Source organism: Streptomyces lunalinharesii (assembly GCF_039532155.1).
GTDB lineage: Bacteria > Actinomycetota > Actinomycetes > Streptomycetales > Streptomycetaceae > Streptomyces > Streptomyces lunalinharesii.
Window position 1 is genome coordinate 1 of the sequence record NZ_BAAARK010000008.1, and the last position, 115,343, is coordinate 115,343.

General features: G+C 72.2%; 93 protein-coding genes and 4 tRNA genes (1 of these 97 running past the window's edge). 26 read left to right on the top strand and 71 right to left on the bottom strand.

Annotated features, from left to right (window positions below; genetic code table 11):
- Positions 1-252 precede the first annotated feature (252 nt).
- The 6 genes from era to ABD385_RS14870 all read right to left on the bottom strand — a co-directional run bounded on the left by era (position 253) and on the right by ABD385_RS14870 (position 6,615).
- Complete coding sequence (era, locus tag ABD385_RS14845; protein ID WP_425585403.1) at positions 253-1,200, bottom strand: GTPase Era; 948 nt, start codon at positions 1,198-1,200, stop codon at positions 253-255.
- A 97-nt stretch (positions 1,201-1,297) separates the two neighbouring features.
- Positions 1,298-1,660: a cytidine deaminase gene (locus ABD385_RS14850; RefSeq protein ID WP_344575706.1), complete on the bottom strand. Its 363-nt coding sequence runs from the start codon at positions 1,658-1,660 to the stop codon at positions 1,298-1,300.
- Between the two features lie 725 nt (positions 1,661-2,385).
- On the bottom strand, positions 2,386-3,705 hold the full coding sequence (locus ABD385_RS14855) for a hemolysin family protein (RefSeq protein WP_344575710.1): 1,320 nt from the start codon (positions 3,703-3,705) through the stop codon (positions 2,386-2,388).
- 11 nt (positions 3,706-3,716) lie between these two features.
- Positions 3,717-4,214: an rRNA maturation RNase YbeY gene (gene ybeY / locus ABD385_RS14860; RefSeq protein ID WP_344575714.1), complete on the bottom strand. Its 498-nt coding sequence runs from the start codon at positions 4,212-4,214 to the stop codon at positions 3,717-3,719.
- Positions 4,215-4,253: 39 nt separating this feature from the next.
- On the bottom strand, positions 4,254-5,255 hold the full coding sequence (locus ABD385_RS14865; protein ID WP_344575716.1) for a PhoH family protein: 1,002 nt from the start codon (positions 5,253-5,255) through the stop codon (positions 4,254-4,256).
- A 163-nt stretch (positions 5,256-5,418) separates the two neighbouring features.
- Positions 5,419-6,615, bottom strand: coding sequence for a PfkB family carbohydrate kinase (locus tag ABD385_RS14870; RefSeq protein WP_344575717.1), 1,197 nt, complete (start codon positions 6,613-6,615; stop codon positions 5,419-5,421).
- Between the two features lie 67 nt (positions 6,616-6,682).
- Between ABD385_RS14870 and ABD385_RS14875 the strand changes: the two genes are divergently transcribed.
- Positions 6,683-8,023 carry a 6-phospho-beta-glucosidase gene (locus ABD385_RS14875; protein ID WP_344575719.1) on the top strand — a complete coding sequence of 447 codons (1,341 nt, stop codon included), beginning with the start codon at positions 6,683-6,685 and terminating at the stop codon, positions 8,021-8,023.
- Between the two features lie 129 nt (positions 8,024-8,152).
- Here ABD385_RS14875 and ABD385_RS14880 read toward each other — a convergent pair whose 3' ends face one another.
- The 3 genes from ABD385_RS14880 to ABD385_RS14890 all read right to left on the bottom strand — a co-directional run bounded on the left by ABD385_RS14880 (position 8,153) and on the right by ABD385_RS14890 (position 11,357).
- Complete coding sequence (locus tag ABD385_RS14880; protein WP_344575722.1) at positions 8,153-8,782, bottom strand: MBL fold metallo-hydrolase; 630 nt, start codon at positions 8,780-8,782, stop codon at positions 8,153-8,155.
- Positions 8,782-9,867 carry an S-(hydroxymethyl)mycothiol dehydrogenase gene (locus ABD385_RS14885; RefSeq protein WP_344575725.1) on the bottom strand — a complete coding sequence of 362 codons (1,086 nt, stop codon included), beginning with the start codon at positions 9,865-9,867 and terminating at the stop codon, positions 8,782-8,784. The genes ABD385_RS14880 and ABD385_RS14885 overlap by 1 nt, the downstream gene beginning before the upstream one ends.
- 182 nt (positions 9,868-10,049) lie before the next feature.
- Positions 10,050-11,357, bottom strand: a complete 1,308-nt coding sequence (locus tag ABD385_RS14890) for an enolase C-terminal domain-like protein (protein ID WP_344575728.1) — start codon at positions 11,355-11,357, stop codon at positions 10,050-10,052.
- A 226-nt stretch (positions 11,358-11,583) separates the two neighbouring features.
- Between ABD385_RS14890 and ABD385_RS14895 the strand changes: the two genes are divergently transcribed.
- Positions 11,584-12,378 (top strand): HAD family acid phosphatase, encoded by a 795-nt coding sequence (locus tag ABD385_RS14895; RefSeq protein ID WP_344575731.1) that lies wholly within the window; start codon positions 11,584-11,586, stop codon positions 12,376-12,378.
- Positions 12,379-12,415: 37 nt separating this feature from the next.
- On the opposite strand, the gene ABD385_RS14900 is transcribed toward ABD385_RS14895, so the two are convergent.
- Positions 12,416-13,321 (bottom strand): ribonuclease Z, encoded by a 906-nt coding sequence (locus ABD385_RS14900; RefSeq protein WP_344575732.1) that lies wholly within the window; start codon positions 13,319-13,321, stop codon positions 12,416-12,418.
- A gap of 6 nt (positions 13,322-13,327) precedes the next feature.
- Positions 13,328-13,687, bottom strand: a complete 360-nt coding sequence (locus tag ABD385_RS14905; protein WP_344575735.1) for a histidine triad nucleotide-binding protein — start codon at positions 13,685-13,687, stop codon at positions 13,328-13,330.
- A 241-nt stretch (positions 13,688-13,928) separates the two neighbouring features.
- Here ABD385_RS14905 and ABD385_RS14910 point away from each other — a divergent pair, with 241 nt between their 5' ends.
- A complete protein-coding gene (locus tag ABD385_RS14910; protein WP_344575737.1) occupies positions 13,929-14,360 on the top strand; it encodes an OsmC family peroxiredoxin in 432 nt (143 codons plus the stop codon).
- A gap of 50 nt (positions 14,361-14,410) precedes the next feature.
- Here ABD385_RS14910 and ABD385_RS14915 read toward each other — a convergent pair whose 3' ends face one another.
- The 5 genes from ABD385_RS14915 to hrcA form a co-directional block, all read right to left on the bottom strand.
- Positions 14,411-15,355, bottom strand: coding sequence for a DUF2510 domain-containing protein (locus ABD385_RS14915; RefSeq protein ID WP_344575739.1), 945 nt, complete (start codon positions 15,353-15,355; stop codon positions 14,411-14,413).
- Between the two features lie 142 nt (positions 15,356-15,497).
- Positions 15,498-16,241 (bottom strand): 16S rRNA (uracil(1498)-N(3))-methyltransferase, encoded by a 744-nt coding sequence (locus ABD385_RS14920; protein WP_344575741.1) that lies wholly within the window; start codon positions 16,239-16,241, stop codon positions 15,498-15,500.
- On the bottom strand, positions 16,238-17,338 hold the full coding sequence (locus tag ABD385_RS14925) for a nitronate monooxygenase (protein ID WP_344575743.1): 1,101 nt from the start codon (positions 17,336-17,338) through the stop codon (positions 16,238-16,240). The genes ABD385_RS14920 and ABD385_RS14925 overlap by 4 nt, the downstream gene beginning before the upstream one ends.
- An 88-nt stretch (positions 17,339-17,426) precedes the next feature.
- Positions 17,427-18,557 (bottom strand): molecular chaperone DnaJ, encoded by a 1,131-nt coding sequence (gene dnaJ, locus ABD385_RS14930; protein WP_344575746.1) that lies wholly within the window; start codon positions 18,555-18,557, stop codon positions 17,427-17,429.
- Complete coding sequence (gene hrcA, locus ABD385_RS14935) at positions 18,558-19,574, bottom strand: heat-inducible transcriptional repressor HrcA (RefSeq protein WP_016573938.1); 1,017 nt, start codon at positions 19,572-19,574, stop codon at positions 18,558-18,560.
- 319 nt (positions 19,575-19,893) lie between these two features.
- Here hrcA and ABD385_RS14940 point away from each other — a divergent pair, with 319 nt between their 5' ends.
- From ABD385_RS14940 to ABD385_RS14950, 3 genes are all read left to right on the top strand, one after another.
- Complete coding sequence (locus ABD385_RS14940) at positions 19,894-20,643, top strand: MBL fold metallo-hydrolase (RefSeq protein ID WP_344575752.1); 750 nt, start codon at positions 19,894-19,896, stop codon at positions 20,641-20,643.
- 123 nt (positions 20,644-20,766) lie between these two features.
- Positions 20,767-21,618 carry a DUF3097 domain-containing protein gene (locus ABD385_RS14945; protein WP_344575753.1) on the top strand — a complete coding sequence of 284 codons (852 nt, stop codon included), beginning with the start codon at positions 20,767-20,769 and terminating at the stop codon, positions 21,616-21,618.
- Positions 21,619-21,734: 116 nt separating this feature from the next.
- A complete protein-coding gene (locus ABD385_RS14950; protein ID WP_344575755.1) occupies positions 21,735-22,010 on the top strand; it encodes a DUF1876 domain-containing protein in 276 nt (91 codons plus the stop codon).
- Positions 22,011-22,063: 53 nt separating this feature from the next.
- On the opposite strand, the gene hemW is transcribed toward ABD385_RS14950, so the two are convergent.
- The 4 genes from hemW to lepA form a co-directional block, all read right to left on the bottom strand.
- Positions 22,064-23,296 (bottom strand): radical SAM family heme chaperone HemW, encoded by a 1,233-nt coding sequence (gene hemW, locus ABD385_RS14955; RefSeq protein ID WP_344575756.1) that lies wholly within the window; start codon positions 23,294-23,296, stop codon positions 22,064-22,066.
- A 107-nt stretch (positions 23,297-23,403) separates the two neighbouring features.
- Positions 23,404-25,494 (bottom strand): SpoIIE family protein phosphatase, encoded by a 2,091-nt coding sequence (locus ABD385_RS14960; RefSeq protein WP_344576120.1) that lies wholly within the window; start codon positions 25,492-25,494, stop codon positions 23,404-23,406.
- Between the two features lie 192 nt (positions 25,495-25,686).
- The gene (locus ABD385_RS14965; protein ID WP_344575757.1) at positions 25,687-27,576 is read right to left on the bottom strand and encodes an AMP-dependent synthetase/ligase; all 1,890 of its coding nucleotides are present in this window, start codon (positions 27,574-27,576) and stop codon (positions 25,687-25,689) included.
- A 302-nt stretch (positions 27,577-27,878) separates the two neighbouring features.
- Entirely contained in the window at positions 27,879-29,753 is a 1,875-nt protein-coding gene (lepA, locus tag ABD385_RS14970; RefSeq protein WP_344575760.1) for a translation elongation factor 4, read from the bottom strand.
- Positions 29,754-30,185: 432 nt separating this feature from the next.
- Here lepA and rpsT point away from each other — a divergent pair, with 432 nt between their 5' ends.
- Positions 30,186-30,452 carry a 30S ribosomal protein S20 gene (gene rpsT, locus ABD385_RS14975; protein WP_344575763.1) on the top strand — a complete coding sequence of 89 codons (267 nt, stop codon included), beginning with the start codon at positions 30,186-30,188 and terminating at the stop codon, positions 30,450-30,452.
- A gap of 317 nt (positions 30,453-30,769) precedes the next feature.
- The gene (locus ABD385_RS14980; protein ID WP_344575766.1) at positions 30,770-31,756 is read left to right on the top strand and encodes a hypothetical protein; all 987 of its coding nucleotides are present in this window, start codon (positions 30,770-30,772) and stop codon (positions 31,754-31,756) included.
- A gap of 148 nt (positions 31,757-31,904) precedes the next feature.
- On the opposite strand, the gene holA is transcribed toward ABD385_RS14980, so the two are convergent.
- Entirely contained in the window at positions 31,905-32,888 is a 984-nt protein-coding gene (gene holA, locus ABD385_RS14985) for a DNA polymerase III subunit delta (protein WP_344575769.1), read from the bottom strand.
- A 196-nt stretch (positions 32,889-33,084) separates the two neighbouring features.
- Here holA and ABD385_RS14990 point away from each other — a divergent pair, with 196 nt between their 5' ends.
- Positions 33,085-33,336, top strand: a complete 252-nt coding sequence (locus tag ABD385_RS14990; RefSeq protein ID WP_344575771.1) for a hypothetical protein — start codon at positions 33,085-33,087, stop codon at positions 33,334-33,336.
- A 160-nt stretch (positions 33,337-33,496) separates the two neighbouring features.
- On the opposite strand, the gene ABD385_RS14995 is transcribed toward ABD385_RS14990, so the two are convergent.
- The 8 genes from ABD385_RS14995 to ABD385_RS15040 form a co-directional block, all read right to left on the bottom strand.
- On the bottom strand, positions 33,497-34,270 hold the full coding sequence (locus tag ABD385_RS14995; RefSeq protein ID WP_344575773.1) for an arylamine N-acetyltransferase family protein: 774 nt from the start codon (positions 34,268-34,270) through the stop codon (positions 33,497-33,499).
- Between the two features lie 128 nt (positions 34,271-34,398).
- A complete protein-coding gene (locus tag ABD385_RS15000) occupies positions 34,399-37,284 on the bottom strand; it encodes a ComEC/Rec2 family competence protein (protein WP_344576123.1) in 2,886 nt (961 codons plus the stop codon).
- A complete protein-coding gene (locus ABD385_RS41335; protein ID WP_425585404.1) occupies positions 37,281-37,982 on the bottom strand; it encodes a ComEA family DNA-binding protein in 702 nt (233 codons plus the stop codon). The genes ABD385_RS15000 and ABD385_RS41335 overlap by 4 nt, the downstream gene beginning before the upstream one ends.
- Before the next feature lie 941 nt (positions 37,983-38,923).
- On the bottom strand, positions 38,924-39,769 hold the full coding sequence (locus ABD385_RS15020; protein WP_344575775.1) for a DegV family protein: 846 nt from the start codon (positions 39,767-39,769) through the stop codon (positions 38,924-38,926).
- A gap of 299 nt (positions 39,770-40,068) precedes the next feature.
- Positions 40,069-40,833: a hypothetical protein gene (locus tag ABD385_RS15025; protein ID WP_344575777.1), complete on the bottom strand. Its 765-nt coding sequence runs from the start codon at positions 40,831-40,833 to the stop codon at positions 40,069-40,071.
- Between the two features lie 276 nt (positions 40,834-41,109).
- A complete protein-coding gene (locus ABD385_RS15030; protein ID WP_344575781.1) occupies positions 41,110-44,007 on the bottom strand; it encodes a leucine--tRNA ligase in 2,898 nt (965 codons plus the stop codon).
- Between the two features lie 321 nt (positions 44,008-44,328).
- Positions 44,329-46,287 (bottom strand): S53 family peptidase, encoded by a 1,959-nt coding sequence (locus ABD385_RS15035; protein WP_344575783.1) that lies wholly within the window; start codon positions 46,285-46,287, stop codon positions 44,329-44,331.
- Positions 46,288-46,634: 347 nt separating this feature from the next.
- Positions 46,635-46,707 (bottom strand) — tRNA-Ala (locus ABD385_RS15040).
- 165 nt (positions 46,708-46,872) lie between these two features.
- Here ABD385_RS15040 and ABD385_RS15045 point away from each other — a divergent pair.
- A complete protein-coding gene (locus tag ABD385_RS15045) occupies positions 46,873-48,252 on the top strand; it encodes a glycosyltransferase 87 family protein (protein ID WP_344575786.1) in 1,380 nt (459 codons plus the stop codon).
- 247 nt (positions 48,253-48,499) lie between these two features.
- Here ABD385_RS15045 and ABD385_RS15050 read toward each other — a convergent pair whose 3' ends face one another.
- From ABD385_RS15050 to ABD385_RS15085, 8 genes are all read right to left on the bottom strand, one after another.
- On the bottom strand, positions 48,500-48,733 hold the full coding sequence (locus ABD385_RS15050) for a hypothetical protein (RefSeq protein ID WP_016573211.1): 234 nt from the start codon (positions 48,731-48,733) through the stop codon (positions 48,500-48,502).
- A gap of 3 nt (positions 48,734-48,736) precedes the next feature.
- The gene (locus ABD385_RS15055) at positions 48,737-48,913 is read right to left on the bottom strand and encodes a hypothetical protein (RefSeq protein ID WP_344575792.1); all 177 of its coding nucleotides are present in this window, start codon (positions 48,911-48,913) and stop codon (positions 48,737-48,739) included.
- An 818-nt stretch (positions 48,914-49,731) separates the two neighbouring features.
- Positions 49,732-49,804 (bottom strand) — tRNA-Ala (locus ABD385_RS15060).
- Between the two features lie 113 nt (positions 49,805-49,917).
- Complete coding sequence (locus ABD385_RS15065) at positions 49,918-50,571, bottom strand: histidine phosphatase family protein (protein ID WP_344576129.1); 654 nt, start codon at positions 50,569-50,571, stop codon at positions 49,918-49,920.
- Complete coding sequence (gene rsfS, locus ABD385_RS15070) at positions 50,568-51,002, bottom strand: ribosome silencing factor (protein ID WP_344575802.1); 435 nt, start codon at positions 51,000-51,002, stop codon at positions 50,568-50,570. Before rsfS ends, ABD385_RS15065 begins: the two co-directional genes overlap by 4 nt.
- 208 nt (positions 51,003-51,210) lie before the next feature.
- Positions 51,211-53,100 (bottom strand): LCP family protein, encoded by a 1,890-nt coding sequence (locus tag ABD385_RS15075; RefSeq protein ID WP_344575804.1) that lies wholly within the window; start codon positions 53,098-53,100, stop codon positions 51,211-51,213.
- 24 nt (positions 53,101-53,124) lie between these two features.
- Positions 53,125-53,736 carry a nicotinate-nucleotide adenylyltransferase gene (nadD, locus tag ABD385_RS15080; RefSeq protein WP_344575807.1) on the bottom strand — a complete coding sequence of 204 codons (612 nt, stop codon included), beginning with the start codon at positions 53,734-53,736 and terminating at the stop codon, positions 53,125-53,127.
- A 418-nt stretch (positions 53,737-54,154) separates the two neighbouring features.
- Entirely contained in the window at positions 54,155-54,304 is a 150-nt protein-coding gene (locus ABD385_RS15085) for a hypothetical protein (RefSeq protein WP_344575808.1), read from the bottom strand.
- Between the two features lie 130 nt (positions 54,305-54,434).
- On the opposite strand from ABD385_RS15085, the gene ABD385_RS15090 reads away from it, so the two are divergent.
- A complete protein-coding gene (locus tag ABD385_RS15090) occupies positions 54,435-55,526 on the top strand; it encodes a M48 family metallopeptidase (protein ID WP_344575810.1) in 1,092 nt (363 codons plus the stop codon).
- Here the strand turns inward: ABD385_RS15090 and ABD385_RS15095 are convergent.
- The 5 genes from ABD385_RS15095 to proB all read right to left on the bottom strand — a co-directional run bounded on the left by ABD385_RS15095 (position 55,489) and on the right by proB (position 60,668).
- A complete protein-coding gene (locus ABD385_RS15095) occupies positions 55,489-56,613 on the bottom strand; it encodes an SCO2583 family membrane protein (protein ID WP_344575812.1) in 1,125 nt (374 codons plus the stop codon). The two genes, ABD385_RS15090 and ABD385_RS15095, sit on opposite strands and share 38 nt — an antisense overlap.
- A gap of 58 nt (positions 56,614-56,671) precedes the next feature.
- Entirely contained in the window at positions 56,672-57,289 is a 618-nt protein-coding gene (locus ABD385_RS15100; RefSeq protein ID WP_344575815.1) for an SCO2584 family spore wall biosynthesis protein, read from the bottom strand.
- A gap of 86 nt (positions 57,290-57,375) precedes the next feature.
- Positions 57,376-58,644 carry a glutamate-5-semialdehyde dehydrogenase gene (locus ABD385_RS15105; protein WP_344575816.1) on the bottom strand — a complete coding sequence of 423 codons (1,269 nt, stop codon included), beginning with the start codon at positions 58,642-58,644 and terminating at the stop codon, positions 57,376-57,378.
- Positions 58,645-58,834: 190 nt separating this feature from the next.
- Positions 58,835-59,335, bottom strand: a complete 501-nt coding sequence (locus ABD385_RS15110) for a hypothetical protein (protein WP_344575817.1) — start codon at positions 59,333-59,335, stop codon at positions 58,835-58,837.
- A gap of 235 nt (positions 59,336-59,570) precedes the next feature.
- A complete protein-coding gene (gene proB / locus ABD385_RS15115; RefSeq protein WP_344576130.1) occupies positions 59,571-60,668 on the bottom strand; it encodes a glutamate 5-kinase in 1,098 nt (365 codons plus the stop codon).
- 480 nt (positions 60,669-61,148) lie between these two features.
- Between proB and ABD385_RS15120 the strand changes: the two genes are divergently transcribed.
- Positions 61,149-63,236 carry a hypothetical protein gene (locus ABD385_RS15120; RefSeq protein ID WP_344575819.1) on the top strand — a complete coding sequence of 696 codons (2,088 nt, stop codon included), beginning with the start codon at positions 61,149-61,151 and terminating at the stop codon, positions 63,234-63,236.
- 114 nt (positions 63,237-63,350) lie between these two features.
- Here ABD385_RS15120 and obgE read toward each other — a convergent pair whose 3' ends face one another.
- The 8 genes from obgE to ABD385_RS15160 form a co-directional block, all read right to left on the bottom strand.
- On the bottom strand, positions 63,351-64,787 hold the full coding sequence (gene obgE / locus ABD385_RS15125; protein ID WP_344575821.1) for a GTPase ObgE: 1,437 nt from the start codon (positions 64,785-64,787) through the stop codon (positions 63,351-63,353).
- A 193-nt stretch (positions 64,788-64,980) separates the two neighbouring features.
- Positions 64,981-65,238 carry a 50S ribosomal protein L27 gene (rpmA, locus tag ABD385_RS15130; protein WP_016574171.1) on the bottom strand — a complete coding sequence of 86 codons (258 nt, stop codon included), beginning with the start codon at positions 65,236-65,238 and terminating at the stop codon, positions 64,981-64,983.
- A gap of 14 nt (positions 65,239-65,252) precedes the next feature.
- Positions 65,253-65,573: a 50S ribosomal protein L21 gene (gene rplU / locus ABD385_RS15135; protein ID WP_344575823.1), complete on the bottom strand. Its 321-nt coding sequence runs from the start codon at positions 65,571-65,573 to the stop codon at positions 65,253-65,255.
- Positions 65,574-65,818: 245 nt separating this feature from the next.
- Positions 65,819-69,613: an Rne/Rng family ribonuclease gene (locus ABD385_RS15140; RefSeq protein WP_344575824.1), complete on the bottom strand. Its 3,795-nt coding sequence runs from the start codon at positions 69,611-69,613 to the stop codon at positions 65,819-65,821.
- 215 nt (positions 69,614-69,828) lie between these two features.
- Positions 69,829-70,632, bottom strand: a complete 804-nt coding sequence (locus ABD385_RS15145) for a TIGR03936 family radical SAM-associated protein (protein ID WP_344575826.1) — start codon at positions 70,630-70,632, stop codon at positions 69,829-69,831.
- A 259-nt stretch (positions 70,633-70,891) separates the two neighbouring features.
- The gene (locus ABD385_RS15150) at positions 70,892-71,422 is read right to left on the bottom strand and encodes a GNAT family N-acetyltransferase (RefSeq protein ID WP_344575827.1); all 531 of its coding nucleotides are present in this window, start codon (positions 71,420-71,422) and stop codon (positions 70,892-70,894) included.
- Between the two features lie 123 nt (positions 71,423-71,545).
- Positions 71,546-73,468, bottom strand: a complete 1,923-nt coding sequence (locus ABD385_RS15155) for a TIGR03960 family B12-binding radical SAM protein (RefSeq protein ID WP_344575829.1) — start codon at positions 73,466-73,468, stop codon at positions 71,546-71,548.
- Between the two features lie 90 nt (positions 73,469-73,558).
- Entirely contained in the window at positions 73,559-75,166 is a 1,608-nt protein-coding gene (locus ABD385_RS15160) for a CYTH and CHAD domain-containing protein (RefSeq protein WP_344575830.1), read from the bottom strand.
- A gap of 156 nt (positions 75,167-75,322) precedes the next feature.
- On the opposite strand from ABD385_RS15160, the gene ABD385_RS15165 reads away from it, so the two are divergent.
- A complete protein-coding gene (locus tag ABD385_RS15165) occupies positions 75,323-75,769 on the top strand; it encodes an ATP-binding protein (RefSeq protein ID WP_344575831.1) in 447 nt (148 codons plus the stop codon).
- A 17-nt stretch (positions 75,770-75,786) separates the two neighbouring features.
- On the opposite strand, the gene ABD385_RS15170 is transcribed toward ABD385_RS15165, so the two are convergent.
- From ABD385_RS15170 to ABD385_RS15210, 9 genes are all read right to left on the bottom strand, one after another.
- Positions 75,787-77,001, bottom strand: coding sequence for an FtsW/RodA/SpoVE family cell cycle protein (locus tag ABD385_RS15170; protein ID WP_344575832.1), 1,215 nt, complete (start codon positions 76,999-77,001; stop codon positions 75,787-75,789).
- Positions 77,001-79,139: a penicillin-binding protein 2 gene (gene mrdA / locus ABD385_RS15175; protein WP_344575833.1), complete on the bottom strand. Its 2,139-nt coding sequence runs from the start codon at positions 79,137-79,139 to the stop codon at positions 77,001-77,003. Before mrdA ends, ABD385_RS15170 begins: the two co-directional genes overlap by 1 nt.
- Entirely contained in the window at positions 79,136-79,834 is a 699-nt protein-coding gene (gene mreD / locus ABD385_RS15180; protein WP_344575835.1) for a rod shape-determining protein MreD, read from the bottom strand. The genes mrdA and mreD overlap by 4 nt, the downstream gene beginning before the upstream one ends.
- Positions 79,835-79,837: 3 nt before the next feature.
- Positions 79,838-80,767, bottom strand: a complete 930-nt coding sequence (mreC, locus tag ABD385_RS15185) for a rod shape-determining protein MreC (protein ID WP_344575836.1) — start codon at positions 80,765-80,767, stop codon at positions 79,838-79,840.
- Between the two features lie 238 nt (positions 80,768-81,005).
- Positions 81,006-82,025, bottom strand: a complete 1,020-nt coding sequence (locus tag ABD385_RS15190) for a rod shape-determining protein (RefSeq protein WP_003985182.1) — start codon at positions 82,023-82,025, stop codon at positions 81,006-81,008.
- 296 nt (positions 82,026-82,321) lie between these two features.
- On the bottom strand, positions 82,322-82,735 hold the full coding sequence (gene ndk / locus ABD385_RS15195; protein WP_344575837.1) for a nucleoside-diphosphate kinase: 414 nt from the start codon (positions 82,733-82,735) through the stop codon (positions 82,322-82,324).
- A gap of 119 nt (positions 82,736-82,854) precedes the next feature.
- Complete coding sequence (locus tag ABD385_RS15200; RefSeq protein WP_344575838.1) at positions 82,855-83,205, bottom strand: DUF4233 domain-containing protein; 351 nt, start codon at positions 83,203-83,205, stop codon at positions 82,855-82,857.
- A 2-nt stretch (positions 83,206-83,207) separates the two neighbouring features.
- Positions 83,208-84,734, bottom strand: a complete 1,527-nt coding sequence (gene folC, locus ABD385_RS15205; RefSeq protein WP_344575839.1) for a bifunctional tetrahydrofolate synthase/dihydrofolate synthase — start codon at positions 84,732-84,734, stop codon at positions 83,208-83,210.
- Positions 84,735-84,827: 93 nt separating this feature from the next.
- Positions 84,828-86,276 (bottom strand): peptidoglycan D,D-transpeptidase FtsI family protein, encoded by a 1,449-nt coding sequence (locus tag ABD385_RS15210; RefSeq protein ID WP_344575841.1) that lies wholly within the window; start codon positions 86,274-86,276, stop codon positions 84,828-84,830.
- A 275-nt stretch (positions 86,277-86,551) separates the two neighbouring features.
- Here ABD385_RS15210 and ABD385_RS15215 point away from each other — a divergent pair, with 275 nt between their 5' ends.
- Complete coding sequence (locus ABD385_RS15215) at positions 86,552-87,760, top strand: hypothetical protein (RefSeq protein WP_344576131.1); 1,209 nt, start codon at positions 86,552-86,554, stop codon at positions 87,758-87,760.
- Here the strand turns inward: ABD385_RS15215 and ABD385_RS15220 are convergent.
- Positions 87,726-90,374, bottom strand: a complete 2,649-nt coding sequence (locus ABD385_RS15220; protein WP_344575843.1) for a valine--tRNA ligase — start codon at positions 90,372-90,374, stop codon at positions 87,726-87,728. The genes ABD385_RS15215 and ABD385_RS15220 overlap by 35 nt on opposite strands.
- 164 nt (positions 90,375-90,538) lie before the next feature.
- Here ABD385_RS15220 and ABD385_RS15225 point away from each other — a divergent pair, with 164 nt between their 5' ends.
- Positions 90,539-91,561 carry a hypothetical protein gene (locus tag ABD385_RS15225; protein ID WP_344575844.1) on the top strand — a complete coding sequence of 341 codons (1,023 nt, stop codon included), beginning with the start codon at positions 90,539-90,541 and terminating at the stop codon, positions 91,559-91,561.
- 127 nt (positions 91,562-91,688) lie between these two features.
- On the opposite strand, the gene clpX is transcribed toward ABD385_RS15225, so the two are convergent.
- From clpX to ABD385_RS15250, 5 genes are all read right to left on the bottom strand, one after another.
- Positions 91,689-92,972 (bottom strand): ATP-dependent Clp protease ATP-binding subunit ClpX, encoded by a 1,284-nt coding sequence (gene clpX / locus ABD385_RS15230; RefSeq protein WP_016574019.1) that lies wholly within the window; start codon positions 92,970-92,972, stop codon positions 91,689-91,691.
- A 161-nt stretch (positions 92,973-93,133) separates the two neighbouring features.
- Positions 93,134-93,808: an ATP-dependent Clp protease proteolytic subunit gene (locus ABD385_RS15235; RefSeq protein ID WP_344575847.1), complete on the bottom strand. Its 675-nt coding sequence runs from the start codon at positions 93,806-93,808 to the stop codon at positions 93,134-93,136.
- A 65-nt stretch (positions 93,809-93,873) separates the two neighbouring features.
- On the bottom strand, positions 93,874-94,476 hold the full coding sequence (locus ABD385_RS15240; RefSeq protein WP_344576133.1) for an ATP-dependent Clp protease proteolytic subunit: 603 nt from the start codon (positions 94,474-94,476) through the stop codon (positions 93,874-93,876).
- A gap of 284 nt (positions 94,477-94,760) precedes the next feature.
- On the bottom strand, positions 94,761-96,149 hold the full coding sequence (gene tig / locus ABD385_RS15245) for a trigger factor (protein ID WP_344575849.1): 1,389 nt from the start codon (positions 96,147-96,149) through the stop codon (positions 94,761-94,763).
- A 202-nt stretch (positions 96,150-96,351) separates the two neighbouring features.
- Positions 96,352-96,428 (bottom strand) — tRNA-Pro (locus ABD385_RS15250).
- A gap of 137 nt (positions 96,429-96,565) precedes the next feature.
- Here ABD385_RS15250 and ABD385_RS15255 point away from each other — a divergent pair.
- Together ABD385_RS15255 and ABD385_RS15260 are read left to right on the top strand one after the other, a co-directional pair.
- Positions 96,566-96,636, top strand: a tRNA-Gly gene (locus tag ABD385_RS15255).
- A gap of 121 nt (positions 96,637-96,757) precedes the next feature.
- Entirely contained in the window at positions 96,758-97,138 is a 381-nt protein-coding gene (locus tag ABD385_RS15260) for an arsenate reductase family protein (RefSeq protein WP_344575850.1), read from the top strand.
- A gap of 38 nt (positions 97,139-97,176) precedes the next feature.
- On the opposite strand, the gene ABD385_RS15265 is transcribed toward ABD385_RS15260, so the two are convergent.
- Positions 97,177-97,371 (bottom strand): hypothetical protein, encoded by a 195-nt coding sequence (locus ABD385_RS15265; RefSeq protein ID WP_037635111.1) that lies wholly within the window; start codon positions 97,369-97,371, stop codon positions 97,177-97,179.
- Between the two features lie 382 nt (positions 97,372-97,753).
- Between ABD385_RS15265 and ABD385_RS15270 the strand changes: the two genes are divergently transcribed.
- The gene (locus ABD385_RS15270) at positions 97,754-98,977 is read left to right on the top strand and encodes a cation:proton antiporter (protein ID WP_344575852.1); all 1,224 of its coding nucleotides are present in this window, start codon (positions 97,754-97,756) and stop codon (positions 98,975-98,977) included.
- On the opposite strand, the gene ABD385_RS15275 is transcribed toward ABD385_RS15270, so the two are convergent.
- Positions 98,934-100,079, bottom strand: coding sequence for a PP2C family protein-serine/threonine phosphatase (locus tag ABD385_RS15275; RefSeq protein ID WP_344575854.1), 1,146 nt, complete (start codon positions 100,077-100,079; stop codon positions 98,934-98,936). The genes ABD385_RS15270 and ABD385_RS15275 overlap by 44 nt on opposite strands.
- Positions 100,080-100,206: 127 nt before the next feature.
- On the opposite strand from ABD385_RS15275, the gene ABD385_RS15280 reads away from it, so the two are divergent.
- A complete protein-coding gene (locus ABD385_RS15280) occupies positions 100,207-101,436 on the top strand; it encodes a GNAT family N-acetyltransferase (RefSeq protein WP_344575855.1) in 1,230 nt (409 codons plus the stop codon).
- Positions 101,437-101,464: 28 nt separating this feature from the next.
- Here ABD385_RS15280 and ABD385_RS15285 read toward each other — a convergent pair whose 3' ends face one another.
- Positions 101,465-102,286: an Fpg/Nei family DNA glycosylase gene (locus ABD385_RS15285; RefSeq protein ID WP_344575857.1), complete on the bottom strand. Its 822-nt coding sequence runs from the start codon at positions 102,284-102,286 to the stop codon at positions 101,465-101,467.
- Between the two features lie 108 nt (positions 102,287-102,394).
- Positions 102,395-102,883, bottom strand: a complete 489-nt coding sequence (locus tag ABD385_RS15290; RefSeq protein WP_344575858.1) for a ribose-5-phosphate isomerase — start codon at positions 102,881-102,883, stop codon at positions 102,395-102,397.
- 189 nt (positions 102,884-103,072) lie between these two features.
- Between ABD385_RS15290 and ABD385_RS15295 the strand changes: the two genes are divergently transcribed.
- Positions 103,073-104,539, top strand: a complete 1,467-nt coding sequence (locus ABD385_RS15295; protein ID WP_344576135.1) for an amino acid permease — start codon at positions 103,073-103,075, stop codon at positions 104,537-104,539.
- Between the two features lie 67 nt (positions 104,540-104,606).
- Here ABD385_RS15295 and ABD385_RS15300 read toward each other — a convergent pair whose 3' ends face one another.
- On the bottom strand, positions 104,607-105,206 hold the full coding sequence (locus ABD385_RS15300; protein ID WP_344575859.1) for a biotin transporter BioY: 600 nt from the start codon (positions 105,204-105,206) through the stop codon (positions 104,607-104,609).
- Positions 105,207-105,553: 347 nt separating this feature from the next.
- Between ABD385_RS15300 and ABD385_RS15305 the strand changes: the two genes are divergently transcribed.
- The 3 genes from ABD385_RS15305 (at position 105,554) to ABD385_RS15315 (ending at position 109,484) form a co-directional block, all read left to right on the top strand.
- Positions 105,554-106,936, top strand: a complete 1,383-nt coding sequence (locus ABD385_RS15305) for an amino acid permease (RefSeq protein WP_344575861.1) — start codon at positions 105,554-105,556, stop codon at positions 106,934-106,936.
- Positions 106,937-107,233: 297 nt separating this feature from the next.
- Positions 107,234-108,652: an amino acid permease gene (locus ABD385_RS15310; protein WP_344575862.1), complete on the top strand. Its 1,419-nt coding sequence runs from the start codon at positions 107,234-107,236 to the stop codon at positions 108,650-108,652.
- A 190-nt stretch (positions 108,653-108,842) separates the two neighbouring features.
- Positions 108,843-109,484, top strand: a complete 642-nt coding sequence (locus ABD385_RS15315) for a superoxide dismutase (RefSeq protein WP_344575863.1) — start codon at positions 108,843-108,845, stop codon at positions 109,482-109,484.
- Between the two features lie 139 nt (positions 109,485-109,623).
- Here the strand turns inward: ABD385_RS15315 and ABD385_RS15320 are convergent, their stop codons facing one another.
- Positions 109,624-110,268 (bottom strand): mycothiol-dependent nitroreductase Rv2466c family protein, encoded by a 645-nt coding sequence (locus tag ABD385_RS15320; RefSeq protein ID WP_344575865.1) that lies wholly within the window; start codon positions 110,266-110,268, stop codon positions 109,624-109,626.
- 114 nt (positions 110,269-110,382) lie between these two features.
- Here ABD385_RS15320 and pepN point away from each other — a divergent pair, with 114 nt between their 5' ends.
- The 3 genes from pepN to ABD385_RS15335 form a co-directional block, all read left to right on the top strand.
- Complete coding sequence (gene pepN, locus ABD385_RS15325) at positions 110,383-112,971, top strand: aminopeptidase N (protein ID WP_344575867.1); 2,589 nt, start codon at positions 110,383-110,385, stop codon at positions 112,969-112,971.
- A gap of 124 nt (positions 112,972-113,095) precedes the next feature.
- Complete coding sequence (locus ABD385_RS15330; RefSeq protein ID WP_344575869.1) at positions 113,096-114,121, top strand: hypothetical protein; 1,026 nt, start codon at positions 113,096-113,098, stop codon at positions 114,119-114,121.
- Positions 114,122-114,318: 197 nt separating this feature from the next.
- On the top strand, positions 114,319-115,343 hold the 5' portion of the coding sequence (locus tag ABD385_RS15335) for an aspartate-semialdehyde dehydrogenase (protein WP_344575871.1). The gene runs 7 nt beyond the window's last position; only the first 1,025 of its 1,032 coding nucleotides appear in the window; the start codon lies at positions 114,319-114,321; its stop codon lies beyond the right edge, outside the window.

Consider the following 115,343-nt stretch of genomic DNA (forward strand, 5'->3'; position numbering starts at 1 on the left):
TTCAACCCACCCTCAACGGGAGGGGGCGGGCCGGAGGGGGTGGTGTGCAGGACGTAAAGCGCAGCAGTCCTGCACACCACCCCCGCAGGCCCGACACCGCACCCAACAGCCCCGCGCAGCGGACAACAAGCCCGCGCCGCAGGCGCAACGGCAAGACGCCACACGGCGGCAAACCGGCAACGTGGGAACAGGCCCGCGCCGCCAGACGCAAACCGCAACCACCACGGCGGAAAACCCAAAAACGTGGGGAGCCTAAAAACCGAGCTTGCGGAGCTGCTTGGGGTCGCGTTGCCAGTCCTTGGCGACCTTGACGTGGAGGTCCAGGAAGACCGGCGTCCCGAGCAGCGCCTCGATGTGCTTGCGGGACTTGGTGCCGACCTCCTTCAGCCGCTTGCCCTTGGGGCCGATGATGATCCCCTTCTGGCTGGGGCGCTCGATGTAGACGTTGGCGTGGATGTCCAGCAGCGGCTTGTCGGCGGGCCGGTCCTCGCGGGGCAGCATCTCCTCGACGACGACGGCGATGGAGTGCGGCAGTTCGTCGCGGACGCCCTCCAGCGCGGCCTCGCGGATCAGCTCGGCGACCATGACCTGCTCCGGCTCGTCGGTCAGGTCGCCCTCGGGGTAGAGGGCGGGACTTTCGGGGAGCAGCGGGACGAGGAGGTCGGCGAGGAGCGAGACCTGCTGGTCGCCGACGGCCGACACCGGGATGATCTCGGCCCATTCGATGCCGAGTTCCGTGCCGAGCCGGTCGATGGCGATGAGCTGGGCGGCGAGCGCCTTGGAGTCGACGAGGTCGGTCTTGGTGACGATGGCGACCTTGGGGGTCTTCTTGATCTCGGCGAGTTCGCTGGCGATGTAGCGGTCGCCGGGGCCGAGCTTCTGGTCGGCGGGGAGGCAGAAGCCGATCACGTCGACCTCGGACCAGGTGGTGCGGACGATGTCGTTGAGCCGCTCGCCGAGGAGGGTGCGGGGCTTGTGCAGCCCCGGGGTGTCGACGAGGACCAGCTGCGCGTCGGGCCGGTGCACGATGCCGCGCACGGTGTGGCGGGTGGTCTGCGGGCGGTTGGAGGTGATCGCCACCTTCGTCCCGACGAGAGCGTTCGTCAGGGTGGACTTGCCCGCGTTGGGACGGCCGACGAAACAGGCGAAGCCGGCGCGGTGGGGGGCGGTGGACTCGGTGCGAACGCTCATGGCGCCCATTCTCCCCGATCCCCGCGGCCGGTCCGACCATTCCGGCGCACCTGCCGTCGCAGAGGGCGGGGCGCGCCGGCCGCGGGCGCCCCGCCCGGTGGTGCGGTCAGGCCGCGGGACCGGCCGGGGTGGCGGCGCGCAGGGTGCCGTCGGGGGCGGCGACCAGGACGGGGGTGTCCGGTCCGCCGAGGTCGCGCACGGCGGCCCGGTCGGCGTCGGCGGCCCGGTCGGCGTCGGTGACCACGGCCGCGGCCTCCAGGGAGGTGGCACCGCTGGCGACCGCCATCGCGACGGCCGTCTGCAACGCGCTGAGCTGCAAGGAGTCCAGGGCGACGGTGCCGGCGACGTAGGTCCGGCCGGTCTCGTCGCGGACGGCGGCGCCCTCGGGAACGCCGTTACGGGCCCGCGCCGAGCGCGCGAGCGTGATGATCTTGCGGTCTTCGGGGTCCAGCGGTGCGGCTTCGGTCATACCGGCGAGCATATGCGGGGGCCGGATGGGGCGGACGAGGCCGGGTGGCCAGGACGCACGATGGCTGAAGAGTCCGGTTGCCCCGCTCCCCTGTGCCGGGGCACCCGGCTCTTCAGCCAACGTCGTTTCCGGGTCCGCACCGGCGGGGGCCGCCGCAGGCAGTGCCCGCGGGGCCGCCGCGCGGTGCGGAGTCGCGTGTGACCACCGGTCACCGGTCACCGTCGTCGGTGGCCGGCCCCCCTCCCGGTGCCCGTGTTCGCGATGTCCGCGGCCTGGCCGGACGTCATCGCGAATTCTGCGGTGATCTTTCCGTCACCGCCCGGCGGCTCCCGTTGAAAGGGCCGTGTCCGGAACGGTCAACGCAATATCGCCGGCGCTCCGGAATTCCTCACCGCTGGTCGTTCCACCGGTCTTTTCCCGCGCGGCGAGGGCGGCGGTTCCGTCCGGCCGTTCCGCCCGCAGAGCTGCCGCGAGGGTGGTCACCACCACGGCTTTTCTTCCACGCATTTCGTTCAGCTTCCCTCTGCCGCACAACACCGGCGCCCTTTCCGGCGCCGGTGCGAAGATCTTTCCACGGAATTGGTGAGGGAATCCAGCGCTGCCGAAAATGGCTTTGAGGATATTTCCGCTGCACTGCGGATCAGGAGCGGGTGCGGGGCCGTACGCCCCGGAATTGTCGGCGGTGCGGGGTGCACCACGGGCCGCGGAGGGCACCGGGCGGGCGGTCAGCCGCCGGCGCCGTCACGCTCCGCTTCCGCCGCGCGGACGGGTTCGCAGAGCACCGTGACGATCTTGTTGCGGCGGCCGGCCGGCGCCTCGGCGACCAGCCGCAGCGCCTTGAGGTCCGGGTCCGAGGCGTGCTCGGACAGATCGAACTCGACGGTCGCCCCGGCGATCGGAACCCTGCCCAATTGCTTGGCGAGCAATCCGCCGACCGTCTCCACGTCCTCGTCGTCGAGTTCCGCCAGGCCGTACAGCTCGCCGAGCGCGCCGATGTCGAGGCGGGCGGTGACGCGGTAGCGGCCGCCGCCGAGGTCCTGCACGGGCGGGAGTTCCCGGTCGTACTCGTCGGTGATCTCCCCGACGATCTCCTCCAGGATGTCCTCGATGGTGACGATGCCGGCGGTGCCGCCGTATTCGTCGATCACCACCGCGACGTGGTTGCGGTCCCGCTGCATCTCGCGCAGCAGGTCCCCGGCGTTCTTGGTGTCCGGGACGAACACCGCCGGGCGCATCGCCGTGGACACCAGGTCGGTCTCCGCGTCCCGGCTGATGTGCACCTTGCGGGCCAGGTCCTTGAGGTAGACGACGCCGACGACGTCGTCGTCGTTCTCCCCGGTCACCGGGATCCGCGAGAAGCCGGAGCGCAGCGCCAGGGTCAGCGCCTGCCGGATGGTCTTGAAGCGCTCGACGGAGACCAGGTCCGTGCGCGGCACCATCACCTCCCGGACGAGGGTGTCGCCGAGTTGGAAGACCGAGTGCACCATCCGGCGCTCCTCGTCCTCGATCAGCGACTCCTTCTCCGCCAGGTCGACCAGGGACCGCAGCTCCGCCTCGGAGGCGAACGGGCCCTTGCGGAAGCCCTTGCCGGGGGTGAGGGCGTTGCCGAGCAGGATCAGCAGCTGCGGCACCGGGCCCATCACCCGGGCCAGCGGCAGCAGCACGTACGCCGCGGCGGTGGCGGTGTTGAGCGGGTGCTGGCGGCCGATGGTGCGCGGGGAGACGCCGACGGCGACGTAGGAGACCAGCACCATCACCGCGATGGCGACGGTCAGCGCCTCCCAGGTGGTGTCGAACGAGCGCAGGCAGGCGTAGGTGACCAGGGCGCCGGCGGCCATCTCGCAGCCGACCCGCACCAGCAGCGCGACGTTGAGGTAGCGGGTGGGGTCGGCGGCGACGGCGGCGAGCTTGGCGCTGCCCCGGCGGCCGGAGCGGACGGCCTCCTCCGCGCGAAAGCTCGTCGTCCGGGTCAGTCCGGCCTCCGCGCAGGCGGCGAGCCAGGCGACCACGACGAGCAGTACCGCGACGGCGATCAGGGTGGTCATCGGGCGCCCCGTCAGGTCACGGTCGGGGCCGGCGAGGGGCCGGTCAGGCCGTGCTCGGCCCGCCAGCCGTCGACGATCGCGGCCTGGAGGCCGAACATCTCCGCCTTCTCGTCCGGCTCCTCGTGGTCGTAGCCGAGCAGGTGCAGCACGCCGTGGACGGTCAGCAGTTGCAGCTCCTCGTCCATGCTGTGCCCCGTCGGGGCCGCCGTGCCCTGCTGCTCGGCGACCTCCGGGCAGAGCACGATGTCGCCGAGCAGCCCCTGCGGCGGCTCCTCGTCGTCCTTGGCCGGCGGTCGCAGCTCGTCCATCGGGAAGGACATGACGTCCGTCGGGCCGGGGAGGTCCATCCACTGGATGTGGAGCTGCTCCATGGCCTCGGCGTCCACGACGATGACGGACAGCTCGGAGAGCGGGTGGATCCGCATCCGGGCCAGGGCATAGCGGGCGACGTCCAGGATCGCCTGCTCGTCGATGTCCGTACCGGACTCGTTGTTGACGTCGATCGACATGGGGAAGGTGGGTCTCGCTTCTTGGTCGCGCAGCGCGGGCTACTTGCCGTTGCGGCTGTCGTACTTCTCGTAGGCGTCGACGATACGGCCGACGAGCTTGTGCCGGACCACGTCCCTGCTGGTGAGCTCGGAGAAGTGCACGTCGTCGACGTCGGTCAGGATGTCCCGGACCTGGCGCAGACCGCTCTTCGTGCCGCCCGGCAGGTCGATCTGGGTGACGTCGCCGGTGATGACTATCTTCGATTCGAAGCCGAGCCGGGTGAGGAACATCTTCATCTGCTCGGGATTGGTGTTCTGCGCCTCGTCGAGAATGATGAAGGCGTCGTTGAGCGTCCGACCGCGCATGTACGCCAGCGGCGCGACCTCGATGGTGCCCGCCGCCATCAGGCGCGGGATGGAATCCGGGTCGAGCATGTCGTGCAGCGCGTCGTAGAGCGGGCGCAGGTAGGGGTCGATCTTCTCGTAGAGGGTGCCGGGCAGGAAGCCCAGGCGCTCGCCGGCCTCGACCGCGGGGCGGGTCAGGATGATCCGGTTGACCTGCTTGGCCTGGAGGGCCTGGACGGCCTTGGCCATCGCCAGGTAGGTCTTGCCGGTGCCGGCCGGGCCGATGCCGAAGACGATGGTGTGCTGGTCGATCGCGTCGACGTAGCGCTTCTGGTTGAGGGTCTTGGGGCGGATGGTGCGGCCGCGGTTGGAGAGGATGTTCTGGGTGAGCACCTCGGCCGGGGTCTCGCTCGCTCCCTCGCCGTTCTCCGCCGCGCGCAGCATGGCGATGGAGCGTTCCACTGCGTCCTCCGTCATCGGTTGTCCGGTGCGGAGCACCAGCATCATCTCGTCGAACAGGCGCTGAACCAGGGCGACTTCCCGGGCATCGCCGACCGCGCTGACCTCGTTGCCCCGGACGTGGATGTCGGTGGCGGGGAAGGCGTCCTCGATCACGCGCAGCAGCGAGTCACCGGATCCGAGGACCGTCACCATCGGGTGCTTGGCCGGGACCGTGAAGTGGGCGCTCGCCTGCGCTCGTGTGGGTGTCTGCGTCATGGGTAGGCCGGGTGGCCTGCTCAACCCCCATCCTTTGCTCATCACAGGTGCGGACCTCGGCAACGACGCCCGCACTGGCTCCTTGCGCTACCAGAGTACGACGGGGCACTGACAAGCCGGTCGGCTTTTCCAGGCGGCGGCCGGGACCACGGCCACGGTGGGCTCAGGCCGGGCGGCGGAAGCCGATCGTGGGGACCGCGCGGGCCAGTGGCGGCGCGTCCGCGGCCGCCCGCGCGGGGCCCGCCGCCCCCGTGGTGCCCAGGCTCACTCCCGGCGCGGGCAGTACGGCGTCCAGGAAGCCGTACTGGCGTCGCAGTCCGGCGGTGGCCCCGGTGTCGCAGGCCCGGAGGCGGCGCCACCAGGCGGCGATCTGGGCCCATCCCGGCGCGGAGAGCGAACCGCCGAACTCCTGCACCGACAGGGCGGCGCTCAGCCCGGCGAAGGACAGCCGGTCGGCGAGCGGCCAGTCGGCGAGCGTGCCGGTGACGAACCCGGCGACGAAGACGTCCCCGGCGCCGGTCGGGTCCAGCTCCTCCACCACGATGGCGGGCACCTCGGCGCTCTCGCCGGTGCGGGCGTCCACCGCGCAGGCGCCCTCGGAGCCGAGCGTGACGACGGCGAGCGGCACCAGGTCGGCGAGCTTGCGGGCGGCGGCGCGCGGACAGTCGGTGCGGGTGTAGCGCATCGCCTCCTGCGCGTTGGGCAGGAACGCCTCGCAGTGCTCCAGGTCGGCGAGGTCGGCCGGGTCCCAGCGGCCGGTGTCGTCCCAGCCGACGTCGGCGAAGATCCGGCTGCCGCGGCCGGCCGCGCAGCCCAGCCAGCCCTCCCGGCGGCCGGGCACGAGCGAGGCGACGCAGGCCCGGGTCGGCGGCGGGCAACCGGGGGCGTGGCCGCCGTCGAAGGCGTGCTCGGGGGCCGGTGCCTCGTGGCCGTGCGAGACCATGGTGCGCTCGCCCTCGTAGGCCATCGAGACGGTGACCGGCGAGTGCCAGCCGGGGACCGTCCGCGACAGTTCCAGGTCGATGCCCTCGCCCTGTGCCAGCGCCTCCCAGCAGTACTCGCCGTACATGTCGTCGCCGAACGCGGCGGCCAGGGAGGTGCGCAGCCCGAGGCGGGCCAGCGCGGTGGCCATGTTGGCGACGCCGCCGGGGCTGGAGCCCATGCCGCGGGCCCAGGACTCGGTGCCGCGGACCGGGGCGGAGTCCAGGCCGGTGAAGATGATGTCGAGGAAGACGGTGCCGGTGAGGTAGACGTCGGTGGGCGGGTCGCCGGCGCGGCGCACCGCGGCCAGCGGATCGAACCCCGGCGGCTCGGTGGCCGGCCCCGCGGGCGGTTGGACATCGCGTCGGCCCGTGTTCACCGCGCTCGCCCCTCTCGTACGCAACTCGTGCCGCCAGTGTGCCTGATGCTGCGGTACGTTCCGCCCCATGAGGCTCTCCATTCTCGGCGGTGGCGGCTTCCGGGTACCCCTGGTCTACCGCGCACTGCTGGACGACCCCGCACGCTCCGTCTCCGAGCTGACGCTCTACGACACCGATCCCCGCCGGGTGGCGGTGATCTCCGACGTACTGACCGAGTTGGCCCGGGGCCGTACCCAACCGGTACCCGTACGGGTGGCGGACACGCTCGACGCGGCGCTGACGGGGGCCGACTTCGTGTTCTCCGCCATACGGGTCGGCGGCACCGCGGGCCGCATCCGGGACGAGCGGATCCCGCTGTCCGAGGGCGTCCTGGGCCAGGAGACGGTCGGCGCCGGCGGGGTCCTGTACGGGCTGCGGACGATCCCGGTGGCGCTGCACGTCGCCGAGCGGGTCGCGGCGCTCGCCCCGGGGGCGTGGGTCATCAACTTCACCAATCCGGCGGGGATGGTGACCGAGGCGATGGCGCAGGTGCTGGGCGACCGGGTCATCGGGATCTGCGACTCCCCCGTGGGGCTGGTGCGCCGCGCGGCGCGGGCGGCCGGCGCGGACCCGTCGGCCCTGGAGGACCCGGCGCGGTCCGGCTACGACTACGTGGGGCTCAACCACCTCGGCTGGCTGCGGTCGTTGACGGTCGACGGCACCGACGTGTTGCCCGGCCTGCTGGGCGACGTGACGGCCCTGGGCTCCTTCGAGGAGGGCCGGCTCTTCGGCCCTGAGTGGCTCCGCGTCCTCGGCGCCCTCCCCAACGAGTACCTGCACTACTACTACTTCCGGCGGGAGACCCTGCACTCCGTACAGGACACCGCGCAGACCCGCGGGGAGTTCCTGGACCGGCAGCAGGGCGGCTTCTTCCAACGGGCCGCGACGGCCGGCTCCCCGGACGCGGTGTACGACCTGTGGGAGCGCACCCGACTGGAGCGCGAGCAGACGTACATGGCGCACAGCCGGGAGGCGACCGGCGGTTGGCAGCGGGACAGCGACGACCTGGAGGGCGGCGGCTACGACCGGGTGGCGCTGGCGCTGATGCACGCCATCGCCGGCGACTTGGGACGGCGGCTGATCCTCAACGTCCGCAACGGGACGACGGTGCCGCAGCTGGCGCCGGACGCGATCGTGGAGACGGTGTGCGAGGTGACCGCCAAGGGGGCCCGTCCGCTGCCCTGCGCACCGCTGCGCGAGGACCAGTTGGGCCTGATGCTCCAGATCAAGGCGGTCGAGCGGGCGACGGTCGCGGCGGCCCTGTTCAAGGACCGCGACGCGGCACTGCGGGCCCTCGCGCTGCACCCCCTCGTCGACTCGGCGGCCGTGGCCGCCCGCATCCTCCAACGGGCGGGCACGCAGGGGTGAGACCTGCGGGGCGGACGAGGCGGGCGGTGCCGGAGAGGGCGCCCGCCGGCCGGAATACCCTCCGCCCGCCCCACGTTGTGGCCCCGCAGGGGGCGTTGTGGCCCCCTACGGGAAGTGTTCGCCCGTCCCCTAGTGGCCCCGGGCGACCCACTCCGCCAGGTGGGGTGCTTCCCGTTCGATGGTCGTCGAGTCGCCGTGGCCGGTGCGGACCACGGTCGTCGGCGGCAGGGTCAGCAGCCGGTCGCGGATCGAGTTGATGATCGTCGGGAAGTCGGAGAAGGACCGGCCGGTGGCGCCGGGACCGCCCTGGAAGAGCGTGTCGCCGGTGAAGACGGTGTTCAGGTCGGGGGCGTGCAGGCAGACCGCGCCGGGCGCGTGGCCGGGCGTGTGCAGCACCGTCAGGTCGGTGCCGGCGATGGTCAGCACCTGACCGTCCGACAGGTCCCCGTCGGGGGCGGTGTCCGGATGGGTCTGCTTCCACAGCGGCAGGTCGTCGGGGTGCAGCAGGATCCGCGCGCCGGTGCGGGCGGCGAGCGCCGGGGCCGCGTCGACGTGGTCGTTGTGCGCGTGGGTGCAGATGATCGCGCGCAGGGTGCGTCCGTCGAGGGCGCGCAGGATGGCGTCGGCGTCGTGCGCGGCGTCGATGACGACGGCCTCCGAACCGTCGCCGACGATCCACACGTTGTTGTCGACGTCCCAGGTGCCGCCGTCCAGCGAGAACGTCCCGGAGGTGACGAGGTGGTCGATGCGGGCGCCCATCACAGCACCACCACCGAGCGCAGCACGTCACCGGCGTGCATCCGGTCGAAGGCCTGCTCGACCTCGTCGATGGCGATGGTCTCGGTGACGAACCCGCCGAGGTCGATCCGGCCCTGCTGGTGGAGGTCGATCAGCATCGGGAAGTCCCGGGCCGGCAGGCAGTCGCCGTACCAGGAGGACTTCAGGGCGCCGCCGCGGCCGAAGACGTCCAGGAGGGGGAGTTCCAGGGTCATCTCCGGGGTGGGCACGCCCACCAGGACGACCGTTCCGGCCAGGTCGCGGGCGTAGAACGCCTGCCGGTAGGTCTCCGGGCGCCCGACCGCGTCGATGACGACGTCCGCGCCGAAGCCGCCGGTCAGCTCGCGGACCGCCTCGACGGGGTCGGCGTTGCGGGAGTTGACGGTGTGGGTGGCGCCCATGGTGCGGGCCGTCGCCAGCTTCCGGTCGTCGATGTCGACGGCGATGATCTTGGCGGCGCCGGCCAGCCGGGCGCCGACCACCGCCGCGTCGCCGACGCCGCCGCAGCCGATGACCGCGACCGTGTCGCCGCGGCCCACCTGGCCGGTGTTGATGGCGGCGCCGATGCCGGCCATCACCCCGCAGCCCAGCAGCCCCGCGACGGCCGGTGCGACCTGCGGGTCGACCTTGGTGCACTGGCCGGCGGCGACCAGGGTCTTGTCGGCGAAGGCGCCGATGCCCAGCGCCGGAGTCAGCTCGGTGCCGTCCTTGAGCGTCATCTTCTGCTGTGCGTTGTGGGTGTTGAAGCAGTACTGGGGCCGCCCACGCAGGCACGCCCGGCAGGAGCCGCACACCGCGCGCCAGTTGAGGATGACGAAGTCCCCGGGGGCGACGTCGGTGACGCCCTCGCCCACCGACTCCACCACGCCGGACGCCTCGTGGCCGAGCAGGAACGGGAAGTCGTCGTTGATCCCGCCCTGCTTGTAGTGCAGGTCGGTGTGGCACACCCCGCACGCCTGCACCTGCACCACGGCCTCGCCGGGCCCCGGGTCGGGCACCAGGACGGTCTCCAGCCGGACCGCCTCGTTCTTCCCCGGCGCCACGACGCCGCGCACTTCCTGTGCCATCGGTACCGCCCCTCTTCGAAGATCACGTACAGGACCACTGTGGCGCACCGCCACCGGCCCGTGCCACACCGTACGCGGGCGCGGCAGGGCACGCCGAACGCCGCTCCCGCGGGGCCGGCGCGCGGGACGGGGCACGGGGCGCGGCGGCGCCCGTCCGGCCTGCCCCAGGGGCGCCGCGGGCGTCACCAGCGGGGCACCGGGGGCGTGGTCCAGTCGGGGTGGACGCGGCGCATCGCGGCGGCGTCGTCGCGGTTGCGGTACGTGCCGTCGTCGGCGAGCCAGCGGTGGTGCAGCACGGCGAGCCGGTCCCGGTCGAGGGTGACGCCGAGGCCGGGGGCGTCGCCGACGTCCAGGTGGCCGTCGCGGAAGGCGAGGCGCTCGGTCAGCACGTCCTCGGTCTGCCAGGGGTAGTGGGTGTCGCAGGCGTGGTCCAGGTCGGGGACGGTGGCCGCCACGTGGGTCATGGCGGCGAGGCTGATGCCGAGGTGGGTGTTGGAGTGCATGGCCAGGCCGAGGCCGAAGGTGCGGCAGAGGGCGGCGAGTTCCCGGGTGGCGTGCAGTCCGCCCCAGTAGTGGTGGTCGGAGAGCACGATCCGGACGGCGTCACGGGCGATCGCCTCGGGCAGCTCCTCGAAGGTGGTGACGCACATGTTGGTGGCGAGCGGGATCGTGGTGCCGGCCGCGACCCTGGCCATCGCCCCGGTGCCGCTGACCGGGTCCTCCAGGTAGGTGAGGACGTCCGCGAGTGCGTCGGCCACCTGGAGCGCGGTCGGCACCGACCAGGCGCCGTTGGGGTCCAGGCGCAGGGGCCGGCCGGGGAACGCCGCGGCCAGTGCCCGGATCGCGGCGGCTTCCTGGTCCGGCGGGAAGACCCCGCCCTTGAGCTTGAACGAGGTGAAGCCGTAGCGGTCGGCGAACCGGCGGGCCTGGGCGACGATGCCGGCGGGGTCGAGGGCGGCGCCCCAGTCGTCCGGTTCGCCGAGGCCGTCGGGGTGCCGTTCCCACCGGTAGAAGAGGTAGGCGCCGTAGGGGACCCGGTCGCGCACCGCGCCGCCCAGGAGGGCGTGCACGGGCAGTCCGGTGGCGTGCCCCCAGGCGTCGAGGCAGGCCACTTCGAAGCCGGAGCGGACCGAGCGGCGGAGTTTGTCGGCGGTGCGGACGCCGCGCAGTCCGGCCGCGTCGACGCCGTCCGGGCCGGCCGTCCCGGCGGCGCCGTCCACATGGGCGGCGAGCGCGGCCAGCGCGTTCAGATCCGTGACCTTGCGGCCGACGAGTGCGGTGGCCAACGGGCGGGCGAGCGCGAGGTATTCGGCGTCGCCGTAGGTCTCGCCGAGCCCGGTGGCACCGCCCGCGGTGACCACCTCGATGATCAGGCGCGGGGTGTACGGCTGGTGCACGCCTTGGGTGTTGAGCAGTGGGGGGTCGGCGACCAGGACCGGGGTGAGCCGGACCTCGGTGACGACCAGGTCCGCTGGGCGGTGGTCGACCATCGGCGTTCGTCTCCATATGTAGACAACATCCATGAGTCGGGATGGAGGCTAAGGAGCGGCCCCGTGCACCGTCAAGGGGCTTGCTGGCCAGTTCAGTTGGGTAGCCCCTCGGGCGCCCGACCGCCTACCCTTTATCAATCCGTTAATCTGCGCGCGTAGATACCCGCGTGCCACCTCTGTTACACCTACCCGGGACCACCCCCCACGCTTCCCTAAGGAGCCGCGCATGCCCCGTCCCGCCCTCTCCCGCCGTGCCCGTCTGGGCGGTGCGGTGGCCGCCGCCGCCGTCGCCGGCACCGCGCTCTTCGGCGCCGGCCAGGCCACCGCCGAGCACTCCGTGCCGCGCACCGACAAGGAGATCCCCAACCTCACCCAGGTGCAGGACAAGATCAAGGCGTACTACGGCGACACGGTGACGGCCGACGGCGAGCACTACGCCTCCCCCGCCAGCAACTACGCCCGTCAGATCCGCGGCATCGAGGCCAAGGCGCGCACCTACCTGACCGGCGCGCTCGCCAAGAAGGGCACCGGGAAGGCCAAGCCCGCGATCGTCCTCGACATGGACGACACCACCCTGCTGACCTACAACTACGAGCTGAAGGTCGGCTTCAACTTCACCCCCGCGTCCCAGGACGAGTACCTGGAGCACACCGACATGGCCGCGGTCTTCGGGATGAACGACCTGGTCAACTGGGCCCACCAGAAGGGCGCCGAGGTCTTCTTCGTCACCGGCCGCAAGGAGGCGCAGCGCGACTGGAGCGTGCGCAACCTCAAGAACGTCGGCTACGCCGTCCCGCTGGACCGCCCGCACGTCTACCTGCGGGACAAGGAGCACCCGCCCGCCTACCTGCCGTGCGGCACGACCTGTTCGACGATCGACTTCAAGTCGGGCACCCGCCGGCACATCGAGTCCCTCGGCTACCGCATCGTCGCCAACTTCGGCGACCAGTACAGCGACCTGGCGGGCGGCGCCTCGCGGCGCACCTTCAAGCTGCCGAACCCGATGTACTACCTGCCGTAGGCGGTGCCCCCGGCGCCCCGAGGGGCGCCGGGGTCCCTCAGCGCCGCTTGGGCAGCGGCACCCGCAGGAGGTCCTTGGCGACGGTGAGTTCACCGGTGAAGCCCGCCGCGCGCGCCTGCCGCTCGAACTCCTCGGGGTCGGCGTAACGCTGCGAGAAGTGCGTCAGCACCAGGTGCCGCACTCCGGCGTCGACGGCCACCCGGGCCGCCTGACCAGCCGTCAAGTGCCCGTGTTCCTCGGCGAGTTGGACGTCCTCGTCGAGGAAGGTGGACTCGATCACCAGCATGTCCACGCCCGCCGCGAGGGCGTGCACGCCGTCGCACAGCCGGGTGTCCATGACGAACGCGAAGCTCTGGCCGGGCCGCACCTCGCTGACCTCGTCGAGGGTGACGCCGTTCAGTTCGCCGTCCCGTTGGAGGCGACCGACGTCCGGCCCGGCGATGCCGTGGGCGGCCAGCCGCTCGGGCAGCATCCGCCGGCCGTCCGGCTCGGTGAGCCGGTAGCCGTACGACTCGACCGGGTGCGAGAGCTTGTGCGCCGTCAGGGCGTACCCCTTGGCGCGGTCCAGCTCGCCGTCGGCGGAGACCGGCTGCTGGGCGATCCGGACCGTTTCGCGGTAGGCCGTGGCGTACCGCAGCCGCTCGAAGAACCGCTCCCCGCTGGCCGGGTAGTGCGCGGTCACCGGATGCGGCACCCGGTCGAGGTTGATCCGCTGGATGACCCCGGCCAGGCCCAGCGAGTGGTCTCCGTGGAAGTGGGTGATGCAGATCCGGTTGATGTCGTGGGCTGCGACTCCGGCCCGCAACATCTGGCGCTGGGTGCCCTCGCCGGGGTCGAAGAGCAGCCCCTGGCCGTCCCACCGCAGCAGGTAGCCGTTGTGGTTGCGGTGCCGGGTGGGGACCTGGCTGGCGGTCCCGAGGACGACCAGTTCGCGTACCGACATGGCTCGCTATCCGGGGGGCCACTGGAGGCCGCGGCCTCCGAGGACGTGCAGGTGGGCGTGGAAGACGGTCTGGCCGGCGCCGGCGCCGGTGTTGAAGACGACCCGGTAGCCGGTGTCCTCGACCTGCTCGGCGGCGGCGACCTCACGGGACTCGCCCAGTATGTCGGCGATCACCTGCGGCTCGGCGGCGGCGAGCGACGCCGCGTTCGGGTAGTGGGCCTTGGGGATCACCAGGACGTGCGTCGGCGCCTGGGGATTGATGTCGCGAAACGCGACGGTGGTCGCGGTCTCGCGGACGATCGTCGCCGGGACCTCCCCCGCCACGATCTTGCAGAACAGGCAGTCGGCCTGCGGTTCTCCCGCCACCGGTGAGCTCCTCCCGGGTCGCGCGGCACGCGCCGTACGCACCGTGCGTACGCCCTTGGGATGCTAGCCGATCACCCCGCACGGGCCCGGGGCCGCCCGGGGGTCGGTCGCGGGGGCCGGCCCCGGGGCCGCCCGGGGGTCGGTCGACGTCGGTCCGGAGCCGGGTCACCCGGTTCGCGGCCCGACCGACCTAAGCTGATCGTCCAGATCGCATCGGCCCCACACCTGGGAGTTATGCACCATGGCAACGACGCGCACGGCCACGACCCACTGGGAAGGCAACCTCCTCCAGGGCAAGGGCACCGTCGCCCTGGAGTCGTCCAAGATCGGCAGCTACGAGGTGAGCTGGCCGGCCCGTTCCGAGGAGCCGGGCGGCAAGACGAGCCCCGAGGAGCTGATCGCGGCGGCCCACTCCTCCTGCTACTCGATGGCGTTCTCGCACGGCCTGGCCGGCAAGGGCCACACCGTGGAGGCCGTGGACACCCAGGCCGACGTCACCTTCCAGCCGGGCGAGGGCATCACCGGCATCGTGCTGACCGTCAAGGCCCGGGTGCCCGGCCTGTCCGAGGCGGACTTCCAGGCCGCGGCCGCGGACGCCAAGGCGAACTGCCCGGTCAGCCAGGCGCTGGCGGGCGTCAAGAACATCACGCTCCGGGCCGAACTGCTCGGCTGACCGGTCGTCGACGGCGTGCCGGTCGGTCCGCGGGGCCGGTCGGCACGCCGTTACGCGTCGCCGTCCTTGTCCGGCTTGAGCAGGGTGTCCATGGTGAGCGCGGCCGCCAGGGCCATGGAGCGCAAGGGCTCCGCCATCGGGCTCAGCACCTCGTAGTAGTAGTAATCGGCGCCGAAGGCGACGTCCAGCACCCGGTCCAGCAGGGAACGGCCGATCCTCGCCACCTCGGTGCCGGTGTGGTCGGTGAAGGTGAAGTGGAAGGCGCTCCAACTCGCCTGGATGTGACCGATGGTGGCCCCGCCCACGACGAGGTCGAAGCTGCCGAAGGTGACCACCCGGTCCTGGAGGATCTCACCGACCGGCGTCCCGTCCGGCCGGGCGACCTGCACCTTGGCCTTGAGCACCTTGGTGCCCCGGCTCAACTCCAGGAAGGGCACGCCGGCGGCGTCCCGGATCTCGAACTTCCGGGAGAGGTAGCGGTCCATCGTGCTGACGAAGCGCATGACCTTGCGGGCGGCGTTCTGGCCAGTCTCGGCGACCGATCCCGCTTCGATGCCCTTGCGGTCCAGCACCGAGTAACTGGTGCTGATGTCCACCCACTTGAAGTCCTGGTTGATCGCGAGCACGTCGGCCGAGAGCAGCGCCTCCGGACCGCCACCCCCCAACGGGAACTGCTGCTGGAGGGGGGCCTGCGGCTGCTGGGGCTGCTGCGGGTACTGGGCCTGCGGCGGATACGGGAGCTGCGGCGCGGGGGCCTGGCCGGCGTACTGCTGCTGCGGGTAGGGCTGTTGCGGGTAGGGCTGTTGGGGCGGGTACGGCTGCTGCTGCACCGGGGGCTGCGCGGCCTGCGGCGGGTACGGCTGCTGCGGGACAGGGGCCTGCGGGGGCGCTGCCTGGGTGTGTTCCGTCCAGCGGGCGCCGTCCCACCAGCGCAGCGCCGCCGCGCCGGACGGGTCCTGGTACCAGCCTTGGGGAACCGCAGGGTGCTCAGTCACGGCGACGACTGTAGCCCCCGACGGCCCAACTGCCTTGTGGCGGGCGGGAATTCGCCCGTCGGTCGGCGGCCGTCACGCGGGCCGTCGGCGGTTCCGGACCGACACCGGCGCCGCGACGCCGCGGCGATCCGTCAGCAGCGCCCTAGCTCCAGCGGCCCGTGCGGCCCAGCAGGAGCGCGGTCGCCGCGGTCCCCGCCGTGGAGGTCCGCAGCACGCTCGCGCCCAGGCGGTACGGCTTGGCGCCGGCCTCCGCGAAGGCCGCCAACTCCTCCGGCGCGACGCCGCCCTCGGGGCCGACGACCAGCACGATCGAGCCGGCGGCCGGGAGTTCGGCGGTGGCCAGCGGGGTGCTGCCCTCCTCGTGGAGGACGGCGGCGAAGTCGGCATCGGCGAGCAGCGCGGCGACCTGCTTGGTCGACAGCGGATCGGCGACGCGCGGGAAGGTCAGCCGGCGCGACTGCTTGCCCGCCTCCCGGGCTGTGGCCCGCCACTTGGCCAGCGACTTGGCGGCCCGCTCGCCCTTCCACTGGGTGACGCAGCGCGCCGCGGACCACGGCACGATGGCGTCCACGCCGGTCTCCGTCATCGTCTCCACGGCCAACTCCCCGCGGTCGCCCTTGGGCAGGGCCTGGACGACGGTGAGGGTGGGTGCCGGCGGCTCCTCGGTGCGCAGCCCGGTGACGGCGACGGTGAGCCGGTCCTTGCCCTCGACGGCGGCGACCGTGCCCTCGGCGCCGGTCCCGGCGCCGTCCGTCAGAACGACCTCCTCACCGACCCGCAGCCGTCGCACGGACACCGCGTGCCGCCCCTCGGGGCCGTCCACGGTCAGCGTGCTCCCGGCCCGCACGCCGGCGAGCGTTTCGACGAGGAAGACGGGCGCGGTCACACCGCACCGCCGGTGCCGTACCCCGCGTCACCGGGGCCCAACGCGGCCCGGGTGGCGTCGAGTTCGGCCGCGAGCACCGCCACCAGCTGCCCGGCGGGCAGCTCCCGCGCCAGCCGGTGCCCCTGCCCCGCCCAGAGGTTCAGCCCCTGCGCGTCACCGGCCTTGGCGGCGGCCTTGCGGACCGGGGAGGTGAGGTAGTGCACGGCGGGGTAGGCGGCCGGCGCGTACGGGCCGTGCTCCCGCAGGAAACGGTTCACCAGGCCGCGGGCCGGCCGGCCGGAGAACGCCCGGGTCAACTCGGTGTGCGTGAAGAGGGGGTTGGTCAGCGCCTGCTTGTGCAGCGGGTTGGCGCCGGACTCGGGGGTGATCAGGAAGGCCGTGCCCAGTTGCGCCATGGAGGCGCCGGCGGCCAGCACCGCGGCGATCTGCGAGCCGCGCATCAGCCCGCCGGCGGCGATCACCGGGATCTGCACGGTCTCCCGGACCTGGGCGAGCAGCGTCAGCAGCCCCAGCCCGGAGCTGGTCCCGTCGGCGTGCGGGTCGTCCCGGTGGGTGCCCTGGTGGCCGCCCGCCTCGACGCCCTGCACGCACACCGCGTCCGCCCCCGACCACTGCGCGGCCTGCGCCTCGGCGGCGGTGGTGACCGTGACGACGGTGTAGGTGCCGACCTTGGCGAACGCGTCGAGGACCGCCCGCGAGGGACAGCCGAAGGTGAAGGAGACCATCGGCACCGGGTCGTCGCGCAGGATCGCGAGCTTGGCCTCGTAGCCGTCGTCCGTGGGGCCGTTGACGTCGCCGAGTTCGGTCTCGTACCAGGCGGTCTCGCCGGCGAGTTGCTCGCGGTAGACCTCGACGGCGGAGGCGTCGGCCAGGGAGGGCTGCGGCATGAAGAGGTTGACGCCGAAGGGGCGGCGGGTCTGCCCCCGCAGCTGTTTGATCTCCTGGTACATGCCGTCGGCGGTCTTGTAGCCAGCGGCCAGGAAGCCGAGTCCCCCGGCTTCGCAGACGGCAGCGGCCAGCTCGGGCCCGGAGCCGCCGCCGGCCATCGGGGCCTGCACGATGGGGTAGCGGCAGAAATCGGTGAGCGCGGTGGGCATGCCCACATCGTGTCACGCCCGGCGCCGTGCCCCGAACCGGGGCGGCGGCCGCGGGGAACTCCCCGGACCCCGCCCCGACGGGTGTTGCCTACCGCCCGTTGAAGGCGTCCTTCAGCCGGGAGAACAGCCCCTGCTGGCCCGGCTGGAACTGACCCTGCGGGCGCTCCTCACCGCGCAGCTTGGCCAGCCGGCGCAGCAGCTCCTCCTGCTCGGGTTCGAGCTTGCTCGGGGTCTGCACCTCGACGTGGACGATCAGGTCGCCCCGGCCGTTGCCCCGCAGGTGGGTCACGCCGCGGCCGTGCAGCGGGATCGACTGGCCGGACTGGGTGCCGGGCCGGACGTCGATCTCCTCGACGCCGTCCAGCGTCTCCAGCGGGCACTTGGTGCCCAGCGCCGCCGCGGTCATCGGAATGGTGACCGTGCAGTGCAGGTCGTCCCCGCGCCGCTGGAACACCGAGTGGGGCAGTTCGTGGATCTCGACGTACAGGTCGCCGGCGGGTCCGCCACCGGGGCCCACCTCGCCCTCGCCGGCCAACTGGATGCGGGTGCCGTTGTCGACACCGGCGGGGATCTTGACGGTGAGGGTGCGGCGGGAGCGGACCCGGCCGTCGCCCGCGCACTCGGGGCACGGCGTCGGGACGACGGTGCCGAAGCCCTGGCACTGCGGGCAGGGCCGGGAGGTCATGACCTGGCCCAGGAAGGACCGGGTGACCTGCGAGACCTCGCCGCGGCCGCGGCACATGTCACAGGTCTGCGCCGAGGTGCCGGGCGCCGCGCCCTCGCCGCTGCACGTGGTGCAGACGACGGCGGTGTCGACCTGGATGTCCTTGGTGGTGCCGAACGCGGCCTCGCCGAGCTCGATGTCGAGGCGGATCATCGCGTCCTGGCCGCGGCGGGTCCGCGAGCGCGGGCCGCGCTGCGAGGCCGTGCCGAAGAACGCGTCCATGATGTCGGAGAAGTTCCCGAAGCCCGCACCGAAACCGCCCGCGCCACCGCCGGCCTGCGAGAGGGGGTCGCCGCCGAGGTCGTAGACCTGCTTCTTCTGCGGATCCGACAGGACCTCGTAGGCGGCGTTGATCTCCTTGAACCGCTCTTGGGTCTTGGGGTCCGGGTTCACGTCCGGGTGCAGCTCGCGCGCCAGCCGCCGGAATGCCTTCTTGATCTGGTCCTGCGAGGCGTCCCGGCCGACGCCGAGGACCGAGTAGTAATCCGTGGCCACTTACGACTCCGCGAGGATCTGTCCGACGTAACGTGCCACTGCGCGTACCGCTCCCATCGTTCCGGGGTAGTCCATGCGGGTCGGTCCGACCACGCCCAATTTGGCGACGGCCTCGTCGCCCGAACCGTATCCGACGGTGACGACCGAGGTGGACGTCAGACCCTCGTGAGCATTCTCATGCCCGATGCGTACGGTCATGCCCGAGTCCTTGGCCTCCCCGAGCAGCTTGAGCATCACCACGTGCTCCTCAAGGGCTTCCAGCACCGGCCGGATGGTCAAGGGGAAATCATGCCCGAAGCGCGTCAGATTGGCGGTGCCGCCGATCATCAGCCGCTCTTCGGTCTCCTCCACCAGAGTCTCCAGCAGTACCGACAGTACTGTCGAGACGGTCGCCCGGTCGTCCTGTTCGAAGGATTCCGGGAGATCCTGCACCAGCTGCGGGACGTCCGCGAAGCGGCGGCCGACGATCCGGCTGTTGAGCCGGGCGCGCAGGTCCGCCAGGGACGTCTCGCCGAACGGCGTCTGGCAGTCGATGAGCCGCTGCTCGACGCGTCCGGTGTCGGTGATCAGCACCAGCATCAGCCGGGCCGGGGCCAGTGCCAGCAGTTCGACGTGGCGGACGGTGGACCGCGTCAGGGACGGGTACTGCACCACCGCGACCTGCCGGGTCAGCTGCGCCAGCAGGCGCACCGTGCGTCCCACCACGTCGTCCAGGTCGACGGCGCCGTCCAGGAAATTCTGGATAGCCCGCCGCTCGGGGACGGACAGCGGCTTGACGCCGGCCAGCTTGTCGACGAAGAGGCGGTAGCCCTTGTCGGTCGGGATCCGCCCGGCGCTGGTGTGCGGCTGGGCGATGAACCCCTCGTCCTCCAGGGCGGCCATGTCGTTGCGGACGGTGGCCGGGGAGACACCGAGTTGGTGCCGCTCGGTCAACGCCTTGGAGCCGACCGGCTCCTCCGTCCCGACGTAGTCCTGGACGATGGCGCGCAGCACTTCGAGTCTGCGTTCACTGAGCATTTCGCCACCTCCAGTCGGCCGTCCGCCGGTCGTCACTTCTCCTGGCACTCACGTGGGCCGAGTGCCAGACCCGGAAGCCAGTGTACGGCCGGGTAGCGCGGGTGCGGCAAGGGCGGGCGCAGTGGGGACTTACCCAGCGCCGCGGAATCCGACCCACGGGCCGCGCCCGGGAGGGCCCCGACCGCCCCCGAACGCGCCCTGGTCCCGGCCCCGGCGCGTCGCCCGGCCGACGCGCCGGTGCGCCGTCGCGGGAGCGCGCCACCGGGACGCCTGCCCCGAGTCCCGGCCAACGCTATCGCGGGGGCGCTAGCGTCTCGGTATGCGCACCACGTGGGAAGAAGCGGGCTGGGAGCGGCTGGGGGACGGCGTCGCCCGGCGACGGATGCCCGGCTGGGACGAGACGATCGGCGTGATCGCCGGCTCGGAGGGCGTGCTGATCGTCGACACCGGGCCGACCCTCGGGGCCGGTGCGGAACTGCGCCGCACGGTCCGGGCGGTGCTGGGCCGCGATGTGACGCATGTCGCGCTCACGCACCCGCACTTCGACCACGTCCTGGGCACCGCGGCGTTCGCGGGCGTGGAGGTGTTCGGCGCGACCGGGGTCGACGCGCTGCTGCGGCACGGCAAGGACGCGCTGCGCGAGGACGCGGTACGGCACGGGGTGGACCCGGACGCCGCGGCGGAGGCCGCGGACCTGCTGGTCGTCCCGCACCACCACGTGCACGGGCAGCTGACCCTCGGCCTCGGCGACCGGGAGGTGCTGCTGGCCAACGTCGGCCCCGGGCACACCGCGCACGACCTGGCCGTCCTGGTGCCCGGACGGGCCGGTGAACGGGAGGTCGTCTTCTGCGGCGACCTGGTCGAGGAGTCCGGTGCACCGCAGGCGGGCCCCGACGCGCTGCCGCGGCGGTGGCCCGCCGCACTGGACCGCCTGTTGGCGCTGGGCGGCGAGGACGCGGTGTACGTGCCGGGCCACGGCGCGGTGGTCGACGCCGCCTTCGTGCGGGCCCAGCGCGACGCCCTGGCCGCCCGTTTCGGCGCCGACTCGCCGTGCGGCGGCGCCGGTTGACCCGCCGGCGGGCGCCCCGTCCGCACGGCCCGCACCCCCCGACGCGCGCCCCGTGAGCCCGTGGGCCCCACCGGGCCGCCGCCCGCACCCCCGACCCGTCGATCCGCAGGGAAGCAGACCCGCATGCACAGCAGGCAGTACAGCCCCGACCTCACTCCCCCCTGGAAGAAGCCGACGCCGGTGCCGGAGGTGCCGGCCGACCCCGGGCTGGTCGTCGAGGAGGTGGTGACGGGCTACTGCGGCGCGGTCCTGCGGTGCGAGAAGACCGCCGAGGGGCCGACGGTCACCTTGGAGGACCGCTTCGGCAAGGCGCGGGTGTTCCCGATGGTGCCGCGCGGCTTCCTGCTGGAGGGCCGGCCGGTGACCCTGGTCCGGCCGTCGGGCCGCCCGGCGCCGAGCGGCCCGGCGCGCACCGCGTCCGGTTCGCTGGCGGTCCCCGGGGCGCGCGCCCGGGTCGCCCGGGCCGGCCGGATCTACGTGGAGGGCCGGCACGACGCGGAGCTGGTGGAACGCGTCTGGGGCGACGACCTGCGGATCGAGGGCGTCGTCGTGGAGTACCTGGAGGGCGTCGACGACCTCCCGGCGATCGTCGAGGCGTTCGCGCCCGGCCCGGACGCCCGCCTCGGCGTGCTGGTGGACCACCTCGTCCCCGGCTCGAAGGAGTCGCGGATCGCGGCGGCGGTGACCGGGGCGCACGCGCTGGTCGTCGGCCATCCGTACGTCGACGTCTGGCAGGCGGTGAAGCCGTCCTCGGTGGGCATCCCGGCGTGGCCGCAGGTCCCGCGGGGCCAGGACTGGAAGACCGGGGTGTGCCGGGCGCTCGGCTGGCCGGAGAACACCGGCGCGGCCTGGCAGCGGATCCTGTCCCGGGTGCGGTCCTACAAGGACCTGGAACCGGCGCTGCTGGGGCGGGTCGAGGAGCTGATCGACTTCGTGACGGCGCCGGAGGACGCCGAGGGGGCGGGCGGGCGCTGAGGCCGTCGGTGGCCGGCGCTCCCGGAGCGCCGGGCCGGGGTGCGCCGGTGGTGCACGCCGTGCGCCGGGCGGGCCGCGAGCGCACGCTGGTAGCAGCGATTCCGGAGGTGACCGCCATGTTGAAGACCGCTGTCGGATGGCACGTCGAGCTGGAATTCGAGGAGGACGTCCACCGCACCCGGGCCGCCGCGCTGGTACGGCTGCCGGACGGGACCGAGGTGCGGTCCCACGGTTACGCCAGCCGCCACCCGGCCGACGGGAACCAGCCCCGGGTCGGCGAGGAGGTCGCGGGGGCCAGGGCCCTCAACGACCTGGCGATGCAGTTGTTGACCAAGGCGCACGGCGAGATCGACTCGGCGTCGGGCCGTACGTCGTTCCCGCTGAGCCACTGAGCTACTGAGCCGCTGCACCATCGAGGCGCTGAGCCGCGGGGCGGCGGAGCGCCTCAGTCCACCAGGTCGCGCACGACGGCGTCGGCGAGCAGCCGCCCGCGCAGCGTCAGGACCGCCCGCCCCGCCTCGTAGGGGCCGGGCGCCAGGAGGCCGTCGGCCACCGCGCGGGCGGCGGCGCGGGCGCCCGCGGGGGCGAGGAGGTCGAGCGGGCAGCCGTCGGCGAGGCGGAGTTCCAGCAGGATCCGCTCGACGCGGCGGTCCTCGTCGGCGAGGAGTTCCCGGCCGGCGCCCGGTGAGCGGCCCTCGGCCAGCGCCTGCGCGTAGGCGGCGGGGTGCTTGACGTTCCACCAGCGGACGCCGCCGACGTGGCTGTGGGCGCCGGGGCCGGCCCCCCACCAGTCGGCGCCGGTCCAGTACAGCTCGTTGTGGCGGCACCGGGCGGCCTCGGTGGTGGCCCAGTTCGAGACCTCGTACCAGGTGAAGCCGGCGGCGGTGAGGTGCTCCTCGGCGATCAGGTAGCGGTCCGCGTGCACGTCGTCGTCGGTCATCGGGACCTCGCCGCGGCGGATCCGGCGGGCCAGCTGGGTGCCCTCCTCGACGATCAGGGCGTACGCGGAGACGTGGTCGGGTCCGGCGGCGGTGGCGGCGTCGAGGGAGGCCCGCCAGTCGTCGTCGGACTCGCCGGGGGTGCCGTAGATCAGGTCGAGGTTGACGTGCGCGAAGCCGGCCGCGCGGGCCTCGGCCACGCAGGCTTCGGGGCGGCCCGGGGTGTGCGTGCGGTCGAGGACCTTCAGGACGTGCTGGCGGGCGCTCTGCATGCCGAAGGAGACGCGGTTGAAGCCGGCCGCGCGCAGCTCGGCGAGGTAGCGCGGGTCGACGGACTCCGGGTTGGCCTCGGTGGTGATCTCGGCGTCCGGCGCCAGGCCGAACTCGTCGCGCAGAGCCGCCAGCATCCGGCCGAGGTCGGCGGCGGGCAGCAGCGTCGGGGTGCCGCCGCCGACGAAGACCGTCTCGACGGGGCGCGGGTCGTCGCCCAGCACCTTGCGGGCCAGCCGGACCTCCTCGACGAGGGTGTCGGCGTAGTTCTCCCGGGAGGCCAGGGCGCCGCCGGGGCCGCGCAGCTCGCTGGCGGTGTAGGTGTTGAAGTCGCAGTAGCCGCAGCGGGTGGCGCAGTACGGCACGTGCAGATAGAAGCCGAGGGGGCGCGCGGCGGCGCCGGTCAGCGCATGGCGGGGCAGCGCCCCGTCCTGGGGCATCGGCTCACCATCTGGCAGTGCGGAAGGCATGGGGTCCATTGTCCGTCATGCCGGACGGTGCCGGTCCGCGGTCCGTCGTCGGGGCCCGCGTCCCCGCGGCGGGCCGGTGCCGGGGCGAGGCCGGCCCGCCGCCGCGGCTACCCGCCCGAGCCCGCCGCCTGGAGCACCATCAGCGCGAGGTCGTCGTCGGGCGGGGTGGGCCCGAAGGCGTGCACGGTGCGGCGGATGTGCTCGGCGATCGCGTCGGCGCTCCGACCGGCCGCCCCGGCGAGCGCGCCGGCCAGCCCGTCCTCGTCGTCGAAGAGCCGCCGGCCACAGCGGCGCTCGGTCACCCCGTCGGTGACGCACAGCAGCGTCTCCCCGGGGCAGAGGTCGAAGGACTCGCTGACGTACGCCGCGTCCTCCACGACGCCCAGCAGCATCTGCGGCGCCGCGGCGACCCGCACCGCGCCGTCGGCGCCGAGGACCAGCGGCAGCGGGTGACCGGCGCTGGCGAGGGTGCAGCGGGCGCCGCCCGCGCCGCCGCGGTACGGGACGATCTCGCCGTAGAGGAGGGAGAGGAAGCGGGCCTGCTCGCCCTCCTCGCGGATCTCCACGGGGGCCTCCGCGCCCGCGCCGGCCGCCGCCACCGCCGCCGCGACCGCGGCGACGGAGTCCGCGGCCTCCCGGGCCATGGTCTTGTTGAGCCGGTCGAGGACCTCGGCGACGCCGAAGCCGTCGCGGGCCAGCAGCCGCAGCACCGGCCGGGCCAGGCCGGTGACCGCGGCGGCCTCGGGGCCGGAGCCGCAGACGTCGCCGAGCGCGAAGCACCAGCGGCCGTCGCCGGCGTCGAAGAGGTCCCAGAAGTCACCGCCGGCCCAGGCGCCCTCGCGCGGCTCGTAGACCACCGCCGACGCCACGCCGGGCACCCGGGCCCGGCCCTGGGGCAGCAGCCGGCGCTGGAGGACCCGGCTGATGCGTTCCTGGCGGCTGTAGGCGCGGGCGGTGGCCACCGCGCGGGCGGCCCGGCGGCACAGGTCCTCGGTGAGCGCGACCACCTCACCGGGGAAGCGCCGCAGCCCGGCCCGGCCGAGCAGCAGGGTGCCGAGCCGGCGGCCGCCGGCGACCAGGGGGCAGGCCAGGGCCGCGCCGCCGGGGTCGGGGCCGGTCGGTTCGGACGGCCACGGCCAGGGCACCGGGACCGGCCGGTTGTCGACGGCGCCGTCGGTCCACCGGCCCGGCGGTTCCTTCTCCAGGGCGGTCCGCAGCGAGTCGATGCGGCCCTCGGCGAGGTGCCAGACGCGGGCCAGCCGCGGCACCTGGCCGTCCTCGGCGAGCCCACGTCCGGGGGCGCCGCCGTCACCGTCGTGGAGCCAGACCGCGCACCAGTCGGCGAGCCGCGGGACGATCAGCTGGCAGGCCAGCGAGGCGACCTGGTCGGCGTCGAGCTGTCCGGAGAGCAGGTCGGACGCCTCCGCGAGGAAGGACAGCGCACCGCTGTCGACGCCGCCGCGGTCCCGTTCGGGGCGGTCCTCGGGCGGGGCGGGGCGGCGCGGCACCGGGGCGAGGAGTTCGGAGGCCCGCAGCTCCCGCCGGAAGCGCTGGTCGTCGAAGGTGCCGTAGGCCGCGCGGGCGCCGTGGCCGTCGTACGCCCCGTGGCCGTCGTGGGTGCCGTAGCCGTCGTAGGTGCCGTAGGCGCCGTCCGTGGTCTCCGGCTCCGGCCAGGTCGCGTCGGGGGCGCCGACCGGCAACCGGAACCACACCGTCTTCATCGCGCGCCGGTAGGTCACGCCCCAGGCGTCGGCCACCGCGCTGATCAGCCGCAGGCCGTGGCCGCCGCCCTCGGACGCGCCGGTGTCCTCGCCGGCCCGCACCGGCCGGGTGGGGTGGCGGTCGGAGACCTCGACGACCAGGCCGGGGCGGGGCGGTTCCTCGGGGACCGCGTCCGGAGGGTCGTCGGGGTACGGCACGTGCTCCTCGGCGGGGTCGAGCCGGCACAGCAGCTCGACGGTGGTGCCGGCGTGCACCACGGCGTTGGTCACCAATTCGCTGACCAGCAGCACCGCTTCGTCCGCCAACCGCTCGGTGAGCCGGTCGGCGCCGGGCAGCCGCCGCTCGGTCCACTCCGCGAAGGCCGTCCGGACGAACCGTCGCGCGGCCCCGGCGGCCCGCGGGTCGCCGGGCAGCGTGGCCCGCAGCGAGCGGGCCGCCGCCCCGGCAACGTCGTTCCGTCCGGCCGAAGTTGTCATCCTCATCGAGCAACTCCCGAGCAGTCCCCAGCGGCGCCGGTTGCGCCTACGCCAGAGTGACAGAACGAGCCCACACATAAACGGTGAGTCACGGAAGTGCGTGGTCAGAGGGGTCGAATCGACTGACCCGGCCCGCCAGTTGACCCGCGCGCCGCGGACCGGCCGACGGCCGCCGGGCCCGACGCGGCGCCACTACGCCTCCCGCGCCCCGGCGTACATCTCGTCGAGCAGGTCCTTGAACACCCGCTCCACCACCGGCCGCTTGATCTTGAGGCTGGGGGTGATCTCCCCGTGCTCGATGTCCAGATCGCGCGGCAGCAACCGGAACTTGCGGATCTGCTGCCACCGCTGGAGCTCCCCGTTGACCCGCTCCACGTAGCCGTCGACGAGCGCCCGGACCTGGTCGGTGGCGACGACCTCGGCGTAGCCCTTGCCGCCCAGGCCGTGCTCCTCGGCCCACTTGAGGATGGTCGGCTCGTCGAGCGCGATCAGGGCGGTGCAGAAGTTCCGGTTGGCGCCGTGCACGATCACGTTGGAGACGAACGGGCAGACCGCCTTGAACTGGCCCTCCACCTCGGCGGGCGCGATGTACTTGCCGCCGGAGGTCTTGATCAGGTCCTTCTTGCGGTCGGTGATCCGCAGGTAGCCGTCGGGGGACAGCTCGCCGATGTCCCCGGTGTGGAACCAGCCGTCCTCCTCCAGGACCTCGGCGGTCTTGTCCGGCAGGCCGTGGTAGCCCTGCATGATGCCGGGGCCGCGCAGCAGGATCTCGCCGTCCTCGGCGATCCGCACCTCGGTGCCGGGCAGCGGCTTGCCGACGGTGCCGGTGCGGTACGCCTCGCCGGGGTTGACGAAGCTGGCGGCGCTGGACTCCGTCAGGCCGTAGCCCTCCAGGATGTGGATGCCGGCGCCGGCGAAGAAGTAGCCGATCTCGGGGGCGAGGGCGGCCGAGCCGGAGATCGCGGCGCGCAGCCGGCCGCCGAACGCCTCCCGCAGCTTGGTGTAGACCAGGGCGTCGGCGACCTTGTGCTTGGCGGCCAGCGCGAACGGCACCGAGGCGTTGCCGGTGCGGCGGAAGTTGTCCTGGGAGGTCTTGGCGTGCTCGCGGGCCACGCCGGCCGCCCATTGGAAGATCTTGTACTTGGCGCCGCCGCCCTCCCGCGCCTTGGCCGCGACGCCGTTGTAGACCTTCTCGAAGATCCGCGGCACGGCCGCCATGTACGTCGGCCGGACCACCGGCAGATTCTCGATGATCTTGTCGACCCGGCCGTCCACCGCGATCACGTGCCCGACGGAGATCTGCCCGGCGGTCAGCACCTTCCCGAAGACGTGCGCCAGCGGCAGCCAGAGGTACTGCACGTCGTCCGCGGTGACCATCCCGGTCGCCTGGATGGCACGGGCCATGTACGACCAGCAGTCGTGCGGCAGCCGGACGCCCTTGGGGCGGCCGGTGGTCCCGGAGGTGTAGATGAGGGTGGCCAGTTGGTCGGCGCGGAGCGCGGCGACCCGCTCCTCGACGCACTCGGGGTGCTGCTCCAGGTAGGCGGTGCCGCGCTTCTCCAGCTCGGCGAGGGAGAGCACCCAGTCGTCGGGGTCGTCCTCGACGGGCCGCACGTCGGTCGCGTCGATCACCACGACGTGCGACAGCTCGGGCAGCTCGGCGCGCTTCTCGCGGGCCTTGGCGAGCTGCGCGGCGTTCTCCGCGATCAGCACCCGGCTGCCGGAGTCGGCCAGGATGAACGCGGTCTCCTCGACGTTGGTGGAGGGGTAGACGGTGGTGGTGGCGGCGCCGGAGCACAGCACGCCGAGGTCGGCGAGGATCCACTCCACCCGGGTATTGGCGGCCAGCGCCACCCGCTCCTCGGGACGCACGCCCAACGCGATCAGTCCGGCGGCCGTGGCGAGCACCCGCTCGGCGGCGTCGGCCCAGGTCAACGTCTTCCAGTCGTCCGGGCCCGAGCCCGCGGCAGGGGGGACGGGGTAGCGGTACGCCTCGACGTCCGGTGTGGCCGCGACCCGCTCCAGGAAGAGGGTCGCCACCGAAGGCGGCCGGTTGTCGATCAGCGTGTGAGTGTCGGTCACGGCGTCCTCCGGGGCCCGCTTCGTTGCTGGTGACTCGCGAGTAACCTTCGAGCAGTGATCAGAGTAGAACGCGTGACGCCGCCGCGTAAGGGGCTGCACCCGACTGGTTCACGATGTGACCCGAGCGATGGGTGCACATGACACGCGCTTGACCGAGGCGCCCGCCGCCGCCCGTCCGACCGGGGCGAAGACCCCGCCGGGCCGCCCGCGAGCGGCCCGGAAACGGCACGGGGCGCCGGTTCCCGAGGAACCGGCGCCCCGCCCGGGCGTGGGCCGTCGACCGCCGCGCGATCGACCCGCCGCTACTTCTTCGCCTTGCTGTCGCCGTCGGAGTCCGAGGACAGCACCGCGATGAAGGCGTCCTGCGGGACCTCCACGCTGCCGACCATCTTCATCCGCTTCTTGCCTTCCTTCTGCTTCTCCAGCAGCTTCCGCTTACGGGAGATGTCACCGCCGTAGCACTTGGCGAGGACGTCCTTGCGGATGGCGCGGACCGTCTCACGGGCGATCACCCGGCTGCCGATGGCGGCCTGGATCGGCACCTCGAAGTTCTGCCGCGGGATCAGCTCGCGCAGCTTGCCGACCAGCCGCACGCCGTACGCGTACGCCTTGTCCTTGTGGGTGATCGCGGAGAACGCGTCGACCTTGTCGCCGTGCAGCAGGATGTCGACCTTGACCAGGTCGGAGGTCTGCTCGCCGGTGGGCTCGTAGTCCAGCGAGGCGTAGCCGCGGGTCTTGGACTTGAGCTGGTCGAAGAAGTCGAAGACGACCTCCGCGAGCGGCAGGGTGTAGCGGATCTCGACCCGGTCCTCGGACAGGTAGTCCATGCCCATCAGCGCACCGCGCCGGGTCTGGCAGAGCTCCATGATCGCGCCGATGAACTCGCTGGGCGCCAGGATCGTGGCCCGGACGACCGGCTCGTGCACCACGTCGATCTTGCCGGTGGGGAACTCGCTGGGGTTGGTGACGGTGTGCTCGACGCCGTCCTCCATCTCCACGCGGTAGACCACGTTGGGCGCGGTGGCGATCAGCTCGAGGCCGAACTCGCGCTCCAGCCGCTCCCGGACGACCTCCAGGTGCAGCAGGCCCAGGAAGCCGACGCGGAAGCCGAAGCCCAGCGCCGCCGAGGTCTCCGGCTCGTAGACCAGCGCGGCGTCGTTGAGCTGGAGCTTGTCCAGCGCGTCGCGCAGCTCCGGGTAGTCCGAACCGTCCAGCGGGTACAGGCCCGAGAACACCATCGGCTTGGGGTCCTTGTAGCCACCGAGGGGCTCCACGGCACCCTTGCTGAGCTGGGTGATCGTGTCACCCACCTTGGACTGCCGGACGTCCTTCACACCGGTGATCAGGTAGCCCACCTCACCGACGGACAGCCCGTCGGCCGCCTTCATCTCCGGCGAGTTCGTCCCGATCTCCAGCAGCTCGTGCGCGGCGCCGGTGGACATCATCTTGATGCGCTCGCGCTTGCTGAGCGTGCCGTCGACGACCTTCACGTACGTCACGACGCCGCGGTAGGCGTCGTAGACCGAGTCGAAGATCATCGCGCGGGCGGGGGCGTCCTTGACGCCGACCGGGGCCGGCACCTCGCGGACGACCTTGTCCAGCAGCTCGGGCACGCCGACGCCGGTCTTGGCGGAGACCTTCAGGACGTCCTCGGGCTCGCAGCCGACCAGGTTCGCCAGCTCGGCGGCGAACTTCTCGGGCTGCGCGGCCGGCAGGTCGATCTTGTTGAGGACGGGGATGATCGTGAGGTCGTTCTCCATCGCCAGGTAGAGGTTGGCGAGGGTCTGGGCCTCGATGCCCTGGGCGGCGTCGACGAGGAGGAGGCAGCCCTCGCACGCGGCCAGGGAGCGGGACACCTCGTAGGTGAAGTCGACGTGGCCCGGCGTGTCGATCATGTTCAGGATGTGGGTGGTGCCACTTCCCGCTTCGCCCTCGGAGGGGCTCCAGGGCAGCCGGACCGCCTGGGACTTGATCGTGATGCCGCGCTCGCGCTCGATGTCCATGCGGTCGAGGTACTGCGCGCGCATCTGCCGCTGGTCGACGACACCGGTGAGCTGGAGCATCCGGTCGGCGAGCGTCGACTTGCCGTGGTCGATGTGCGCGATGATGCAGAAGTTACGGAGGAGCGCCGGGTCGGTACGGCTCGGCTCCGGCACGTTCGTAGGGGTCGCGGGCACGCAGGGTCCATTCAGTGAACGCGGGTAGGCGGGACTCGGTCTTGTGAGGTCTCCTCCCATCGTCCCATGAGCGCCGGGGGTGGGGCGGTACGGGCGCCCGGGGCAGGGCAGCCGCCGGACCACCGACGGGCTGCCGCCGGGGGTCGGGACGGGTCCGGTGGGGCCCGACGGGTCCGCTGGGGCGAAGGGGCCAGGCGGGGCACGATGGAAAGCGCGGCGCCGGCGGTCCCCCCTCCCCCGCACGGGCAGTGCGGTCCGCTCCGCCGGTGGGACGACGGGCCTCTGGGCGCCGTCCCCGGTAAGGCCCGAGGTCCGGCCGACGAAGCCCGGTTTTGGCGTCGCAAACCCGACTGGTAGCCTGGCCCACTGTGCTTCGTGCCCTCTCGTACGTGGCGCAACTCGAAACTCCAACGAACCTGAAAAGGCTCTTTCGTGGCGAACATCAAGTCCCAGATGAAGCGGATCAAGACCAACGAGAAGGCTCGTCAGCGCAACAAGGCTGTCAAGTCCTCCCTGAAGACCGCGATCCGTCGCACCCGCGAGGCCATCGAGGCCGGTGACCTGGAGAAGGCCACCGCCGCGCAGGCCCTGGCGGCCCAGAAGCTCGACAAGGCCGTCAGCAAGGGTGTGCTGCACAAGAACAACGCCGCCAACAAGAAGTCGGCGCTTGCCAAGAAGGTCGCGTCCCTCAAGGGCTGACCCTCTCCCGACCGCGCTCGTCGCGGTCACCCCGCCGTTCAGGGACCCAGCGGCCCCTCTCTCCGCTCCCTGCCGGTGCACCACCGCGCCGCACACGGCCTGCGTTCGCCACGCGGGTGCGGCGCAACCGGCTCCTCAAGTGGCCCACGGCCCGCCGAGGAGCCATCCAGAACTGGATGCGAAGGCCCTGCCTCTGCCCCTCGCCGGGCGGGGCGGGGCCTTTCGTCGTCGCGGCGACCGCCGAGCCCCCGCCGGGCAACGTTCTGGATCCCCTCCGAGCCGGGTGCAGCACCGGTGGCGTCCGCTACTCTGCGGCCATGTCCAATACGGGGGACCAGAACCCTCCCTTCCCGGGAGACCAGCACCCTCCCTTCGCGGGAGACCAGCACGCTCCTTACTCCGCGCCGCAGCCGCCGGCCTACGGTCCGGCGCCCGCACCGCCGCCTCCGGTGCCCGCCCAGCAGAACCCCTACGCCCAGCCGGGCCCGCAGGGCGCGCCGCCAGGGGCCCCGCCGGCGCCTCCCCAGGGGCCGGGCGGCTACGGCTATCCGGCGCCGGCCGGGGCGTACGGCGCGGCGCCCTCAGGTGCACCGGGCGCAACGCCCGCGCGGGGCGTCTCCGGGTGGCTGTGGGCCGTCGGGGGCGCGGTCGCCGCCACCGCGATCGGTGCCTCGGTGTTGTTCGCCACCGGGGCCTTCTCCTCGGAGCCGCACCCCGTCCTCAAGGGCTACGCGTTCCGCAACGACCTGTGCGCCGTGACGTCCCTGACGCCCTTCGAGAACGCCCACTACAAGGCGAAGCCGAGCACGGGAACGGGCTCGACCGGCGCGTCGGGGCCGTCCTCGCCGCCCAACCCGCAGCACAGCGGCTCCCAGATGGGCTCCATGGACTCCATGTGGTGCAACGTCGCCCTCACCCCGGACGGTGCCGGCACCGGCACCGGCACCAGCGACTACTCGTCCAGTTGGGTCTACAGCGCCGCCAGCCTGCACAAGAAGACCGACCCGGCCCCCGAGTTCGCCGACCTGTACCGCGCGTACGAGACCCAGCAGACCTCGACCACGTACAAGGTCGAGCCGGTCTCCGGCATCGGCGACGAGGCGTTCCTCGTCACCCGCAACGACTCCGGCGCCCTCAACAGCTCCTACGTGATCCTCGCCGTCCGCGACGGTTGGATGACCTACCAGACGACGTGGTCCAGCTACACGGCGGGCAGCAGCAGCGTGAAGCCGCCGACCCCCTCCGAGATCGCCACCATGCTGGAATCCAGCGCGCGGGAAACCCTCAGCCGACTCCACGGCTGAGACGACGTGCCTCTGGGGGCGGGGCTGGCTCCGGCTCCGGAGGGGCTGGCTCCGGAGGGGCTGGGGCGCGGCCCCTGCCTCACAGGGCGATACAGCTGGGGCGCCTCTGAGGAATCTCCGCGGGGGGGAGGAGCGGCGGTGGCCCGCGCTACCGCGAGCGGGCCGCCCGCGCGATCGCCACCACGGCCTTCTCCAGGGCGTATTCGGGGTCGTCCCCGCCGCCCTTCACCCCCGCGTCGGCCTCGGCCACCGCGCGCAGCGCCACGGCGACACCGTCCGCCGACCAACCGCGCATCTGCTGCCGGACCCGGTCGATCTTCCAGGGCGGCATCCCCAACTCCCGGGCGAGGTCGCCCGGGCGGGCACCGCGCGGGGCGGAGGCGAGCTTGCCGATGGACCGGACGCCCTGGGCCAGCGCGCTGGTGATCATCACGGGGGCGACACCGGTCGCGATCGCCCAGCGCAGCGCCTCCAACGCCTCGGCGGCCCGGCCCTCGACCGCCCGGTCAGCGACGGTGAAGCTCGACGCCTCGGCCCGACCGGTGTAGTAACGGGCGACCACGGCGTCATCGATCGTGCCCTCGACGTCGGCGGCCAACTGGGCACACGCCGAGGCCAACTCGCGCAGATCGCTTCCGATGGCGTCCACCAGCGACTGGCAGGCTTCCGGCGTGGCCGAGCGACCGGTCGCCCGGAACTCACCGCGGACGAAGGCCAGCCGATCCGCCGGCTTGGTCATCTTGGGGCAGGCCACTTCGCGCGCCCCGGCCTTGCGGGCCGCGTCCAACAGCCCCTTGCCCTTGGCGCCGCCGGCGTGCAGCAGCACCAGGGTGATCTCCTCCGCGGGCGAGCCGAGGTACGCCTTGACGTCCTTGATGGTGTCCGCGGACAGGTCCTGGGCAGCACGCACCACCACGACCTTGCGCTCGGCGAAGAGCGAGGGGCTGGTGAGCTCGGCGAGGGTGCCGGGCTGGAGCTGATCGGGGGTGAGGTCCCGCACGTCGGTGTCCGCGTCCGCCGCTCGGGCCGCGGCCACCACCTGCTGCATCGCGCGATCGAGCAGCAGCTCCTCCTGCCCCACCGCGATCGTGACGGGAGCGAGCGGATCGTCGTTAGCTGTCTTCCTGGCCATCGCGTCCCAGCATCCCACGCCCCACCGACAACCCCGCCCGCGCGAGTTCAATCGCCCCGGCCCGTCATGCCCTGCCCCGTGACGTCCTGTCCCGTCACGTCCTGTCCTGTTACTTGCTGTCCTGTTACTTGCTGTCCTGTCACGCGGTCCCCGGCGGCCGGCGGCCGGCCGCCGGCCGATCCTCGACAATGGACCGGTGAACGACACCCACCACAGCCGCCACGTGCTCGTCCTCCCTGACCGCGACGCCGCCGAAGAGGTCGCCGAGGCGCTGACCGAACGCTTCGGCGTCGCCGAGGAACCCCAGCTGGTGCGGGACGCCCTGGCCGGTGAGGACGACGCCGAGGACGCGCAGTGGCTGGTCGTGGTCGAGGACCCCGACGCCGCCTACGACGCGGCTCGTCTGGATGCCCTCGCGGGGGAGTACGAGGGGTGGCGGGAGGGCTAGGGGAGGGCGAAGGGGCCTGGTTCACGTTCTCTCTTCCCCCTCCCCTCCCCTCCCCTCCCCCGCCCGCCGCCTCCCCCACCACCCGCTCCCTCACCACCCACCCGGCCCGCGCCCCTCGCCCCTCGCTCACCCGCGCCGGGCCGCCCGGCCTCGCGTGTGCTCATCCGCCCAAGAGGACCGGCTCCCGTTCGAGCGTGATGCCGAAGTGGGTGCGGTACGCCGGCACGACCTCGTCCGCCGCCAGTTCGCGCTCCTCCCGAGCGCCCTCCGCACCGGTGATCACCAGCGTGCGGCCGGAGAGCGTGACCCGCCCGGTCTCGGTGAGCTGCGAGCAGACCAGCGACTGCCTGAAATGCGATCGGCGTGACGTGCGCTGCCACCAGCACCCCACCTCGAAGTCCGCCAGCTCCCGCGGACGCTGCTCCAGGCGGTACTGCGGCTCTCCGTTCCGGTGGACGTCGAGGTCGCCCTCCGGTGTCCGGGCTATCCGGAAGACGCCCCCGGGGTCGTGCTGGTCCGCAGTGCTGTCCAGCCGCAACGGATGGTGGCTGTTCCGACCGAATCCGACGTCCGTGAGCCAGGGCCCGGTGGGCGTGTGCACCCGCAGCGCGAGGTGGTCGTACGGAATCCCCAGCCCCTCCGGCCCGAACACCCGGGCCGACAGCAACTCGACCTCGTACCCGAGTGCTCCGAGCAGCACCGCGAAGGCACCGTTGAGTTCGTAACAGAAGCCGCCGCGGCGGGTACCCACGATCTTGTCCAGCAGCGGCCGCTCCGCGAGGACGATCTCCTCGCCCAGGTGGATGGCGAGGTTCTCGAACGGCACGGCCCGCAGATGGCTCAGTTGCAGCGCCCGCAGCGCCTCCGCGTCGGGAACGGTCGGCCGGTCGGCGGCTATCCGCCGAAGGTAAGCATCCGCAGTGACCTCATCCATCAGCTGTTCTTCCTCTCCATTCGGCCGGCACCTGCCCGCCTTCCTCTCAGCGCGCGCAGCTCGCGCCGTATGCCGCGCGGACCCCATCGGGCCACAGACCCGCAGACCCGCACGATCTTCCTCTCCGGTCAGGCTCCCGCGCTCCCCGGCGGGGCTCCCTTCCCCTTCGGTGGGCCTCGCTCCCTCCGGTGGAACGCGCCTCCCCTTCCGTGGAACCCGATGCGGCCGCCCCATCGATGACGCACCCGACACCGGCGTCTTCCCCTCCCTCTCAGCCGCCCTTGCGACGGCCGGCCACGGCGGGCTCCGCCTCGGGAGGGCCGATCGCCGGAGGGTCCCGACCGTCTTGGGGGCCGACGCCCACCGACCACCGCGGACAGCCTGCCGGGAGTGCCGACGACCGCGATGGCGCCATCGGCGTCCGTGCGCAGCACCAACGCGCCACCGGCCCGCAACGCCGCAAGGGTGCGGGGAGCCGGATGCCCGTACGGATTTCCGACGCCGCAGGAGATCAGGGCCAGCCGTGGTGCCAGACGGTGCAGGAACTCCGGGTCCTGATAGGCGGAACCGTGGTGCGCCACCTTCAGGACGTCGACGGCGGCCAGCTCCGGATGGGCGCTCAACAGGGCCTGCTGAGCGGGCGGTTCGAGATCTCCCAGGAGCAGGACGGTCAGCCCACCCGTCCGGACGAGCAGCGCGACGCTGGAGTCGTTGGGCCCGGAGAACCCACCCTCACCAGCCGCCGTCCCCACCCCCGGCGGGGAGACACCCGGCGGAGAGGCACCCGGCCAGAGGACTTCCCATGTGAGAGGGCCCAGATGACGCCGCTCCCCCGGTACGGCGCGGGCGACGGGGATCCGGGCACCGGCCGCCACCCGCCGTACGAACGCCGCCTGCCCCCTCGGCTCTTGGAACGTCGTGATCTCGATCGCACCGACCGATCGCCCCCGCAGCGCCCCGGACAGGCCGTCCACGTGGTCCGCGTGGAAGTGTGTCAGGAGCAGGAGCGGGATCCGGTGGACGCCCAGACCGGTCAGGCAGTGGTCGATGGCACGGGGCTCGGGCCCGGTGTCCACCACCAGCGCCGTACCGTCCCCCGCCGCCAGCACCAGTCCGTCGCCCTGTCCCACGTCGCACGCCACGACCCGCCAGTCCGGTGGTGGCCAGCCCGTCAGCACCCGGGTGAGGGGCGCGGGCCGGCACACCGCCAGCACCAGGGCCAACGCGCACAGCGCACACAGCCACCGGCGGCGCAGCGCCCGGCGACCGACCGCCAGCAACACCACGGTGGCCGCGGCGAGCATCAGCCCGCCCACCCAGCCGCCGGGCCAGTCGACCTCCGCGCCCGGAAGCTCCGCCCCGGTGCGGGCGACGCCCGCGATCCACTCCGCCGGCCACCCCGCGCACCACGCCAACGCCTTGGCGACCGGCAGGGCGACCGGGGCGGCGGCGAGTGCCGAGAAGCCCAGGATCGTGGCCGGGGCCACCGCGAGTTCGGCGAGCAGGTTGCAGGGGACGCCGATCAGTCCCACCCGCGCCGCGAGCACCGCGATGACGGGTGCGCAGACCGCCTGGGCGGCCGCCGCTGCGGCGATCACCTCGGCGAGCCGGGCCGGCACCCGACGGCGCTGTAGGGCTGCGCTCCACCGCGGAGCGAGGAGCAGCAGCGCCCCGGTCGCCAGAACGGACAGGAGGAAGCCGTACCTGCGGGCCAGCCAAGGGTCGTAGAGGACGAGCAACAGCACCGCGGCCGCGAGTGCGGGAAGCAACGAGCGGCGGCGCCCGGTGCCGATGGCGAGCAGCGTGATCAGTCCGCAGGCGGCGGCCCGCAACACGCTCGGGTCCGGGCGGCACACGACGACGAAGCCGAGGGCGAGCGCCCCGCCCACCACGGCGGTACCGCGCAGCGAAAGCCCCAGATGCCGGGCCGCGCCTCGTCGTTCGGCCCGGCTGGCGAGGTGTGGTGGGCCGATGAGCAGGGCCAGCACGATGGTCAGGTTGCTGCCGGACACCGCCAGCAGGTGCGTCAGGTCGGTGGTGGCGAATGCCTCGTCGAGCTCCGGCGGCACGCGTGCGGTGTCACCCACGACGAGGCCCGGCAACAGTGCGCGGGCGTCGGCGCGCAGCCCGTCGGTCGCGTCGCGCAGCCCGGCGCGCAGACTGCCGGCCAACCGTTGGAGGGCGGAGGGCGGTCCCAGTTGGGTCGGCGGCCCGTCGGCGGTGACCCGCAGCACCGCGGCTATCCGGTCCGCCGCCGCCAGCGGTGGTGCGGCACGCGCCACCACCCGGATGCGGGTCGACGGCAGCAACCCCCGCCACTGGGCCAGCGTCTTCCCTCGCCCCGCGTCGGCTCCACGCTCCGGCCCCGTCCTCGAAGGCGCGTCGCCCTCCGCCCCTCCGCCCCCTCCGCTCGCCCCACCTCCGTCCTCCTCGTCTTCTGCGTCGCGATGCTGGACCACGGCCAGCACCGGAGTGCGGGCCTCGGTGACCGTGCCGTCCGGGGCTGCGATGCGGACGGCGTCGGCGGTGAACACCAGTGCCGGCGGCGTGCGTTGGGAGCCGCGGACCTTGGGCCGGGTCATCCGGGGATCGTCGGTCACCTCCAGGTCCACCGTGAGCCGTGCGTACCGCTGGGCCCAGGCGGGCAGCGGTCCGCGTCGTACGTCCGCGGCGTGCAGCGCGGCGGACGCGGCGCCGGCCACGGCGCAGAGCAACACCGCCGCCAGCGCCACGCACGCCCCTGCCGGCCGCCCGTGGCCCGCCTCCCGGCCCTGCGGGAACCGGCCGCCGGCTCCCGACGCAAGCGCCTTGGCCCGCCACAGCAGGAATGTCGCAACCACCACTGCCGCCGCACAACCCACGCCCACCGCACCGCCCGGTGCGCCCAGGGCGAACGCTGCCGCCGCCCACGCCGCCAACGCAGGCCCGACCAGTCGCAGATCGGCGGGACCGTCCCCCTTCGCCTCCGCCACCGTCCCGAGGGGCGCGGCATCCTCCTCCCGAGCCCACGTCATGGCGTCACCAGGGGGCGCAGATCGGCGAGCCGGCGCGCACCGATGCCGGTCACCTGCCGAAGCTGGTCCACCGAAGTGAACCCGCCGTGCTGGGTGCGGAATTCGACGATGTGTCGGGCCAGCACCGGGCCCACTCCGGGCAGCGCGTCCAGCTGCTGCTCCGTCGCCGTGCTCAGGCTCACCGGTCCACCCGCCGGGCCGGGCGGTCCACCGCTGCCCGCGCCGCCACCGGCGCCACCGCCGCCGCTCTGTCCCGCGCCGCCCGTGGTACCGGCGCCCGGTTCGCCGACCACGATCTGCTCGCCGTCGGTCAGCAGCCGCGCCTGGTTCAGCCCACGGAGTTCCGTGCCGCGCAGCGCTCCGCCCGCCGCCGCCAGCGCGTCGGTGACCCGGGATCCCGCGGGCAGCCGGTGGATGCCCGGATGCCGGACCTTCCCCGCAACGTCCACGACGACCATCCGGACCGCGCCGCCTGGTGGCCCCGACGTCGCCGGGCCACGGGGCGGGGCGTCCGCCGCTGCCCAGGTCGGGCCCGGCGGGTGGGTCCCGGGGCCGGGCGCCGCGCTCGGCCGCTCGGCACCGGGTGCACTCACCCGTTCCGGAGTCGCCGCCCAGAAGTGCTGGACGGCGAAGCCCACGGCCACCACCAGCACGAGGGCCAGCGCGGCCAACGCCTTCGCGTCCGTACCGCAGCGCAACTGCAGCCACAGCGGGAGTCGTTCGCGTACCGCAGATCGCCAGCGCTCCGACCTGCGAGCACCGGGCGGATCGTGTTCGCGGCGCGGCGGCGCCCGATGCGCGTACGACGGTTCGTCCCTCGTGTCGAACGGGCCGGGACCGCCGCTCGGCCCGTGCGGATCCCGCGCGGCGCCCCGGCCACGGCGACCGTCCGCACCGATGGCCCTCGGGGCCGGCCCCTCCGCATCCTGCGCGCCGGCACCGGGCCAGTCCGCCCGATCCCCCTGCCCTTGCGCCTGCGGCACGGCTCCCGCGACGCCGTCCCGCCCGGGACCGGTGTCCGTGCCCAAGCCGGCAGCGCCTGCCGACGTACCGGCCCCCTGTGCCGGGCGTCCGCTCCCCCCGCCGGGGTCCTGCCCGGAACCGGCCTCCCTGCCCGCACCGGAAGCCCCCTTCCCGTCCCCGCCCTCGCCCCCGTCACCGGCCTCCAGACCGGCGCCGAAGATCACCGCGGCCCGCGCGCGCATCCGCTCGCGCTTCCACTCCCGCGCTCGCTCCCGCTCCCGCTTGCCCCACCGCGCGAACGGCGCCGCGGAGGTCATGGCCCCGGCCGACGGGACGGACCCGCCGCCCGACGACCCGGACGCGGAGAGGGACACCGACACGGACGCTGCATCCGGCGAGAAAACCGTTCGATAAGTGCTCATGCCGCTCGACGGTAGGCACCTCGTGCGGATCCCGCTGAACGGCCTCACATCCCGTGGATAAGTAGCGAGTTGTGGATAATTCCGTCACCCACAAGGGCAGCTGAAGGCACCATCCGCCACGGCCTGAGCACGCGTCACAGAGCCGTCACTCGCCAACCGACGCGTCGCCCCGCCGGCCAGGACGCCCGCGCCCGGCCCGCGCACCGCACCGCCCACCCGTCGCACCGCCGACGCCCAGGACGCCGACAGCCCGCTCACCGCGGCGAGACGACGGCCCCCAGCAACCCGGGCCCCGTGTGCGCCCCGATCACCGCGCCGACCTCGCTCACCAGCAGTTCGTTGAGGCCCGGCACCCGTTCCCGGAGCCGCTGGGCCAGCGCCTCCGCGCGCTCCGCCGCCGCCAGATGGTGCACCGCGATGTCGACCTGCCCCTCCCCGGCCCGCTCCGCGGCGATCTCCTCCAGGCGCGCGATGGCCTTGGAGGCCGTGCGGACCTTTTCCAGCAACTCGATCCGCCCGTCGGCGAGTTGCAGGATCGGCTTGACGGCAAGGGCCGAGCCGAGCAGGGCCTGCGCCGCCCCGATCCGGCCGCCCCGCCGCAGGTAGTCGAGGGTGTCGACGTAGAAGTAGGTGGAGGTGCCCGCGGCGCGCTTCTCCGCGGCGGCCACCGCGTCGTCGACGTCCCCGCCGGCGTCCACCGTCTCCGCCGCGGCGAGGGCGCAGAACCCGAGGGCCATCGCCACCATCCCGGTGTCCACGACCCGCACCGGCACCGGGGCGTCCTTCGCCGCCAGCACCGCCGCGTCGTAGGTGCCGGAGAACTCCGACGAGAGGTGCAGGGAGACGATGCCGCTCGCCCCGGCCGCCGCGAGACTGCGATAGGTGTCCGCGAACACGGCGGGGCTCGGCCGCGAGGTCGTCACGGGTCGACGCTTCTGGAGCGCCTGGGCGACGGATCTCGCGGAGATCTCGGTGCCCTCTTCGAGGGCCTGGTCCCCCAGGACGACGGTCAGCGGTACGGCCGTGATGCGGTGGCGTTCGACAGCCGTCCGCGGCAGGTAGGCCGTGGAATCGGTGACGATCGCGACATGGCGGGACATGACTGGGAGGTTATCCGGGGAGGCGGGCGCTCGACAGTGCGGGCCCCTCCCCAAGATCTTCCAGGTTTGGCCAAGGCTACGCCAAGTCCGCCCAGGTCACGGCCCGTAGATGGCAAACGGAACACGGAGGCGCGTAACGGACCGCGACCGGCCGCCGGACGTGACCGGACCACGGCAGCGACGGCCCGGAACATCCCCCGCAAACCCCACGCCCCACCCCGAACACACTCGCCCCCGCGCCTTCCGTCGCCCGCCCGCGGGCATTCCGTCACCCCTCGCCTTCCGCCGACCGGCCAGCCCTAGCCCGCCACGCCGCCGCTGCCCTCGGCCCGACGGGACGGCTCCGGCTGCGGCGTCTTCTCCCACGAGTACGTCGGCCGGGTACGCGGATCCCGGGCCGATATCGCCGGAGCCTCGTCCTCCGCCGCACCCCAGGAGTACGCCCCGCCACGGGCCTGGCCCGCATCCGCCCCGGACGCCCCGCCGGCCGTCCGCTGCTCCCGCTCGCCTCCCGACGCGTCGTCCGTCCAGTGCCGCAGGGCCCCCGCCTCCACGTCGATCTGGTCGCTCAGCGCGGCGAGGTCGTCGTCGGCGAACTTGCGGGCACGGTCCCGGGCGGCCCAGCGCAGCGACTCCGCCGAGTGCGTGATCCGCGCCAGGCGTTCCCGCAGCTCGGGGAGGCGGTCCGCGAGGGTGGCCCGGTTGGGTTCGCGCTCCAGGCGGCGGAGGTCCTCGTCGAGCTCCCGGCCATGCGCGCTGAGCCGCTCGAAGAGGCGTCCCGCCTCGGCGAGCGAGGCGTCGTCGGGGGAGGCGGCGTGCAGGATCTCCTGCGTGGCCCGCATCGAGGTGCGCAGCGAGAGCCGCAGTTGCGCGAGTTCGCCGACGGCGCCGGGCTGGGTGAACTGCCGGGCCCGCAGGGTGGTGTCCTCGACCGTCCGCCGGGCCTGTGCGACCTTGCGGTCCACCCCGCGCTTGGCCGCCTGGGCCGCCTTGACCGTGACGAACACCCCGGCGACCACGAACAGCACGAAGAGCAGCCCGAAGACGGCGACGGCAGCTTCCATGGGCACTCCCCTGGGTGTCGACGGCGCCGGTTTCTCCGCCGGCGCCCGTACCTCCACGGTAAACGCGTCGGGCACGTCGGGGGTTCCAAACGAACCCCCAACCTGCCCGTAGGGGAAACCCCTTACACCCGCCCGCAGCCCCGGCCCCACGCACCGCCCTGACCCGAGAAAGACCAGGTCAGGGGCGTGGCGGCAGGGCTCAGGAAGGTGCGTTCGACGGCCGCGGGGCCGGGGCCGGATCTCCCGTCGCACCGGCCCCGCGCGCCGCCGTCCGGCTCACGCCGGAACGATGTTCACCAGCTTCGGCGCCCGGACGATCACCTTCCGGATGCCCGCGTCGCCCAGCGCCGCGACCACCGCCGGCTCGGCCAGCGCGGCCACCTCCAGGTCCGCGTCGGAGATCGTCGGCGCGACCTCCAGACGGGCCTTGACCTTGCCCTTGATCTGCACGACGCAGGTCACCGTCTCGTCCACGACGTACGCCGGGTCGGCCACCGGGAAGTCCGCGTGGACGACCGAGTCGGCGTGGCCCAGCTTGCGCCACAGCTCCTCGGCGATGTGCGGCGCCAACGGGGCGACCAGCAGCACCAGCTGCTCCGCCACGGTGCGCGAAACCGGCCCGCCCACCTTGGTCAGGTGGTTGTTCAGCTCGGTGATCTTGGCGATGGCGGTGTTGAAGCGCAGGTTCGCCATGTCCTGGGTGACGCCGTCGATCGCCTTGTGCAGGGCCCGCAGGGTGGCCTCGTCCGGCTCGGCGTCGACGACGGTGACCCCACCGGTCGCCTCGTCCACCACGTTGCGCCACAGCCGCTGCAGCAGGCGGTACTGGCCGACGACGGCCCGGGTGTCCCACGGACGCGACACGTCCAGCGGGCCCATCGCCATCTCGTACAGGCGCAGGGTGTCCGCGCCGTACTCGGCACAGATCTCGTCCGGCGTGACGGCGTTCTTCAGGGACTTGCCCATCTTGCCCAGCAGCCGGGAGACCTTGCCGCCCTCGTAGTAGAAGACGCCGCCGTCGTGCTCCTCGACCTCCGCCGCCGGGACCGCGATGCCGCGGGCGTCCCGGTAGACGTACGCCTGGATCATGCCCTGGTTGTACAGCTTGTGGAACGGCTCGACGGACGAGACGTGCCCCAGGTCGTGCAGCACCTTGGACCAGAAGCGGGCGTACAGCAGGTGCAGCACGGCGTGCTCGGCGCCGCCCACGTACAGGTCGACGCCGCCGTGCGGCTGACCGTCGCGCGGGCCCATCCAGTACTGCTCGACGGCCGGGTCGACCAGCGCGTCGTCGTTGTTCGGGTCCAGGTACCGCATCTCGTACCAGCACGAACCCGCCCAGTTGGGCATGGTGTTGGTCTCGCGGCGGTAGCGCTGCACCCCGCGGCCGTCGCCCAGGTCCAGCTCGACGTTGACCCAGTCCTCATTACGGGACAGCGGCGTCTCGGGCCGGGTGTCGGCGTCGTCCGCGTCGAAGGTGCGCGGCGAGTAGTCGTCGACCTCGGGCAGTTCCAGCGGCAGCATCGACTCGGGCAGCGAGTGCGCCACGCCGTCCTCGTCGTAGACGATCGGGAACGGCTCGCCCCAGTAGCGCTGACGGCTGAACAGCCAGTCGCGCAGCCGGTAGTTGACGGTGCCCGCGCCGATACCGTTGGCGGACAGCCACTCGGTGATCTTCGCCTTGGCCTCGGTCACGCCCAGACCGTCCAGCGAGATCGCCGCACCGGCGGAGTTGACCAGCTTCGCGTCGTACGAGGCGAACGCGTCGTCCCAGGCGGCGGCGTCGGTGCCGCGGCCGTCGGTGGGCTCGACGACGCAGCGCATGGGCAGCTCGAAGGCGCGGGCGAAGGCGAAGTCGCGACCGTCGTGGGCCGGGACGGCCATGATCGCGCCGGTGCCGTAGCCCATCAGGACGTAGTCGGCAATGAAGACCGGGACCTGCTCGCCGCTGACCGGGTTGGTGGCGTAGACGCCGGTGAAGACGCCGGTCTTGTCCTTGGCCTCGGCCTGCCGCTCGACGTCGGACTTGGCGGCGGCCTGCTTGCGGTAGGCGGCGACCGCCTCGGCCGGGGTCGCGTGCCCGCCGGTCCACACCTCGTGGGTGCCCTCGGGCCAGGAGGCGGGGACGAGGGAGCCGCCGCCGTTGTCGGCGCCGGCGATCAGCGGGTGCTCGGGGGCCAGGACCATGTAGGTCGCGCCGAACAGCGTGTCCTGGCGGGTGGTGAAGACCGTGATCTTGTCGGTGTCGCCGACCGGGAAGTCGACCCGGGCGCCCTCGGACCGGCCGATCCAGTTGCGCTGCTGCAGCTTGATGGCCTCCGGCCAGTCCAGCGCGTCCAGGTCACGCAGCAGCCGGTCCGCGTAGGCGGTGATGCGCATGTTCCACTGGCGCAGCTTGGCCTTGAAGACCGGGTAGTTGCCGCGCTCGGAACGGCCCTCGGCAGTGACCTCCTCGTTGGCCAGCACCGTGCCCAGTCCGGGGCACCAGTTGACCGGGGCGTCCGAGGCGTACGCCAGGCGGTACTCGCCCAGCACGTTGGCCCGCTCGATGCCGGACAGCTCGGCCCAGGGCCGGCCGTCGGGGGTGGGCCGGGTGCCGGCCTCGAACTGGGCGACCAGGGTGTCGATCGGCCGCGCCGAGTCCGCCTCCGGGTCGTACCAGGAGTTGAAGATCTGCAGGAAGATCCACTGGGTCCACTTGTAGTACGCCGGGTCGATGGTCTCGACCGAACGGCGCTGGTCGTGGCCCAGGCCCAGGCGGCGCAGCTGGCGCCGCATGTTGACGATGTTGGCCTCGGTGGAGACCCGCGGGTGGGTGCCGGTCTGCACGGCGTACTGCTCGGCGGGCAGGCCGAACGCGTCGAAGCCCAGGGTGTGCAGGACGTTGTGGCCCGTCATGCGGTGGTAGCGGGCGTAGACGTCGGTGGCGATGAAGCCCAGGGGGTGGCCGACGTGCAGCCCCGCACCCGAGGGGTACGGGAACATGTCCATGATGAACTTCTTGGGACGGGCCACCAGCGCGGCGTCGCCGCTCAGATCACCCTTGGGGTTCGGGGCCTCGTAGGTCCCCTCCGCCTCCCAGAAGTCCTGCCAGCGTGCCTCGATGTCCGCGGCCAGCACGGCCGTATAGCGGTGCGGCGCTGCCACCTCAGCAGCATTGGTCGTCTCGCTCATCGTCCTCAAAGCTCCATCGATCGTCTCTGCCTGCGGCTGCTGCGGACACGGTTTCTGCGGAAACAAAAATGCCCCTCTCGCAGGAGGGGAAGCCGCGCCGATGCCGACCCGGGCGGCCACAGCGAAGGGCCCGGTCGGGACTGATCAGCGCGGCCCGCTAAGCAGAAGGCGTACGGCACACATGGCGCCAGGGTACCGCAGGGCACCCAGGGCCCGCGCCCGGGTTTCCCCCGGCGCGGGCCCCGCTCCCGTACACCCGCGCTCCGCCCGCCGCGCCCTCAAGGACGCGGGGCCACGGAGCGCGGGTGCCGCGCACGGGCGTCAGGGACGGTACGAGCTCACGTACCCGGCCCCCGGGGTGCCGACGCCGGTGACGTCGTCGTAGCCGACGGTGGCGTGCAGCGAGCTGTCCTTGCCGAGGCTGCGCAGCGAGGTGATGGTGCCCTTGCTGGCGTCGATGCCGTTGGCGAAGTCGACCCGGACGACCGCCAGGTCGCGGCCGGCGCCCAGCGGGTGGTCGGTGACGTCGTGCAGGGCGGCGGTGCCGTACCTCTGGTAGATGGCCGGGTTGGCAAAGCCGATGGCGATGCCGTGCCGGGCCTGCTGGGCCAGCGCCTGGACGCCCGCGATCACCGGGGCGGCCAGGGAGGTGCCGCCGATGCGGTACTCCTCGTAACCGAGCTTGCCGTCGGGCAGGGTCTGGGTCTGGCCGACCAGGAAGCCGGTGTTGGGGTCGGCGACCGCCGCGATGTCCGGGACGGTGCGCATGGCGCCGCCGCCGGTGACCTTGGCCAGCGCGTCCGGAACGACGCCGCGCTGGTAGAAGGGCTGCGCGACGGTCTTGCTGGTGCCGCCGCCCGCGCCGCCGTTGAAGGCGCCGGGGAAGTCGGTCCAGTCGTTGCCGTCCTTGGAGAGCACGGCCTTCTGGGTGCCCCAGCCGGTCTCCCACTGGTAGCTGTTGCCCTTGCCGACGGCCAGGGAGGTGCCGCCGACCGCGGTCACCCACGCGGAGTTCGCGGGGGTGTCCACCTGCTTGGTGCCGGTGTTGGCGACCTCGTCACCGTTGTCACCGGAGGAGAAGTAGAAGCCGATGCCCTCGACGGCGCCCCGCTGGAAGAGCTGGTCGTAGGCGGCAGCGGTGTCCGGGGTCTCGTTGGCCTCGACGTCGCCCCAGGAGTTGGAGACGATGTCGGCCAGCCGCCCGTCGACGACCCTGCCGAGCGAGTCCAGCAGGTCGTCGTCCTGGCAGGAGGCGGCGCCCACGTAGACGATGTCCGCACCGGGGGCGACCGCGTGCACGGCCTCGACGTCGAGGGTCTCCTCGCCGTACCAGCCGGCCGCGCCGCACTCCTTGATGTGCGTGTAGTCCTTCGGCAGGACCTGCGACAGCTGACCCTTGCGGTAGCGCGGGTCACCGTTGCGGCCGGCGTAGGTGTCCGCGTCCTTGGCGATGGTCGGCGAGGCGTAGGCGTCGGTGATCGCGACGGTGACGCCCTTGCCGGTCCACTTCTTCGCCCCGTAGGCGGCGCGCAGCTGCTTGCCGGTGTAGCCCTTGATCGCGTACGACGCCTTGCTCCCGTAGGCCGAGGGCAGGTTCTGGTTGGTCCGCGAACCGTAGTACGTGGAGAACGGCCCGGCGTTGCGGAAGACCGCGGACGGCGGCGGCAGTTCGGTGGAGTGGTGCCGGGCCATCCGGGGCGCGTTGTCCAGACCGGTGACCGTCAGGACCGCGTCCGAGACCGTCGACGGCGCCGAGGCGGTGGCCGACGGCGCGTGGTACGTGTGACCGCTCTTGCGGTAGTTGTGCAGGTCGGTGGCGAACGCACGCTCGGCGGCGGCCGCATCGCCGGTGACCGTCACGTAGCGGTCGGTGGTGCCGGTGACCGTCAGGCCGGACTTCTTCAGCCAGGCGGTCACCCGGGCTATCTGGTCCTGCGTGGCGCCGTAGCGGGCCTGCACCTGGGCGGGGCGCAGGTACTTCCCGTACTGGGCGGAGTGCGGGTCGGAGACGGCCTTGGCGTAGTCCGCGAGGCCCTTGGCGTCGCGGCCGGCCAGGTAGACCCGGGCGTTGACCGCGGTGGCGCCGGCGGTGGCGCCCTGGTCGGCCTGGTCAGTGGCCCACCGCGGCTTGGTGCCCTGCAGTGCGTGCCGGCCACCGTCGTGGCCCGCGGCGTCCGCGGCCGGTGCGCCGAGCGCGAGCGCTCCGGCAACCAGCGGCAGCGCCGCCGCCCAGGCCAGACCCACGCGGACCCGCGGTGATCTGGTGCGGCTTGCTCTCATGTAACCCCCTGCTGTGGCGATGCGGTGCGCTGCGGGGTGACGCCGCGTCGGTGCGCCGGTGCGCGCCACCTCGTCAGCGGTGAATGCGTCGGATGTGACGCTCACGCGATTCGCCACTCTTTCGGTGAACCGTTCATGTCAGGGTTATGCGATCACCAAGAAGAGACCAAGGAACGGCAACAGCCGAGCAGAATCGGTCACGGAAAGAATGTTCAACTTGCCACATCGGGCACGTTCTTGACCGAACATCAGGGCAACCCCGAAAGGCCCCGCACCGCGGCAACCAGTGACCCTCGCACGCACGACAGAGCGGGCCGTCCTTGACGGACGGCCCGCTCTGTCTCTTGTGGAGCTAAGGAGAATTGAACTCCTGACCTCCTGCATGCCATGCAGGCGCTCTACCAACTGAGCTATAGCCCCAGGTCTTGCTCCGCTGCGGTTTTCCTTCCGGCCCCCCGCTGCGGCATCGCCTACATTACACGGGCCCCCCGGCCTTCTGCCAAATCGTGCTCCCGCACGCCCACCGAGGGGACCCAAGGTACTGTCGGCGAGCCGTGCCCGATTCGTCCTGGGGAGCCGTACGCCGTGACCGCGCTGGAGCCCGACCAGCCCACCGAGCTTCGCGGCCCGCGCCCCGGCGCGGGCCCGATCCGCCGCCGCCCGGTACTCGCCGCGGCGCTGGCCTGCCTGGTCTCCTTCGCCGCCTTCTGGGTCGCCCAGCGCCTGGCGCATGTCTCGATGGTGGACCTCATGGTCTACCGCGCCGAGGGCGAGACCGCCCGGGACGGCAAGGACCTCTACGACATGGTGGCCACCTCCGCGCGGCTGCCCAACACCTACCCGCCCTTCGCCGCGCTGCTGTTCGTCCCCCTCACCTTCTTCGGCGTCCCGCTGATGCGCACCCTGGCCACGGCCGGGAACCTCGTGCTGCTCGTCGCCGTCGTCCACCTCTCCCTCCGCCTGGTCGGCCGACCCCGGCGCATCCCCCCGCTCGCCGCGACGCTGGCCCTCTCCGCGCTGCTGGTGTGGTGCGAGCCGGTCTGGACGACGCTGCGCTACGGACAGATCAACCTCCTGCTCGCCGTACTGGTCCTGTGGGACCTGACCCGACGGGACACCAACCGCTGGGCCGGGATCGGCATCGGCATCGCGGCCGGCATCAAGCTGACGCCGGCGCTGTTCGCCGTCTTCCTCGCGCTGGCCGGTGCGGTGCACGCCGTCCGACGGCTGCGCGCCGGCGCCGGGTGGCGGGCCGCCTGGAACCCCTGGCTCCGGCAGGCCGCCGTCGCCACCGGGACGTTCTGCGCCACCGTCCTGCTCTCCGCGGCCGTACTTCCACGCGACTCGCACCGCTTCTGGACCGAGATCGTGTTCGCCGCCGACCGGGTCGGCGAAGTGGAGATCACCGCCAACCAGTCGCTGCGCGGGGCCTTGGCCCGCCTGCTGCACACCCACGACCCGGGCGCCGTCTGGCTCGTCCTGGCCGCGCTGGCGGCCGCCGCCGGGCTGGCGCTGGCCGCCGGGGCGCTGCTGCGCGGCGATCGCGCGTGGGCGACCCTGACCTGCGCGGCCACCGCCCTGCTGATCAGCCCGATCTCCTGGTCGCACCACTGGGTGTGGGGCGTGCCGATGCTGATCCTGCTGGGCGGCGAGGCGCTGCAGCACTCGGGCACCCGGGCCCGCCGCTGGTGGACGGTGACCGTCGCCATGGGGCTGCTGTTCTGCTCGTTCGCGCTGTGGTGGGTGCCCCACCGCTGGCACCAGCACGAGGAACTCCACCAGAACGCGGGCCAGATGCTGCTGTCCGCGGTCTACCCGCTGGCCGGGATCACCCTGCTGGCACTGACTGCGGCCCGCCTCCGGCGCCCGGTGCCCACCGACGCGATATCCGATCCGGCGACGCCGCCCGGGGCCCCGACCGCGGCCGTTTCCGACCCGGAGGGCGCGCCGGAATCCGCACGCTAGCCACCGCCCGCCTGCTGCCGATCACCGTCATGCCCGCCCCCGTCACGCTGCCTCCCCGGCACTCGTCGCGGTCCCGCGGCCGACCGTTTCGGCAGCAGGTTGCGACACGTGAACACCGCGCCGTTCCAAGGGAATTCCGAACCATCGGAATCGAGCGAAAGTGTTCGCACCTGCCCAATGCGAGCCGGAAAGTGACCGCTTGGGGCGGCTCAGGTTCGTTCTGAAACGGCCCCGCGCACGCGCCGACTCAAGCGGTGGCGAAGGAATAGAACCGTTTCAGCGTGCAGTGTTCCTCCAGCAGCCGACCGTAGATCGGCTCCCCTTCGAGCTCGCGGTAGGTCTCGATGGGGTCGCCCTTTATGACCAGGGCGCGCGCGCATTCCTCGCACCAGTACTGGTAGTCGGCATTGACCGGTTCCATGTCGCGGACGATCGGCGTGCCGCTGCCGCACCAGTCGCACTTCCTGCTGTGGGCGCCCATCCATCAGCTCCAACTGTGGCCGCAGGCCGTACAGACGAAGGAAACTCCGCCGTTGTCACCCAGCACCTGAGCAACGTGCGAGGAGCCGCACGCGGGGCACTGGAGGGTCACCTCCGCGGCATCGCACGCGGCGGTCGGGCCGGGCGGGTCGTCGACCTGCCCAAGGATGCTGGCGGGCATCGCGATCTCTCCTCCCCTGGCGGCGCCGTCCGATTCTGCCACGGACCGCCCACCAGGTCAGGTCCGGCTGCGGACCATCCCCACCCGCCCCGTGGGCGACGCCGCGCCGGCCGGTGCGAGAACGCTCCCCCGCACCCCCGGCGCTCCCCCTGCCGCCGTCAACCGGTTCAGGAAGAGCGTCCGGAAAAGCGAGGTTCCCGCCGGAGCCGGAGCCGGCCGAGTCACCGCGCACCGCCCTCCGGGAGCCGCCACCAACGCCAAGTCCCGCAGTGGGCGGCGGAACTGACGTGACGTCGGCAGGCGTCGGCCGCGCTCCTCCCGTGCAACGGGTGCAGGTACGCCATCCAGCACCCGACGACCCGGTGTCGCCGCCCACAGCGCCCCACAGAGCTCCACAGCGCCCGTGACGACGCCCTCGCACCCAACCCGACGCCCCGTGGCCACCGCTCGACAGTCACGGGCCAGCACCGGGCCACGCCCGCCCGCCGGCGCCCGAGGACGCCGTCCCGCACCAGCAACCGCACAGAGGCGCTCCAACACTGCGATCCGGCACAGTCCATCCCCCCGCGCACCACCGACCCGCCCCCGAGGGACCCGCGCGGCCCCGGAGCGAAGGCCGGAGCACGACGCCACCGCACTCGACGGGCCGCCCATCACTGGACCAGTGGCATGGCTCACGCGCCAGCGGAAAGCCGGCGGGCGGCCTTCCGGCTTCCGGTACGACCTCGGGTCACCCGTGCGCGACGCCCGGGCGGCTGCACCGCCCGCCCATAACGCAAAGATCCCGCCTCCTGAAGGAGGCGGGATCTTCCGGGCTGTGGAGCTAAGGAGAATTGAACTCCTGACCTCCTGCATGCCATGCAGGCGCTCTACCAACTGAGCTATAGCCCCGGGTCTTGTTCCGTTCCTCCGGGGTTTTCCCCGGCGGCGCCGCGAACAAGAAGAACTTTAGCCTGCGACCTGCCCAGATGTGAAATCCGGACCGACCGGCCCGCTCCGGGGACTCAGTCGTCGTCGCCGAGCACCGGCTCCGGCAGGGTGCCGGCGTTGTGCTCCAGCAGCCGCCAGCCGCGGGCACCCTCGCCCAACACGGACCAGCAGCAGTTCGACAGGCCGCCCAGGCCCTCCCAGTGGTGCGACTCCAGGCCGAGCAGCCGCCCGATGGTGGTGCGGATGGTGCCACCGTGGCTGACGACGACCAGCGTGCCGTCGTCCGGCAGCTTGTCGGCGTGGTGGAGGACGATCGGGGCGGCCCGGTCGGCGACCTCGGTCTCCAGTTCGCCGCCACCGCGGCGCACCGGCTCACCGCGCTTCCAGGCGGCGTACTGCTCGCCGTACTGAGCGAGGATCTCCTCGTGCGTCAGGCCCTGCCAGGCGCCCGCGTAGGTCTCCCGCAGCGCGGCGTCGTGGGACACCTCCAGTCGCGTCAGGGCGGCCAGCTCGCCGGCCGTCGCCGCGGCCCGGCGCAGGTCGGAGGCGACGATGGCGTCCGGTTGCAGGGCAGCCAGCAGCCGGGCGGCGCGACGGGCCTGGGCGACGCCGGTCTCGGTCAGCTCGATGTCGGTCGAACCCTGGAAGCGGCGCTCCAGGTTCCACGACGTCTGACCGTGGCGCCACAGGACGACGCGGCGGCCCCGGCCGCCCTTGGTGCCGTTCAGTGCAGGTCTCCGTCCTCGTCGACCGCGGTGGTCCGGGAGTGCTCCGCGGCCTTGCCACGGGTGGCCTTGGCCTCCTCGGGCAGGTCGATCTCCGGGCAGTCCTTCCACAGGCGCTCCAGGGCGTAGAACACCCGCTCCTCGCTGTGCTGGACGTGGACGACGATGTCGACGTAGTCGAGGAGCACCCAGCGGGCTTCGCGGTCGCCCTCGCGGCGGACCGGCTTGGCGCCGAGGTCCTTGTTGAGGCGCTCCTCGATCTCGTCGACGATCGCCTTCACCTGGCGGTCGCTGGGCGCGGAGGCCAGCAGGAAGGCGTCGGTGATCGAGAGGACGTCGCTGACGTCGTACGCGATGATGTCGTGCGCGAGCTTGTCGGCCGCTGCAAGGGCGGCGGCGTTGATGAGCTCGAGGGAACGGTCCGTGGCGGTCACAAGCGGCTTTCCGGGTCGGGGGAGCCGGCTCCGGCCGAGACGCAGGACGCGCGGCACAGCCGAGGCGCACCGGTGGTCCTGGGCGGCCGGATCGGCGGTCAGGTACCCCTCAAGGGTCTCACGGACCACCGACACTCCCGGCGGGGATTTCCGCCCCACCGGGAGGTCCCGGCATCCTGCCTGGTCAACTGCGCGGTCCGGCGTGCGGTCAGCCCTTGTAGTCCTGGCCCAGGACCACCGCGATGTCCGCGTTGGCGGCGACCTTGCCCTGCTGCACGGCGCCCGCGGGCAGGCCGAGCGTCTTGGCGACCTCGGCGGCCTTGGCCCGCTGCGGGGCGTCGGCGTAGGTCACCTGGGAGGTGGCCGCGGTGGAGCCGCTGCCGCCGTCGACGAAGGTGTAGCCACCGTTGAGCAGTGCCACCTGGGCCTTGCCGGTGGCGGCCTTGTCGCCGGAGGCGTTGCGGACCGCGATCCGCGGGGTCACGCCCGGCGAGGTCTTCTTGACCGTGCCGCCCAGGACGTCCTTGACGACGCCGGCCGCGGTGCTCTGGCTGATCGTCCCGTCGGCCTGCACGGGAAGGGCCTCGGTGCTGTACTTGCCGGTCTTCGCCAGCTCGGCCCGCTGGGCCAGCGAGCTGCCCAGCTGGGCTTCGGTGAGCGGCGGGTCGAGGATCTGGAGCAGGGACTTCACGGTGGCGGTCGCGCCGTCCGCGTCGCTGGAGACCTTCGCCAGCGTGGCCTGCATGACCTGCCCGAACCGCGCCAGTTGCTTGGCCTGGGTGTCCCCCGGGCCCTGGTAGGTGGCGTAGGCGACGGCCGCCTGCCCGTTGAGGAGCTGGCCGGTGCCCTGTTTGACGACCGGGGGGTCGCTCTTCTTGGCGCCGGGGACGGCGGCGTCGGTGTCGACGGTGATCCCGCCGACCGTCTCGACGAGGTTCTCCAGGTAGGGGGTGTCCAGCCGCCAGCTGGCGTTGAGGTCGGCGCCCAGGAGGGTGTTGAGGGCCTCGCGGGTCGCGTCGGTGCCGTCGTCCTTGACGGACTTGCCGAGCGTCGTGGTGGTGCCGTCGTCCTTGGTGACGATGAGGCTGTTTGGCAGCAGGAGGGTGGTGCCCTTGTGGGTGGTCTCGTTGTCCACCAGGAGGGCGGTGGAGGTGTTGCCGGACTTGGTGTCCCGCAGGTTCACCACCAGCACGTCACGCTTCTGCCCGCTGGCCTCGGCCGCGGCTCCGCCGCCGGCGCCGGCCAGCCCCGGCAGCTTGCCCGCCCACCACAGGTAGCCGACGCCGCCGACCACCAGGAGGGCCAGGACCACCGAGAGCGCGATGAGCCGGCTGCGGCCGCGCCGCTTGGCCTCCTCGCGCCGCTCGGTGCGGCTCTCGGTGAACTTCAGCCAGTCGATGACGTCTTCGGAGTCGTCGTCCGGCTCCTCCACGAAGGAGAACTGCTCGGTGTGGTACTCCTCGGCGTCCACCCCGCCCCCGGGAGCCGCGGCGCCCCTGGGGTCGGCGGGCGCGGGCGGCTCCACCGGGGCGGCCGCCGGCGCCGAGCCGGCCGGCGTCTGGGGAGCCCGCGCGTACTGGGGCTGCTCGTGGGGCGCCGGCCCGGGGTGCGGCTGCTGGTCCCCGTAGGAGAACTGCTCGTACGGCGGCTGCGGGGCCTGCTGGGGGATCCAGTCCGCCTGCTGGGGCGGCTGTTGCGGGGGCGCCTGTCGGGGCTGGGCGTACGGGTCGTACTGCTGGGGGTAGCCGGTCTGCTGCTGGACCTGCTGACCGCCGTACCCGTCGTAGCCGTACTCGGACTGCTGTCCCTGGTACGGCTGGTGGGCGGGCGGCCCCTGACCGCCCTGCTGCCCGTAGGGGTCGTAGGGGTCGTAGCCGGGCTGGGCGCCGGAGCCGGCCGGCTGCCCGTAGGGGTCGTAGGACTGCTGCCCGTACTGCTGCTGCGCTTCGTACTGCTGCGGCGCCTCGTGGGACACCGGCCGGCCGTACGCGTCGTAGGTGTAGCCCTGTCCCTGCTGCCCGTGCTGCCCCTGCTGAGGGGCGTACGGGTCCTGGGGATGTGGGTCCTTCGGCCCGTACGGATCGTGTCGGTCGCTCACCGGTGCCCCTTTTCGTCTGCCCCGTCAGCGGTCGTCGCGGTACAGCTGCTTTTTGTCGATGTAGCGCACCACACCGTCCGGTACGAGGTACCAGACCGGATCCCCCTGGGCGACGCGCGCCCGGCAGTCGGTCGAGGAGATGGCCAGCGCGGGCACCTCGACCAGGGACACCGCCCCCTCGGGCAGCCCGGGGTCCGCGAGAACGTGGCCGGGCCGGGTCACCCCGATGAAGTGGGCGAGCGACACCAGCTCCGCCGCGTCGTGCCAGGTCAGGATCTGGCTGAGCGCGTCGGCACCGGTGATGAAGAACAGATCTGCGTCGCAGTGCTCCGCCCGCAGGTCACGGAGCGTGTCTATCGTGTACGTCTTGCCGCCGCGGTCGATGTCGATCCGGCTGACGGCGAACTGCGGATTGGACGCGGTCGCGATGACCGTCATCAGATAGCGGTCCTCAGCCGGGGACACCGTCTTGTGGCTCTTCTGCCACGGGTGCCCCGTGGGCACAAAAACGACCTCGTCGAGGTGGAACTGACTGGCCACCTCGCTGGCGGCGACCAGGTGTCCGTGATGGATCGGGTCGAAAGTGCCGCCCATCACGCCCAGCCGCCGCTTCACGGGCCCTGTGTGCTCTCCCATGCGTGCAGACCCTACTTGGCGGGACGCGGTGCCGGGGGCCGGGGCGGGAAGGCTTAGCGGTCGCGGTTGAAGCGGGTCGTGATCCAGAGCAGGAGAAGCAGGATGAAAAGGGCGCTTCCACCGGTGACGTAGGGGCTCAGGCTGGCGTGCTGGCCACCTTCGTGCCCCGCTTCGGCGAGGGATACCAGGGACTGTGCAGCGGAGTTCAGGCTCATCGTTGGCGGTACCAATCCGGGCGGGGGCGAGGACAGAGGCTTCCGCCACATCGTAAGCGCCACGTCACCGGGGGCTCACGCCGACTCCGCCCGAAGGCGTCCCACCGGCCTCCCGGACCGATCCGGGGGCCGGCGTGGGTCGGCTCGGCACCGGCCCCCGGCGAGCGCCGGTCCGCTGCGGTCGCCGCTGCCCGTTGCCGGCGTCAGTCCTGGTTGCCGTAGCCGCGCAGCAGGATCCACGCGAGCAGCGCGGCACCCACCACGCCGACGATGATCACGGTGCGCAGGATCCAGCCGGGGCCGCCGTTCTGAGCGTTCTCGGCGGCGGCGAGCAGCAGACTCGGATGCGGCATGGTGGTGGCTCCCTTTTGTACGGGCCTGGCGGGCATTGGTCCGCACGCCAGCGTACGCCCGGGCATCCATTCGCCTGTCAGTGGCGTCCTCTAGGCTGAATCACACGCAGTCGAACAGGGGGAGGCCCCAATGACGGAGAGCCCAGGCAGCGACGCGAACACCCCGAGCCGGAACCGCAAGCGGTTCCCCGGCATCTCGTCGCGGTCCTACGAGCACCCGGCAGATCGCTCGGCGCTGGTCGCGCTGCGCAAGCTGACCGGGTTCGACACCGTCTTCAAGACGCTCAGCGGTCTGCTGCCGGAGCGCAGTCTGCGGCTGCTCTTCCTGTCGGACTCGGTCCGTGTCAGCGACCAGCAGTTCGCCCATCTCCACGCCATGCTGCGCGACGCCTGCTACGTCCTGGACCTGGAGAAGGTCCCGCCGATGTACGTCAACCAGGACCCGCAGCCCAACGCCATGTGCATCGGCCTGGACGAGCCGATCATCGTCGTGACGACCGGCCTGGTCGAGCTGCTCGACGAGGAGGAGATGCGGGCCGTCGTCGGCCACGAGGTGGGCCACGCCCTCTCGGGGCACGCGGTCTACCGCACGATCCTGCTGTTCCTGACCAACCTCGCCACCAAGGTGGCCTGGATCCCGCTCGGCAACGTCGCGGTCATGGCGATCGTGACGGCGCTGCGCGAGTGGTTCCGCAAGTCGGAGCTGTCGGCCGACCGGGCCGGCCTGTTGGTCGGGCAGGACCTCCAGGCGTCGATGCGCGGCCTGATGAAGCTGGCCGGCGGCAACCACCTGCACGAGATGAACGTCGACGCGTTCCTCAAGCAGGCCGAGGAGTACGAGTCCGGGGGCGACCTGCGCGACTCCGTCCTGAAGATCCTCAACCTCCTGCCGCGCAGCCACCCGTTCACCACCGTGCGGGCCGCCGAGCTGAAGAAGTGGGCCGAGAGCCGCGACTACCAGCGCATCATGGACGGCCACTACCCGCGCCGCGACGAGGACAAGGACGCCTCGGTGTCCGACTCGTTCAAGGACTCCGCGGCGCACTACGCCGACTCGGTGCGCACCAGCAAGGACCCGCTGATGGGCCTGGTGCGGGACATCGCGGGCGGTGCCGGCGACTTGGGCGGCAAGCTCCGCGACACGGTGTTCGGCACGCGACCGAACGGGAACGGCACCAACGGCACTAGCGGATCGGACGGCTCGGAGTCGGCTGGGAAGTAGCCGACAGCTCGCCGCAGAGCGCGGCGTTGACCCGGCCCTGCGCGTAGGGGTCGGTGCCGGCGGGCCGGTCGGGGCCCGCGTGCTGCCCGGCGAGCAGCGGGTGCAGCGTGTCGGCCGGGTCCGAGGAGCAGTTCATCGGCCCGGCCTGCAGGCTGCTCTGCACGACCGCCAGGCGGTGGTCGGCGAGGTCGTCCCGGCCGATCCGGAAGTGCAGTTGGCGCCGGACGGTGACGAGCGAGGCGGCGCCCGCCGTGGGCGTGCCGGTGTGCTGCCCGGCGGCGTCCACCGGGGCGCCCGGGGCCGGCTCCACCGCGTAGACGAAGGTGTAGTCGGCGGCGACGTCGAGGGTGTCCGGGCTCAACTCCGTTGCGTCCAGCGTGCCGTTGACGCGGACGTTGCGGTCGGCGAGGCGGAGCTGCTTCGCGTCGAAGCGGACCAGCCAGCCGGTCGCCGCGTCCCGCCCGTTGTCGTCGGGGTGCGCGAGGCTCCGGTCGAACTGGTCGAGTTGGCCGGTGTCCAGCAGCAGCCGGACGGGCCGCACGGAGCCGCCGGTGAGGGTGGCCGGGTCCACCGAGGAGCGGACGAGGTAGTCCTTGGCGATGGCCAGCGCGGAGACGATCTGGCCGTCGGAGAAGTGCGCACTGCGCTGGACGGACGGCAGGTTGATGCCGGCCGCCCCGATCCGGTAGTCGGCCGCCGGGCTGTGCGCGAAGAGGTCGGTGGGGGTCGCGCCCGGTACGGCAGCGGGCGGCGCCAGCGGCACCACCGAGGACCGCAACGGCTCGGCCCGGACCGGCTCGGGGGCCTTGTACGGATGGCGGACGCCCATGTAGACCGCGGTGCCGAAGGCCAGCACGATCAGCAGCACCAGCAGGACCGCCTGCCGGGATCCGCCCAGCCGCAACCATGCGTGGCGGATCTTCACCGCCGGTGCGTGGTGCTCCCCCAGCCGCTCGTCGGCGGAGAACTCCTGCAGGCGCGCGGCACGCACGAACCGCTCGTCGAAGACCACGGATCGGTACTCGTCGTCACCGCCTCCCGGGGCGCCGTCGGGCGTCCCTTCGGGAGGGTCACCAGGCCCGGTCATACAACAAGGGTAGGTCTGACGGGGCCGACGTAAACGCGGGAGTGCACGCCAACTTCGGTCAGCGTGGCCCGGTGCCCGCGGAGAACGACGGGCGCAGCGGTTCCGCGGAGCCGGCCGTCGACACGCCGGGACGCGGCGCCCGCAGGGAGTCCCGGCCGCCCTTGGGGGGCGCGCCGGAGGACGGGGCGTCGACGCCGGTGGTGCTGGCCGGCGGCGCGGGGCTCTGCCCGCGGCCGGCGGCGCCGCGGTAGACGGCGCTGAAGGCCAGCGCCACCAGTCCGACACCCATCACGACGGCCAGCACCCAGGCGATGGGGCGGTGCCACCGGGCGGTGCCGCGGTAGGGGCGCAGGGACCCGCCGTAGGGACCGTAGGGGTCGTCCGGCGGAGAGGCGGCGCGGTCACCGAGGCGCGCGGCGGCGGCGTCGTGGTCGTAGTCGTCGTCCGGTCCGAAACCGCCCCCCGGGCGGGCGGCCGCCTCGGCCTCCGCGCGCGCCTCGGCGGCGGCCAACATCCGCTCGACCGCCGAGGGCTCGTGGATCGTCGCGGACCGTACGAATTCCTCGTCGAAGACCACGGAAGCGAACTCCTCGTCCGCTCGTCCGTGGCTCCCGTGGTGGTGCTCGTCGGGCTCTTCGCCGTCCGGGAACGGCTTGCCCCCCACGTCGTCCGGCACCCGTCCAGAGTAGCCCCGGCCGGACCTTTTGGGCAGGGAGCGAAGCGGTCGGATAGCGGCGGAACGGGGCCGTCCGCCCGGTGGGATCAGCGGGTGTGGCCGTCGCCCGTGACGATGTACTTCGTGGACGTCAGCTCGGGCAGGCCCATGGGGCCACGGGCGTGCAGCTTCTGGGTGGAGATGCCGATCTCGGCGCCGAAGCCGAACTGGCCGCCGTCGGTGAAGCGGGTCGAGGCGTTGACCGCGACCGTCGTGGAATCCACCAACTGGGTGAAGCGGCGGGCGGCCGCCTGCGAGCCGGTGACGATCGCCTCGGTGTGACCGGAGGACCAGCGGCGGATGTGCGCCACCGCGGCGTCCAGGTCGGGCACCACGGCGGCCGCGATGTCGTAGGAGAGGTATTCGGTCGCCCAGTCCTCGTCGGTGACCGGGGCGACCAGGCCGGGGCCGACCTGCTGCCAGGCGGCGTCGCCGTGCACCACCACGCCGGCCTGGGTCAGCGCCTCCAGGGCGCGCGGCAGGAACTTCTCGGCGATGCCGGCGTGCACCAGCACCGTCTCGGCGGCGTTGCAGACGCTGGGGCGCTGGGCCTTGGAGTTGACCAGGATGTCGATCGCCATGTCGAGGTCGGCGGCTTCGTCGACGTAGACGTGGCAGTTGCCGGTGCCGGTCTCGATGACGGGCACGGTGGACTCCTCGACGACCGTGCGGATCAGGGCGGCGCCGCCGCGCGGGATCAGCACGTCGACCAGGCCGCGGGCGCGCATCAACTCGCGTACCGAGTCCCGGCTCTCGCCGGGCACCAGCTGGACGGCGTCGGCGGGCAGCCCGGCGCTCTCGACGGCGCCCCGCAACACGTCCACCAGCGCGCTGTTGGAGGCGTAGGCGGAGGAGGAGCCGCGCAGCAGCACGGCGTTGCCGGACTTCAGGCAGAGGGCGGCGGCGTCCACCGTCACGTTGGGCCGGGCCTCGTAGATGATGCCGACCACGCCGAGCGGGACGCGGACCTGGCGCAGGTCGAGGCCGTTGGGCAGGGTCGAGCCGCGCAGCACTTCGCCGACCGGGTCGGGCAGCCCGACGACCTTGCGGACGTCGTCGGCGATGGCGGCGATCCGGTCGGGGGTGAGGGTGAGGCGGTCCACGATCGACGCGGAGGTGCCGGCGGCCCGGGCCTTCTCGACGTCCTGGGCGTTGGCCGCCACCAGGGCGTCGGTCTGCGCCACCAGGGCGTCGGCGATGGCGAGCAGCGCCCCGTCGCGGGCCGTGCGCGGCAGCGGGGCCAGGACGGCGGCTGCCTCCTTGGCGCGGCGGGCGGTGTCGAGGACGGGCGAGGACGGGGATGCGCTGCTGGTCATGGCCGCAGCCTAACGCCGCGCCGGACGGCGGCCGCGCCGGATCCCACAGAGCGGGACGCCGGTCACACCGGCGGTGCGACCGGTGGACCGTCGTGCGGGCCGGTGCGCTACGGCGCCGCGGGGGTCGCGTCCCCCGCGGGCCGTCCGATGGGCCCCGGTGGGGCCGGGGCGCGGAGCAGTCGGGGCGTTCCTAGTAGGGGTGCACGCCGACCGGTGAGGCCGGCGGCGGCCCGTAGCCCTCGGCGACGCGCTGGTGGTAGGTCTCCCGGTCGATGACCTCCAGGCCGACGATCTCCCAGGGCGGCAGCTTGGCCGTCGAGCGGTGTTCGCCCCACAGGCGGAGGGCGACGGCCGCCGCATCGTGCAGGTCCCGGGCCTCCTCCCAGTACCGGATCTCGGCGTGGTCGTTGGCGTAGCGGCTGGTCAGCAGGAACGGGTGGTCGTGGGCGAGCTGTTCGAGCGCCCGCCGGACCTCCTTCAAAGGGGCCTCGGCGCCCGAGACGCTGAGGGTGACGTGCCACAGCCGGGACGTCTCCCGGCGCTCGCCCTCCCGCGCCCGCGGCGCCGTCCGGTCCCGTTCCGCACGCCTGCCGGGCTCGTCCGGCAGGGCGGCGCTCCGTCCGGTCCTGACGCTGGTCAGTGTGCGCTCCGCCGTCCCTCGGGCCGGAGCCCCTGGGCGCCCTCGTGTCACCGGCGGCCTCCTGTGATGCGAATCGCTCCGCCCCTCCACGGTGCGGAGCCGACTGGTGCGGTCGTCCTTCGACGTCTGCGCTCGCGCGCTGCGGGCGCCGCTTTGCTGCGGCGCCCCCGCAACAAAGTTGACCAGCCCGCGGCCGCTCGCGGGGCCGTTTTGCCGAAGGTCCCCGGTGAAAGGCTGATGAAGCCCGGCGCCGGGCCGGCCGCACCGGGCACCCGTCAGCGGCGGTTCAGTGCTGGAGCAGCACCAAGTCGTCGCGGTGCACGACCTCGCGCTCATACGCCGGTCCGAGCTCGCGGGCCAGATCCCGGGTGGAACGACCAATCAATCGGGGGATTTCCCGGGCGTCGAAGTTGACCACCCCACGGGCGACCGCGCGACCGCCCGCGTCCCGCAGCTCGACCGGGTCCCCGGCGGAGAAGTCGCCCTCGACGGCGCAGATGCCGGCGGGCAGCAGCGAGGAGTTCCGTTCGACGACGGCCTGCACCGCGCCGTCGTCCAGCACCAGGGCGCCCTGCGGCGCGGAGGCGTGGGCCAGCCACAGCAGCCGGTCGGCGGTGCGGCGGCCGGTGCGCAGGAAGTGGGTGCCGGTGGTGGCGCCGGCCAGCGCGTCCGCGGCGTGCACGGCGGAGGTGAGCACGACCGGGATGCCGGCCGCGGCCGCGATCCGGGCCGCCTCGACCTTGGTGACCATGCCGCCGGTCCCGACGCCGGACTTGCCGGTGCTCCCGATGGAGATGCCCTCCAGGTCCTTGGGGCCGCTGACCTGGTCTATCCGGGACGTACCGGGCAGGGACGGGTCGCCGTCGTACAGACCGTCCACGTCGGAGAGGAGGATCAGCAGGTCGGCGCGGACGAGGTGGGCGACGAGGGCGGCCAGCCGGTCGTTGTCGCCGAAGCGGATCTCGTCGGTGGCGACGGTGTCGTTCTCGTTGACGATCGGCACCGCCCCCATGGCCAGCAGCTGGTCGAGTGTGCGGCAGGCGTTGCGGTAGTGGGCCCGGCGGCTGGTGTCGTCGGCGGTGAGCAGCACCTGGCCGACCCGGCGGCCGTACCGGGCGAAGGACGCGGTGTAGCGGGCGACCAGCAGGCCCTGGCCGACGCTCGCGGCGGCCTGCTGCCGGGCGAGGTCGCGGGGGCGGCGGTCGAGCCCCAGGGGGGCCAGGCCGGCGGCGATGGCCCCCGAGGAGACCAGCACGACCTCCTTGTCCTGGTACTTGGCGAGGACGTCCACCAGGGCGTCGACCCGGTCGGCGTCCAGCCCTCCGGCGGCCGTGGTCAGCGAGGACGAGCCGACCTTCACCACGATGCGGCGGGCGTCCGCCACGCCCTCCCGGCCCCGTCCGCCGGTGGACGGCGTCCCCGCCCCGTCACCGCCCTCGGTCGTGGCCTTCCGGGCCGCCCCTTCGCCTCGCGTTGCCGCAGCCACCTGCATACCCCTGTGCTCGCCGATCCCTCTGCCGTACGGAAGCCCGTACAGCGGCAAATCTACGGCAGCGGCCTCGGCGGGCGCCTCGCCATATCGCCTGGCGGACGCCCCGGCGGACAGCGGGGCCGGGCGACCGGCGGGTCGGAAACGAAGTCGGGCCGAAAAGAACTAAGACGGAGAATGACACTCGAAGGTTGCGTTCGATTGGTCCGTTTCGCGGCGAAGAGAGCCACAGCAGATTGTCACCAAGGCCAACAAGGTCATACGGTCGGGTGTCCATCGGTCCCGTTTCGCCGCTCCTGCGGCGTCGCAGCGCGGGACCCGGCCGCCGTCCCCGGCCTCCCCCCATGACCTTTCTGCTGCCAGGAGCCCTCCCCCGTGCCTTCCGCCGGAATCGCCCCCAGACGAGCCGTCCAGCTCGCGGCGCTCTTCGCGATGATGGTCGCGTTCACCGCCCAGTTGATCGGCGCGCTGCTGCCCGTCATTCCGCTGTTCATCGCAGCGTCCGTGGTCAACCTGGTTCTTGACCTGGTCCTCCAGCACCAGCAGCCCGGACTGCTGGCCCTCCTCGGCCGGATCCGCTTCGACGTGACGGTGCGTCAGCTGCTGCGGGACATGCTGATGCTGGTCGGCCTCCTGCACATCGACGGCATCAACCCCCTGGAGGAGCAGGCCCCCCTCACCATCACCCTGCTCGCCTTCTACGGCACCCACTTCGTGTGCCAGGCGGTCGCGGTCCTGGTCCGCCGCTCCCGGAGCCTGCCGATCGTCACCCGCAACGTCGACGCGAGCGCACTGGGGCTCACCGACGCCCCGCCGCGGCTCCTCTACCGCCAGACCGGCCGCCGGCTGCTGCGCTTCTCGGTGCCCACCACGGCCGGGATAATGGTCACCGCGATCACCGGCAACGCCTTCTGGGGCGGCATCGGCATCGGCGTCGCCCTGCTGCTCTCCGCCGGCGGCACCCTCTACCTGAGCACCTGGCTGCTGCCCGGGAAGCAGGTCGTGACCGAACAGCGCGCCCTGGAGTGGCTGGACGGCTGGCTGGCCGCCTACCGCCCGACCCTCGGCATGTACTTCTCCGGCGGCGCCGCCTCCGCCTACCAGGCCAACATGTGGCTCGGCACCCTGGCCGAACTGGAGGGCCGGCCGATCATCGTGCTCCGCGAGCGGTTCATGGTGCAGAAGATCGAGGCCACCGACATCCCGATCGTCTGCATCCCGAAGGTCGCCCACCTGATGCGGCTGGAGCACTCCGCCCTCAAGGTGCTGCTGCACCCGGCGAACTCCGGCAAGACCTCGCAGATCCTGCGGATCCCCTCCATCAAGCACGCGTTCATCAACCACGGCGAGAGCGACAAGCTCTCCTCCTGCAACCCCTACGCCAAGGCGTACGACGAGGTGTGGGTGGCCGGCCCGGCCGCCCGGGACCGCTACCAGCTCGCCGACATCGGCATCGAGGACAAGGACGTCGTCGAGGTCGGCCGCCCCCAACTGGCGTCGATCCGCCCCTACGAGGGCGCCCCGCTCGGCCGGTACACCACCGTGCTCTACGCCCCCACCTGGGAGGGCTGGGACGGCAACCCGGGCAACACCTCGGTGGTCCTGGCCGGCGAGAACATCGTCAGCGCCCTGCTCGCCGACCCCGCCGTGCGACTGCTGTACAAGCCGCACCCGATGACCGGGTCGGTGGACCCGCGGGCCGGTGCCGCCAACGCCCGCATCCAGGCGATGATCGCGGAGGCCAACGCCGGGCGCGGCGGCGCACTGCCCGGCCCGGAGGCGGCCGCCGAACTGGCCCGCCGCACCGCCGAACTCGACCGGCTGACCACCGCCGACTTCCGCAAGAGCGCCGACGAACTGGAGCGGATGCGGCTCCAGAGCACGCCCGAGGAGGGCCGCGCGGCGGCCGTCGAGGCCGCGGTCGTCGCCTGGGAGGAGGCGTACTGGAACTCCTTCCCGGAGTGGGAGCACCGCGTCATCACCACCGTGCGCCCCGGCATCTTCACCTGCTTCAACCAGGCGGACCTGCTGGTCAGCGACGTCTCCAGCGTGGTCTCCGACTACCTGACCAGCGAGAAGCCGTACGCGGTCGCCAACACCTCCGGGATGACCGAGGACGACTTCCGGGCGAACTTCCCGACCGTACGGGCGGCCAGCGTCCTCGCCCCCGACGCGTCCGGGGTGCCCGCGCTCCTGGAAACCGTCCGCGCCCCGGGGCGGGACACGATGGCCGCGGACCGCGCCGAACTCAAGGAGCACCTGCTCGGCCCGTCCGACCCGCCGTCGGCGGTCCGCTTCAACCAGGCCGCCCTGGACCTGCTCTTCGAGGCCGACGAGCGGCAGCGCCGGATGGAGAGCCGGCTGTCCGGGATCCCCGTGCAGCGCTCGCAGCAGGACGTGACCGGCGCCGAGACGGCCCGGCACGGCTCCGGCGGCGCCCCGGACGCCACCGCCGCCGTCTGACCCCGCAGGAGCCCGCGCACGGCCCGCACACGCCCGCAGGCCCCGGGAGGAGCGTTCCTCCCGGGGCCTGCGGGCGTGCGTGCCGGCCCGGTCCAGCCGGGCGGGCGGGCGGGCTCAGAACGGCGAGAAGCCGTCGTACTCGCCCTGCGCCTCGTCGCGCTCCGCATCGCGGTCCCGGCGCCGCTGGGCCGCCGGACGCGGGGCCTCGAAGCGGTGGTCCTCGCCACGGCGGCCGAGCATCTCCGCACCGGCCGACATCGTCGGCTCCCAGTCGAAGACCACGGCGTCCTCTTCGGAGCCGATCGCCACGCCGTCCATGGCGCGGGCGCCGGCCTTGAGGAGCGCGTCCTCCACGCCCAGGCGGCTAAGCCGGTCGGCCAGGTAGCCCACCGCCTCGTCGTTGCTGAAGTCGGTCTGGTGGACCCAGCGCTCGGGCTTCTCGCCCCGGACGCGGAAGAGGCCGTCGGCCTCCTTGGTGACCGTGAAGCCCGCGTCGTCCACCGCCTTGGGGCGGATCACGATGCGGGTGGCCTCCTGGGCCGGCTTGGCGGCCCGCGCCGTGGCGACGATGTCCGCCAGGGCGTACGACAGCTCCTTGAGGCCCTGGCGGGCGATCGCGGAGACCTCGAAGACGCGGTAGCCGCGCGCCTCCAGGTCCGGGCGGATCATGTCGGCGAGGTCCTGGCCGTCCGGGATGTCGACCTTGTTGAGCACGACCACCCGCGGCCGGTCGCCGAGGCCGCCGTACTGGGCCAGCTCCGCCTCGATGACGTCGAGGTCGGAGACCGGGTCGCGGTCCGACTCCAGGGTGGCGGTGTCCAGGACGTGCACCAGCACCTCGCAGCGCTCGACGTGCCGCAGGAACTCCAGGCCCAGGCCCCTGCCCTGGCTGGCGCCCGGGATCAGACCGGGGACGTCGGCGATGGTGTAGACCGTCGCGCCGGCGGTCACCACGCCGAGGTTGGGCACCAGCGTCGTGAACGGATAGTCGGCGATCTTCGGCTTGGCGGCCGACAGCACCGAGATCAGCGAGGACTTGCCGGCGCTCGGGTAGCCGACCAGCGCGACGTCCGCGACGGTCTTCAGCTCCAGCACGATGTCGCGGCCCTCGCCGGGCTCGCCGAGCAGCGCGAAGCCGGGCGCCTTGCGACGGGCCGAGGCCAGCGCGGCGTTGCCCAGGCCCCCGCGGCCGCCCTGGCCGGCGACGAACTGCGTGCCCTGGCCCACCAGGTCGGCCAGCACCTCGCCGTTCTTGTCCAGCACCACGGTGCCGTCGGGCACCGGCAGGATCAGGTCCTTGCCGTTCTTGCCCTCGCGGTTGTCGCCCGCGCCCGGCTGGCCGTTGGTGGCCTTGCGGTGCGGGTGGTGGTGGTAGTCGAGGAGCGTGGTGACGTCCTGGTCGACGACCAGGATCACGTCACCGCCACGGCCGCCGTTGCCGCCGTCGGGGCCGCCGAGCGGCTTGAACTTCTCCCGATGGACGGAGGCGCAGCCGTGGCCTCCGTTACCAGCGGCGACCTGCAGCTCGACGCGGTCCACGAAGGTGGTCATGGTGGGGATGCCTCCAGATCAGCGGGGTTTTCGTGCGTTCTCAGCGGAATATCCGCCTACGCCCGGGAACACCGCGCGTACAGCGGGATTGTCTTGTTCATAACGCGCCAAGGGCGGACCGGTCTTCCCGCTTGGCGCGAGAAGAGGCGGTCCGCCCCTGACGTGCTGTCGACGTGTGTCGTCCGGGCCGAAATTACTCGGCGACCGGGACGATGTTCACGACCTTGCGGCCGCGGAAGGTGCCGAACTGCACCGCGCCGGGCTGCAGGGCGAACAGGGTGTCGTCGCCACCGCGACCGACGCCCGTGCCCGGGTGGAAGTGGGTGCCGCGCTGGCGAACCAGGATCTCACCGGCGAGGACGGCCTGACCGCCGAAGCGCTTCACGCCGAGCCGCTGAGCATTGGAATCGCGACCGTTCCGAGTGGACGATGCGCCCTTCTTATGTGCCATGTCTCCTCAGTCCCTTACTTCGCCGGAGCGTCGATGCCGGTGATCTTCAGCGCCGTGTGGAGCTGGCGGTGGCCGATCCGCTTCTTGTAACCGGTCTTGTTCTTGTACTTCTGGATCCGGATCTTGTCGCCCTTGTGGTGGTCGACGACCTCGGCCTGGACCTTCACGCCGGCCAGGACCCACGGGTCGCTGGTGACCGCGTCACCATCGACGACCAGCAGCGTGGAGAGCTCGACGGTCTCGCCGACGTTGCTGGTGGAAATGCGGTCAACCTCGATGACGTCGCCAACAGCAACCTTCTGCTGGCGTCCGCCGGTGCGCACGATCGCGTACACGCGGAACTCTCTCTCCTTAGAAACGGATCCTCTGATGCCAGCCGCTCTCACGGGCTCAGGGACGTCCCATGCAATCCGACCCGTGGACCACGAGTGGGACGAGCGGCCTCCCTCGGCGAGGCCGAGAGGTGTTTGCTCAGAAGGCGCGGTGCCACACAGACACCGACGGTCAAGGTTACGGGGCCTTGACCAGGGGGTCAAACCGGCCCCGGACCGCCTCGCGACGGTCCGGGGCCGGGCACTGCTCAGTCCTCCGCGGAGGCCGGCGCCGCAGCGGCCGCGGTCTTCTTCGCCGCCGCCTTCTTCGTCGTCGTCTTCTTCGCGGTGGTCTTCTTGACCGCGGCCTTCTTGGCGGTGGTCTTCTTCGCCACCGTCTTCTTGGCCGTGGTCTTCTTCGCCGCCGCCTTCTTGGCGGTCGTCTTCTTCGCCGCAGCCTTCTTCGCGGTCTTCTTGGCCGCGGGTGCCGGCTCGACGGCCTCCGCGCCCTCAGCGCCCTCGGCGGGCTGCTCGGGGGCCTCGACGCCCGGCTCCGCGGCCGGCTCCGTCACCGGCGCGCCGATGACGATCGTCCCGGCCTCCCCGGCGACCTCGGGCGCACCCGCCGGAGCGGACACCCGACGGGTGGCGCGGCGCCGCGGACGGGCCGGTGCGGGCTCGGCGACCGCGGCGGCCTCGACCGCTTCGGCGACGGGCTCGGGAGCGGGCTCCGGCTCCGCGACCGGGGCGGTCGGCTCGGCGGCCGGCAGCACGATCGCGGCGGCCGCTGCGGCGGCCTTGGGCGCGCCGGCCGGGGCCGACACCTTGCGGCTGGCCCGACGGCGGCCCCGGCCGCGCCCGATGGCGGCGGCCTCGGCCTCCGCGGCGCTGCCGTACCACTCGTCGGCACCGTCCATCGACGGCTGCAGCTGGGACTCGGTCACCGCGACCGGCTCCAGCTCCGGCGCCTCCTCCTCGGCCATCGCGGCCGGCTCCGCCGCGCCCTCGGTGACGGCCTCGGCGGGCTGCTCCGGCTGGGCACCGTTCGCCCCGGCCTTGCCCTTCTTCTTGCGCTTGCCGCCACCGGCCGACGGCTGGTCCATGTGGACGAGCACGCCGCGGCCGTTGCAGTGCACGCACTGCTCGGAGAACGACTCCAGCAGGCCCTGGCCGACCCGCTTGCGGGTCATCTGGACCAGGCCGAGCGAGGTGACCTCGGCCACCTGGTGCTTGGTGCGGTCCCGGCCCAGGCACTCCAGCAGGCGCCGCAGCACCAGGTCCCGGTTGGACTCCAGGACCATGTCGATGAAGTCGACGACGACGATGCCGCCCAGGTCGCGCAGCCGCAGCTGGCGCACGATCTCCTCGGCCGCCTCCAGGTTGTTCCGGGTGACGGTCTCTTCGAGGTTGCCGCCCTGGCCGGTGAACTTCCCGGTGTTGACGTCGATCACGACCATGGCTTCGGTCTTGTCGATCACCAGCGATCCGCCGCTGGGCAGCCAGACCTTGCGGTCCAGCGCCTTCATCAGCTGCTCGTCGATCCGGTACGTCGCGAAGACGTCGACCTCGGAGGTCCACTTCTGCAGCCGGTCCACGAGGTCCGGCGCGACGTGCGAGACGTAGCCGTGGATGGTCTGCCAGGCGTCGTCACCACTGACGATGACCTTGGAGAAGTCCTCGTTGAAGATGTCCCGGACGACCCGGACGGTCATGTCCGGCTCGCCGTACAGCAGGCTCGGCGAGCCGGTGGAGGCCGCCTTCGCCTTCTTCTGGATCTCTTCCCACTGGGCCTGCAGCCGCTCGACGTCGCGGCGCAGCTCGTCCTCGCTCGCGCCCTCGGCGGCGGTGCGCACGATGACGCCCGCGTCCTCGGGGACGATCTTCTTGAGGATCTGCTTCAGCCGGGCCCGCTCGGTGTCCGGGAGCTTGCGGCTGATGCCGGTCATCGAGCCCTCGGGCACGTAGACCAGGTAGCGGCCGGGCAGCGAGACCTGGCTGGTCAGCCGGGCGCCCTTGTGGCCGATCGGGTCCTTGGTGACCTGGACCAGGACGGACTGGCCGGACTTCAGCGCGGTCTCGATGCGGCGCGGCCCGTTGGCCATGCCCAGCGCCTCGAAGTTGACCTCGCCCGCGTACAGCACGGCGTTGCGGCCCTTGCCGATGTCGACGAAGGCGGCCTCCATCGACGGCAGGACGTTCTGCACCTTGCCCAGGTAGACGTTGCCGACGTACGAGGTGGCCTGCTCCTTGTTGACGAAGTGCTCCACGAGCACGTTGTCCTCAAGGACGCCGATCTGGGTGCGCTCGCCGCTCTGGCGGACCACCATCACCCGCTCGACGGCCTCCCGGCGCGCCAGGAACTCCGCCTCGGTGATGATCGGCACCCGGCGCCGGCCCTGCTCGCGCCCCTCGCGGCGGCGCTGCTTCTTGGCCTCCAGGCGCGTCGAGCCCTTGATGGACTGGACCTCGTCGGCGCCGGTGCCCTCGTCCTTCTTGCGGGGCTCGCGGACCTTGACGACCGTGCGCTCCGGGTCGTCGGTGTGCGAGCCGTCGGGCTCCGCGCCCTCTCCGCTGCGCCGGCGACGACGACGGCGACGACGGCTGCTGGAACTGCCGCCGGCCTCCGGGTGGTCCTCGGCGCCTTCCCCGGCCTCGGCGGCCTCGGGCTCCTCGTCGTCCTCGGCGGCACCGCCGTCGGCGAACTGCTCCTCGGCTCCGTCGACGGCCTCACCGCGGCGACGGCGACGACCGCCCCGACGGCGGCGGCGCGAGGGACGCTCGCCCTCGTCGCCGGTCCCGGCCTCGGCGTGCTCCTCGTCGGCTTCCTCGACCTCGGCCTCGACGGCGGCGGGCGCGGTCTCGGCGGGCACGGTCTCGGCGGCCGCGGCAGCGGGCTCCTCGACCGGTGCCGGCGTCACGGCCTCGACCTCGGCCGGCTCACCGCGACGACGGCGACGGCGGCGCGACGGCGCGGGCGCCTCGTCCGGCGTCTCCACGACCGGCTCGGGCTCCTCCTGGCGCGCAGCGGCGTGCGCGGCGGCGGCGCTCTCGGGGGTCTGGAACATCGGCTCGGCGAAGACCGGCGCCTGGAAGACAGCCGTCGGCGGCCGCTGCGCCCGGCGGCGCCCGCGCGCGGGCGCCTCGGTCGCCGGCTCCTCCGCGGTCGGGGCCGCGGGCGCCTCGTCGGCCGGCGCCTCGACGGACCGCTCGGTACGGCGGCGCGACCGGCGCCGCGGCGCCTCGGCCTCGGGGGTCTCCTCGGCGACCGGCGCCGGCTCGGCGGCGGGGGCCGCTTCCTCGACGCTCACCTGCGGCGCACCGGCCGGAGCGGTCACCTTGCGGGTCGCCCGACGACGGGTGCGCGCCGGACGCGCCTCCTCCTCGACGGGGGCGGCGGGGGCCTCGACGGCCTCCGCGGCGGCTTCCTCTTCTTCTTCCGCCTCCTCGGCGGCGGGCTCCTCGACGACCGGCGTCGCGGCGGCCGGCGCCGTCGCCTTGCGGGTCGCGCGGCGACGGGCACGGGCCGGACGGGCCTCGTCCTCCGCAGCGGCGGCGGCCGGGGCCTCCACCGCGGCAGCGACCGGCGCCGGCTCGGCGGCGGGGGCCGCTTCCTCGACGCTCACCTGCGGCGCACCGGCCGGAGCGGTCACCTTGCGGGTCGCGCGGCGGCGGGTACGGGCCGGACGGGCCTCGTCCTCAGCAGCGACGGCGGCCGGGGCCTCGACGGGCTCGGGCGTGACGGCGGTCTCGGCGGCGGCCGGGGAGCCGGCCGCGGCGGTGGCCTTGCGGGTCGCGCGGCGGCGCGGGCGGGCCGGACGCTCTTCGTCGGCGGCGGGCTGCGTCGCGGCAGCGGGCGCGGCGTCCTCGGTGGGGGTGGTGTGGTTGGCCGGCGGGTCGTCGCTCACCACGGTGTTACGGGCGCCCTTACCGGCGGGCGGTCCGGCCGGGCGGGACGCCACCCGGCGCCGGCGGCGCGGCGGCAGCGTGTCGCTGGGCGAGTTGTCGGTGTCACCCTCGTGGTCCGCGGACCGCGTGGATTCGGTGGGCTCAATAGATTCGAGCATGCGGGCGGTTCTCCCGTCACGCTCCCGGGCGCCGCGCCTGATTCCGGCCGCGGTCCGCGCGCTGGGCGCGGTTCCGCAGTCCGGGGCGCGGGCGCCGCACGGGAGCTGTCGTCTCGCTCGCCGGGCCCGTGGACCGGACCGGCGAAAGTCTCCTGGTCAGTGCGTCTGCCGGACCGGGGTGGCACCCTGGTGGATCGGCGACGCGACGACGCGTCCTACGCAGTGCCGTCCCCGGAAGTGGCCGGGGAGGCCCCGCCCTGCACCGTCGCGGTACTCAGCCCAGCAGCCGCAGATGGTGCGGCCGTGGCAGCGTCGCGGTCGGGCGCCAGCGGGTCGGTCACCGTGCCGGTCTCCTCATCGAGCAGCCCCTGCGCCAGCCTGGTCACCCCTGCGGGGACCGGCGGCGCCAGGTCGGCCGTAACCCGGAGGCCGGACAGGACGTCGTCGGGTCGTACGGCAGGTGTCAGATGCCGAACAACCAGCCGCAGTATCGCACAGGCATTGCCGTCGGGCCTATCGCTGTGGATCGAGGTGGCCTCCAGCTGTGCCACCGCGCCCCGGGCGTCGAAGCTCCGCATGCCGTTCTTGGTGCGGCGCTCGACCAGCACCTCCTCGGCGGCGAGGAACGCCTCGACGGCGCGCCCGGCCTCCTCGGGGGCGACCCCGTCGAGCCGGATCTCCCAGACCGACGCCTGGAGCCGGTCGGCGAGGCCGCTGGTGCGCGCCTCCACCGCGTCGGTCACGTCGAGGCCGTCCGGCAGCGACGCGTCGAGCAGGGTGCGCAGGGTCTCCGGGTCGCGGTGCGCGGCGAGTTGGATCTCCAGGTACTCGGCCTCGCTGCCGGTGCCGGTCGGCGCCGCGTTGGCGTACGACACCTTGGGGTGCGGGGTGAAGCCCGCCGAATAGGCCATGGGGACCTCGGCGCGGCGCAGCGCCCGCTCGAAAGCGCGCTGGAAGTCGCGGTGGCTGGTGAACCGGAGGCGGCCGCGCTTGGTGTAGCGCAGTCGGATGCGCTGCACCGCCGGTGCGGGCGGCGGGCCTTCGGGCTGTCGCTTGCCCAGTGTTACTTCTCCTTGGTTTCAGGGCGCGGCGGGTGCCGCCCCGTCCGGCCCGTCCCCCGCGTGGGCGGGGGCACATCGTGCCCGGACGTCTTTACCTAGAGTACGTGCCGCGCCCGCCGGCGGTTCCCGCCGGGGCGCCCCGGTCCCGTACCGCGGCCCCGTCCGCCCGGCGAAATCCATTCGGACGAGTGGGCCGCCGAGCGGCGGGGCAGCGCGCTCAGGCAGAGATCCAGTACCGGAGCTTCGCCGCCCGGCGGTCCTCGAAGACCCCGCCGCACGCCTCGATCACCCGGCGCGAGCCGGTGTTGGTGTCGTCGCAGGTCACCAGCACCGGATCGACGCCCAGCCGGTGGGCGCGGGGCAGTACGGCGCGCAGCATCGCGGTGGCGTGCCCCTGGCGGCGGGCGGTGGGGCGCACCGCGTAGCCGATGTGGCCGCCGTAGGCGTGCAGGGACGGGGTGAGTCGGTGCCGGACGGTGATCCGGCCCAGGTAGGCGGCGCCGTCCACCCACCAGAACGTGGAGGTCGGGACCGGGCCGTCGATCCGCTCGTCCGCGACGACCCCGGCCACCTGCCGGACGTAGGTCGCGAAACCCTCCGCGGTCGACCAACGGGGCTGCCAGGTCCGCAGTTCGCGGCCGAGGCTGGAGTGCGGGGAGCGGTGCACGCCCTCCGCGCGGAATTCCGCCATGGCGGCGAGGAAGGAGTCGTGGACGCGGACGGTCGGGGCGGTCAGGTGCGGGGACATGGCCGTCATTCTGCGCGGGCGGACGGCCGGTGGGTACGCCGCCGGCCCGGCCCCGCAAGAAAGCGGGGGCCGGGCCGGCGGATCGCGCGGAGCCCTCCGGTGACGGCCGCGGCCGTCACCGGATCACTTGACGACGGTCAGCGGCAGCAGCTTCTTGCCGGTGGGGCCGATCTGGATCGAGGTGTCCATCTGCGGGCACACGCCGCAGTCGAAGCACGGGGTCCAGCGGCAGTCCTCGACCTCGGTCTCGTCGAGGGCGTCCTGCCAGTCCTCCCAGAGCCAGTCCTTGTCGAGGCCGGAGTCGAGGTGGTCCCAGGGCAGGACCTCCTCGTAGCCGCGCTCGCGGGTGGTGTACCAGGCGACGTCCACGCCGAAGTCGGGCAGCGTCTTCTCGGCGCACGCCATCCAGCGGTCGTAGGAGAAGTGCTCGCGCCAGCCGTCGAAGCGGCCGCCGTCCTCGTAGACCGCGCGGATGACCGCGCCGATGCGGCGGTCACCGCGGGAGAGCAGGCCCTCGACGATGCCCGGCTTGCCGTCGTGGTAGCGGAAGCCGATGGAGCGGCCGTACTTCTTGTCGCCGCGGATCTTGTCGCGGAGCTTGGCGAGCCGGGCGTCGGTCTCCTCGGCGGAGAGCTGCGGGGCCCATTGGAAGGGCGTGTGCGGCTTGGGGACGAAACCGCCGATGGAGACCGTGCAGCGGATGTCGTTGGACTTGGCGACCTCGCGGCCCTTGGCGATGACGTTGATCGCCATGTCCGCGATCTGGAGCACGTCGTCGTCGGTCTCGGTCGGCAGACCGCACATGAAGTAGAGCTTCACCTGGCGCCAGCCGTTGCCGTAGGCGGTGGCGACGGTGCGGATCAGGTCCTCTTCGGAGACCATCTTGTTGATGACCTTGCGGATGCGCTCGCTGCCGCCCTCGGGGGCGAAGGTCAGGCCGGAGCGGCGACCGTTGCGGGTCAGCTCGTTGGCAAGATCGATGTTGAAGGCGTCGACGCGGGTCGACGGGAGCGACAGCCCGATCTTGTCTTCCTCGTACCGGTCGGCGAGGCCCTTGGCGACGTCGCCGATCTCGGTGTGGTCCGCGGAGGACAGCGACAACAGGCCGACCTCCTCGAATCCCGTGGCCTTCAGGCCCTTCTCCACCATCTCGCCGATGCCGGTGATGCTTCGCTCCCGCACGGGACGCGTGATCATGCCGGCCTGGCAGAAACGGCAGCCGCGGGTGCAGCCACGGAAGATCTCGACCGACATCCGCTCGTGGACGGTCTCGGCCAGGGGGACGAGCGGCTGCTTGGGGTAGGGCCACTCGTCGAGGTCCATGACGGTGTGCTTGGAGACCCGCCACGGGACGCCGGAGCGGTTCGGCACGACGCGCGCGATGCGGCCGTCGGCGAGGTACTCGACGTCGTAGAACTTCGGGACGTAGACGTTGCCGGTGCGGGCCAGCCGGAAGAGGAGTTCGTCGCGGCCGCCGGGGCGGCCCTCGGCCTTCCACTCGCGGATGATCCGGGTCATGTCCAGGACCGCCTGCTCGCCGTCGCCGATGACCGCGCAGTCGAGGAAGTCGGCGATCGGCTCGGGGTTGAAGGCGGCGTGCCCGCCGGCCAGGACCAGCGGGTGGTCCTCGGTGCGGTCCTTCGCCTCCAGCGGGATGCCGGCCAGGTCCAGGGCGGTGAGCATGTTGGTGTAGCCGAGTTCGGTGGAGAAGCTCAGGCCGAAGACGTCGAAGTCGCCGACGGGCCGGTGGCTGTCCACGGTGAACTGCGGCACCTCGTGCTCGCGCATCAGCGCTTCGAGGTCCGGCCAGACGCTGTAGGTGCGCTCGGCGAGGACGCCCTCCTGCTCGTTGAGCACCTCGTAGAGGATCATGACGCCCTGGTTGGGCAGCCCGACCTCGTAGGCGTCGGGGTACATGAGCGCCCAGTGGACGTCACATGCCTCCCACGGCTTGACCGTGGAGTTCAGCTCGCCGCCGACGTATTGGATCGGCTTCTGCACGTGTGGGAGCAGAGCTTCGAGCTGCGGGAAAACCGACTCGGACATCTCGAACCTTCGTGGGCTGACGGGGGGCGACTCACAAGCGTAACCCGGTTGGCGCCCCCCGACGGACGGACGCGGGTGCGCGGCCGGCGGTCAGACCCGCAGCGCGGTGCGGTGCTTGCGGCGGGAGACCTCGGCCCACAGGGCCGGCAGTTCCCGTTCGCGGCAGGCGGCCCGGGCCTCCTCGCGGCCGTAGAGCAGGCCGAAGGTGAAACCGCTCTCACCGGCGCTGCGGGCCTGGGTGGCCAGCTCGCGCAGGGCGGCGCGGGCGACCACGCTGTCCTGGTGGTCGCCGAGCAACTGCTGGACCTCTTTGGTGCGCCGAGTGAACTTCCGGGCGGGGCGACCGAGCGCCGGGCCGGCCGCCTCCGCCGCGTACCGGGTGCGCTTGGCGGCCTTGCGGGCGCGGTGCAGCGCCTCGTCGCGGGCCGGTCCGGCGGGGGCGTCGAGGGCGGCCTCGACGCGGCGGGCCAGCCGCCGGTAGTCCTTCAGGACGGCGCCGGCGACGACCCGGGGCGCCGGGCGGGCGGCGGGGCCGCGCAGCGGCGGGGCGTCGAGCAGGGCGTGCAGGCCCTCCAGGAGGGCGAGGTAGCGGGGGCCGTCGAGGGCGGCGAGCAGGCGGTCCCGGGCCCCGGCGCGGTGCCGGACCGACCAGGTGCGCAGCCGGGCCGACACCGGTCCCAGCCGTAGTGGTCGGGGCACCTCCGCCAGGGCGGCGGTGAGCCGCTCGGTGAGCACTTCCTGGTCCCGCCCGATCCCCAACTCCGCTGCCAGCCATTTGAGTTCGGCACCGAGCGGGTCGGTCGCGGCCTGGTTGAGGACCGCGCCGTACGAGCGGAAGGCACTGCGCAGGCGGCGGGTGGCGACGCGCATCCGGTGCACCGCGTCGGGCAGGTCGCGGCGGGCCGCCGGGTCCAGTTCGACGAGCGCCCGCACCTGTGCGCGGACGTAGCGCAGCACGACGTCCCCGGCGGTGCGACCGCGGTGCCCGTCGGTGCGGTCGGCGCCCGCGGAGGCGGGCCGGGCGGCGGCGCCCTCGGCCGGGCGGTGCGGTGCGGTCTCCGTCAGGGCGCGGGCCAGTTTGGACGGGGCGGCGGCGGGCCGCGCCCCGGCCCCGGTCAGCACCTCCTCGACGGCGTCCAGCAACTCCTGGCCGGCGGTGGCGCCGGGCGCCAGCTCGACCTCGATCTCCCCCCAGCGGGCCGGTCCCGGCGCGCCGTCGGGGTGCAGTCGCCACGCCTCGACGTCGTCCACCGCGACCTCGGCCAGCAGCGCACCGGCGGCGTCGTGGAGTTCGTGGACCGTGCGGCGGGTCCGCAGGCGCACGAGGGGGACCAGCGGGGCGTCGCGGGTGCGGGAGCGGACCAGCGCGGTCAGTTCGGGCGGCGGGGCGTCGGCGAGCGGGGCGCGGATCTCGTCGCGGACCGAGCCGGTGACGCCGGGGAGCGTGGCCGGGAGCTTGAGGTGCCAGCCCGCGTCGGGGCCGCCGGTGCGCCGCCGCAGGGTGATCCGGTCGGCGGCCAGGCGCTGGTCGGCGGTGTCGTAGTAGCGGGCGTCCAGGGTCTCGGGGGCGCGCTCCACCACGGCCGCGACGCGGGCGGCGCGGCTCAGGTCGGGCAGGCGGCCGGGGGCGGCGCCGAGGGCGGATCCTCGACCGCCTGCCTCGTATTTCCGCTCGATCTCCCGCACGGTGTCCACCATGCATCGAATCTAGTCAGCCGCAACGAGGCCGACCAGCCCACCGGCACCGGTCCGTATCCGGGACGGGTGGCACCGCCGACGCGCGGTGTCTTACCGTGTGTGACAGTTCGCCCACACAGCGTGGCATTCAGCGTTCGACCGACACCGGGAGACACCGTGCACCCCGATACCGCAGCCCTCGCCCGGAGCCCGCTCCGCGTCGCGGCGGGCGCCCGCCCGTACGTGCTCACGGCGCCGAGCCGCCCCACCGCCCCGAAGACCGCGCGGGACTTCGTGCGGGCGGTGCTGCGGCGCGGGCCGCTCGCCGCCCTGCGCGACACCGCCGTGCTGTTGACCTCGGAGGCGGTCACCCGGGCCCATCTGCGCACGCCGGGTACGGCGGACGTCCTGCTGCGGCTGGTGACCGCGTCGCACGGGCTGCGGATCAGCGTGCACGACGAGGGCGCCCAGTTCGTCCCCGGCCCGGCCCGGGGGCCCGGCGACCGGGACCCGGCGCACGGACTGCTGCTGATCAGCCGGCTCGCCGACGACTGGGGGACGACCCCGTTCGAGGGGCCGCCGCACACCACGTCCCTGTGGTTCGAGCTGCACACCGGGCGCTGACCCGCACGGGCGCGGGCTCAGCGGGAGGCGGAGACCGGGCGCTGCACGCGGATCGACTGGAGCAGCCCGATGGCGATCCACACCGCGAACATCGAGGTGCCGCCGTACGAGACGAACGGCAGCGGCAGACCGGTGACGGGCATGATCCCCAGGGTCATCCCGATGTTCTCGAACGCCTGGAAGGCGAACCACGCGATGATCCCGGCGGCCACGATCGTGCCGTAGAGCTCGCCGGTCTCGCGGGCGATCCGGCAGGCGCGCCACAGCACCACGCCGAGCAGGAGGATGATCAGGCCCGCGCCCAGGAAGCCCAGTTCCTCGCCGGCGACCGTGAAGATGAAGTCGGTCTGCTGCTCGGGGACGAACTGGCCGGTGGTCTGGCTGCCGTGGAAGAGGCCGGAGCCGGTCAGTCCGCCGCCGCCGATGGCGATCCGGGCCTGGTTGGTGTTGTAGCCGACGCCGGCCGGGTCCAGGCTCGGGTTGGCGAACGCGGCGAACCGGGCGATCTGGTAGGCGTCCAGCAGCCCGAGCTGCCAGATGGCGAGGCAGCCGACGACGCCGGTGCCCAGCAGGCCCAGGATCCAGCGGTTGGAGCAGCCGCTGGACAGCAGCACGCCCAGGATGATGGCGCCGAGCACCATCACCGAGCCGAGGTCGGGCATCAGCAGGATCACGGCGACCGGGATCGCGGCCAGCCCCAGGGCCTGGAAGACCGTGCGGTGGTCGGGGTGCGGGCGGTCACCGGCGTCGACCCGGGCCGCCAGGATCATCGCCATGCCCAGCGTGATGGTGATCTTGGTGAATTCGGCGGGCTGGAGGGAGAAGCCGCCGGGGATCGCCAGCCAGGAGCGCGAGCCGTTGATGGTGGCGCCCAGCGGCGTCAGCACCAGCATCGCCAACACCACCGAGAGGCCGAACAGGATCGGGACGGCGCCGCGCAGGGTCCGGTGGCCGAGCCAGATGGTGCCGGCCGCCAGGGCCATGCCGATGGCGGTGTTGAGCAGGTGGTGGACGAAGAAGAAGTACTCGTCGCCCTTGTTGAGTTCGGTGCGGTTGCGGGTGGCGGAGAAGATCAGCACGGACCCCATCAGGGACAGCACCAGGCAGGACAGCAGCAGTATCCAGTCCAGCTTGCGCACCACGGAGTCGCGGGCCGTCAGCCGGCCCCAGACGCCGAGGTCGGGGCCGTAGCGGCGGACGGAGAAGGTCCGGGAGAAGGGCGGTGTGGTCACTACTGGGGGCTCCCCGAGGGGGACGGCGACGGGTCGGCCGGCGGCTTGATGGGCGGGGCGATGATGGTGCCGTCGTTCTGGATCTTGGGCAGTTTGGCCTCCGGCTTCGGCAGCAGCGCGGCCTTCTCGTCGATCTCGCCCTTGTCGTTGACGCCGTAGAGCGCGTTGTAGAGGTTGCGGACGGCCGGGCCGGAGGCACCGGAGCCGGTACCACCCTGGGAGATGGTCATCACGATCGCGTAGTCCTTGGTGTACGTCGCGAACCACGAGGTGGTCTGCTTGCCGTAGACCTCGGCGGTACCGGTCTTGGCGTGCATCGGGATCTTGTCCTGCGGCCAGCCCTGGAAGCGCCAGGCGGCGGTGCCCCGCTCGGTGACGCCCTGGAGGGCCGCGTCGATCTGCTGGATCGTCTGCGGGCTGTCCGGCAGGTGCCCGTGCGACTTGGGCTCCAGCATCTGCACCTTGTTGCCGTTGGGGCTGACGACGGCCTTGCCGACGGTGGGGTTGTAGAGGGTGCCGCCGTTGGAGAGCGCCGCGTAGATCGTCGCCATCTGGATCGGGGTGACGAGGGTGTCGCCCTGGCCGATCGCGTAGTTGATGGAGTCGTAGGCGTGCAGCTTCATGCCTTCGAGGCAGTTCTCCCGCGCGAGCTTGGAGACGTAGTCGTTGGCGTCCTTGGGGTGGGCGCACCAACTGTCCTTGTTCGCCTTCCAGAAGGCGTTCTTCCACTGGCGGTCGGGGACCCGGCCGGTCACCTCGTTGGGCAGGTCGATGCCGGTCTCCTTGCCGAGACCGAACTGGTGGGCGGTCTTGTAGAACCAGTCCTTGGGGGTCTGGACCGGCTTGTCACCGCCGTCCTTCTTCCACTCGTCGTGCCCGAGCCGGTAGAAGACGGTGTCGCAGGAGACCTCCAGCGCCCGCCCGAGGCTGATGTCGCCCTGCGATTCGCCCTCGAAGTTCCGGAAGACCTGGCCGCCGATGCTGTACGAGCTGGTGCAGGGGTAGTGGCCGTCGAAGGGGTAGCCGGCGTTGACCGCGGCCGAGGTCGAGATGACCTTGAAGATCGAGCCGGGCGCGGCCTGCCCTTGGATGGCGCGGTTGAGCAGCGGGTAGTTGGAGTCCTTGCCGGTGAGCTTGGCGTAGTCCTTGCCGGAGATCCCGCCGACCCAGGCGTTGGGGTCGTAGGTGGGGTTGGAGGCCATCGCCACCACCCGGCCGGTCTTCGCCTCCATGACGACGACGGCGCCCGAGTCCGCCTTGTAGTTGGTGCCGGTGTTCCGGTCCATCTGGGTGCGGGCGTCCTTCATGGCCTGGTCGAGCTGCTTTTCCGCTATGGCCTGGACGCGGGCGTCGATGCTGGTGACCAGGGTCGAACCGGCCTGGCCCTTGTCGCTCTTGGCCTGGCCGATGACCCGGCCGAGGTTGTCGACCTCGTAGCGGGTGACGGCGGCCTTGCCGCGCAGGAAGTCGTCGTACTGCCGCTCCAGCCCCGAGCGGCCGATCTGGTCGGAGCGCAGCAGCGGCGACGGGCCGTCCTTGGCCTTCTTGATCTCCTCGTCGGTGACCGGCGAGAGGTAGCCGAGGACCTGGGCGGTGTTGGCCTTGCCGAGGGCGGGGTAGCGGCGGACGGCGGTGGGCTGGGCGCTGATGCCGGGGAAGTCCTCGGAGCGCTCGCGGATCTGCAGGGCCTGTTGGGTGGTGGCCTTGTCGGTGATCGGGATCGGCTGGTAGGGCGAACCGTTCCAGCAGGGCTGTGGCGTCTTGGCGTCGCAGAGCCGGACCTTGTTGCGGATCTCCTGGGTCGGCATGCCGAGCACCTTGGCGAGCCGGCCGAGCACCGCCTTGCCGTCGTCCTTCATCTTCAGCAGGTCGGTGCGGCTGGCGGAGACCACCAGCCGGGTCTGGTTGTCGGCCAGCGGCACCCCGCGCGCGTCGAGGATCGAGCCGCGGGTGGCGGGGTCGATGACCTGCTGGACGTGGTTGGACCTGGCCTTGGCCGCGTACTCCTGGCCGTTGCGGATCTGGAGGTACCAGAGCCGCCCGCCGAGCGTCGCCAGCAGGGAGAAGACCAGGATCTGAATCGCGATCAGCCGGATGGTGACCCGGGAAGTCTTCCCCGTCTCGGGAATGTTGCTCACAGGCGCTTGACCCCCTTGATGCCCTTGACCCCCTTGGCGCGTCCGCCCCGGGCCGGCTTGGGCACCCGGCCGGTACGGATCGCCTTCATCGCGTTGCGGCTGGCCTTGAGGCCGGTGCCGGTGGTCAGCCAGCCGTACGCCGGCTGCCGGCCGGCCATCCCGCCGCCGGCGGCGGCGTCGGTGGCCAGCGGATCGTGTTCGGTTCTCCGCGCCAGCGCCATCACCAGCGGCACGGTGAACGGGGCCAGCAGCAGGTCGTAGAGGGTGGCGCTGAGCAGCAGCCCCACCAGGCCGACGTGCCGGGCCGCGGTGTCACCGACCAACGAGCCGACCCCCGCGTACATCAGGGTCGAGCCGACGGCGGCGCCGATGACGACCACCAGCGGCAGGGTCGCCGAGCGGTGCTGGCCGTTGTCCGGCTTGGTCAGCCCCGCGACGTAGCCGATGACGCACAGCACCAGGGCGTAGCGGCCGATGGCGTGGTCGGCGGGCGGGGCGAGGTCGGCGAGCAGTCCCGCGCCGAAGCCGATGAGCGAGCCGCCGACGTGGCCGTAGACCAGGGCCAGGCCCACCACGACCAGCATCAGCAGGTCCGGTACGGCGCCCGGCAGTTGGAGTCTGGCGAGGATGCTGACCTGGATGATCAGGGCGACCACCACCAGCGGGGTGGCGAGCAGGATCCGGTTGATGCGCATCGGTCAGCTCCTGGGTGAAGCGCTCGCGGAGGGGGTGGCCGTCACGGTGACCGTCGGCGTCGGCCGGGGCTTGACCGGGGGCGGCAGCACGGTGTCCCGCGGGTCCTTGCGGGGCGGCTGGACGACGATGCCGACGACGTCGAGCGACGAGAAGGAAACGAACGGCCGGACCTGGAGGGAACGGGTCAGGTCGCCGTTGAGCGGCTCGACCTTGACCACCGTGCCGACCGGGACGCCGGGCACGAACGGCTTGTCCTTGCTGGAGCCGAAGGTGACGAGCCGGTCGCCCTGCTTGACGTCGGCGCGGCCGTTGAGCAGCTGGACGCGGAGCGAGCGGACGCCCTGGCCGTTGGCGAAGCCGATCTCGTTGGTCTTCTCCATCCGGGTGCCGACCGTGAACTCCGGGTCGGCGGCGAGCAGCACGGTGGAGGTGTGCGGGGTGACGGTGGTGATCCGGCCGACCAGCCCGTCGCCGTTGAGGACGGTCATGTCGCGGGCGATACCGTCGCGGCTGCCGGCGTCGACGGTGACGGTCCAGGAGAAGCCCTGTGCGGACCCGATCGCGATGACCTCGGCGCCCTTGATCGCGTACTGGCCGGTGGCCGCGGTCTTGAGGATCTTGTCGAGCTCGGCGGCGCGGTTGCGCGTGCGGTCGGGGGTGCCGAGCTTGAGCTTCAGGGCGGCGTTCTCGTGCTCCAACTGGCGGATGCGGCTGTGGCGCTGGCCTGCGTCCCGGACGGCGCTGACGGCGTTGCCGACCGGGTTGACGACGCGGGCCACGCCGCGCTCCACCGGGCCGAAGGCGGAGGCGGCGGCTTGCCGGGCACCGTCGAGCGGGGACTGTTCACCGCCGCGGATATCGACCGTGATCAACGCGAACGCGATCGCGATCAGCAGCACCAGCAACAGCCGGCTCTCTCGTGTGTCCCTCACGTGCGGCGGCCGTGTCCTTCCTCGTAGGACCGGCCGGCTGCGGGCCCCGCCGGTCTCGTTCGGGGGTTGAGCATTGTGCCTTGCTGTGACGGCGCCGTGGTGGAACGTCAGTGCACCGTGTCTGTGGGGGCGTTGCGCTATGGGGCAGCGATCCGGCGGACGGATCGGCTGCTTGTCCAGGGTGCCCGACCCGCGCGAACGCCGTGTGACGTCCGCGCGACGGGTCGGGACCCGATGGTCAGCGGCGCGGCTGCGAGTCCAGGACCTGCTGGAGCGCCTCGAACTCCTCGACACACTTGCCGGAACCGAGCGCGACGGAGTCGAGCGGGTCCTCGGCGATGTGGATGGGCATGCCGGTCTCGCGGCGCAGCCGCTCGTCGAGGCCGCGCAGCAGGGCGCCGCCACCGGTGAGAACGATGCCGCGGTCCATGACGTCACCGGACAACTCCGGCGGGCACTTGTCGAGGGTCGTCTTGACCGCGTCGACGATGGAGTTGACCGGCTCCTCGATGGCCTTGCGGACCTCGGCGGCCGAGATGACGACGGTCTTGGGCAGGCCGGAGACCAGGTCGCGACCGCGGATCTCGGTGTGCTCGTCCTGTTCGAGGTCGTACGCCGAACCGATGGTGATCTTGATGGACTCGGCAGTGCGCTCGCCCAGCAGGAGGCTGTACTCCTTCTTGATGTGCTGGATGATCGCGTTGTCCAACTCGTCGCCGGCGACCCGGATGGACTGGGCGGTGACGATGCCGCCGAGCGAGATGACCGCGACCTCGGTGGTACCGCCGCCGATGTCCACCACCATGTTGCCGGTGGCCTCGTGGACCGGCAGGCCCGAACCGATGGCGGCGGCCATCGGCTCCTCGATGATGTGCACCTGGCGGGCGCCGGCCTGGGTGGACGCCTCGATGACCGCGCGGCGCTCAACTCCCGTGATACCGGAGGGAACGCAGACCACGACCCGCGGGCGGGCCAGGTAGCGCCGCTTGTGGATCTTGAGGATGAAGTAGCGGAGCATCCGCTCGGTGATCTCGAAGTCGGCGATCACGCCGTCCTTCAGGGGCCGCACCGCGACGATGTTGCCGGGGGTCCGGCCGATCATCTTCTTCGCCTCGGCGCCGACGGCCAGGATGCCGCCGGTGTTGGTGTTGATGGCCACGACCGACGGTTCGTTGAGGACGATGCCGCGGCCCCTGACGTACACCAGCGTGTTGGCGGTCCCGAGGTCGACAGCCATGTCACGGCCGATGAACGACATGTTGTTCCCCATGAGGATACGTCTGGCCTTCCCAACTGGAGCGAATGCTTACTTTGAGGTCGGCAGGAGGTGATGCGCTGTGAGGCGCGGAAGCCTCCATCGTAGTTCGTTGTGTTCCCACACGAACACGGCGGGAGGCCGTTCCGCCATTGTCAGCCGTACACGCACCCGCCCCCCTTAATGGTGACGTCGTGTCGCGGGAACGCGTTCCCCCGCTCGCGGCGAATACACCGAGGGGCGACCGATGATTTCATCGGTCGCCCCTGGTCACAAGGGGGTTGGCAGCTAACTTCGGATCAAGAAATGCCGGGGAAGAAAATCTTGATCTCGCGCTCGGCGGACTCTTCGGAATCCGAGGCGTGGATGAGATTTTCTCGGGTGATCGTTCCGAAGTCCCCACGAATGGACCCACTCGGCGCGGCAATCGGGTCAGTCGGACCGGCCAGCGCGCGAACGCCCTCGATGACCCGCTCGCCCTCGACGACCAGCGAGACGACCGGTCCGGAGGACATGAACGCCACCAGCGGCTCGTAGAAGGGCTTGCCGACGTGCTCGGCGTAGTGCTGCTCCAGCAGCTCGCGGTCCAGGGTGCGCAGCTCCAGCGCGGTGATCGTCCAGTTGGCCTTGCGCTCGATGCGACGGATGATCTCGCCGATCAGACCGCGCTTGACGGCATCGGGCTTGAGGAGGACGAGGGTGCGCTGGCTCACGAAGGGACTCCCTGGTATTTGAACGACGGGTCAGCGGTGCCTCGAGGCTACCGGCACCGCGCACCCGCCCTTCACCCGCCCACCCACGCCCCCGCGGCGGGGGCGACGGCGGCGGGGGCTCAGCCGGCCGCGGCCGGCTCCGCCTGCGCCGCGAAGCGGGCCTTCGCCTCGTCGACCTTGCGCCCGAAGTGGACCGAGGTCCACCACAGGGCGGCGAAGACCGCACCGAGGAAGTACATGGTGGGGACGACCAGGCCGCTGGCGATCAGTGCGATCTGCAGCGCCCAGCCCAGCTGGACCCCGCCGGGGCGGGAGAGCATCCCGCACAGCAGCAGGCTCAGCAGCATCGCGATGCCGCTGACGATCCAGATGGTGGCCCGCGAGATGTCGGTGACCTGCATCGCGACCAGACCGGCGAAGCCGATCACGAAGAACTCGCCTATCAGGGTGCTGGCACACAGCGTGCGCATGGTCAGTTCCTTCCCAGGAGCAGCCGGGCCTCGCCGACCGTGATCACCGAGCCGGTCACCAGGACCCCGGCTCCGGAGAACTCGCCCTCTTCCTCGGCGAGGGTGATCGCCGCCTCCAACGCGTCGTCCAGCCGCGGCTCGACCTGGACCCGCTCGGCCCCGAAGACCTCCACGGCGATCGCGGCCAGCTCGTCCGGATCCATCGCCCGCTGGCTGGAATTACGCGTCACCACGACCTCGGCGAAGATCGGCTCGAACGCCTCCAGGACGCCCCGGACGTCCTTGTCGGCGCTGGCGCCGACGACCCCGATCAGCCGGCTGAAGCCGAACGCCTCGGTGACCGTCTCGGCCGCGGCCCGCGCGCCGCCCGGATTGTGCGCGGCGTCCAGCACCACCGTGGGGCTGCGCCGGACCACCTCCATCCGGCCGGGCGAGCTGACCGCGGCGAACGCGGAGCGGACGGTGTCGATGTCGAGGGTGCGGGCGTGGCCCGCGCCGACGCCGAAGAACGCCTCGACGGCGGCGAGCGCGACCGCGGCGTTGTGCGCCTGGTGGGCGCCGTGCAGCGGGAGGAAGACCTCCGGGTACTCGCCGCCCAGGCCGCGCAGGGTCACCATCTGGCCGCCGACCGCCACCTCGCGGGCGAGCACCCCGAACTCCATGCCCTCGCGGGCGACCGTGGCGTCCACCTCGACGGCGCGCTTGAGCATCACCGAGGCGGCGTCCACCGGCTGCTGGGCGAGGACGACGGTGGCGTCCTTCTTGATGATCCCGGACTTCTCCCCGGCGATCTGCTCGGGCGTCTCGCCCAGCCGGTCGGTGTGGTCCAGCGAGATCGGGGTGACCACGGCGACGTCGCCGTCGATGACGTTGGTCGCGTCCCAGGTGCCGCCCATGCCGACCTCGACGACCGCGACGTCCACCGGGGCGTCGGCGAACGCGGCGTACGCCATCGCGGTGAGCACCTCGAAGAACGACAGGCGGTGCTCCTGCTGTGCGTCGACCATCTCCACGTACGGCGCGATGTCGTGGTAGGTCTCGATGAAGCGCTCGGCGGAGATGGGGCTGCCGTCCAGGCTGATCCGCTCGGTGACGGACTGGACGTGCGGGCTGGTGTAGCGGCCGGTGCGCAGCTCGAAGGCGCCGAGCAGCGCCTCGATCATGCGGGCCGTGCTGGTCTTGCCGTTCGTGCCGGTGATGTGGAGGGACGGGTAGGCGCGCTGCGGCGAGCCCAGGACGTCCATCAGCGCGGCGATGCGCTCGATCGACGGGTCGAGCTTGGTCTCGCCCCAGCGGCCGCCCAGCTCCTCCTCGACGGCCCGCAGCGCGCGGTCGACCTCGGGGTCGGCAGGGCGGGCGGGGACCTGGTCCCCCTGCGGCGGTCCGGCCTGCGCGCGCAGGGTCCGGCTGCCGGCTTCGATCACCGCGAGATCGGGGTCGCGTTGCGTCTCGGCGTCGACCATCTCGTCGAAGGCGTCGGCCGGGTCGGGAGTCGGGTCGGGATCGTCGTTCTGGGGGCGCTCGCTCACGACGACAAGTCTACGAGGCGCCACCGACAACGGGCCGGCGCCGCCCCCGCGGCACCGCTCCCCCGCTCCCGCCCCGGTCCGGCCGTGCCCCGGTCAGGACAGCGCCGCCTGCATCATCGCCTTGGCGATCGGGGCGGCCAGGCCGTTGCCGGAGACCTCGTTGCGGGCCGCGTGCCCGTCCTCGACCATCACGGCCACCGCGACCTGGTGCCCCTTGCCGTCGTCCGCGTAGGAGACGAACCAGGCGTACGGGGTGCCGCTGTTGTCGACGCCGTGCTGGGCGGTGCCGGTCTTGCCGCCGACGGTCACTCCGTCGATCTTCGCGTTGGAACCGGTGCCCTTGTCCACGACCGTCTGCATCGCCGAACGCAGCTGCGCGGCGGTCCGGCTCGACATCGCCTGGTGGTAGGTCTTCGGGTCGTTCTGCTGGACGGTGTTGCCGCCGCCGTCGGTGAGCTTGTCGACCAGCTGCGGGGTCTTCAGGTCACCCCCGTTGGCGATCGCCGAGGCGACCATCGCCATCTGGAGCGGGGTGGCCTGGTCGTCGAACTGGCCGATGCCGGAGAGCGCGGTCTGCGCCTGGTCCATGGCGGAGGGGTAGACGCTCTTGGTGGCGCGCACCGGGACGTCCATCTTGGCGTCGTTGAAGCCGAACTTCTCGGCCTGCGCCCGCACCTTGTCCTTGCCCAGGTCGACCGCCATCTTCGCGAAGACGGTGTTGCAGGAGTACTGGAGCGCGGTGCGGATGGTGGCGTTCTCGCAGGGCGCCGAGGCGCTCTCGTTGGTCAGCTGGGTGCGGGTGTTGGGCAGGGTGTACGGGTTGGGGCTCGCGGTGGGCTGGTCGACCGAGGAGTACAGGCCGTTCTCCAGTGCGGCGGCGGCGACCACCAGTTTGAAGGTGGAGCCGGGCGGCAGCGGCTGGCGCAGCGCGCGGTTGAGGTTCGGCTGGGCGGCGTCGTTCGTCAGGGCCTGCCACGCCTTCTGGTCGGCGGTGCCGGAGCCGGCGAACTTCCCCGGGTCGTACGACGGGGTGCTGACCATGCCCAGGATCCGGCCGGTCGCCGGGTCCAAGGCGATGGCCGCGCCGGTCTTGCCGCCGAGCGCCTCGTAGCCGGCCTTCTGCACCTTGCCGTCGATGGTGGTGGACACGTCGCCGCCCTTGGGGCGCTCGTGCAGCAGGGTGTCGGCGGGGTTCTGGAGCCGGCTGTCGCTGCCGCCGAGCAGGTCGCCGTAGAGGCTCTCCAACTGGGTGCTGCCGAAGATCTGCGAGGAGAAGCCGGTGACCGGGGCGTAGAGCGGGCCGTCCTTGTAGGTCCGCTTGTACTTCAGGGAGGAGGAGGTGGCGGCGGAGCCGGTGACCGGTTGGTCGTCGACGAGGATGTTGCCCAGCGGCCCGGAGTACTTGGCGATGTTCACCCGCGGGTTGTGCGGGTCCTCCCGGTAGTCACTGGCCTTCGCGCCCTGGATCCACGTGGCCCAGCCCATCAGCGCCAGGACCAGGGCGAGGCAGAAGACCGAGATCCGTCGCAGGGGTCTGTTCATGGGGCGCGGCTCCTGGGTGCTGGGACGGGACCGGACGTGCGTTTCCGCCGGAACTCCGGCATTCCGATCCACGGTGCCTCGCCTTCATGAGAGCGTCATGAGAACCGCCTACCACCTGGATGTGAGCGATCGGACCGTCGAACGGGACAACCTTTCCGCCGCGCGGGGCCCTCTTGCACGGCGGGGTCTGGAACGCCCCCCGGACCGCGCGCACCGCGGTCGTCGCACATCGGGAAAGCAGGAGCTGAAGAGGCGTGCCGGCAATCAGTCAGCGGATGCATTTGGTGCTGCTCACCGCATGGACCGTGCTGTGGTTCATGATCGTCGAACCGCACGGAGGCTTCTCCTGGCACTACCTGCGCACCGGTGGCGAGCTGATCTACCAGGGCAGCTCCGGCGACGGCACCGGCGGCCTCAACCTCTACGCGCACCACCCCGAGCTCCAGATGGGGCCGATCAGCTTCCTGACGGCCGGGCTGTTCAACCCGTTCCCGGAGGCCACCGGCCAGTTCCTCGCCGCGGCCCTGATGTCCGCACTGGGCCTGGTCATCCTGGTACTGGCCGGCCGCAGCGCCGCCCACCACTTCCTGGGCACCGGCACCAACCACCAGCGGCTGCGGCAGCGGGTGCTGATCGCCGGGCTGGCGTTCATCCCCATGTGGATCGAGGTCGCGGTCCGCTTCGGGCACCTCGACGACGTCCTGGCACTGTTCTTCACCGCCCTCGCGGTGCGTGCCGTCACCAGCGGCAACGCCGCCCTGACCGGGGCCTTCCTGGCGCTGGCGATGGACTCCAAGCCGACCGCGCTGGCCTTCGTCCCGCTGCTGCTGGCGCTCCCCCGGGACCGGTGGCTCAAGGCCGCCCTGTGGTGCGCCGGGCTGGTCGCCGTCGCCTGGCTGCCGTTCTTCCTCGGCGACGCCCAGTCCTTCGCCGCCGCCAAGTTCGCCATCCCCAACCAGCCGGCGTCCGCCCTGCGCTGGCTGGGCGCCGACGATCCCGAGACGCCCGGCTGGGTCCGTCCCGCGCAGTTCGCCCTAGGGCTGGTGCTGGGCGGCCTCGCGGTCTGGCGGGGCCGCTGGGCGGCGGTGGTGCTGCTCGGCGCCAACGCCCGGATCGTCCTGGACCCCAGCGTCTACACCTACTACACCGCGTCGGTGCTGCTCGGCACCCTGCTGTGGGACGTCATCGGGCAGCGCCGGCTGGTGCCCTGGTGGAGCTGGCTGGCGCTGCTCATCCTCTACGGCAGCGTCTTCGCCGTCCCGGACGACGCCGCGCGGGGCCTGATCCGGCTGGCGTTCGTGGCGGTCTCGACGGCGTACGTCCTGCTCTGGCCGGTCCGCGAGCGCGGCAACCGCGGCGGACGGCGGGGACGGCGCAGGCCCCCCGCCCATACGGACGAGGGGCCTGCACAGGGGGCTGCGGGAGCCGGCACCTGGCCGGCTCCGCCGGCTACGCGGTGGGCAGGGCCGCCACCTGCGCGGTGATCCGCGCGATGTCGGCCTCGGCGGCCGCCTTGCGGGTCCGGATCTTCTCCTTGACCTGCTCGGGGGCCTTGGCGAGGAACGCCTCGTTGCCGAGCTTGGCGGTGGTCTGGGCCAGCTCCTTCTCGGCCGCCGCCAGGTCCTTCGTCAGCCGCTTGCGCTCCGCCTCGACGTCGATCGCACCGGACAGGTCCAGGGCGACGGTGGCGCCGGCGACCGGCAGGGACGCGGTGGCGGTGAAGTCCTCGCCGGTGGGCGTCAGGCGCAGCAGCGAGCGCATGGCGGCCTCGTGCGGCGCCAGCGCCGTACCGGTCAGGTCCAGCCGCGCGGGGACCTTCTGACCCGGCTGCAGGCCCTGGTCGGAGCGGAACCGGCGGACCTCGGTGACGACCTGCTGGACGGTCTCGATCTCCCGCTCGGCCGCCGCGTCCCGGAAGCCGCCCGGGGCGTCCGCCCCAGGAACGACCACAGCCTTCGGCCACTCGGCGATGACCACCGACTCGCCGCCGGTCAGGGTCGTCCACAGCGTCTCGGTGACGAACGGGACGACCGGGTGCAGCAGCCGCAGGGTGACGTCCAGGACCTCGCCCAGCACGCGGCGGGAGGCGTCGGCGGCCGGGCCGCCCGCCATGAACGTCGTCTTGGACAGCTCCACGTACCAGTCGAAGACCTCGTCCCACGCGAAGTGGAAGAGGGTGTCCGACAACTTGGCGAACTGGTAGTCGTCGTAGTACGCGTCGACCTCGGCGACGACCGAGTTGAGCCGGGAGAGGATCCACCGGTCGGTCGCCGACAGGGCGTCCGCGGGCGGCAGTTCGCCCTGCACCGTCGCGCCGTTCATCAGCGCGAAGCGGGTGGCGTTCCAGATCTTGTTGGCGAAGTTGCGGGAGCCCTGGACCCAGTCCTCGCCGATCGGCACGTCGACGCCCGGGTTGGCGCCGCGGGCCAGGGTGAAGCGGACCGCGTCCGAGCCGTAGGCGTCCATCCAGTCCAGCGGGTTGACCGCGTTGCCGAAGGACTTGGACATCTTCTTGCCGAACTGGTCGCGGACCATGCCGTGCAGCGCGATGGTGTGGAACGGCGGGGTGCCGTCCATCGCGTACAGCCCGAACATCATCATCCGGGCGACCCAGAAGAAGAGGATGTCGTAGCCGGTGACCAGGACGGAGTTCGGGTAGAACTTCTCGACGCTCGGGGTCTGCTCGGGCCAGCCCAGCGTGGAGAACGGCCACAGCCCGGACGAGAACCAGGTGTCGAGGACGTCGGTGTCCTGGTGCCACCCCTCGCCGGTGGGCGCCTCGTCGTCGGGGCCGACGCAGAGGACCTCGCCGTTCGGCCCGTACCAGACCGGGATGCGGTGGCCCCACCACAGCTGCCGCGAGATGCACCAGTCGTGGAGGTTGTCGACCCAGCCGAAGTACCGGGACTCCATCTCCTTGGGGTGGATCGCGACCTTGCCGTCGCGGACCGCGTCACCGGCGGCCTTCGCCAGCGGGCCGACCTTGACCCACCACTGCATCGACAGCCGCGGCTCGATGGTGGTCTTGCAGCGCGAGCAGTGCCCGACGGAGTGGGTGTACGGGCGCTTCTCGGCGACGATCCGGCCCTCGGCGCGCAGCGCACCGACGATCGCCGACCGGGCCTCGAAGCGGTCCAGCCCCTGGAACGGGCCGTGCGCGGTGATCACGCCGCGCTCGTCGAGGACGGCGAGGTTCGCCAGGCCGTGGCGGCGGCCGATCTCGAAGTCGTTCGGGTCGTGCGCCGGGGTCACCTTGACCGCACCGGTGCCGAACTCCGGGTCGACGTGCTCGTCGGCGACGACCGGGATGCGGCGGCCGGTCAGCGGCAGCTCGATCTCGGTGCCGACGAGGTGCGCGTACCGCTCGTCCTCGGGGTGGACGGCGACGGCGGTGTCACCCAGCATCGTCTCGGCGCGGGTGGTGGCCACGACGATCGAGCTGTCCCCCTCGCCGTAGCGGATCGAGACCAGTTCGCCGTCGTCGTCCTGGTACTCCACCTCGATGTCGGAGATGGCGGTCAGACAGCGCGGGCACCAGTTGATGATGCGCTCGGCGCGGTAGATCAGCTCGTCGTCGTAGAGCCGCTTGAAGATCGTCTGGACGGCCTTGGAGAGGCCCTCGTCCATGGTGAACCGCTCGCGCGACCACGCGACGCCGTCACCGAGCCGGCGCATCTGGCCCGAGATCTGGCCGCCCGACTCGTCCTTCCACTGCCAGACCCGCTCGACGAACGCCTCGCGCCCCAGGTCGTGACGCGAGGCGCCCTCCTTGGCGAGCTCACGCTCGACCACGTTCTGGGTGGCGATGCCGGCGTGGTCCATGCCCGGCTGCCAGAGCGTCTCGTACCCCTGCATCCGCTTGCGGCGGGTCAGGGCGTCGATCAGCGTGTGCTCGAAGGCATGGCCCAGGTGCAGCGAGCCGGTGACGTTGGGCGGGGGGATGACGACGGTGTACGGCGGCTTCTCGCTCTTCTCGTCCGCCTCGAAGTAGCCCCGCTCTACCCAGCGCTCGTACAGCGGCCCCTCTACATCGGCCGGCGTGTACTGAGTCGGCAGTTCGGGGACGCTGTGCTGGGGCTGCTGAGTGTTCTCGGTCACGACCGACAGTGTACGGGCGCGCGTGGAGCGGCTTCGAATCGGTTTCGCCCCCGAGGCACCGGTTGTCAGCAGCGTCATACAGGATGGCGGCAACGCATCACCACGCACCCGGATGTCACCCGCGGCATCCCGGCGTCACCAGCAGTCACGAGGGGAACCGCTCCATGAGCTACAACCAGCCGCCGCCGGGTCCGTACGGGCAGCAGCCCCCGCAGCCGAGCCCCTACGGCCAGCCGCAGCCGCCCGCCCCGCAGCCCGGTTACGGCTACCCCCAGCAGGGCCCCCCGGTGCCGCCGCAACAGGGCGGCCCGGTACCTCCCCAGCAGGGCTACGGCTACCCCCAGCAGGCCCCGCCCCAGCAGTTCCCGCCGCAGCAACAGTTCCCGCAGCAGCAGTACCCGCAGCAGGCCCAGCAGCCGCCCTACGGCCAGCCCCCGCAGCCCCAGTACGGCCAGCAGCCGCCCTACGGCAACCAGCAGACGCCCTACGGGACGATCCCCCAGGAGCCGGAGTCCGGCGGCAACGGCAAGAAGATCGCCCTGATCACCGGCGGGGTCGCGGTGGTCGCGGCGATCGCCGTCGGCGCCTACTTCGCCTTCGGCTCGGGCGGCAAGGTGAAGCCGTACACGATCGCCCTGCCGGACAAGCTGCTCAGCGGGCAGTTCAGCAAGGACACCACGGGCGGCGCCGTGGGCAGCCCCACGGACTTCTCGAACGACAAGGAGATGAAGAAGTTCGGCATCTCCAACGGCAAGGGCGTCGGCGGCAAGTACAAGGACGTGGCCGGACTGGGCATGTCGGTGAGCGGCATGTACGGCGACGTGGCCGACCCGCAGGGCGCCGTGACGCAGGCGTTCGCCCAGTTCAACACCAACCTCGCGAAGGGCGGCTCCACCCCCAGCAGCCCGAAGGTCGAGGACGTCACGCCGCTCACCGAGTACTCGCCCAGCGACTTCGACGGCTCCGTCATGAAGTGCGAAACGAAGAAGCTGACCTACTCGGCGAGCGGGATCTCCGTGCCCATCACCGCCTCCGTCTGCATGTGGGGCGACAACAGCGCCCTCGGCGTCGTCACCATGATGGCCGCGCCGAACCCCAACGGCGGTGGCTCGGCCACCACCCCCGGCGCCGAGCAGCTCGCGCAGAAGACCGCCAAGATCCGCAACGAGGTCCGCAAGGAGAAGTAGCGGCGGCACGGCCCCACCACCGCATGCCGCGCCTTTGCCACGGTCCCGTCCCCCCACACCGCAGAACCGCCCGACAGCAACTCGGCTGTCGGGCGGTCCTGTTGGGAGGCGTACGCAGGAGGGGCGGCTACGCGCTCTTCTCCTGGGGCTCGCCGGAGTCACCGCGGGTGCGCGGGACCAGGGTCGGGTTGACGTTGGAGTGCACCACGTCCGCGGTGATGACGACGCGGGCGACATCCTTGCGGGACGGGATCTCGTACATCACCGCCTGGAGGACCTCCTCCATGATGGCGCGCAGGCCGCGGGCGCCGGTGCCGCGGAGGATCGCCTGGTCGGCGATGGCCTCCAGGGCCGGGCGGTCGAAGTCCAGCTCCACGCCGTCGAGTTCGAAGAGTCGCTGGTACTGCTTGACCAGGGCGTTGCGCGGCTCGACGAGGATCTGCAGGAGCGCCTCGCGGTCGAGGTTGTGGACCGAGGTGAGGACGGGGAGACGGCCGATGAACTCCGGGATCATCCCGAACTTCACCAGGTCCTCCGGCATCACGTCCTGGAGCTGGTCCTTGGACTCGATCTCGCGCTTGGAGCGGATGGTGGCGCCGAAGCCGATGCCCTTGGCGCCGGACCGGGCCTCGATGATCTTCTCCAGCCCCGCGAAGGCACCGCCGACGATGAACAGCACGTTGGTGGTGTCGATCTGGATGAATTCCTGGTGCGGGTGCTTGCGGCCGCCCTGCGGCGGCACCGAGGCGGTGGTGCCCTCCAGGATCTTCAGCAGCGCCTGCTGCACGCCCTCGCCGGAGACGTCCCGGGTGATCGACGGGTTTTCGCTCTTACGGGCGACCTTGTCGATCTCGTCGATGTAGATGATGCCGGTCTCGGCCTTCTTGATGTCGAAGTCCGCGGCCTGGATCAGCTTGAGGAGGATGTTCTCGACGTCCTCGCCGACGTAGCCCGCCTCGGTCAGTGCCGTCGCATCGGCAAAGGCGAAGGGGACGTTGAGCATCCGGGCGAGGGTCTGCGCGAGCAGGGTCTTGCCGGAGCCGGTGGGGCCGAGCAGCAGGATGTTGGACTTCGCCAACTCGATGCCCTCGTCGCCGCGGCCCGGGCCGTTCTCGCCCGCCTGGACGCGCTTGTAGTGGTTGTACACGGCCACGGAGAGCGCCTTCTTGGCGGGCTCCTGGCCGACGACGTAGCCGTTGAGGAACTCGTAGATCTCGCGCGGCTTGGGGAGTTCCTCCCAGCGCACCTCGGAGGTCTCGGCGAGCTCTTCCTCAATGATCTCGTTGCAGAGATCGATGCACTCGTCGCAGATGTACACACCAGGTCCCGCGATGAGCTTCTTCACCTGCTTCTGGCTCTTTCCGCAGAACGAGCACTTGAGCAGGTCGCCGCCGTCACCGATGCGTGCCACGAGGTGAATCCCCTTCGCCTGGGATCCGCATTGCTCCGCGGACCCGGGTGCTTGCCTATCGACGGTACCTTGCCGGGCCCCCCGTACGGGCCCCCCTTGGACCGACTCGGTTCACTCGGTCCAAGGGGGCAACACTCCGGCGCAATTCGCGAAGATCGCGATCAGACCGAGACGGAGCTCTTCCGCGTGGAGACGATCTGGTCGACCAGACCGTACGCCAGGGACTCCTCGGCGGTCAGGATCTTGTCACGCTCGATATCCTCGCGGATCTTCTCGATCGGCGTGGACGAGTGCTTGGCCAGCATCTCCTCCAGCTGCGTGCGCATCCGCTGGATCTCGCGGGCGGCGATCTCCAGGTCGGATACCTGGCCGCGGCCGGTCTCGCTGAACGGCTGGTGGATCAGGACCCGGGCGTTGGGCAGCGCCATGCGCTTGCCCGGGGTGCCGGCCGCCAGCAGCACGGCCGCGGCGGAGGCCGCCTGGCCCATGCAGACGGTCTGGATGTCGGGCTTGACGAACTGCATCGTGTCGTAGATCGCCGTCAGCGCCGTGAAGGAGCCACCGGGGCTGTTGATGTAGACCGAGATGTCGCGGTCCGGGTCCATCGACTCCAGGCACAGCAGCTGCGCCATGACGTCGTTGGCGGAGGCGTCGTCGATCTGCACCCCGAGGAAGATCACCCGCTCCTCGAAGAGCTTCGCGTACGGGTCGTACTCGCGCACGCCCTGCGAGGTGCGCTCGACGAAGCGCGGAACGATGTAGCGGGACTCCGCGGGCATGCCGGAGAACTCGGCCTGCGCGCGCTCGTAGAAACCGCTTCCGGGGAAGTTGTTCATCTGGAGGTTCACCGTCCTGGTGGCGAAATGGGGCTGGGGGTCGACTGCGGGGCGTGGGCCAGGGCTCAGGCCCCGGTGCCGCCCCCGCCCGGAACGCCGACGGCGGAGGGCATGACGTCGTCGATGAGGCCGTACGCCTTGGCCTCCTCGGCGGAGAACCAACGGTCACGGTCGGCGTCCCTGGTCCACTGCTCCAGCGTCTGGCCGGTGTGCAGGGCGGAGAGCTCGCCCAGGCGCTTCTTGGTGCGCAGCAGCTGCTCGGCGTGGATCTTGATGTCCGAGGCCGAGCCGGCCAGGCCCGCGGACGGCTGGTGGATCAGGATCTCCGCGTTCGGCAGCGCGAAGCGCTTGCCGGGGGTGCCGGCGCTCAGCAGGAACTGCCCCATCGAGGCGGCGAGGCCCATGGCGATGGTGACCACGTCGTTCTTGATGTACTGCATGGTGTCGTAGATCGCCATGCCCGCCGTGACCGAGCCGCCCGGCGAGTTGATGTAGAGGTAGATGTCCTTGTCCGGATCAGCGGCGAGGAGAAGCAGCTGCGCCGTGATCTTGTTGGCGATGTCGTCGTCGACCGGCTGGCCGAGGAAGATGATCCGCTCGCCGAGCAGCCGGTTGTAGACCTGGTCGCCGAGGCCACCGAAGGTCGGCTCAGCGGCGGCGGAAGGCATCGGGATCGTCACGTGTCCACCTGCTCGTTGTCGGACGGCTCGGGGCCGTCTCAGCGTCGTCTTCAGGGGCCGGGGACCGCGCCGCGTGCTGCGTCCGGCGCGCTTTCAGCAAGTCCCCTGCCCTCGTATCTACGGACCCTAACGCGCAGGTCGGACAACGCCATCCCAGACCGATAACTGTTCGCTGTGAGCGCAGGCTCACGGACCGGGACGACACACGGGCCCGAACACGCGGACGTGCGCGTTCGGGCCCGTGATCAGTCGGTCAGCGGTACGGCCGGGGCTCAGCCCTCGGACTTCTCCGCCTTCTCGTCGGCACCCTCGGCCTCGGCGACGACGGCCTCGGCGGCCTCCGTCTCCTCCTCGTCCTCCAGGTCGACGACCTCGCCGTTGGTGTCCTTGACCGCGGCCGCCTCGACGACCACCGCGAGGGCCTTGCCGCGGGCGACCTCGCCCACCAGCATCGGCACCTGGCCACCCTCGACGACCGCCTGGGCGAACTGGTCGGGGCTCATGCCGGAGGACTGCGCACGCCGCATGAGGTGCTCGGTGAGCTCCTCCTGGCTGACGTTGAGCTTCTCCTTGTTGACCAGCTCGTCGAGGACGAACTGGGTCTTGATGCCCTTCTCCGCCTGCTCCTTGGTCTCGGCGTCGAACTCTTCCTCGGTCTTGCCCTGGATCTCCAGGTACTTCACGAGGTCGAGGCCCATCTGGCCGAGCTGGTGGTGCTCCAGGTTGTGCTTGCGGGTGCGGATCTCGTCCTCGAGCAGCTTCTCGGGGATCGGGACCTCGATCAGCTCGAGCAGCGCCTCCAGGACCTTCTCCTGGGCCTGGGTCGCCTGGTCGAACTTCTTCATCCGCTCAAGGCGCTTGCGGCTGTCCGCCTTGAGCTCGTCGAGGGTGTCGAACTCGCTCGCCATCTGGGCGAACTCGTCGTCCAGCTCGGGGAGTTCGCGGGCCTTGACCTCGGTGACGTCCACCTTGACTGAAGCCTCCTTGCCCTGGGCGGAGCCGCCCTTGAGCTCGGAGGTGAAGGTGGCGCTGCCGCCGGCCTCCAGGCCGGTGACGGCCTCGTCGATGCCGTCGAGGAGCTCACCGGAGCCGATGGTGTAGCTGACGCCGTTGGCGATGCCGTCGGCCAGCACCTCGCCCTCGACCTTGGCCTCCAGGTCCACGGTCACCACGTCGCCGTCGACGGCGGCGCGCTCGACCACGGCGGTGGTGGCGAAGCGCTCGCGGAGCTGCTCGACCGACTTCTCGACGTCCTCGTCCGACACCTCGACGGCGTCGACCTCGACCTCGATGCCGGAGTAGTCCGGGATCTCCAGGGTCGGGCGGATGTCGACCTCGGCGGTGAAGGCCAGCAGCTCGTTGTCCTTGAGCTCGGTGATGTCGACCTCGGGCTGGCCGAGGACGTTGAGCTCGGCCTCGTTGACCGCGTTGGTGTAGAACTTCGGGAGCGCGTCGTTGACGGCCTCTTCCAGCACGGCGCCGCGACCGAACCGCTGGTCGATGACGCGGGCCGGGATCTTGCCGCGACGGAAGCCCTTCACCGTGACCTGCTGGTTGATCTTCTTGTACGCCGCGTCGAGGCTGTCCTTGAGCTCCTCGAAGGGCACCTCGACAGTGAGCCGAACCCGGGTCGGGTTCAGGGTCTCCACGGCGCTCTTCACGGTTCGGTCTCCTTGGGCTGACTTCGGGGGTTTTGCTTGAGATCCGCCGGCGTCCGGTCATTTCCCGGCCCGGCCGATCGCGCCCGGTACAGAGACATACGGGCACGCAGCTTGCATAGTAACCGCAAGGAGGAGGGCACCCACAACGCGATCTTGAACGGTCGCTTATGCCCGCTTTCCGTCGCGCGGGCCGCGTACCTACTGGTCGGGGTGGCCGGATTCGAACCGACGACCTTCCGCTCCCAAAGCGGACGCGCTACCAAGCTGCGCCACACCCCGTCGGTGCGACACGTAGGGTACATGGCCGCGGACCGTGTGGCTGCCCGTTGTTGAGGAGCGCGGTGCGGTGTGCACTCGACCGCCTCCACCCGCTACGATGCTCTGCGTGCCGGGGTCCCACCGACCCGTTGGCGCTCGCGGGCGTAGCTCAATGGTAGAGCCCCAGTCTTCCAAACTGGCTACGCGGGTTCGATTCCCGTCGCCCGCTCACGAGAGAGACCCCCGGGCCGTCCGCCCGGGGGTCTTCGCGTTCCCCCGGTGCGGCCCACGGCGGCACCGCCCCGCAGCGCCACTTCTCTCCTGCAACGGGAGTCCCTAGGGTGGCCCGCATGGAGATCTGGCTCAATCCCGCGTGCTCCAAGTGCCGTGCCGCGGTGGAGATTCTGGACGCCGAGGGCGCCCACTACACCGTGCGGAAGTATCTGGAGGAGCCGCCGGGCGCGGACGAACTGCGTGCCGTACTGGAACGACTGGGCCTGGAGCCCTGGGACATCACCCGGACCCAGGAGGCAGAGGCGAAGGAACTGGGCGTCGGGGCGTGGGGGCGCACCGACGCCGAACGGGAACGGTGGATCGAGGCGCTGGCCGCGCACCCGCGGTTGATCCAGCGGCCGATCATCACCGCCGACGACGGATCGGCGCTGGTGGGGCGCAGCGAGGATGCCGTACGCGACGCAGTGACGCGGACCGGGGGCGGACGGACCCCCTGACGTCCGGTCTGCCGACCATGAGCGTTCCGGGCGCAGCCCTAGAACGTGATGTGGTTGATGGTCTGCGCGATGGAGTTCAAGAATCTGTTGATCGACGGCGCCATGCCCGTGGAGGCAAGGAAGAAGCCGAAGAGTATGGCGACGAATGCCGGTCCGGCCTTGATCGCCTTCTGTCTGATCAGTACGACCAAAATGATGCCCAACATCAGGACAACTGATAGCGACAGAGCCACAACTGATCACACCCTCGGTCGGAACGCCTCACCGGCCCTGGGGCATGCCGCGCACACCCCCGGCACCCATCGTGCCACCAACTCCCTGCCCATTGCAGGCGGGTGACGAATCATCGGCCAACGCTTTGCTCGTTCCCGATTGTTCATTCCGAGCGGCTTCCGAGCGGTCCGAGGGGCTCCCACACCCCCTCGGACCGGCCCCCAAACGCCCGCGCACCGCCGCACAACGGTCACTGGTTAATGGTTTGGTAACCTAAGTATTGACCAGTTCTTGACGCTGTCTTGACCTCGTGTGCGACCGGGACGTGCCCGGAGTCACACTGACGGCGCGCTGACGACCAGGAGGAACGGGCCCATCGGACACGCAGACACCCTGATCGCCATGGGCGGTGCCTTCCTCGCCGCCGCCGTCCTCGCCCGCCTGGGCGGGCGGATCGGACTCCCCACCATCCCCCTGTTCATCCTGGCCGGAATCCTGCTCGGCCCGAACACCCCCGGCATCGTGCTGGTCGCCGACCCGCACGACCTGGAGATGCTCTCCCTCCTCGGCCTGGTGCTGCTGCTCTTCTACCTGGGCCTGGAATTCCACGTCGACGACCTCAAGACGGGCGGGCGCCGGATGGCGTTGGCCGGTGGGGCGTACCTGACGCTGAACGTCGGCGCCGGGCTCGGCTTCGGCTTCGCGCTGGGCTGGGGCACCTCCGAGGCGCTGGTGCTCGCCGGGGTGCTCGGCATCTCGTCGTCCGCGATCGTCACGAAGGTGCTGGTCGACACCGGCCGGCTGGGCAATCCCGAGACCAAGCCGATCCTCGGCATCATCGTCGTCGAGGACATCTTCCTCGCCCTGTACCTGGCCGCGCTGCAACCGGTGCTCTCCGGAGCGGACTCGCTCGCCTCGGCGGCGCCGGCCGCCGGGAAGGCGTTCGGCTTCCTGCTGCTGCTTGCCGCGGCGGCCCGTTGGGGCACCCGGGTCGTCGGCCGGTTGATCGCCACCAAGGACAACGAACTGCTGGTGATCTCCTTCCTGGGCGCCGCCGTTCTGGTCGCGGGGGTCTCGGAGTGGTTCGGGGTCGCGGACGCCATCGGGGCGTTCATGGTGGGGCTGATGCTCGGCGGGACGAGTTCCGGGCCGCGGATCCGGAAGCTGGTGCATCCGCTGCGGGACGCGTTCGGGGCGATCTTCTTCTTCGCGTTCGGGCTCTCCATCGACCCCGGGGACCTGCCGAGCGTGGTGTGGCCGGTGCTGATCGCGGTGGCGCTGACCCTGCTGATGAACGTCCTCGCGGGGCTGGTCGCGGCCCGGATCTACGGCTTCGGGCCCGGACCGGCCGCGAACATCGCCACCGCGCTGCTGGCCCGCGGCGAGTTCGCGCTGATCCTGGCCACGATGGCGGCGGCGGCCGGACTCGACGAGCGGCTGGCCCCGTTCATCGCCGGCTACGTGCTGGTCCTGGCCGTCCTCGGCCCGCTGGCGGCCGGCCGCTCCGGGGTGCTGGCCCGGGTGCTGCCGGGCGGCGGCGCGGCGGCACCGGAGGCAGCGGACGCGGCGGATACGGCGGCGGTCAGCTGTCCCGACAGATCAGCAGCAGTGCCCGGTCGTCGTTGACGTCCTTGGCGACGGCCTCTATGAGGTGCCAGGCGGCGCCGGCGAAGCCGCCGTGCACGTAGCGCTCGGCCTCGCCGGTCAGCCGGTCGATGCCCTCGGCGATGTCGCGGTCGGCGGCCTCCACCAGGCCGTCGGTGAACAGCATCAGGACGTCGCCGGGGCGCAGCGTGCCCTTGACCGGGTCGAACTGGGCGCCGTCGTAGACGCCGAGCAGCGGCCCCTCCCCCGCCTTCTCCTCCCAACGGCCGGTCCCGGCACTGAGTTGGAGGCCGGGGAGGTGTCCCGCGGAGAACAGCTCGTAGTCGCCGGACTCCAGGTCGAGGACGAGGTGGACGGAGGTGGCGAAGCCCTCGTCCCAGTCCTGGCGCAGCAGGTAGCCGTTGGCGGCCGGCAGGAAGCCGTGCGGCGGGAGCGAGCCGAGCAGGCCGCCGAAGGCGCCGGAGAGCAGCAGCGAACGGGACGCCGCGTCCATGCCCTTGCCGGAGACGTCGGTGAGCACGACCTCCAGGACGTTGCCGTCCTGGGTGCGGGAGGCCACCACGAAGTCGCCGGAGAAGGACTGGCCGCCGGCCGGCCGGAGCGCCATCTCGTGGTGCCAGCCGTCCGGGAGCTTGGGCAGCTTGCTCTGTACGCGGATGCGTTCGCGCAGGTCGAAGAGCATGGTGCCGCCGCGCCGCCAGGGCACCCCGACCCGGCTGCGGAACTGCGCGACCAGGAGCCCGGAGAGGCCGACCGCGGCGACCACCAGGACCGTGCCGGGAGTGATCCGGTCCCGCCCCTCGTCGTACGGGCCGAACAGTGCCGCCTCGACGATCAGGGCGACGGCGGAGGTCGCGTACAGGGCGAGGAGGTTGGCCGGCCGCAGCAGCAGTCCGCCGGCGATGATCGGGAGGACCAGTGCGGTCGGCGCGATCCACTCCGGGTGCCAGAGGGTGCCGAGGGCGATGGCCGGGATGGCGGCGAGCAGGGCGGCCAGGGCGACCCAGTCGGAGCCGTCGCCGCGGAAGTAGTCGACCCCGGCCTTGCGCACGCCGATCCGGGCCCGGTGCAGCCGTTTGCGCATCCGGGCCTTGAGGCTTTCCGCTCCCGCGCCGCGTGTCATTGTGCTGGGACCTTATCCACCCGTTCGGCGGCGCGTCGATTCGTTGCACGTCACCCCGGGGAATTGCGGGGAATTCGCGTTCGAAATGCGGTCGCGCGGCCGGAGGGGCGGCTGCTAGGGATGGCTCATGACAACAGAGTTGCGGCAGTTGCGGGACGCCGAGTGGGATGCCTGGTACGACAAGCTGGACGTGGCGTTCGGCGGGGTTCCCGACGGGCCGGAGCGACGCGCGTGGTGGCGGTCGATCACCGAGGTCGAGCGGGCGTTCGCGGTCCGGGACGGCGCGGAGATCGTCGGCACCGGCGGATCGTTCTCGTTCGGACTAACGGTGCCGGGCGGCGCGGAAGTGGCCGTGGCCGGGGTCACCCTGATCAGCGTCCAGCCGACCCACCGGCGGCGCGGCGTGCTGCGCTCGATGATGCGGCACCAGCTGGCGGACGTGCACGAGCGCGGGGAGGCGCTGGCGGTGCTGACCGCCACCGAGCCGGCGATCTACGGGCGGTTCGGGTACGGCCCGGCCACCCAGGAACTGCGGATGAGCGTGGACACCGTCCGGCTGGCCGCGCCGGAGCTGCCCGGCGTGGACGGCGTCCGGCTGCGGCTGGTGGAGCCGGAGGCGGCGCTCGCCGCGTGCGAGGAGGTCTACGGGCGGCTGGTGCCGACCCGACCCGGGATGCTGGCGCGCCGCCCGCACTGGGAGCGGCTGGGGGTGCTCGACCCGGCGGACGAGCGGCAGGGGACCGGTCAGCTCCAGTGCGTGGTGGCCGAGGTGGACGGCGAGGTGCGGGGCTACGCCCGGTACGCCGTCAAGCCCGATTGGAGCCACGCCGGGCCGTGCGGCACGGTGCTGCTGCGCCAGCTCGACGCGCTGGATCCGGTGGCGTACGCGGCGCTGTGGCGCTATCTGTTCGGGATCGACCTGACGTCGTCGGTGCAGGTGCGTGGTCGGCCGGTGGACGATCCGCTGCTGCACCTGGTGGCCGACCAGCGGCGGTGCGGGCTCGGGGTGCGGGAGGCGTTGTTCGTCCGGCCGGTGGACGTCGGGGCGGCGCTGGCGGCGCGGACGTACCAGGCGCCGGTGGACGTGGTGCTGGAGGTGGCCGACGACGTCTGTCCGTGGAACGCGGGGCGCTGGCGGCTGTCCGGGGACGCGAAGGGCGCGAGCTGCGAGCGGACCACCGATCCGGCCGAACTCGCGCTGCCCGTAGGGGAGTTGGGATCGGCCTACCTGGGCGGGTTCGCGTGGTCGGGGCTGGCCGCGGCCGGGCGGGTGCGCGAGGTGCGGCCCGGGGCGTTGGGGGCGGCGTCGGTGGCGTTCGGGTCGGACGTGGCGCCGTGGTTGCCGCACAACTTCTGACGGGTGCCGGCGCCGTCCGCAGCGTCGGTCAGGGGCGGGCGGCGGCGGGCTGGCAGCCGGGGCACCAGAAGAGGTTCCGGGCGGCGAGGTCGGCGGTGCGGATCTCGCTGCCGCAGAGGTGGCAGGCGGCGCCGGTGCGGCGGTAGACGTAGACCTCGCCGCCGTGGTCGTCGACCCGGGGCGGGCGGCCCATGGCCTCCGGGGTGTGCTCGGGGCGGACGGTGTCGATCCGGTTGTTCTGCACGCCCTGTCGCATCAGGGCGACCAGGTCGGCCCAGACGGCGTCCCACTGGTCGCGGCGCAGGGCGCGGCCGGGGAGGTAGGGGTCGATGCCGTGCCGGAAGAGGACCTCGGCGCGGTAGACGTTGCCGACGCCGGCGATCACCTTCTGGTCGAGCAGCAGCGCCGCGACGGTGGTGCGGCTGCGGGCGATCCGCTGCCAGGCGCGGTCGGCGTCGTCGTCCGGGCGCAGCGGGTCGGGGCCCAACCGCTCGTGTATCGCCTGCTTCTCGGCGCCGGTGATCAGTGCGCAGGCGGTGGGGCCGCGCAGGTCGGCGTGGTGGCCGGCGCCGACCAGCCGGAGCCGGACGGTGTCGGTGGGCGGCGGGGCCGGGGTGGTGCCGAAGCCGAGCTTGCCGAAGAGGCCGAGGTGGACGTGGATCCAGCGGTCCGGGCCGAAGCCGAGGAAGAGGTGCTTGCCGTGCGCCTCGGCCGTCTCCATGACCTGGCCGTCGACGAGCGCGGCGCCCTCGGCGAACTTGCCCTGCGGGCTGCTCGCGCGGACCGTCCGTCCCTGGAACCGCTCGCGGTGGTCCGCGGCCAGGCGGTGGATCGTGTGCCCCTCGGGCATGGGGTGGTGTCCTCCGGACGGATGGCGGTTTCGGGTGCGGCCGGGTGCCGGCGTGCCCACCCGTTCCGCCGCGCGGTACGGGTGGGCACGGGCCGGCCGGTGCCGGGGTCAGTCCTGCTGCGGGTGGTGGGCCGGGATCGGGGGGAGCTCACCGGTGGTCTCGTAGCGGGAGAGCATCTCGATGCGGCGGGTGTGCCGCTCCTCGCCGGAGTACGGGGTGGCCAGGAAGACCTCGACGAAGCGGGTGGCCTCGTCCTGGGTGTGCATGCGGCCGCCGACCGAGACGACGTTGGCGTTGTTGTGCTCGCGGCCGAGCTTGGCGGTCTCCTCGCTCCACGCCAGCGCGGCACGGACGCCCTTGACCTTGTTGGCGGCGATCTGCTCGCCGTTGCCGGAGCCGCCGATCACGATGCCCAGGGCCTCCGAGTCGGCGGCGGTCTTCTCCGCGGCGCGCAGGCAGAACGGGGGGTAGTCGTCCTGGGCGTCGTAGACGTGGGGACCGCAGTCGACGGGCTCGTGGCCGTGGGCCTTGAGCCAGTCGACGAGGTGGTTCTTGAGGTCGTAGCCGGCATGGTCGGAACCGATGTACACGCGCATGGCATGAGTGTGGCATGCCGTTCGCGGGGTAGACGCCATCGGGGCAGCGGCCCGTCTCCCCGCCGCGGCCTGCGTCTTCGGGCAACTCACCAGTAACGACAACGATCGGGATTCAGCCTCTTCCAAACGATCGTTAACAACGTTCTAATGCCTGGGTTCGACACCGAGAACCATCGAAGGACGGTGCACATGGGCGCGCACCCGCCTACCTCCCACGCGGTCCCTGCCGCCGGTGAACCCGGCAACGGCTCCGCGAACCGGCCGCCCGAAGGGCTCCAGGCCGGCCTCAAGAACCGCCATCTGTCCATGATCGCCATTGGCGGGGTCATCGGCGCCGGCCTGTTCGTCGGATCCGGGGCCGGCATCAAAGCCGCCGGCCCGGGGATCCTCCTCTCGTACGCGCTGACCGGTCTGCTGGTCGTGCTGGTGATGCGGATGCTGGGCGAGATGGCCGCGGCGTCCCCCACGTCGGGTTCGTTCTCCGCGTACGCGGACCGGGCCCTGGGCCGCTGGGCCGGCTTCACCATCGGCTGGCTGTACTGGTTCTTCTGGTCGGTGGTGCTGGCGGTCGAGGCGACCGCGGCGGCGGCGATCCTGACCGGGTGGATACCGGCGGTGCCGCAGTGGGCCTGGGCGCTGCTGGTGATGATCGTGTTGACCGGCACCAACCTGGTGTCGGTGGGGTCCTTCGGCGAGTTCGAGTTCTGGTTCGCCGGGATCAAGGTCGTGGCGATCGTGATCTTCATCGTGGTCGGCGCGCTGGCGATCTTCGGACTGCCGCCGGGGCACCACGCGGTGGGCACCGAGAACCTCTTCGGACACGGCGGGTTCCTGCCGAAGGGGCCGGGGGCGATCCTCTCCGGCATGCTGCTGGTGGTCTTCTCCTTCATGGGCAGCGAGATCGTCACGCTGGCGGCGAGCGAGTCGCCGAACCCGGTGGCGGCCGTCCGCAAGGCCGTGAACAGCGTGATCTGGCGGATCGCGCTCTTCTACATCGGGTCGATCGCGGTGATCGTGACGCTGCTGCCGTGGGACGACCCGGAGGTGACGAAGAGCCCGTACGTGGCGGTGCTGAAGTCGCTGCACATCCCGGGCGTGGACGTGGTGATGGACGTGGTGGTGCTGACCGCGGTGCTGTCCTGCCTGAACTCCGGGCTCTACACGGCGTCCCGGATGGCGTTCTCGCTCGGTGAGCGCGGCGACGCGCCGAAGGCGTTCGCGACCGTCAACAAGGGCGGCGTGCCGGCGGTGGCGATCTGGGCGTCGGTGGCGTTCGGGTTCGTCGCGACGATCTTCAGCTACACCTCGAAGGACACCATCTTCCAGTTCCTGCTGAACTCCTCGGGCGCGGTGGCGCTCTTCGTCTGGCTGGTCATCTGCGTCTCGCAGCTGCGGATGCGCCGGATCATCGAGCGGGAGATGCCGGAGCGGCTGACGGTGCGGATGTGGCTGTACCCGTGGCTGACGTACGCCACCATCGCGCTGATCGTCTTCGTCGTGGGCTACATGTTCTACGACAAGGACGGCCGGGAGCAGATGGTGCTGTCGGTGGTGGCGGCCGTGGTGGTGCTGGCGGCCGGGCTGGTGCTCCAGAAGCGGCGCCCGCGCGCGGCGGTGGAGCCGGCCGCGGCGGCGGAAGCACCGGAGCAGGCGTAACGACGCACCGACGCCGGCGGGCCCGCACCCAAGAGGGGTGCGGGCCCGCCGGCGTCGATGGGGCCGGTCAGCCGCGGCGTCCGGCCAGGGCGCAGGCGGTGGGCACCGCGCCCATCGCCAGGGCGATCTTGACGGCGTCGCCGATCAGGAACGGCACCATGCCGACGGCGACGGCCCGGCCGAAGGGCATGCCGGTGCTCAGCGCGAGGTAGGGGACGCCGATCGCGTAGATCACGGCGTTGCCGGCGACCATCGTGGCGGCGGTGCGGAGCACCCCGCGGTCGCCGCCGCGGCGGGCCAGTGCGCCCACCGCGGTGGCGGCGAGCAGCATGCCGAGGACGTAGCCGAAGGTGGCCCCGCCGGCGCCCGAGGCGCCGCCCGCGAACCACGGGACGCCAGCCATGCCGAGCAGCGCGTAGAGCGCCAGCGACAGCAGGCCGCGGCGGGCGCCGAGCGAGGTGCCCACCAGGAGGGGGGCGAAGGTCTGGGCGGTGACCGGGACCGGGGAGCCGGGGACCGGGACCGCGATCTGGGCCGCGATGCCGGTGATCACGGCGCCGCCGGCGACCAGCGCGGCGTCGCGGACGCGGGCACGGGTGGCGGTGGCGGCCGGCAGCAGGTCGGCGAGGACCGCTCCGGGCAGGAGGGTGGGTGCGGCTGTGCTCATCAGGGGACTCCGCGGGTGTGAGGGGACCGTCCGGGGTGGAGCGGTCCGGCGGGACGTGATGACGTTAGTTCAGGGGGGCGGCGGCGATCATCGTGTAGCGGTGACAAAGCCGTACCGGCCCGCTTGGGGAGTTCCGGACAACCGCCAGAATGCCCGAGCCCCTCGGCAGGCGATACGTCTTCGCAGGTCACGTGATGCTCGTCACGGGCGGGGCAGTGGTGCGTGGCCGGTTTTGTGCTAGTCGGCCACGGGCGGGGACACTGGGACGGCTCCGCGGTCACCTGTGGAGTTCCCCCAAACCGGGCGGCGATCCCGCCCCTTGCGCCCCTTGCGAGAGTTACGAGCCGATGCACGACGCACCGCCCCTGGTCGAGAAAGAGCCGCTGTCCGCGGGGCTCAAGCAGCGCCATCTGACGATGCTGGGGCTGGGCGGGGTGATCGGGGCGGGGCTGTTCGTCGGCTCCGGCGCGGGCATCGCGGTGGCCGGCCCGGGGATCGTGCTGTCCTATCTGATCGCCGGGGCGCTGGCGATGCTGATCATGCGGATGCTCGGGGAGATGTCGGCGGCGATGCCGGCCTCCGGGGCGTTCTCGGTGCACGCGGAGCGGGCGCTCGGGCGGTGGGCCGGTTTCAGCGTGGGCTGGCTGTACTGGTTCCTGCTGGTGGTGGTGTTGGCCGTGGAGGCGACCGGCGCGGCGCAGATCGCGCACGGCTGGCTGCCGGCGGTGCCGCAGTGGGGGTGGGTGCTGCTCTTCATGGTCGTGTTCACCGTCGCCAACCTGGCCGCGGTGAAGAACTTCGGCGAGTTCGAGTTCTGGTTCGCCACGCTGAAGGTCACCGCGATCGTGCTGTTCCTGGCCCTGAGCCTGCTGGCGGTCTTCGGGGTGCTGCCGGACACCGAGCCGGTGGGGCTGACCAACCTGACCGGGCACGGCGGGTTCCTGCCGCACGGCTGGTCCGGGGTGGTCTCCGGTGTGCTGGCCGTGGTGTTCGCCTTCGGCGGCCTGGAGGTCGTCACCATCGCGGCGGCCGAGTCGGACGATCCGGCGCGAGCGGTGGGCCGGGCGGTGCGCAGCGCGGTGTGGCGGATCCTCTTCTTCTACGTGGGCTCGATGCTGGTCATCGTCACCGTGCTGCCGTGGTCGTCGATGCAGCCGGGCAAGAGCCCGTACGTGATGGTGCTGGACCGGGTCGGGGTGCCGGGTGCCGGGCAGATCATGAACGTCGTGGTGTTCGTGGCGCTGTTGTCGGCGCTGAACGCCAACCTCTACGGCTCGTCGCGGATGGTGTTCTCGCTGGCCGAGCGCGGGGAGGCGCCGCGCGGGCTGTTGAAGGTGTCCGGGGGCGGGGTGCCGCGGCGGGCGGTGCTGGCGTCGGTGGCGTTCGGCTTCGTCTCGGTGCTGCTCAACCTGAAGTGGCCGGATTCGGTGTTCCTGTACTTGCTCAACGCGGTCGGTGCGGTGCTGCTGTTCGTCTGGGGGCTGATCGCCGTCTCCCAGTTGCGGCTGCGGCCGCGGATCGAACAGGAGGCGCCGGAGCGGCTGGTGCTGCGGATGTGGGCGTTCCCTTATTTGACGTGGGTGGCGCTGGCGGCGATGGGCGCGGTGATCGTGCTGATGCTGACCGACGACACGGCCCGGCCGCAGTTGCTGTGGTCGGCCGGTGCGACGGCCGCGGTGCTGGTGGTGGCGGGGTTGCGGGAGCTGAGGGGCCGTCGGGTGCGGCGCTGAGGGGCGCAGTTCCGGCGACGGGCGACCGCGGGGCGGGCCGGCCCGTTGGGGTGGTTCCGCGCGGGTAGGTCGCCTTTGAGACGTACCTCACATCTCGCCACATTCGACGATGTATCAGACACGCTCGGTCACGATCGCGTCTGAATACCGAACAAACGCTGCACGACTGTTGCCCTGAGCGGACAGGGGCACTCAGACTGAGCCAGCTTTGCCGAGGACCCCGGAGTGAGCCGTCCGCGGCCCCGGGAGAACGCAGTATCGCCCCGCCCGCATCTCACCTACTGGGACAGGTACGACATGAATCGGACACCCCCGTCCGCCGCGTCCGCCGGTGCGCGGAACTCCGCGGCCCCGGGCACCGGCCAGGACGGCGCGCTGTCACACGGCCTCAAACAGCGCCACCTCTCGATGATCGCCCTCGGCGGGGTGATCGGGGCGGGCCTGTTCGTCGGCTCCCGCGAGGGCATCGCGGCGGCCGGCCCGTCGATCGTGCTGGCGTACGCCGTCTCCGGCGCACTGGTCATGTTGGTCATGCGGATGCTCGGGGAGATGTCCGCGGCGCACCCCGCCTCCGGTTCCTTCTCGGTGCACGCGGAGCGCTCCATAGGCTCCTGGGCGGGCTTCACCGTGGGGTGGATGTTCACCGCGCTGCTGTGCGTGGCGGTGGCGGCCGAGGCGCTGGGCGCCGCGGACGTGCTGCACCAGTGGTTCCCGTCCACCGAACCGTGGATGTGGGTCCTGCTCATCATGGTGGTCTTCACCGCGACCAACCTGACCGCGGTCGGCAACTTCGGCGAGTTCGAGTTCTGGTTCGCCGCGCTGAAGGTCGCGGCGATCGCGCTCTTCCTGATCCTGGGCGTGCTGGCCATCTTCGGCCTGCTGCCCGGCACCTCGGCCCCCGGAACCAGCCACCTCACCGGTGACGGCGGCTTCCTGCCCAAGGGCGTCGACGGCCTGATGGTGGGCCTGTTGGCGTCGGTGTTCGCCTACGGCGGCCTGGAGACGGTGACCATCGCGGCCGCCGAGTCCAAGGACCCGGCCCGCGGCGTGGCCCGCGCGGTGCGCACCGCGATGTGGCGGATCGCCCTGTTCTACGTCGGCTCGATGGCGGTCATCGTCACCGTCATCCCCTGGAGCGCGCCGTCGATCGCCAAGAGCGGCCCGTACGTGGCGGTGCTCGACTACCTCAAGATCCCGGCGGCCGGCCAGATCATGAACGTGGTCATCCTGATCGCGCTGCTCTCCGCGGTGAACGCCAACATCTACGGCTCGTCGCGGATGGCGTACTCGCTGATCGCCCGCGGCCAGGGCCCGGCCTTCCTCGGCAAGGTGAGCAGCGGGGTGCCGCGCCGGACGGTGCTGCTGTGCGCCATGTTCGGGTTCTTCGCGGTGCTGCTGAGCTTCTGGTGGCCCACCACCGTCTTCCAGTGGCTGCTGAACATGGTCGGCGCCGCGGTGCTGGTGGTCTGGGGCTTCATCGCCGTCACCCAGCTGCGCACCCGACGGCGGCTGGAGCGCGAGGCGCCCGAGAAGCTCATCGTGAAGATGTGGGCCTTCCCGTACCTGACGTGGGTGGCGCTGGCCGGCGTCGCGGTGGTCCTGGTGCTGATGCTGCGCGACGAAAACCAGCGGATCCAGCTGCTGTTCACCGGCGGCTTCGGCGTGGTGCTGACGGTGATCGGCGTGATCCGGCAGCGGGCGCTCGGCCGGCAGTGACGCCGTAGCCGGGCCTGCCGGCCCAGCCGTTCCCGAGGCGGGGCGGGACCTCCTTCCGAGGTCCCGCCCCGCCTCCGTCTTTGGAACCAGGACACCCGCCATACCCGGCCCGTGATCACTCCTGCTGGTAGCGTGCTCTTGCCCATTGTTTGCAACTACGGCGTTTACGCAGCTTGGAGGCGGGGTCGGCATGGCGACCTACACACTTCCGGAACTCCCCTACGACTACTCGGCGCTGGCCCCGGTCATCAGCCCGGAGATCATCGAGCTGCACCACGACAAGCACCACGCGGCGTACGTGAAGGGCGCCAACGACACCCTTGAGCAGCTCGCCGAGGCGCGCGACAAGGACCAGTGGGGCAACATCAACGGCCTGGAGAAGAACCTCGCGTTCCACCTCTCCGGCCACATCCTGCACAGCATCTACTGGCACAACATGACCGGTGACGGCGGCGGCGAGCCGCTGGACAAGGACGGCGTGGGCGAGCTGGCCGACGCCGTTGCCGAGAGCTTCGGTTCGTTCGCCAAGTTCAAGGCGCAGCTGACCAAGGCGTCGGCGACCACCCAGGGCTCCGGCTGGGGCGTGCTGGCCTACGAGCCGGTGACCGGCCGTCTCATCGTCGAGCAGATCTACGACCACCAGGGCAACGTCGGCCAGGGCTCGGTGCCGATCCTGGTCTTCGACGCCTGGGAGCACGCCTTCTACCTCCAGTACAAGAACCAGAAGGTCGACTTCATCGAGGCCATGTGGAACGTCGTGAACTGGCAGGACGTGGCCAAGCGCTACACGGCCGCCAAGGAGCGCGCGAACAACCTGCTGCTGGCGCCGTGACCCGGTAGCCGGCCGAGAACGTCCTGCCTCGTGATCGTCTTCTCACCCTTCACCTGGCGGACGGAACAGAGCGAAGCCCCGCGAGGACATGACTCGCGGGGCTTCGTGCGTACCGGGCGGGGCCGCGGGGGCCCGGCGCTCAGTCGAAGGACGGCGCCTCGGTGCGGGTCCGCTTGATCTCGAAGAAGCCGGGGGTGGACGCCACCAGCAGCGTGCCGTCCCACAGCTTGGCCGCCTGCTCGCCCTTGGGCGCGGGCGTGACGACCGGGCCGAAGAAGGCGATCTGCTCGCCGTCCGCGCCGGGCACCGCGATCACCGGCGTGCCGACCTCCTGGCCGACCAGGTCGATGCCCGCCTTGTGGGAGGCGCGCAGCTCGGCGTCGTAGACGTCCTTGTCGGCGTAGTCGATCAGGTCGGCGGGCAGGCCGGCGTCGGCGATGCCGGCCGCGAGGGAGTCGCGGGTGACGCCCTCGCCGGCGGTGTGGAAACGGTTGCCGAGCGCGGTGTAGAGGCGGCCGACGACCTCGTCGCCGTAGAGCTGCTGCGCGGCGATCACCACGCGGACCGGGCCCCACGCCTTGCCGCCCGGGCGCATGTTCTCCGCGTACTGGGCGGGGAGTTCGTCGAGTTTGTTCTCGTTCAGCACGGCCAGGCTCATCACGTGCCAGCGCACCTGGACCGGGCGGAGCTGCTCCACCTCAAGCATCCAACGGGAGGTCAGCCACGCCCAGGGGCAGAGCGGGTCGAACCAGAAGTCTGCCGGGGTCTTCGCGGTCTCGGACACGGGATCTCCTCTTGAGGGCGTCAACGACGTTGTTCCGTGGACGCTTCAACCGCCGGCGCGCATGCCATGATTCCCGGTGTTCGATATCCGAGACGAGGGTGAGGGAGGCACGCGGTGCCAGGTGAGAATCTGTCCCGGGAAGAGGCACGTGAGCGGGGCCGGCTGCTGACGGTCGAGGGGTACGACGTGGCGCTGGACGTCCGCTCAGCGGTCGCCCGGGGCGCCGACGCGGCCACGTTCCGCTCCCGCACGACGATCCGGTTCCGCTGCGCCGAGCCCGGCGCCACGAGCTTCGCGGACCTCCTGGCGCCCTCCGTCAGTTCGGTCACCCTCAACGGGCGGGAGCTGGACCCGGCCGCGGTCTTCGACGGCACCCGGATCGCGCTGGCCGACCTGGCCGCCGAGAACACCCTGGTCGTCGACGCGCAGTGCGCCTACAGCCGGACCGGCGAGGGCCTGCACCGCTTCGTCGACCCCGAGGACGGCGAGGTCTACCTCTACACCCAGTACGAGCCCGCCGACGCGCGCCGGGTCTTCGCCAACTTCGAACAGCCCGACCTGAAGGCCCCGTTCACCTTCGAGGTGACCGCGCCCGAGGGGTGGCTGGTCCTCAGCAACGGCGCCCAGGAGGGCCCCGCCGAGGCCGGCCGGCACCGCTTCGCGACGACCAGGCCGATCTCGACGTACATCACCGCCGTGGTCGCCGGCCCGTACCACTACGTCACCGATACCTACCGCCGCACCTTCGAGGACGGCACCGAGCTGACGGTCCCGCTGGGCGCGCTCTGCCGCAAGGGGCTGGCCCGGCACTTCGACGCGGACGACGTCTTCACCGTCACCAAGCAGGGGCTGGACTTCTTCCACGACCACTTCGACTTCCCGTACCCGTTCGGGAAGTACGACCAGGCGTTCGTGCCGGAGTACAACCTCGGCGCGATGGAGAACCCCGGCTGCGTCACCTTCCGCGAGGAGTTCATCTTCCGCGGCAAGGTCACCGAGGCGTCCTACGAGCGCCGCGCCAACGTCATCCTGCACGAGATGGCGCACATGTGGTTCGGCGACCTGGTCACCATGCACTGGTGGGACGACCTGTGGCTGAAGGAGTCCTACGCGGACTTCATGGGCAGCTTCGCGCAGGTCGGCGCGACCCGCTTCACGGACGGCTGGATCACCTTCGCCAACCGCCGCAAGTCCTGGGCGTACCGGGCCGACCAGCTCCCCTCCACCCACCCGATCACCGCCGACATCCGCGACCTGGAGGACGCCAAGCTCAACTTCGACGGCATCACCTACGCCAAGGGCGCCAGCGTCCTCAAGCAGCTGGTGGCGTACGTCGGCCAGGACGCGTTCCTGGAGGGCGCCCGGCGCTACTTCAAGCGGCACGCCTACGGCAACACCCGGCTCGCGGACCTGCTGACGGTGCTGGAGGAGACCTCCGGGCGGGACCTGGCGGCCTGGTCCCGCGCCTGGCTGGAGACGGCCGGCGTCAACTCCCTCACCCCGCAGGTGACCTACGACGCGCAGGACCGGATCACCGAGCTGAGCATCCTCCAGGAGGCCGCAGAGAGCCACCCGGAGCTGCGGCCGCACCGGGTCGCGGTGGGCCTGTACCGCCGCCTCGACGCGGACTCGGCGCTGGTGCGCTACGCCCGCGCCGAGGTGGACGTGGCCGGGCCGCGGACCGCGGTGCCGGAGCTGGCCGGGGTCGAGCGGCCGGAGCTGGTCCTGGTCAACGACGAGGACCTGACGTACTGCAAGACCCGCTTCGACGAGGGGTCGCTGGCCACCCTGCGGGCCCGGCTCGGCGACCTGACGGACCCGTTGGCGCGGGCGCTGTGCTGGGCCGCGGTGTGGGGGCTGACCCGGGACGGGCTGATGCCGGCCCGCGACTTCTTGGACCTGGTGCGGCGGTTCGCCGGGGCGGAGACCGTCATCGGGGTGCTCCAGTCGGTGCTCGGCCAGGCGGAGGCGGCGCTGGAGCACTACGTCGCGCCCGAGTACCGCGAGCGGGCCACCCGCGAACTGGCCGAGAACGCGCTGCGCGAACTGCGGCTGTCCGAACCGGGCAGCGGCCACCAGCTCAGCTGGGCCCGGCACTTCGCCGCGGTGGCCACCACCGCGGCCGACCTCCAGCTGCTCCAGGGGCTGCTGGACGGCACCGCGAAGATCGACGGGCTGGCGGTCGACCAGGAGCTGCGCTGGGCGTTCCTGCTGCCGCTGGCCGCGCACGGGGTCGCCGACGCGGCGGCGATCGACGCCGAACTGGCCCGCGACGCCACCGCGTCCGGCAAGCGGCACCAGGTGCGCTGCCTGGCCGCCCGGCCCGCGGCCGAGGTCAAGGCGGCGGCCTGGGCGGACGTGATCGACTCCGACGCGCTCTCCAACGCCCTGGTCGAGGCGACCATCAGCGGCTTCGCACAGTCCTCGCAGCGGGAGCTGCTGGTGCCGTACGCGCCGCACTACTTCGCGGCGATCGAGCGGATCTGGCGGGAGCGGTCCATCGAGATCGGGATGTCGGTGGTGCGCGGGCTGTTCCCGTCCTGGCAGGTGGACCGGGCCGCGCTGGACGCCGCGGACGCCTGGCTGGCCGAGCACGCCGGGGCCGCGCCGGCCCTGCGCCGACTGGTGCGCGAGGAACAGGACGACCTGGCGCGGGCGCTGCGTGCACAGGCTTGTGACGAGGCGGCCGGACCCAGGCCGTAACCCGCCTCTCGACCAGCCCCAATCGGCCGTCGAACGCCCGTACTTGAGGGCGGTATTGTCCCGCTTGTGCCACAGGCGGGTAACAACGGTTAGGGGGTGGAGGGGGACCGGGAATCTGCCGGGCATGAACCACGACGCCCCGCTCTCCCCGCTCCCCCTCCACCACCTCGCCGACGGCCGCTGCCCGGTGCTGACCACCCATCAACTCCGGTCGCACGGCGTGCCGCCGGCCGAGATCGCCGAGCGCTGCCGGCCGGGCGGGCCCTGGCAGCAGCTGCTGCCCGGCGTGCACCTGCTGCACCAGGGCCCGCCCACCAGCGAGGAGCGGCTGCACGCGGCGCTGTTCTACGCCCACTACCGCGGCCCGTCCGTGCCGAGCCAGCCGCGGACCGCGGAGGCCGCCCGGGACCCGATGATCACCGGGCTGGCGGCGCTCGCCCTGCACGGCTTCGCCGCCGCCGGCCCGCTGCTGGCCCTGGACCGCATCGAGGTGCTGGTGGCGCGCACCCGACGGCTGCGTTCGGTGGGCTTCGCGGAGATCGTCCGGGGCGCGGACCTGCCGGACCCCGAGGACGTCACCGGGGTGCCCACCGCCCCGGTCCCGCGGGCGCTGGCGGACGCGGTGGCCGGCCTCACCGACGGGACCCTGGTGCGCCGGCTGCTGACCGAGGCGGTGCGCGGCGGGCACTGCGAGGCGGCCTCGGTGGTGCGGGAGCTGAGCCGGGCCCGGCTGCTGACCCGGCCGCACGTGGTGGACGCGGTCGACGCGCTGATGGCCGAGGGGCGCGCCCTGGCCGAGCAGCGGCTCTACGCCATGGTGCACGGCTACGGGCTGCCCGACCCGCTGTGGAACGTCGACCTGCGGCTGCCGGGCGGCCCGTACCTGGGCGGGGTGGACGCGTACTGGCCGGAGTACGGGGTGGCCGTGGAGATCGACGCCCGCACCCCGCGCCCGGCCGAGGACGGCACCGCCGGCGCCGACCGGGACGAGCACCGCGAGCACCTGGAGCGCCTGGGCATCACCCTCGTCCGCTGCCGGCCGCGGACCCTGCGGGAGGCCCCGGAGCAGCAGGCCACGGTGGTGCGCACGGCGCTGATGGCGGCGGCGGACCGGGAGCCGACGCGGTACGTGGTGGTCCTGCCGCGCTGACCGCGCCACCACGACAGGTGACGTTGCGCGACCGCCAGGCACGCTCCGTGCGCAACCGTGCGGTCCGGTTCTCCATCCATTGGAATGGATTGGACAAGGCGACGGGTCTCACACACATGATGGGAGCGCCACTGAGCAGGTGTTCCAGCAGACACCCGGAGCCGGGCCAGCGCGCCAGGTCAGAAAGAAGGAGTCCCATGAGGATCGGAATCGTCGGAGCGACCGGACAGGTCGGCGGCGTGATGCGGCGCATTCTCGCCGAGCGCAACTTCCCGGTCGAGCAGCTGCGGCTGTTCGCTTCGGCCCGGTCCGCCGGACGGACGCTGCCCTGGCAGGACACCGAGATCACGGTCGAGGACGCGGCCATCGCGGACTACTCCGGTCTGGACATCGTCCTCTTCTCGGCCGGTGGCACCACGTCCAAGGCGCTGGCGGAGAAGGTCGCCGCCGCCGGCCCGGTCGTGATCGACAACTCCTCTGCCTGGCGCCGCGACCCGCAGGTGCCGCTGGTGGTCTCCGAGGTGAACCCGCAGGCCATCACCGACCGGCCCAAGGGCATCATCGCCAACCCGAACTGCACGACCATGGCCGCCATGCCGGTGCTGCGTCCGCTGCACGAGGAGGCCGGGCTGGTCTCCCTGGTCGTCGCCACCTACCAGGCGGTCTCCGGCAGCGGCCTGGCCGGCGTCGCCGAGCTGGACGGGCAGACCCGCAAGGTCGTCGAGCAGGACGCCACCAAGCTGACGCACGACGGTGCCGCGGTGGAGTTCCCGAACCCGGAGACCTACGTCCGCCCGATCGCCTTCAACGTCCTGCCGATGGCCGGCTCGATCGTCGACGACGGGCTGAACGAGACCGACGAGGAGCAGAAGCTCCGCAACGAGAGCCGCAAGATCCTGGACATCCCGGAGCTGAAGGTGTCCGGCACCTGCGTCCGCGTCCCCGTCTTCAGCGGCCACTCCCTCCAGATCAACGCCCGCTTCGCGCGCCCGATCTCCCCCGAGCGCGCCCAGGAGCTGCTGGCCGGCGCCCCGGGCGTCACGCTCTCCGACGTCCCCACCCCGCTCCAGGCCGCCGGCCAGGACGCCTCCTTCGTGGGCCGGATCCGCCGGGACGAGACCGTCGACAACGGCCTCGCGCTGTTCGTCACCAACGACAACCTCCGCAAGGGCGCGGCGCTGAACGCCGTCCAGATCGCCGAGCTGGTCGCCGCCGAGCTGCG

Bases quoted from the DNA above. Each gene is read 5' to 3' on its own strand.
- ABD385_RS15235 (WP_344575847.1), bottom strand. From the start codon at position 93,808: ATGAACAACTTCCCCGGAAGCGGTTTCTACGAGCGCGCGCAGGCCGAG.
- ABD385_RS14995 (WP_344575773.1), bottom strand. From the start codon at position 34,270: ATGGATGAGGTCACTGCGGATGCTTACCTTCGGCGGATAGCCGCCGAC.
- ABD385_RS15190 (WP_003985182.1), bottom strand. From the start codon at position 82,025: ATGTCGTTCATCGGCCGTGACATGGCTGTCGACCTCGGGACCGCCAAC.
- ABD385_RS14940 (WP_344575752.1), top strand. From the start codon at position 19,894: ATGCGCACCACGTGGGAAGAAGCGGGCTGGGAGCGGCTGGGGGACGGC.
- ABD385_RS14875 (WP_344575719.1), top strand. From the start codon at position 6,683: ATGAGGCTCTCCATTCTCGGCGGTGGCGGCTTCCGGGTACCCCTGGTC.
- ABD385_RS14895 (WP_344575731.1), top strand. From the start codon at position 11,584: ATGCCCCGTCCCGCCCTCTCCCGCCGTGCCCGTCTGGGCGGTGCGGTG.
- ABD385_RS15295 (WP_344576135.1), top strand. From the start codon at position 103,073: ATGGGCGCGCACCCGCCTACCTCCCACGCGGTCCCTGCCGCCGGTGAA.
- ABD385_RS15330 (WP_344575869.1), top strand. From the start codon at position 113,096: ATGAACCACGACGCCCCGCTCTCCCCGCTCCCCCTCCACCACCTCGCC.
- ABD385_RS15050 (WP_016573211.1), bottom strand. From the start codon at position 48,733: ATGGGCGCCCACAGCAGGAAGTGCGACTGGTGCGGCAGCGGCACGCCG.
- nadD (WP_344575807.1), bottom strand. From the start codon at position 53,736: ATGGGAGAGCACACAGGGCCCGTGAAGCGGCGGCTGGGCGTGATGGGC.
- ABD385_RS14850 (WP_344575706.1), bottom strand. From the start codon at position 1,660: ATGACCGAAGCCGCACCGCTGGACCCCGAAGACCGCAAGATCATCACG.
- ybeY (WP_344575714.1), bottom strand. From the start codon at position 4,214: ATGTCGATCGACGTCAACAACGAGTCCGGTACGGACATCGACGAGCAG.
- ABD385_RS15035 (WP_344575783.1), bottom strand. From the start codon at position 46,287: ATGAGAGCAAGCCGCACCAGATCACCGCGGGTCCGCGTGGGTCTGGCC.
- ABD385_RS15095 (WP_344575812.1), bottom strand. From the start codon at position 56,613: ATGACCGGGCCTGGTGACCCTCCCGAAGGGACGCCCGACGGCGCCCCG.
- ABD385_RS15105 (WP_344575816.1), bottom strand. From the start codon at position 58,644: ATGACCAGCAGCGCATCCCCGTCCTCGCCCGTCCTCGACACCGCCCGC.
- ABD385_RS14960 (WP_344576120.1), bottom strand. From the start codon at position 25,494: ATGACAACTTCGGCCGGACGGAACGACGTTGCCGGGGCGGCGGCCCGC.
- ABD385_RS15280 (WP_344575855.1), top strand. From the start codon at position 100,207: ATGACAACAGAGTTGCGGCAGTTGCGGGACGCCGAGTGGGATGCCTGG.
- ABD385_RS14880 (WP_344575722.1), bottom strand. From the start codon at position 8,782: ATGGGCGCCCGCATCGACCACCTCGTCACCTCCGGGACGTTCTCGCTG.
- ABD385_RS15085 (WP_344575808.1), bottom strand. From the start codon at position 54,304: ATGCCGCATCCGAGTCTGCTGCTCGCCGCCGCCGAGAACGCTCAGAAC.
- ABD385_RS14855 (WP_344575710.1), bottom strand. From the start codon at position 3,705: ATGACCACCCTGATCGCCGTCGCGGTACTGCTCGTCGTGGTCGCCTGG.
- ABD385_RS14865 (WP_344575716.1), bottom strand. From the start codon at position 5,255: ATGACGCAGACACCCACACGAGCGCAGGCGAGCGCCCACTTCACGGTC.
- holA (WP_344575769.1), bottom strand. From the start codon at position 32,888: ATGGCCAGGAAGACAGCTAACGACGATCCGCTCGCTCCCGTCACGATC.
- ABD385_RS14950 (WP_344575755.1), top strand. From the start codon at position 21,735: ATGTTGAAGACCGCTGTCGGATGGCACGTCGAGCTGGAATTCGAGGAG.
- ABD385_RS14910 (WP_344575737.1), top strand. From the start codon at position 13,929: ATGGCAACGACGCGCACGGCCACGACCCACTGGGAAGGCAACCTCCTC.
- ABD385_RS15160 (WP_344575830.1), bottom strand. From the start codon at position 75,166: ATGGTGGACACCGTGCGGGAGATCGAGCGGAAATACGAGGCAGGCGGT.
- ABD385_RS15150 (WP_344575827.1), bottom strand. From the start codon at position 71,422: ATGTCCCCGCACCTGACCGCCCCGACCGTCCGCGTCCACGACTCCTTC.
- ABD385_RS15290 (WP_344575858.1), bottom strand. From the start codon at position 102,883: ATGCGCGTGTACATCGGTTCCGACCATGCCGGCTACGACCTCAAGAAC.
- hrcA (WP_016573938.1), bottom strand. From the start codon at position 19,574: ATGCTCAGTGAACGCAGACTCGAAGTGCTGCGCGCCATCGTCCAGGAC.
- ABD385_RS15305 (WP_344575861.1), top strand. From the start codon at position 105,554: ATGCACGACGCACCGCCCCTGGTCGAGAAAGAGCCGCTGTCCGCGGGG.
- hemW (WP_344575756.1), bottom strand. From the start codon at position 23,296: ATGCCTTCCGCACTGCCAGATGGTGAGCCGATGCCCCAGGACGGGGCG.
- ABD385_RS15260 (WP_344575850.1), top strand. From the start codon at position 96,758: ATGGAGATCTGGCTCAATCCCGCGTGCTCCAAGTGCCGTGCCGCGGTG.
- ABD385_RS15310 (WP_344575862.1), top strand. From the start codon at position 107,234: ATGAATCGGACACCCCCGTCCGCCGCGTCCGCCGGTGCGCGGAACTCC.
- ABD385_RS14945 (WP_344575753.1), top strand. From the start codon at position 20,767: ATGCACAGCAGGCAGTACAGCCCCGACCTCACTCCCCCCTGGAAGAAG.
- ABD385_RS15225 (WP_344575844.1), top strand. From the start codon at position 90,539: ATGAGCTACAACCAGCCGCCGCCGGGTCCGTACGGGCAGCAGCCCCCG.
- era (WP_425585403.1), bottom strand. From the start codon at position 1,200: ATGGGCGCCATGAGCGTTCGCACCGAGTCCACCGCCCCCCACCGCGCC.
- ABD385_RS15270 (WP_344575852.1), top strand. From the start codon at position 97,754: ATGGGCGGTGCCTTCCTCGCCGCCGCCGTCCTCGCCCGCCTGGGCGGG.
- ABD385_RS14890 (WP_344575728.1), bottom strand. From the start codon at position 11,357: ATGGTCGACCACCGCCCAGCGGACCTGGTCGTCACCGAGGTCCGGCTC.
- ABD385_RS15140 (WP_344575824.1), bottom strand. From the start codon at position 69,613: ATGCTCGAATCTATTGAGCCCACCGAATCCACGCGGTCCGCGGACCAC.
- ABD385_RS15030 (WP_344575781.1), bottom strand. From the start codon at position 44,007: ATGAGCGAGACGACCAATGCTGCTGAGGTGGCAGCGCCGCACCGCTAT.
- ABD385_RS15210 (WP_344575841.1), bottom strand. From the start codon at position 86,276: ATGAACAGACCCCTGCGACGGATCTCGGTCTTCTGCCTCGCCCTGGTC.
- ABD385_RS15020 (WP_344575775.1), bottom strand. From the start codon at position 39,769: ATGTCCCGCCATGTCGCGATCGTCACCGATTCCACGGCCTACCTGCCG.
- rpmA (WP_016574171.1), bottom strand. From the start codon at position 65,238: ATGGCACATAAGAAGGGCGCATCGTCCACTCGGAACGGTCGCGATTCC.
- ABD385_RS15215 (WP_344576131.1), top strand. From the start codon at position 86,552: ATGCATTTGGTGCTGCTCACCGCATGGACCGTGCTGTGGTTCATGATC.
- ABD385_RS15285 (WP_344575857.1), bottom strand. From the start codon at position 102,286: ATGCCCGAGGGGCACACGATCCACCGCCTGGCCGCGGACCACCGCGAG.
- ABD385_RS14925 (WP_344575743.1), bottom strand. From the start codon at position 17,338: ATGCCCACCGCGCTCACCGATTTCTGCCGCTACCCCATCGTGCAGGCC.
- ABD385_RS15000 (WP_344576123.1), bottom strand. From the start codon at position 37,284: ATGACGTGGGCTCGGGAGGAGGATGCCGCGCCCCTCGGGACGGTGGCG.
- ABD385_RS15240 (WP_344576133.1), bottom strand. From the start codon at position 94,476: ATGCCTTCCGCCGCCGCTGAGCCGACCTTCGGTGGCCTCGGCGACCAG.
- ABD385_RS15300 (WP_344575859.1), bottom strand. From the start codon at position 105,206: ATGAGCACAGCCGCACCCACCCTCCTGCCCGGAGCGGTCCTCGCCGAC.
- ABD385_RS15200 (WP_344575838.1), bottom strand. From the start codon at position 83,205: ATGCGCACGCTGTGTGCCAGCACCCTGATAGGCGAGTTCTTCGTGATC.
- obgE (WP_344575821.1), bottom strand. From the start codon at position 64,787: ATGACCACCTTCGTGGACCGCGTCGAGCTGCAGGTCGCCGCTGGTAAC.
- ABD385_RS15025 (WP_344575777.1), bottom strand. From the start codon at position 40,833: ATGGAAGCTGCCGTCGCCGTCTTCGGGCTGCTCTTCGTGCTGTTCGTG.
- ABD385_RS15315 (WP_344575863.1), top strand. From the start codon at position 108,843: ATGGCGACCTACACACTTCCGGAACTCCCCTACGACTACTCGGCGCTG.
- mreD (WP_344575835.1), bottom strand. From the start codon at position 79,834: ATGCGCATCAACCGGATCCTGCTCGCCACCCCGCTGGTGGTGGTCGCC.
- ABD385_RS15155 (WP_344575829.1), bottom strand. From the start codon at position 73,468: ATGTCCGAGTCGGTTTTCCCGCAGCTCGAAGCTCTGCTCCCACACGTG.
- ABD385_RS15055 (WP_344575792.1), bottom strand. From the start codon at position 48,913: ATGCCCGCCAGCATCCTTGGGCAGGTCGACGACCCGCCCGGCCCGACC.
- ABD385_RS14885 (WP_344575725.1), bottom strand. From the start codon at position 9,867: ATGGCACAGGAAGTGCGCGGCGTCGTGGCGCCGGGGAAGAACGAGGCG.
- ABD385_RS15090 (WP_344575810.1), top strand. From the start codon at position 54,435: ATGACGGAGAGCCCAGGCAGCGACGCGAACACCCCGAGCCGGAACCGC.
- ABD385_RS14900 (WP_344575732.1), bottom strand. From the start codon at position 13,321: ATGTCGGTACGCGAACTGGTCGTCCTCGGGACCGCCAGCCAGGTCCCC.
- ABD385_RS14980 (WP_344575766.1), top strand. From the start codon at position 30,770: ATGTCCAATACGGGGGACCAGAACCCTCCCTTCCCGGGAGACCAGCAC.
- ABD385_RS15275 (WP_344575854.1), bottom strand. From the start codon at position 100,079: ATGACACGCGGCGCGGGAGCGGAAAGCCTCAAGGCCCGGATGCGCAAA.